Annotated in this window: 82 protein-coding genes, 1 tRNA gene and 3 pseudogenes (1 of these 86 running past the window's edge); 40 read left to right on the forward strand and 46 right to left on the reverse strand. The window is 42.4% G+C overall.

The features are described 5' to 3' along the window. Window positions 1–36: 36 nt before the first annotated feature. From D0T87_RS13415 to D0T87_RS13450, 8 genes are all read right to left on the reverse strand, one after another. The gene (locus D0T87_RS13415; protein ID WP_163175650.1) at window positions 37–2874 is read right to left on the reverse strand and encodes an N-6 DNA methylase; all 2838 of its coding nucleotides are present in this window, start codon (window positions 2872–2874) and stop codon (window positions 37–39) included. A gap of 797 nt (window positions 2875–3671) precedes the next feature. Next, window positions 3672–4046 (reverse strand): single-stranded DNA-binding protein, encoded by a 375-nt coding sequence (locus D0T87_RS13420; protein WP_163175651.1) that lies wholly within the window; start codon window positions 4044–4046, stop codon window positions 3672–3674. 689 nt (window positions 4047–4735) lie between these two features. Then, window positions 4736–5134 carry a hypothetical protein gene (locus D0T87_RS13425; RefSeq protein ID WP_163175652.1) on the reverse strand — a complete coding sequence of 133 codons (399 nt, stop codon included), beginning with the start codon at window positions 5132–5134 and terminating at the stop codon, window positions 4736–4738. Window positions 5135–5146: 12 nt separating this feature from the next. Further along, the gene (locus tag D0T87_RS13430) at window positions 5147–5323 is read right to left on the reverse strand and encodes a ribonuclease P (protein WP_163175653.1); all 177 of its coding nucleotides are present in this window, start codon (window positions 5321–5323) and stop codon (window positions 5147–5149) included. A 34-nt stretch (window positions 5324–5357) separates the two neighbouring features. Further along, a complete protein-coding gene (locus tag D0T87_RS13435) occupies window positions 5358–5684 on the reverse strand; it encodes a molybdenum ABC transporter ATP-binding protein (protein ID WP_203558685.1) in 327 nt (108 codons plus the stop codon). Window positions 5685–6318: 634 nt separating this feature from the next. Further along, window positions 6319–6391, reverse strand: a tRNA-Lys gene (locus D0T87_RS13440). An 80-nt stretch (window positions 6392–6471) separates the two neighbouring features. Beyond that, entirely contained in the window at window positions 6472–7614 is a 1143-nt protein-coding gene (locus tag D0T87_RS13445) for an AI-2E family transporter (RefSeq protein WP_163175654.1), read from the reverse strand. A gap of 37 nt (window positions 7615–7651) precedes the next feature. Next, window positions 7652–8245 (reverse strand): thymidine kinase, encoded by a 594-nt coding sequence (locus tag D0T87_RS13450; RefSeq protein WP_163175655.1) that lies wholly within the window; start codon window positions 8243–8245, stop codon window positions 7652–7654. 169 nt (window positions 8246–8414) lie between these two features. Here D0T87_RS13450 and D0T87_RS13455 point away from each other — a divergent pair, with 169 nt between their 5' ends. From D0T87_RS13455 to D0T87_RS13470, 4 genes are all read left to right on the forward strand, one after another. Then, on the forward strand, window positions 8415–8990 hold the full coding sequence (locus D0T87_RS13455) for a hypothetical protein (protein WP_163175656.1): 576 nt from the start codon (window positions 8415–8417) through the stop codon (window positions 8988–8990). Between the two features lie 11 nt (window positions 8991–9001). Further along, window positions 9002–9676, forward strand: a complete 675-nt coding sequence (gene rsmI, locus D0T87_RS13460; RefSeq protein WP_163175657.1) for a 16S rRNA (cytidine(1402)-2'-O)-methyltransferase — start codon at window positions 9002–9004, stop codon at window positions 9674–9676. Between the two features lie 27 nt (window positions 9677–9703). Further along, on the forward strand, window positions 9704–10564 hold the full coding sequence (locus tag D0T87_RS13465) for a hypothetical protein (protein WP_163175658.1): 861 nt from the start codon (window positions 9704–9706) through the stop codon (window positions 10562–10564). Window positions 10565–10694: 130 nt separating this feature from the next. After that, window positions 10695–11390, forward strand: a complete 696-nt coding sequence (locus D0T87_RS13470) for a YjjG family noncanonical pyrimidine nucleotidase (RefSeq protein ID WP_163175659.1) — start codon at window positions 10695–10697, stop codon at window positions 11388–11390. Between the two features lie 69 nt (window positions 11391–11459). On the opposite strand, the gene D0T87_RS13475 is transcribed toward D0T87_RS13470, so the two are convergent. From D0T87_RS13475 to D0T87_RS13485, 3 genes and pseudogenes are all read right to left on the reverse strand, one after another. Then, the gene (locus D0T87_RS13475; protein WP_163175660.1) at window positions 11460–13292 is read right to left on the reverse strand and encodes a hypothetical protein; all 1833 of its coding nucleotides are present in this window, start codon (window positions 13290–13292) and stop codon (window positions 11460–11462) included. A 33-nt stretch (window positions 13293–13325) separates the two neighbouring features. Continuing rightward, complete coding sequence (locus D0T87_RS13480; RefSeq protein WP_163175661.1) at window positions 13326–15002, reverse strand: RagB/SusD family nutrient uptake outer membrane protein; 1677 nt, start codon at window positions 15000–15002, stop codon at window positions 13326–13328. A 20-nt stretch (window positions 15003–15022) separates the two neighbouring features. Further along, window positions 15023–18046: pseudogene (locus D0T87_RS13485) on the reverse strand (SusC/RagA family TonB-linked outer membrane protein); the annotation flags it as partial. Between the two features lie 267 nt (window positions 18047–18313). Here D0T87_RS13485 and D0T87_RS13490 point away from each other — a divergent pair. Next, on the forward strand, window positions 18314–19597 hold the full coding sequence (locus D0T87_RS13490) for an ATP-binding protein (RefSeq protein WP_163175662.1): 1284 nt from the start codon (window positions 18314–18316) through the stop codon (window positions 19595–19597). 268 nt (window positions 19598–19865) lie between these two features. On the opposite strand, the gene D0T87_RS13495 is transcribed toward D0T87_RS13490, so the two are convergent. From D0T87_RS13495 to D0T87_RS13515, 5 genes are all read right to left on the reverse strand, one after another. Beyond that, on the reverse strand, window positions 19866–20462 hold the full coding sequence (locus D0T87_RS13495) for a hypothetical protein (protein WP_163175663.1): 597 nt from the start codon (window positions 20460–20462) through the stop codon (window positions 19866–19868). 454 nt (window positions 20463–20916) lie between these two features. Then, complete coding sequence (locus D0T87_RS13500) at window positions 20917–22197, reverse strand: DUF4302 domain-containing protein (RefSeq protein ID WP_163175664.1); 1281 nt, start codon at window positions 22195–22197, stop codon at window positions 20917–20919. A gap of 7 nt (window positions 22198–22204) precedes the next feature. Continuing rightward, entirely contained in the window at window positions 22205–23101 is an 897-nt protein-coding gene (locus tag D0T87_RS13505) for a putative zinc-binding metallopeptidase (protein ID WP_163175665.1), read from the reverse strand. A 35-nt stretch (window positions 23102–23136) separates the two neighbouring features. Beyond that, window positions 23137–24690: a RagB/SusD family nutrient uptake outer membrane protein gene (locus D0T87_RS13510; protein ID WP_163175666.1), complete on the reverse strand. Its 1554-nt coding sequence runs from the start codon at window positions 24688–24690 to the stop codon at window positions 23137–23139. Window positions 24691–24711: 21 nt separating this feature from the next. Next, on the reverse strand, window positions 24712–28014 hold the full coding sequence (locus D0T87_RS13515; protein ID WP_163175667.1) for a SusC/RagA family TonB-linked outer membrane protein: 3303 nt from the start codon (window positions 28012–28014) through the stop codon (window positions 24712–24714). Between the two features lie 448 nt (window positions 28015–28462). Between D0T87_RS13515 and D0T87_RS13520 the strand changes: the two genes are divergently transcribed. From D0T87_RS13520 to D0T87_RS13550, 7 genes and pseudogenes are all read left to right on the forward strand, one after another. After that, on the forward strand, window positions 28463–29671 hold the full coding sequence (locus D0T87_RS13520) for a site-specific integrase (RefSeq protein ID WP_163175668.1): 1209 nt from the start codon (window positions 28463–28465) through the stop codon (window positions 29669–29671). 1089 nt (window positions 29672–30760) lie between these two features. Next, window positions 30761–33586 (forward strand): annotated as a pseudogene (locus D0T87_RS13525) (SusC/RagA family TonB-linked outer membrane protein); the annotation flags it as partial. 12 nt (window positions 33587–33598) lie between these two features. Further along, window positions 33599–35122, forward strand: coding sequence for a RagB/SusD family nutrient uptake outer membrane protein (locus D0T87_RS13530; RefSeq protein WP_163175669.1), 1524 nt, complete (start codon window positions 33599–33601; stop codon window positions 35120–35122). Window positions 35123–35424: 302 nt separating this feature from the next. Then, window positions 35425–36750: an ATP-binding protein gene (locus D0T87_RS13535; RefSeq protein ID WP_163175670.1), complete on the forward strand. Its 1326-nt coding sequence runs from the start codon at window positions 35425–35427 to the stop codon at window positions 36748–36750. A 300-nt stretch (window positions 36751–37050) separates the two neighbouring features. Then, entirely contained in the window at window positions 37051–38412 is a 1362-nt protein-coding gene (locus D0T87_RS13540) for a hypothetical protein (protein ID WP_163175671.1), read from the forward strand. A 90-nt stretch (window positions 38413–38502) separates the two neighbouring features. Continuing rightward, window positions 38503–39753 (forward strand): GTPase HflX, encoded by a 1251-nt coding sequence (hflX, locus tag D0T87_RS13545; RefSeq protein ID WP_163175672.1) that lies wholly within the window; start codon window positions 38503–38505, stop codon window positions 39751–39753. Between the two features lie 89 nt (window positions 39754–39842). Next, a complete protein-coding gene (locus D0T87_RS13550) occupies window positions 39843–41831 on the forward strand; it encodes a DUF4954 family protein (RefSeq protein WP_163175673.1) in 1989 nt (662 codons plus the stop codon). A gap of 146 nt (window positions 41832–41977) precedes the next feature. On the opposite strand, the gene D0T87_RS13555 is transcribed toward D0T87_RS13550, so the two are convergent. Next, a complete protein-coding gene (locus tag D0T87_RS13555; RefSeq protein ID WP_163175674.1) occupies window positions 41978–42850 on the reverse strand; it encodes an OmpA family protein in 873 nt (290 codons plus the stop codon). A 164-nt stretch (window positions 42851–43014) separates the two neighbouring features. Here D0T87_RS13555 and D0T87_RS13560 point away from each other — a divergent pair, with 164 nt between their 5' ends. Then, a complete protein-coding gene (locus tag D0T87_RS13560) occupies window positions 43015–44658 on the forward strand; it encodes a fumarate hydratase (RefSeq protein WP_163175675.1) in 1644 nt (547 codons plus the stop codon). 756 nt (window positions 44659–45414) lie between these two features. On the opposite strand, the gene thiD is transcribed toward D0T87_RS13560, so the two are convergent. From thiD to pyrH, 8 genes are all read right to left on the reverse strand, one after another. Further along, window positions 45415–46239, reverse strand: coding sequence for a bifunctional hydroxymethylpyrimidine kinase/phosphomethylpyrimidine kinase (gene thiD, locus D0T87_RS13565; RefSeq protein WP_163175676.1), 825 nt, complete (start codon window positions 46237–46239; stop codon window positions 45415–45417). An 80-nt stretch (window positions 46240–46319) separates the two neighbouring features. Beyond that, window positions 46320–47420, reverse strand: a complete 1101-nt coding sequence (gene pelA, locus D0T87_RS13570) for a pectate lyase (protein ID WP_163175677.1) — start codon at window positions 47418–47420, stop codon at window positions 46320–46322. A gap of 9 nt (window positions 47421–47429) precedes the next feature. After that, window positions 47430–48755, reverse strand: coding sequence for a TolC family protein (locus D0T87_RS13575; protein ID WP_163175678.1), 1326 nt, complete (start codon window positions 48753–48755; stop codon window positions 47430–47432). Further along, on the reverse strand, window positions 48752–51784 hold the full coding sequence (locus tag D0T87_RS13580; protein WP_163175679.1) for an efflux RND transporter permease subunit: 3033 nt from the start codon (window positions 51782–51784) through the stop codon (window positions 48752–48754). The genes D0T87_RS13575 and D0T87_RS13580 overlap by 4 nt, the downstream gene beginning before the upstream one ends. A gap of 131 nt (window positions 51785–51915) precedes the next feature. Beyond that, window positions 51916–52998 (reverse strand): efflux RND transporter periplasmic adaptor subunit, encoded by a 1083-nt coding sequence (locus tag D0T87_RS13585; RefSeq protein WP_163175680.1) that lies wholly within the window; start codon window positions 52996–52998, stop codon window positions 51916–51918. Between the two features lie 164 nt (window positions 52999–53162). Beyond that, a complete protein-coding gene (gene rsgA, locus D0T87_RS13590; protein ID WP_163175681.1) occupies window positions 53163–54095 on the reverse strand; it encodes a ribosome small subunit-dependent GTPase A in 933 nt (310 codons plus the stop codon). 111 nt (window positions 54096–54206) lie between these two features. After that, complete coding sequence (gene frr, locus D0T87_RS13595; RefSeq protein ID WP_163175682.1) at window positions 54207–54767, reverse strand: ribosome recycling factor; 561 nt, start codon at window positions 54765–54767, stop codon at window positions 54207–54209. Between the two features lie 114 nt (window positions 54768–54881). Next, window positions 54882–55592: a UMP kinase gene (gene pyrH / locus D0T87_RS13600; RefSeq protein ID WP_163175683.1), complete on the reverse strand. Its 711-nt coding sequence runs from the start codon at window positions 55590–55592 to the stop codon at window positions 54882–54884. Between the two features lie 220 nt (window positions 55593–55812). Here pyrH and D0T87_RS13605 point away from each other — a divergent pair, with 220 nt between their 5' ends. After that, window positions 55813–56502: a lipopolysaccharide assembly protein LapB gene (locus tag D0T87_RS13605; RefSeq protein WP_163175684.1), complete on the forward strand. Its 690-nt coding sequence runs from the start codon at window positions 55813–55815 to the stop codon at window positions 56500–56502. A gap of 549 nt (window positions 56503–57051) precedes the next feature. On the opposite strand, the gene D0T87_RS13610 is transcribed toward D0T87_RS13605, so the two are convergent. From D0T87_RS13610 to D0T87_RS13670, 12 genes are all read right to left on the reverse strand, one after another. After that, window positions 57052–59325, reverse strand: coding sequence for a glycoside hydrolase family 3 N-terminal domain-containing protein (locus D0T87_RS13610; protein WP_239063669.1), 2274 nt, complete (start codon window positions 59323–59325; stop codon window positions 57052–57054). A gap of 67 nt (window positions 59326–59392) precedes the next feature. Next, a complete protein-coding gene (locus D0T87_RS13615) occupies window positions 59393–60520 on the reverse strand; it encodes a glycoside hydrolase family 5 protein (protein WP_163175686.1) in 1128 nt (375 codons plus the stop codon). 16 nt (window positions 60521–60536) lie between these two features. Continuing rightward, window positions 60537–61790 carry a hypothetical protein gene (locus tag D0T87_RS13620; protein WP_163175687.1) on the reverse strand — a complete coding sequence of 418 codons (1254 nt, stop codon included), beginning with the start codon at window positions 61788–61790 and terminating at the stop codon, window positions 60537–60539. 37 nt (window positions 61791–61827) lie between these two features. Continuing rightward, window positions 61828–63498, reverse strand: coding sequence for a SusD/RagB family nutrient-binding outer membrane lipoprotein (locus D0T87_RS13625; RefSeq protein WP_163175688.1), 1671 nt, complete (start codon window positions 63496–63498; stop codon window positions 61828–61830). Window positions 63499–63539: 41 nt separating this feature from the next. After that, window positions 63540–66713, reverse strand: a complete 3174-nt coding sequence (locus tag D0T87_RS13630; protein WP_163175689.1) for a SusC/RagA family TonB-linked outer membrane protein — start codon at window positions 66711–66713, stop codon at window positions 63540–63542. 113 nt (window positions 66714–66826) lie between these two features. Then, window positions 66827–68470: an aldo/keto reductase gene (locus D0T87_RS24975; RefSeq protein ID WP_304521306.1), complete on the reverse strand. Its 1644-nt coding sequence runs from the start codon at window positions 68468–68470 to the stop codon at window positions 66827–66829. A 103-nt stretch (window positions 68471–68573) separates the two neighbouring features. Next, window positions 68574–69518, reverse strand: coding sequence for a sugar-binding domain-containing protein (locus D0T87_RS13645; RefSeq protein ID WP_163175690.1), 945 nt, complete (start codon window positions 69516–69518; stop codon window positions 68574–68576). 322 nt (window positions 69519–69840) lie between these two features. Further along, window positions 69841–70527 (reverse strand): carbohydrate-binding protein, encoded by a 687-nt coding sequence (locus D0T87_RS13650; protein WP_163175691.1) that lies wholly within the window; start codon window positions 70525–70527, stop codon window positions 69841–69843. 235 nt (window positions 70528–70762) lie between these two features. Continuing rightward, complete coding sequence (locus D0T87_RS13655; protein ID WP_163175692.1) at window positions 70763–74749, reverse strand: two-component regulator propeller domain-containing protein; 3987 nt, start codon at window positions 74747–74749, stop codon at window positions 70763–70765. Window positions 74750–74913: 164 nt separating this feature from the next. Beyond that, window positions 74914–75681, reverse strand: coding sequence for a biotin--[acetyl-CoA-carboxylase] ligase (locus tag D0T87_RS13660; protein ID WP_163175693.1), 768 nt, complete (start codon window positions 75679–75681; stop codon window positions 74914–74916). Next, complete coding sequence (locus D0T87_RS13665) at window positions 75668–76021, reverse strand: MmcQ/YjbR family DNA-binding protein (protein ID WP_163175694.1); 354 nt, start codon at window positions 76019–76021, stop codon at window positions 75668–75670. Before D0T87_RS13665 ends, D0T87_RS13660 begins: the two co-directional genes overlap by 14 nt. A gap of 339 nt (window positions 76022–76360) precedes the next feature. Further along, window positions 76361–76726 carry a YraN family protein gene (locus tag D0T87_RS13670; protein ID WP_163175695.1) on the reverse strand — a complete coding sequence of 122 codons (366 nt, stop codon included), beginning with the start codon at window positions 76724–76726 and terminating at the stop codon, window positions 76361–76363. A 72-nt stretch (window positions 76727–76798) separates the two neighbouring features. Between D0T87_RS13670 and D0T87_RS13675 the strand changes: the two genes are divergently transcribed. From D0T87_RS13675 to D0T87_RS13685, 3 genes and pseudogenes are all read left to right on the forward strand, one after another. Then, window positions 76799–77032, forward strand: a complete 234-nt coding sequence (locus D0T87_RS13675; RefSeq protein WP_163175696.1) for a hypothetical protein — start codon at window positions 76799–76801, stop codon at window positions 77030–77032. Beyond that, the gene (locus tag D0T87_RS13680) at window positions 77029–77469 is read left to right on the forward strand and encodes a nucleoside deaminase (RefSeq protein WP_203558686.1); all 441 of its coding nucleotides are present in this window, start codon (window positions 77029–77031) and stop codon (window positions 77467–77469) included. Before D0T87_RS13675 ends, D0T87_RS13680 begins: the two co-directional genes overlap by 4 nt. Window positions 77470–77472: 3 nt before the next feature. After that, window positions 77473–78552, forward strand: a pseudogene (locus D0T87_RS13685) (phosphatidylinositol-4-phosphate 5-kinase); the annotation flags it as partial. A gap of 41 nt (window positions 78553–78593) precedes the next feature. Here D0T87_RS13685 and D0T87_RS13690 read toward each other — a convergent pair. The 3 genes from D0T87_RS13690 to D0T87_RS13700 form a co-directional block, all read right to left on the reverse strand. Continuing rightward, entirely contained in the window at window positions 78594–78851 is a 258-nt protein-coding gene (locus D0T87_RS13690) for a DUF4834 family protein (protein ID WP_163175698.1), read from the reverse strand. Between the two features lie 61 nt (window positions 78852–78912). Then, window positions 78913–79620 (reverse strand): CDP-diacylglycerol--serine O-phosphatidyltransferase, encoded by a 708-nt coding sequence (pssA, locus tag D0T87_RS13695; RefSeq protein WP_163175699.1) that lies wholly within the window; start codon window positions 79618–79620, stop codon window positions 78913–78915. 15 nt (window positions 79621–79635) lie between these two features. Further along, window positions 79636–80325, reverse strand: coding sequence for a phosphatidylserine decarboxylase family protein (locus D0T87_RS13700; RefSeq protein WP_163175700.1), 690 nt, complete (start codon window positions 80323–80325; stop codon window positions 79636–79638). Between the two features lie 166 nt (window positions 80326–80491). On the opposite strand from D0T87_RS13700, the gene dnaE reads away from it, so the two are divergent. From dnaE to D0T87_RS13715, 3 genes are read left to right on the forward strand one after another with little or no spacing between them, the layout of a single operon-like run. After that, window positions 80492–84286 (forward strand): DNA polymerase III subunit alpha, encoded by a 3795-nt coding sequence (gene dnaE, locus D0T87_RS13705; protein WP_163175701.1) that lies wholly within the window; start codon window positions 80492–80494, stop codon window positions 84284–84286. A 51-nt stretch (window positions 84287–84337) separates the two neighbouring features. Beyond that, window positions 84338–84652, forward strand: coding sequence for a thioredoxin (gene trxA, locus D0T87_RS13710; protein ID WP_163175702.1), 315 nt, complete (start codon window positions 84338–84340; stop codon window positions 84650–84652). Between the two features lie 25 nt (window positions 84653–84677). Beyond that, complete coding sequence (locus D0T87_RS13715) at window positions 84678–85013, forward strand: hypothetical protein (RefSeq protein ID WP_163175703.1); 336 nt, start codon at window positions 84678–84680, stop codon at window positions 85011–85013. Between the two features lie 42 nt (window positions 85014–85055). Here the strand turns inward: D0T87_RS13715 and D0T87_RS13720 are convergent, their stop codons facing one another. Beyond that, entirely contained in the window at window positions 85056–85787 is a 732-nt protein-coding gene (locus D0T87_RS13720) for an RDD family protein (protein WP_163175704.1), read from the reverse strand. Between the two features lie 104 nt (window positions 85788–85891). Here D0T87_RS13720 and D0T87_RS13725 point away from each other — a divergent pair, with 104 nt between their 5' ends. From D0T87_RS13725 to D0T87_RS13760, 8 genes are all read left to right on the forward strand, one after another. After that, on the forward strand, window positions 85892–86857 hold the full coding sequence (locus tag D0T87_RS13725; protein ID WP_163175705.1) for a stage II sporulation protein M: 966 nt from the start codon (window positions 85892–85894) through the stop codon (window positions 86855–86857). Next, window positions 86835–87770 (forward strand): hypothetical protein, encoded by a 936-nt coding sequence (locus tag D0T87_RS13730; protein WP_163175706.1) that lies wholly within the window; start codon window positions 86835–86837, stop codon window positions 87768–87770. The genes D0T87_RS13725 and D0T87_RS13730 overlap by 23 nt, the downstream gene beginning before the upstream one ends. A 9-nt stretch (window positions 87771–87779) precedes the next feature. Then, window positions 87780–88403 (forward strand): DUF4129 domain-containing protein, encoded by a 624-nt coding sequence (locus D0T87_RS13735; protein WP_163175707.1) that lies wholly within the window; start codon window positions 87780–87782, stop codon window positions 88401–88403. Then, complete coding sequence (locus D0T87_RS13740) at window positions 88400–89680, forward strand: DUF4350 domain-containing protein (protein WP_163175708.1); 1281 nt, start codon at window positions 88400–88402, stop codon at window positions 89678–89680. The genes D0T87_RS13735 and D0T87_RS13740 overlap by 4 nt, the downstream gene beginning before the upstream one ends. An 83-nt stretch (window positions 89681–89763) precedes the next feature. After that, window positions 89764–90735 (forward strand): MoxR family ATPase, encoded by a 972-nt coding sequence (locus D0T87_RS13745; RefSeq protein ID WP_163175709.1) that lies wholly within the window; start codon window positions 89764–89766, stop codon window positions 90733–90735. Beyond that, window positions 90735–92051: a DUF58 domain-containing protein gene (locus D0T87_RS13750; RefSeq protein WP_163175710.1), complete on the forward strand. Its 1317-nt coding sequence runs from the start codon at window positions 90735–90737 to the stop codon at window positions 92049–92051. Before D0T87_RS13745 ends, D0T87_RS13750 begins: the two co-directional genes overlap by 1 nt. Before the next feature lie 1256 nt (window positions 92052–93307). Then, window positions 93308–95935 (forward strand): valine--tRNA ligase, encoded by a 2628-nt coding sequence (locus D0T87_RS13755; protein WP_163175711.1) that lies wholly within the window; start codon window positions 93308–93310, stop codon window positions 95933–95935. 253 nt (window positions 95936–96188) lie between these two features. Next, on the forward strand, window positions 96189–96815 hold the full coding sequence (locus D0T87_RS13760; protein ID WP_163175712.1) for a DUF4476 domain-containing protein: 627 nt from the start codon (window positions 96189–96191) through the stop codon (window positions 96813–96815). A 291-nt stretch (window positions 96816–97106) separates the two neighbouring features. Here D0T87_RS13760 and D0T87_RS13765 read toward each other — a convergent pair whose 3' ends face one another. Then, window positions 97107–97781, reverse strand: coding sequence for a hypothetical protein (locus tag D0T87_RS13765; protein WP_163175713.1), 675 nt, complete (start codon window positions 97779–97781; stop codon window positions 97107–97109). 154 nt (window positions 97782–97935) lie between these two features. Between D0T87_RS13765 and purB the strand changes: the two genes are divergently transcribed. From purB to tsf, 7 genes are all read left to right on the forward strand, one after another. Next, the gene (gene purB / locus D0T87_RS13770; protein ID WP_163175793.1) at window positions 97936–99282 is read left to right on the forward strand and encodes an adenylosuccinate lyase; all 1347 of its coding nucleotides are present in this window, start codon (window positions 97936–97938) and stop codon (window positions 99280–99282) included. A gap of 70 nt (window positions 99283–99352) precedes the next feature. Then, the gene (locus tag D0T87_RS13775) at window positions 99353–100855 is read left to right on the forward strand and encodes a pseudouridine synthase (RefSeq protein ID WP_163175714.1); all 1503 of its coding nucleotides are present in this window, start codon (window positions 99353–99355) and stop codon (window positions 100853–100855) included. 152 nt (window positions 100856–101007) lie between these two features. Next, window positions 101008–102435 carry an asparagine--tRNA ligase gene (gene asnS, locus D0T87_RS13780; RefSeq protein WP_163175715.1) on the forward strand — a complete coding sequence of 476 codons (1428 nt, stop codon included), beginning with the start codon at window positions 101008–101010 and terminating at the stop codon, window positions 102433–102435. A 354-nt stretch (window positions 102436–102789) separates the two neighbouring features. Further along, complete coding sequence (gene rplM / locus D0T87_RS13785; RefSeq protein ID WP_163175716.1) at window positions 102790–103251, forward strand: 50S ribosomal protein L13; 462 nt, start codon at window positions 102790–102792, stop codon at window positions 103249–103251. Between the two features lie 6 nt (window positions 103252–103257). Further along, window positions 103258–103644: a 30S ribosomal protein S9 gene (gene rpsI / locus D0T87_RS13790; protein ID WP_163175717.1), complete on the forward strand. Its 387-nt coding sequence runs from the start codon at window positions 103258–103260 to the stop codon at window positions 103642–103644. Between the two features lie 196 nt (window positions 103645–103840). Beyond that, window positions 103841–104677 carry a 30S ribosomal protein S2 gene (gene rpsB, locus D0T87_RS13795; RefSeq protein WP_163175718.1) on the forward strand — a complete coding sequence of 279 codons (837 nt, stop codon included), beginning with the start codon at window positions 103841–103843 and terminating at the stop codon, window positions 104675–104677. A 146-nt stretch (window positions 104678–104823) separates the two neighbouring features. Continuing rightward, window positions 104824–105648, forward strand: a complete 825-nt coding sequence (gene tsf / locus D0T87_RS13800) for a translation elongation factor Ts (RefSeq protein ID WP_163175719.1) — start codon at window positions 104824–104826, stop codon at window positions 105646–105648. Between the two features lie 651 nt (window positions 105649–106299). Here tsf and D0T87_RS13805 read toward each other — a convergent pair. Further along, complete coding sequence (locus D0T87_RS13805) at window positions 106300–106506, reverse strand: hypothetical protein (RefSeq protein WP_163175720.1); 207 nt, start codon at window positions 106504–106506, stop codon at window positions 106300–106302. A 391-nt stretch (window positions 106507–106897) separates the two neighbouring features. Between D0T87_RS13805 and ltrA the strand changes: the two genes are divergently transcribed. Then, entirely contained in the window at window positions 106898–108238 is a 1341-nt protein-coding gene (gene ltrA / locus D0T87_RS13810) for a group II intron reverse transcriptase/maturase (RefSeq protein ID WP_163175721.1), read from the forward strand. A gap of 110 nt (window positions 108239–108348) precedes the next feature. On the opposite strand, the gene D0T87_RS13815 is transcribed toward ltrA, so the two are convergent. After that, a complete protein-coding gene (locus D0T87_RS13815; protein ID WP_163175722.1) occupies window positions 108349–109428 on the reverse strand; it encodes an IS110 family transposase in 1080 nt (359 codons plus the stop codon). A 343-nt stretch (window positions 109429–109771) separates the two neighbouring features. After that, window positions 109772–110119, reverse strand: a complete 348-nt coding sequence (locus D0T87_RS13820; RefSeq protein WP_163175723.1) for a translation initiation factor — start codon at window positions 110117–110119, stop codon at window positions 109772–109774. Between the two features lie 102 nt (window positions 110120–110221). Here D0T87_RS13820 and D0T87_RS13825 point away from each other — a divergent pair, with 102 nt between their 5' ends. The 4 genes from D0T87_RS13825 to ispF all read left to right on the forward strand — a co-directional run bounded on the left by D0T87_RS13825 (window position 110222) and on the right by ispF (window position 114811). After that, a complete protein-coding gene (locus tag D0T87_RS13825) occupies window positions 110222–112846 on the forward strand; it encodes a DUF5686 and carboxypeptidase regulatory-like domain-containing protein (protein WP_370526847.1) in 2625 nt (874 codons plus the stop codon). Window positions 112847–112964: 118 nt separating this feature from the next. Continuing rightward, the gene (locus D0T87_RS13830; protein WP_163175724.1) at window positions 112965–113621 is read left to right on the forward strand and encodes a redox-sensing transcriptional repressor Rex; all 657 of its coding nucleotides are present in this window, start codon (window positions 112965–112967) and stop codon (window positions 113619–113621) included. Next, on the forward strand, window positions 113622–114236 hold the full coding sequence (locus tag D0T87_RS13835) for a fumarylacetoacetate hydrolase family protein (RefSeq protein WP_163175725.1): 615 nt from the start codon (window positions 113622–113624) through the stop codon (window positions 114234–114236). A gap of 98 nt (window positions 114237–114334) precedes the next feature. Further along, the gene (ispF, locus tag D0T87_RS13840) at window positions 114335–114811 is read left to right on the forward strand and encodes a 2-C-methyl-D-erythritol 2,4-cyclodiphosphate synthase (protein WP_163175726.1); all 477 of its coding nucleotides are present in this window, start codon (window positions 114335–114337) and stop codon (window positions 114809–114811) included. Here the strand turns inward: ispF and D0T87_RS13845 are convergent. Then, window positions 114797–115343, reverse strand: partial view of an SWIM zinc finger domain-containing protein gene (locus tag D0T87_RS13845; protein ID WP_163175727.1) — the final stretch only. 1208 nt of this gene lie beyond the right edge of the window; only the last 547 of its 1755 coding nucleotides appear in the window; its start codon lies beyond the right edge, outside the window; its stop codon occupies window positions 114797–114799. The two genes, ispF and D0T87_RS13845, sit on opposite strands and share 15 nt — an antisense overlap.

The raw sequence follows: 115343 nt of genomic DNA on the forward strand, positions 1-115343 counted from the left end.
ACACAAAATAAGGAGCATTATCAAAACTATTTATATTTATACTCTTGAAAATGAGCTGGATTTATAAAAAGTTTGGATAATGAGAAGGTTTGGATAACAATTATTATTTTTTATCTTAGACAGTAATCCCTGACGGTTAGCCGGAGTAAAATCTTCTTTACCGGGATACAGTAATTTTGCTGTCGGGTATGCTTTACGAAATGTGTCTGCTATTTCGTGTACATTTGCTTTGAGTGCAATAATAAGCGGTTTTTGTACCAGTTCTAATCTTTTCATTTCATAAGCAGCCACGCACATAACCATTGTTTTGCCTGCGCCAACTTCGTGCCAGCATACACCACCGCCATTTTGTTTAATCATCCAAACAGCATCTTTTTGGGATGTATAGAGGTCGTTGTATGGGAACTGCTCCAAAGACAGTCCGGGAAATGTTTGTGCTGATCCGTCATAAGACGGTCGTACATAGCAATTAAACCGTTCGTTATACAGCCTTACCAGTTCGTCTCGAACCTCAATCGGTTGATTGTCTAGCCACACATTAAACTTGCTTCTAATTTCCTGTATTTTAGTGGTCGCCTCTTGTATGGCTTCTTCATCGGGTATCTTTATTTTTTCATTACCCCGAAATACATCTTTGGTAAATTCGGGAACCGTATCTTGCAAAGCATGTACAAATAAAGCTTCGCCGTTTAAGTTCCGAACAGAATATATCCTGTAAACAATTGGAGAATAACGACTAACAGAAACAATAAAAGTGTCGTTCACATCAAAATAATTAACGGTGGTTTCCGTTTCAAACAGATGGGAGGCAAAGCGGGTGTAAATATCACAAGGCATCCAACGTTCGCCCAGGTTAAATTCAAGTTCTTCGTATGGGATAGGTTCGGGTATTACCTCTTCAATGGCTTTTATTGCTGTTGTTGCCCATTCTTTTACTGGGCCGGACTGTTGAGGTAAGATTGTATACAGTTGTTTGCTCTTCTCTATTACATTTCCGGCAAGGAAACGCCCTTTTTCTTCCCAACATTGACAAATTGCATTGTAATATATTTCACCGTTTAGTGCTTCAATTATCTCATTCTCTGTTTGTTGGGCTGATTGGCATATATATTCCATGTTTACCCGTCCAAAATAGTTTAAGCTGCTTGCAAGGGCTTCCAAGGGAGTTAGAATGGTGTTTGTATCTACTTTCTTAAAGGCAACCGGTTCGTTCATTATATCAGCTTTAAAAACACTGTTCTCTACCTTTATCTCAATGCTAAACACTTCGCAACCCAAAGCATCTAACTGAATAAACTCTTTATTATCGTTTTGGTGGAATTGCCCCCATTTGGTTACAAAGGTGTCATAATAGGCATTTAATCTTTCCCGGAGTGAAGAAAATTCTTTTTTGTGCTTTACTTCATTTTCAGATAGCAAAAAATAGTACTCTCTGATTTTAAAGTAATCGTTTGCCCTGTCTTTATTAATATCATTTATCATTATAGGAATAAAAGCCGGGATAGGATTGTCTTCAAACTGGTTGTTTTTTGTATAATGCAACGTTCCTAACTCTCCATTAAGCAGTACCAGTGTTCCCTCTCTCATGTAACTATGCAGCGTGTCTGTATAGGGTCTTTTTCCCTTTGGTTTCTCTTTTACAGGTTCAACTAACACTGTATCAAAAAGGTCAAATAGAGAAAACTGCACCTGTTTCTGAGCCGGATTTGCTCCGAAAAGATTTTTTCTGAAATAACGGTCGAATTCGGAAGTTAGTATATTAGAGAGAGCCAGTTGCATTTTCTGTTCTGTTCCGTTCCAAAGGTATTTGCGTACATATTTACCAAATTGGTTTTTGACAATCTTACTTTCAGTCGCCAGTGTATATTTAGGTTGAATAAGCAATTTATTCGCGCTCTCTGTTTTAGTGTTCGGGAAAGGTGTTATTTCTTTGGTTACATCCAAGAAAATTTGCTCCCTCGATGTCAAAATAGATTTATTGGAACGTTTTTGTAAGATTATTAAATCGCTTCCTACTTCAATACCTGCGGTATTCATAAATAGACTATCAGGTAGCCGTAAAGCTGTGATAAGGTTGGTATTATAGGCAATAAATTCGCGTACAAATTTGTTCGATGGTGAATCAGCGACACCTCTTGAAGTAATAAATGCGAGAATACCCCCCTCGTTTAACAAAGATATAGCCTTGAAAAAGAAATAATTATGTATTGTTTTAGTTGCCTGCATGTAAGAATCACCCATGCCAGAAAAATTAGCATCAAACACTTTCAGGTTGCCAAATGGGATGTTTGAAGCTATAATGTCGAACGTTTGTTTCTCTGTCTCTTGCTGTATAATCGTTTCAAAACCGTCTATAAATACATTTGTATCAGGGTTCAAGGTTGATAAAATAAGTCCGGTAACATAATCTTTCTCAAAAGCGGTCTTTTGTATATTTTTAGGTGCAACGGGAAGAAAGCCACCGATACCTGCCGACGGTTCGAGAAAAGAGGTAAATGCAAGTTCGTTTTGTTTAAAAATGCGCTGAATATTGTCTCTAACGGCAGCAATAATAAATGCAGGCGTATAATAAGCAGTTAAAACTGAATTTTTAATGCTTTTGATTAATTCTTTATAGCGTTGGTTATCACCATTAACTCCGTTCAATAACGTTTCTTTTAGTTCCAGTAACGCCTGGCTGTTTTCATCGGATATTCCTGGTTGTATTCTATCGCAATCTAATAATAGAACGTTGTGATGCCCACCGAAACCGGTGTATTTCCGTAACAGGGATTGTTCCTCTTGTGTTGCTGTCCGTCCGTCTCTCCTGATGTTGAACGCTGTTGCAATCGCATGTGTATTGTTTACTAAAGATTCTAATTGATTGTAGCCCATAATTTTAATATTTTATTTTCCCTATCGTTCAGTCTTTCGACCTGCGAGAGATTATTTTTCTGCTTTTAAGGGAGCAGAAGACAAATGGTCAAGGCTGATGTGTGAAATACGCTCGAACTTGTGAGAGGAAGATTTTGCACAATCACTCGCGGCTATCAGCCGGCATTGACGTGGTTGGATTCGGTGAGTTATCTTTGCTGAAAAATGATTCACAAGCAGTTCGGACAGGTAATATCGCTGTGGCTTTATAGAAAAGGAAGATGAATTATCGGAACATATAAGTGGAAGATGAAAAATCATTTGAAATGATTTGCTATAATGGGGGAGAGATAAGGCTTGGGTGGGTAAACAATGAAGTCTGCCAGGGCAAACAAGAAAAGCGGCTTGTTCCGGCATCGACGGGCTGGTTTGTTTCGATTCATCGAAACTCCTGCGTTATGATGCAAGGAATGTGCCGCTGTTTGCCTTTTTCTGAATATGACTGACCAAAGGGAAGTGGTATTTAGAAACAGATAATCCTACCTATTTTGGGAGGGGAGCCTATATAAGAAGAAAATATGAGAGTATAATTGGAAGAAAGCTTGGTGTATTAAATTCTGTTTGCTTTCCAAAATAAAGATACACTCATTGGTGTTTTATGATCACAAAATTTGATTTAGCGGTTATAAATGTATAAATGGAAGAATCTGATAATAGATAAAAAGGGATGGCTCAGCAGTTATAACAGGGAAAAGAAGAATGCAATGAGAAAAAGAAAAGCGACTTGAAAGCCGCTTTTCCTTGAGAGAAACCAAGAATCATTTCTTGGCTTTCTTAGATGTAGGCTTCTGCTCTGCAGGAACTTCATCTTTTTCCGGGGTGGCAAAAAACTCGCTGGCAACCATTACTATGCGACTACGCTTGCCTTTGTCATCACTCCATTCTTCAGGTTTGAAATAGCCGCGAACGGTTATCATCTGTCCCTTTTTCAATAGTTCAAAGGATGCGCTTTCGTTTTTGCGCCAAACCTCTACAGCCATGAAAGCTGATACTCTTTTGGATTCTTTGCCAACGGTCTCTGTTCGACCAACTGCTAGGGAGAATTTTGCGACACTTGCGGAAGTGAATTGACGGATTTCAGCATCCTTACCAATGAAACCTGTAACTGCGAATGAATTTTCAATCTTTTTCATAACAATAATTTTTAGAAGTTATACAATCAATTTTTATAATGCTCCAAGATATTGCAAGCATAGGGCAGCACCAAGGATAGCGGTTCAATACTCTTTTTATTAAAAAGGAAGATTGTGCCGATACGCCATTGGTCAGAATGAAATGTCCCGTAACCGCCATAGCGGTGCTGCATTATAGCTTTGCATTAAGAAAAATGATGTGACTTCGCTCAAAATGCAGTGGTGAGGCAGGGTTGAAATATTGTAGTGGGGGTTGATAAAGGAGTGCTATCCGCTCATATCGACAAGTGAAAAATCTACTTGTGGTCAAACGATAGCCTATACAGCAAAGAAACCCACTATCAGCCAGATGTGGTGGTTGCATGAACGGCTTTCTAATGGCGCATCGGTCTATTGATGGACAGATGATATTGCATATATGAGGTCGTAATGAAGACTGGATTGTGATACAAATACGTCTTGTAATGGGCTTGACGACTATTACCTCCCATGAAAAGATGATGCAAGAGAAATCCTTTCGAGAATGTTTGTTTTATATTTCTATAAAGTGGCATGATCGCAATTTGCGAATGAGAACAGATATAAATGGATAACCCGAAGGGCAGAAAGCTGGTATAAGAGGGTGCGGCTGCTGCAAGACTCCCACCCAGACTTTCGTATGGGCGGGAGTGTGGATTCTATATTCATTTTTACATATCCTCTTCTTTTGACAATTTATATCTTCCATACTCATCAAATGTTTCTTTGATAGTATTTGATAAATCGTCAAACCTCAAAGGTGTTATCTTAGCAAAATACTGTATTCCATTTGTAGGATAGCAACAATTGGTTACTAGTCTACAAGGATTGCCAAAAAGATAATGGAGTTGGAATTTATCGTCTGAGCGAACTTGGAAGTGTTTTGATAAGATTTCCAATGCTTTGTTGCCTTTCTCAATTGCTTCTTCCAACGTCTCAAAGATGCCAATCGTAATTGTCTTATTACGACATACACTGTTAGTTACATCTTCTGGTTGGCCATGATAGCGAAACTCGATTGTTAATAACTCCTTTTGCGTATTTATTATATTTATTATTGCTGTATTCATTTTCATCAGATTTTAATCATAAATAATCACTTCGTCACGATAAACTACAATCTCTTTGCCATTAGTGAGGTGAACCACCAATTCTATTCCATAATCGCCAACCACAGTTCCATTACTGCAACCTCTGTATGGAACAACTAAAGAGCAATAAGAACCAATGATTTCTGTCGATTCTTCATATTCGTACATATCATATAATTTAAAAGTTAATACCTGTTTTATATCAAATTAGCTCAACGATTTCATCGATTACCCCATGAAGAATGCTTCTTAAAGCTGTTTTATCAACTGCATAATATTCAGAGATATGTCCGAACTGCTTTACCCAATAAAGATGAACTACATCAGTAAAATCAAATCTCCATCCCCTAAGCGGTATTCCTCGTCGGAAGTAGGTATTACCATTAATGGCTTCTGTGAGCCAATTCTTTTCTGTACGATTCAATTTTCCACCTTTGTTCAGATGTTCCCGAAGCTGATAAGCTTTACTGTCTTGGAGTGCTGATAACTCCGGCACTTCCCAATTCACAAATTTTGTTGCAATCTCCATAATTCAATTTTTTATTTGTCCCCTTTCGTTGAACCAACTACTTGAGGCTTGTTATGTATTTTGTTGCCAACAAAGGTGTTTCAATTCAATATACAAGGTTTTCCGATTCAAATACTACCACCATATAATGGTGGATGGAGATTGGGATAGGAAACACAAAGGTTTGACCTTGCAAGAATAGAATTGAAACTTCTACCTTTGCAACTAAAATCAGTTACAAGGCCACAAGAGATGAATCAAGACGAGTAAGCGTAAAACAAGAAAGGCTATTTTGCTTTCCAAAAAAGAAAGCAGTACAAAAGGTCAAATACAAGTTTACTTCGGTCCTTGTATGATATATGCAAGAGGTAACTAAACTTGTTTTTTTAAACCTCTTTGAATAGTCATCAAAATTAGTTTAATTTGGTCCTTGTATAATATATGCAAGAGGCAACTAAACTCTTTTTAGGCAAAAAAAAGGGGAACGTAAGGAATGATATCGGGTTAGAGGAGAGGGGTAATCAAATCAGCTTCAGATATGTTTTTTTGGAAAGCAAAAAATAGAATCAAAAAAATCTGTGGTGCAAGCGTGGTGCAAAGTTTTAAAAAGAGAAACGCAAGAAGTTGATAATCAGCTACTTGCGTTTTCTTTCTGTGATCCGCCTGGGGCTCGAACCCAGGACCCCAACATTAAAAGTGTTGTGCTCTACCTGCTGAGCTAGCGAATCAATCCTTTATTGCTGTTAAGCGGGTGCAAAGATAGAGACATTTACTTAAAATCCAATAAAAAATGATAGAAAAGTTCGAATTATTTTTCTTCTTCCACTTCTTCTTCTTGATTCTCAGAAGGTTGTGGCTCTCCTGTCGTTATTCTCTCATGACCAAGTATAAAACGCTGGTAGTAAGAAATGATAAGAGTGGTCAGAGGTAAAGCAATGATCAATCCTACAAATCCCATTAAAGCCCCCCAAATAGATAAAGATAGTAAAATGATAGCAGGGTTGAGTCCGGTGATCTTTCCCATAATTTTAGGTACGATAAAACCATCCTGTATGATTTGGACAACGACAAAAACTGCAGTTGCCGAAAGTATGATAATCCAGAAGTTTTGTCCCGTGTCGGCAGCTTTTAGCATAGCCAACAATATGGTAGGTGCAAACGCCACTATCTGTAAATAGGGGACCAGGTTCAGTATGCCGACAAAAATTCCCAAACCAATAGCCAATGGAAAGTCGATGATAAGAAAGCCTATACAGAAAAGAATGCCCACACAAAAAGCTACCAAGGCTTGTCCACGGAAATATTTATTCATACCCTCTTCAACATCTGTTAAAAGGTTTTCTGCAAACTGACGGTATTTAACAGGAATCAACTTGCTCCAGCCTTTAGATATCGCTTCATAGTCAAGAAGAATAAATATAATGTATAGCAGGATAATAAAAGATGCAAAGATACTGAAGAGAACATTGATTGACCCCGAAAGTAGCCTCCAGAAACGTGGTGCAAGTTCTCTGATGGCTTTGCTTATGTTCTCATAATTTAATGATTCATTCAAGGCATTTACATCAATGTTTTCTTGAATGAACTCCGATAAACTTTTGGGTACCGTTGTTGTATTGACCTCGGCTCCGTTGGTAAAATAAATATAAAGTAAATCTTTTACCTTGCCGAATTCTTCAATCATTGGCGGTATAAGAAGATAGAAAAGTGTTGTTCCGATAATGCTTAGGGTAAACAAGGCGCAAAATATGGATAAAACCCGATTCCTGAAACGCAACTTATACTGAAAGAACTTCACTAATGGATATACAAGATATGCCACAAGGCAAGCTATAAAGAATGGAAGAAGCACCTCGCTGAGGTGATTGATCAACACCAAAATACCAATAACGACAGCAAGACCGAAGATAAAACGTATAAAGCTGTCGAATGTGATTTTATTTTCGAACATAACAATAAAAAGGTTAGGATTAATTATGTCTTGAATGCTATTTCTTGTCTTCCTTTATGGCTTCCGAATAACAACTTCTACACAATGGCTCATACTGTTCTGTTTCACCCAATAAAAACTGTTTGTCATTTTTTACAGTACGATGTGAGAAATTGGCAAGATTGCCACATTTAACGCAAATAGCGTGCACTTTAGATACCTCTTCGGCAATGGCGCATAACCCTGGCATAGGACCGAATGGAGTACCTTTGAAGTCCATGTCAAGCCCAGCCACAATAACCCGTATGCCATTATTGGCTAGTTCATTGCATACATCAACCAACCCCATGTCAAAGAATTGGGCTTCGTCAATGCCAACCACATCAATTTCAGAGGTAAAAAGTAAAATACTGGCAGAAGAATCTACCGGAGTAGAAGCTATGGCATTACTGTCATGGGATACCACCTCTTGCTCCGAATACCGCGTGTCGACAGCCGGTTTAAAGATCTCGACACGCTGTTTGGCAAATTTAGCCCGCTTTAAGCGGCGAATCAGTTCCTCGGTCTTACCCGAAAACATGGAACCGCAAATAACCTCGATCCTTCCTCGTCTGTTCGTTTCCCTAGGATTGTCTTCTGAGTATAATACCATGTATATGCTATTTTTATATCCAACAAAAGTAATATATCCGGGGTAAACCTGCAAGAACTGTTAAATAATTGGGGCTATTTAACAAACAACTCCTATTTATTTATACATTTGCATTCATAAACCTTGGTATAGCAGGTTGTGGTACGTTGCCGCTAAAAGCATTTTACATATGCAGAAAGAAAAAATAGACGATCTGGAAATAGACTTAAAAGAACTAAAGTTTCTTTTAGAAAAAATAAGCAAAGAACCCATATTTGCACGTTCTGCAATGCGGTTAATTGATTTGATGAAGGAACGTTTGGATGAAATAAAAAGTGAACTGGAACAGCCGGTAGTAAAGCTTGAGAGTGCTCTTGCTGAAGAGAATACGGAATATATACCGAAAGAAGAATCCGTAGTCCTTGAAGAAACAATAGTAATAACTCCCGAAATCATAGAAATAAAAGTTGAACCCCAAACCGAAGATGATGCATCAGATAATAATGTAACATCTGCGATCGTTCTGGGTGAACAACTTCGTCCGGCTCTTGAACTAAGCAAGGGTTTGAGCCTGAATGATACTTTTCGTTTTTCCCGCGAGCTTTTCGGTGATGATAAAGACAAGATGAATAAAATTCTGCAAGAGATAAGTACAATGAACTCACTCGCTGAAGTCCTGTCTTATCTTTCAACACAAATAAAATGGGATGAAGAAAATGATGCAACCAAAGATTTCATTGAACTTCTGAAAAAATATTTTGTTTAATATACGAACTTATGGGAAAACTATACGTTGTACCGACTCCGGTGGGGAATCTGGAAGATATGACTTTCAGAGCCATCCGCATCTTAAAAGAGGTTGATTTCATCCTTGCCGAAGATACGCGTACATCAGGGATCTTATTAAAACACTTTGAAATAAAGAACTCAATGTATTCTCATCATAAGTTTAATGAACATAAAACCGTTGAAAACGTTGTTAATAGAATAAAGGCAGGCGAAACAGCAGCACTTATCTCTGATGCTGGGACACCAGGAATATCAGACCCCGGATTTCTTGTAGTGCGTGAATGTGTAAGAAATGGCTTGGAAGTAGAGTGTTTGCCCGGTGCAACTGCATTTGTTCCGGCTCTCGTAGCCTCGGGACTGCCAAATGACCGATTCTGTTTTGAAGGATTTCTACCCCAAAAGAAAGGCCGGATGACAAAATTGAAATCGTTGGTAGAAGAGGGAAGGACTATGGTTTTTTATGAGTCTCCTCACCGGCTGCTTAAGACGCTTACACAATTTGCAGAATATTTCGGGACAGATCGTCAGGCGGCTGTTTCAAGAGAAATCTCAAAATTGCATGAAGAAACTGTCAGAGGTGATTTAAACGAATTAATAGAGCATTTCACTCGTGTAGAACCACGCGGGGAAATTGTGATAATAGTAGCAGGAATAGACAATTAAATATAACTTTACTAAAAACGTAAACGTATGAAAAAATTGGCATTTTTATTAGTATGTGTAGCCACTATGTTGGTTTCATGTGATGGAATTACAGGTGGAAGCAAAAAACTGAAAGCAGAAAATGATTCACTTTCAACCGCTTTGGCTCAACGCGACGCTGAACTGGATGAAATGATGAGTACTTTTAATGATATTCAGGAAGGGTTTCGTCAAATCAGTGAAGCAGAAAACCGTGTAGATTTGCAACGTGGCACAATCTCCGAGAATTCAGCATCTGCAAGACAACAAATCGCTTCGGATATCGAATTTATTACTAAAACAATGGCCGACAATAAGGCACAGATTGCTAAGTTGCAGGGACAGTTGAAGAATAGTAATACTAATTCTGCTCAAATGAAGAAAGCAATTGCTGCTTTGCAGGAAGAACTTGCCGCCAAAACAAAACGTATTGAAGAATTACAAGAAGAACTTGCTTCTAAGAATATCCGTATTCAGGAATTAGACACTGCGGTGAGCAACTTAACTGCTGATAAAGAAACGCTTGCAGCAGAAAATGAAGCAAAAGCTAAAACCGTAGCAGAACAAGACAAAGCCATTAACTCAGCTTGGTTTGTATTTGGTACCAAGTCGGAATTGAAGTCTCAGAAGATTCTTGAAAGCGGAGATGTGTTGAAAAGCTCTGACTTTAATAAAGATTATTTCACTCAGATTGATATCCGTACAACAAAAGAAATCAAACTGTACTCAAAACGTGCTGATTTGTTGACTTCTCATCCTACAAATACTTATGTATTAGAGAAAGATGACAAAGGTCAATTGACATTGAAGATTACAAATCCTACAGAATTCTGGAGTGTTTCTAAATACTTGGTTATCCAGGTTAAATAAATAACTTCAACGACAGTACTAATCAGGTACTTATCATATAATGAACGCATAGGTTTGATAGAACGCAATCAAACCTATGCGTTTTTCTTATCTTTGTGCATCTTATTAAAAATCAATACTTAAAATCCTGATGGCAAAGTACAAAAATATATTTTTCGACTTGGACGATACATTATGGGCCTTCTCTGAGAACTCTCGTGATACATTTGAAGAGGTATATATGAAGTATAACTTCGATACCTACTTCAATTCATTTGATCACTATTATGAACTTTATCAGAAGCGAAACCTCGAACTATGGGAAGAATATGCTGAAGGAAAAGTGACGAAAGGTGAATTGAATGAACAACGTTTTTTCTATCCATTGCAAGCGGTTGGTGTGAATAATCTGGATCTATCCAGGCAATTCTCTGAAGATTTCTTTGTTATTGTCCCAACCAAAGAGAAACTGATGCCCTATGCGAAAGAAATACTGGAATATTTAACTCCTACCTATAATCTATATATATTATCCAATGGATTCCGTGAGTTGCAGGCAAAAAAGATGAAAGTCTCAGGTATTGATGGATATTTTAAAAAGATTATTCTTTCTGAAGATATAGGAGTGATGAAGCCTTACCCGGAAATCTTTCATTTTGCTCTATCGGCAACCCAGTCAGAATTAAGGGAGTCGGTTATGATTGGCGATAACTGGAAAGCAGATATTATGGGAGCAAAAGGGGTAGGAATGGATCAGATTTTTTACAATATTATTGAACAGGGTGATTTCCCGTTCCATAGTACATATATCATCAAGTGTTTAGATGAACTTGAAAATTTATTATAAACGAAGCGGGACTATTCATTCTTAGATAGCCCCGCTTTATTCATTGCCTTTCAGACAATAATTCTAATATTATTTTATCACTTGATCAAAGGATGTTATTGTCCTTAACAATTTGAAATTGACAGGAGAAGCATCAAAGCTTTTAGTGAATACAGATCCGGTACTTTTTGTGTGGGCGAGTGATGCAACCGGCGCAGGTGCAGCAGCAGGCATTACAATTTTAAATTTCCCATTTGGGTTAGCTGTATGTGGACCATCATTAGGGAACATAGCCAAAATAGACTTAGTAGGGAATGTAATTTCATTTCCGTCATAAGTTCCGCATATTCCGTCAGCTTTTACTTCTTCGAGAGTTTTTCCATTATTATCCATGCGATAAGCAGCCAGGCTGTATACATAGAAGTTGCCATCACCCCAATCCAATCCAGTATTTTGCAAATCAATATAGACTCCTGCATGATCAGTTGCGTTAATCTCCAGATAATAATCTTTACTATCATCCCAATCACCTGGTTCATTATAAGGGAAAGCTTCTCCATAAGGATTTACTAAGCGGAATAATCCCGGTACAGCAGCATTTTCCTGGATTTCTACTTGGTAGGTATTATTACCACCACCATATAAAGGACCAACAATGTCATCAGTATAAGTAGCCATTCCTAAAGAGTTCCAAACGGGTGAATTGTCTGAAGCGGAAGTGAATTTGAATATAGTAGTAGCTTCTTTTTTAGCTTCATTACCATCATATCCAACAACTACAAAAGTATAATTTCCACTAACAGAGCATGGTAATGACACGTTGCCGGAAGCTGTGATTTCAACAGATTCTAATGAGCCGTTAATAATTGCGTCTGCCGCTTCTTCTGCATCAATACCTGCGATGATAGCTATTTTTGCTGAGGTCAAATCTTCTCCCAAAGTAACCTCTGCCATGGCAAATTCGTTCTCGTTTGCATCTACATATCGACCAGCATACATGACTTCAAGAGAATAGTCTGAAAGAACTACACTTGGGAAAATTATTGTTATTATGTTGCTAGCCTGTGTTTGGTTCCACCCTCCAAGTCCGAAGATGTAGTAATATGGAGCGATCTGTAGGATTTCAGGTTTTCCATCAGCCGAAAATTGTGTTACTACATTATAAGTCCAGGAAGCCTCTGTAGCCAAACTTGTCATTCTGGATGGATGCAAACCATACACAATATCTTCATAAGTTGGGTGATAAAAGACGGCGAAATCATTATAAACAACCAACCCTTCAATAGTAGTGGTTACATCCTTGTAGACCGAACCGGCAGGGAGTACACTGAATTCAAGAAATTCATCCGCATATTCTTCGTAAGGTCCCATTAAACGGTAACGAGTAGGGTCAACCATGTGTTGTTGGAGTTCAATTTTAGAACTTTGTCCTGCCCAATTATCTGTAAAAGACGCTAAGCCTAACGATTGCCAAGGCGCAGGTATTCCAGCCTTAAATGCATAGATGGCTTTCCCGTAAGCAGATGTATTGTTCTCATCATTTATGGTTATAGAGATGTCTTTATAATCATCATATTCTATTTTTTCAGGATCATAAGTAACTGTGATTTTGGTTACGTCCGAACCTGCCGGGAAACTAGCCGTTTCAGGTATAGAGAATATATTTTCAGGATCTTCTACTTCAATCTTCAAAGGAACGGAAAGGGCCTCTTCTTTTTTAACACGTCTCAGTTCTACATCAAAAGATGTGTTTTGTATAGATAGTATAAGTGTTGAACTCAAAGTGTTGGAAAAATACACCTGGGCACCTTCTGGCATTGGAGCAGCTACATAATCGTCATCGTCTGAGCATGCTGTAAACCCGCCGCAAATAGCAATGGCAAGCAGTGTCAAACACATTTTTTTTATTGACTTTTTATACATGGCTTATAATTTTATATTAATATACCTAAACTGTTACCAGCTATGCTCTTCAGAATCTGAAGTGGGTTTGACTGGTGTAGGATTGTTTGTACACGCGTAATTAAAGTTGGTCTCTGTCTGAATAATACACCAGTTCATCCAATCGGGAGTAGTGGTGGTATTCCAACGATTGAGTTCCAGGTGGTTGCTGTTTGCATAGCTACGGATAATACCTTTGTTAAGACGTTTGATGTCGAAAGTGGCAAAACCTTCTCCCCAAAGCTCAACGCGACGCTGCCACCACACTTCGTTCTGGAAAGTAGAAGTCGAATTATTACCGTAAGTATCGGTGTGAGTTCCGTATACATAAGATGCATCACGAGTTTTAGCGAAAGCAGTTAGCAATGCAATACCATTACCCTCGTTCTGCATACCGGCAGCTTCAGCCTCAATCAGGACCATTTCTTCAACGCGCATCATCGGAACTGCTACAACGAAACCGATATATTGATTCTCATGGCCAGCACCACCACCGGTAGCGCGGAATTTCAAAGAAAGACCACCAACAGCACCATAATAGCCATCATATCCTGTTTTGTATACCCAATCCGGATAATCCGAATAAGCTTTTAAGCCATCTATTATTTCAGCTTCAGTGCCTAATTCATCCAGTTTAAAATCAACAAAACAGTTCTTGCGAAAGTCTGTTGCTGGGATTGTTTCATACAAATGTCTGTCAATAAGTTGTTGTTGACCATAGTTAGATGCATAGCCACAACCCGAGATCTCTGGATCTATTTCAAGGATCATGTGAGAACCCCAGGAAGAGTCGGCGTCATTTTCCAGAATGTTAGGATCATCTGCCTTGTATGTCAAACCAAACATCCAAGAAGCAGTAGGCGTATTAAAGCCCGTGTCACGACTGGTATATTCAGTTTCGCTCATAATAGAATAACCCGATTGAGCTAATTTGGCATATTTCTGGGCATTCGACCAATCTTCCATAGTCAGGTAAGCACGGGCTTTTAGACCTTGTACAACTGACAAGTCGGGTGTATAGATATCTGAACGGGGATATCCAGCCAAATATTCTTCAGCTTTAGTAAGGTCGGAAATGATAAAGTTCCATATATCCTCATTGGTTGCGCGAGGATTGTTTGCCAAATCAGCTAAAGATGTTGTTTCGGTTACAATAGGCACCGTTTCAGCATTTTTATCAGTTCCGTATGTTTTTGGCGCATACATACGAGCCAAATCCATGTAGAACATTGCACGCATAGCGTAAGCAATACCTGCACCGGTTATTTTATCTTCATCGGGTGTTTCACCGGCCAGCGACAATACTGTATTACAGTTTTTAATCCAACCATAATAATAAGTCCAAGGATACTGACAAACAGCATACTGGGGTCCAAGGCCCACGCCACAAGCATACCATGTACTATACCAAGAACCAGAGTAACCTAATGCTATATCTTGTCCCATAACATCGCGTTTCAAGAAAAATGAAGGGTAGCCATAGTCATAAGGCGTGGTGCTTGATCCGCTATAAGTAAACTTACCGGTCAGTGTTGAAGTCACGGCATTTACAAAGTTATCATACGATCCCGGGGCATTACCCGCCTGATCGCCTGTTACATAATCGGTCGACGGGTTGACCTCATCGATGCAACTTGTTGCAATAGTAAGCCCGAATGCAACAGTTAATAGTGGTAGAAATATCTTTTTCATAATGAATGTTCCTTTTTTAATTAGAATGTTAACTGAATACCACCTGTGATGTTACGTACAGGGGAGTATACGGCAACCTGCGTATTTCCATCGTAAGAATAACGAGGATCTAAACCTTTACGAGCCGACCAGAAGCCCAGGTTTTCACCTGCTGCATATACACGAATTTTGTCAATAGCGAAGTTCCGGAGAATTTTCTTAGGAAGTGTATAACCTACGGTGAACGATTGGAAGTTCAGGTAGTTGGCGCTAGTAAGGAAGCGATCCGAAGCAGCAGCGCTGTATTGGTCACCATATTGCCAACGAGGAACATTACTTGATGTATTCTCGGGAGTCCAAGCCTTTACATAGTCCTTATGGAAAGTGGAACCGGCCTCACCAGCACTTTGTCCGGGCGCCATTAAAGCGCGATAACGGGTGTCATAAACCTTACCACCTATCTGATAATCGAATGTGACTGTTGCATCAAAACCATATGCCATAAATGTACTACTGAAACCGCCAAATAGGTCGGGAAGCGCTGACTTAAGCTTGTACTTCGTAGCTTCGTTGAAGTTGGTTGTTGTATAAGAATATTGCGTACCAGGTTTGCTGGTTGAGCCTTCCAATGTTTCATCGACCCAATAGGTAGCCATACCTTCTTCGTTTACTCCAGCATATTTAGCCATGAATGGAACGTAAAGAGAGCCACCAACTTCGTACCAGTTTTGGAATGTTCTTGCCGAGTTCGATTCAGAGAACCCACCATTGCCGGCAACCTTCGATGCAGGAAGTTTAAGGATTTTTGTTTTATTATGCGAGAAGTTCATAGATACCGTCCAATCAATATCTTTTGTACGAACAATTGCACCGGTCAACATCATTTCTACCCCAGTATTCCGGATATCTCCCATATTACCATAATATCCACGTGAACCGGCTGATTCGGGTATTGACAACCAGAACAGTAGGTCGGTAGTCTTTTTGGTGTAGAAATCTACATTACCAGTCAAACGACCCTTCCAGATGCTGAATTCAACACCGGCGTTAAAGTTTGTAGTTGTTTCCCAAGTTATATCAGGATTACCCATTTGTCTGAACGAAGGTGACATGGCAGTATCGGAAGCCTTTGACAATGTATACGTATCGGTGTATGCGAAACTACCGATATTGTCGTTACCTTGCTGTCCAACAGACAATTTAAGTTTTAGTATGTCAATCCAACTATAATCAGCCATGAATGCTTCTTTATTCATCAGCCACGCACCACCAACAGACCAGAAATTACCCCAACGGTTTTCTTTTGCAAAATATGAAGAGGCATCCCGACGGAAAGATGCAGAAGCATAGTACTTCTCATTGTAATTGTATTGAGCACTGGCAAAATAACCTTCTACGTTGTATATTGTTGTATACGATTTAGAATCAACTTTATTGGCAAATGCATTGATGTCTTTAATATCCGGAGAGAATCCTCCTTGTGCTGTAGCCGACAAAAACTTAACCTCAGACCTGTAGTATTCATGTCCCAGCATAGCGGTAACACTATGAAGGCCGAAATCCTGAGCATAAGTCAATGTTTGAATATGGTTGGTCCTCATAGCCGATGTCGAACTTTTGGTTATTTCACCATTAACACCGGTTTTAGGACCATAATATGGGTTTTGATAATCAGATTTGTTGGTCTGTCCCCAGATAATAGTACTTGTAGCATTGGCTTTTAGGTAACTAGTCAGATTAACATCGGCAGTGAATGTACCGTTCAACTGATTACCCTCAGTGATTACTTCATTGTAGCGGTTTGAACCAAGAGGGTTTCCTGTTTGTAAAAACGCGCGACCTACACCATAATTTGAAGCTGCCACACCATAGTCGTAAGCATCGTTACCATATTGGTCTTTTTTGATAACTACATTTCCCGATCCGTCTACAACACGTACATATACCGGATAAATCGGAGCAATCATAGTGGTGTAATACATCAAGTTGGTTGATCCCAATGAGGTGTCCATATTAGGATTAGATTCACGTTCGGAATTTACATAACTAACATTGGCGCCAATTTTCATCCATTTTTTTATTTGGTGGTCGGCTCTAATTCTTGCACTGATACGCTCATAACCAGAGTATTCAATAATACCATCCTCGTTTAGATAGCCAAAGCTGGCATAAAATGAGGAACGATCTGTGCCACCATTAACACTTACATTATATTCCTGACGTAATGCGCTCTTATAAGCCATATCTGTCCAGTCGTCCGGTTGCATATAGTACTCTGTACCATTATATGTATAACGACGACCTAAAGTAGCACTTGGATTCAGTTTGCCATTTGTGCCAATTAGCATTTGACCCTCGGGAACAGTATAAATATTGTAACCAAGATCCGAGATCATTCTATTGTTGGACCACGAGTTTGCTGTTACAATATCGTTGCCTTGACCGTAGAAAGAATAATTATGCAATTGAGAATAATAAGCTTCATAGTATTGTGCGGGATCTGTAATTACATCATAATCCTGAACCCCACGTTTGTTAACACCCCATTTCATGTCTACGTTAACAACGGCTTTTTGTGTGTTACCTTTTTTAGTTGTAACAATGATAACGCCGGCAGCACCACGGGCACCATAAAGAGCAGCCGAAGCAGCATCCTTCAAGATAGAAACCGATTCAATATCACTTTGTGGAATATTAGATAAACTGGCTGTATAAGGAGCACCGTCAACAATTACCAATGGGTCGGTGTTGGCATACATGGATGCAATACCACGGATATTAATGTTTCCGGCTCCTTCACCGGGCTCTCCTGTACTACCACGTAATTGAAGGCCTGGAACAGAACCGACCAAGGCATCAGTTACATTTGTCGTGATACGTTTGGATAATTCGTCTGCATTAACTACGGCAGCTGAACCAGTGAAAGCGGACTTTTTTGCTGTACCATAAGCAACAACTATAACCTCGTCAATTAGTTGAGAGTCGGGCTTTAAGACGATGCGAATATTAGGTCTGATGGCTACTTCCTGCATCACCATACCAATATACGAAACCTGCAAAGTTTTCGCAGAACTGGTAAGTTTCGTAAGTTGTTAATATATAGCAACTTAACCACTTTTGATAGAACTTAAAATATTTATTATTGAATTTGGAGATTAAAGAAGTAACCACTTGTTCTATTGGTTGTTAAGAAGCCTACATTACTTTACTCAATCAACAACAAACTACTATTTTTCTACTATACTCGCGGATATTCATTGATAAAAGTGTGAATCTCTACATTTTTATCAAGGTAAAAATGTAACTTTATACATAAATAACAATATACAGATATGTTTAGAGAGAAAATTGATGAATTGAAGAGCTGGAAAGAGAATCAGTTTCGTAAGCCTTTGATACTTCGTGGTGCTCGACAGGTAGGTAAAACCTGGCTTTTGAAAGAATTTGGTCACACGTTTTATGCAAAATATATCTACATCAACTTTGAAGAAACACCCGTATTGCAAGGCCTTTTCTCGAATGGTTTTAATATCGAGCGAATATTAACCGTATTGCAAATTCACACTCAAACTACCATAACAGCCGAAAATACACTTATTATTTTCGATGAAATACAAGCTGCTGAACAAGGAATTGCTTCTTTGAAGTATTTCAGTGAGAATGCACCTCAATATCATATTGTGGCAGCCAGTTCTTTATTAGGAATGGGGTTGCACAGCAAGGTCCCATTTCCCATTGGAAAAGTTGATTTTATGGATTTGCGTCCACTTTCATTCCAAGAGTTTTTATTGTCACTAAATGAAGTAGCATTAGCCGATGTTCTAAAGAAAAAAGACTGGGGAGTTATTTCCATCTTTTCTGAAAAGCTGAAGGAATATCTGCGTTATTACTTATATGTGGGTGGAATGCCAGAGGTTGTAGATGCTTTTACGCAAACACGAGACTGGAATTTGGTTCGTCATATTCAGAATAGAATATTACATTCATATGAGGGTGACTTCTCTAAACATGCTCCTGCTGAGATTGTTCCGCGTATAAGAATGGTGTGGCAAAGCATACCTTCACAGTTGGCTAAAGAAAATAAGAAGTTTATTTATGGGGTGATGAAAGAGGGGGCACGTGCCAAGGACTTCGAATTAGCTATTCAATGGCTAGTAGACTGTGGGCTGTTATTGAAGAGTTTTCGAATATCAAAGCCAACTTTGCCGCTTTTAGCCTATCAGGATAACTCGGTCTTTAAACTCTTTCTGCACGATGTCGGTGTATTTGGAGCGATGACTGCTCTTGATGTTAAAACAATCATTGACGGCAATGCTATTTTTACCGAATTCAAAGGAGCATTAGCTGAACAGTATATCATGCAACAGCTCCGCTTGGATAGTGATAGATATATTGGTTACTGGACTAATGAGCGAAGCACTTCCGAAGTGAATTTTGTGATTCAGCAAAATGGAGATATTATCCCTATAGAGGTAAAATCCGAAGAAAATTTGAGAGCAAAAAGTTTCAAGTTATTTTGTAAAAAGTATAAGCCTGATACAGCCATCCGGGCTTCAATAACCGACTATCATAAAGAGGAATGGATGGTGAATGTGCCTTTGTATGCAATAGAGTGAAAGGTCTTATAAAAGCTAACGATCTTATTCATACCCCAGCCAGATTTCTTTTAGTACTTGGCTAGCAAATGGCTAAAGTTTAATGAAATTATCTAAAAAAATAGCCGTCGCTATTTTTTAGACGGCTTTTGGGGGATAAAACGAATTTAGATAAGAAGATTATTTGAATAAATTATTGTTTTGAGAGATTGCGTCAAGGTAGGATCGTAAAACGCGAGGACATAGGAAAGCCCCACCGAAGTGAGGTCAGTAAGCTATAGAGCAAACATCAATTCAAATCTACTAATGATACACATATTTTATAATCCCTCCTATCAAGAACATAGTCTGAGCCATGATGGTATATAGTAGGAATTCTATCCACATAACGAATTTCTAGCAATCTCGGAAGAAGCCCAAGAGAAATGCCTCCTTCAGCATTACCCTCATCCCAATATGAACGATTAATTTCAAATGTAATAATGCCATTATTACAAGAATATTCAAATCCAATCATCCTCATATTAACATATGCCTGGAAATCAATGTCCTTTGAAAAATCGAATATTGAATTGAACGGTACTTCTATGACTAAATTATCATCTAAGTTCGGATATTCCGTTACAAGAGTTCCAATACCAAGATTCTCGTTCCAGAGTAAACCAACCGTACCATTAATTGAAAAATCAAAGTCAACAGGTGGGACTTTTATCGGATTAAAAAAATCATCGCCATTGCCATTCAAAATGCTATCGCCTTTAGTCGGTACACTCCTTGTAATAATAGGAATCGAAGGTAACTCCATATTCTCACAATAATCTTTTTTGTCACACGAGAACAAACTCAATACAAACATAAATGTGACTAATAAATTCACTTTTTTCATTATAACTAAAAATTAATTAATGGTATATTTCTTATCTTAAATACAAAGATACTAAAATGTAATTTGATACCATTCTTTAGCGTGAAAATATATCAACTCACATCTATGTTATAAAACCGGAAAGTCTCGGGTTTGAAGCTGCATTTCTAATCATTGGTTATTTTTTGCAAGACTTGAATAGGATGAGACAGTTTAATTTCAAGGAGTCCAGAATCAAACAAACTGGATACCTCCACCATTTAATAAGGAATGAGGTTGGTCACCGGTGTTGTTTGAGAATTACCAGACTTCCTTCTTTATTTGTGATCTTTGAAAGCAAAAGCTTAATCGGAAAGTTTATTTATCTTTGCCATCCGCTAGTGCAATCTAAAAAAAATGCTATAAAAGTCGCATCTTTTTTTACGCGACCTTTATAGCACTCTATTAATTATTAGTATCTCTAATAAAACATTAGTTAGTTGTTGAATGGGTCAGACACAACTTTAGTCGTAAATCTGATTGTATTAGTCGGATCATCTACATCAACCAACAGTACTTCTTTCGGATTATAATAACTATCCACTTCTGTAATAGTGAACGTCTTTCCATTGAAAGGTCTTGCCAGATAGCTGAAGAAATAAGTTTGCCAATAGGTTATACCTGCATTATTCGCTCTACCTTCTAAAGCAATAGTAACTTTATCCTCATCAACAGTATCCCAAGTAAAGGTAACAAGCCCTGTTTCTCCACCGACATTATAGTAGAATCCAGCAATACCTGGTTCGTATGGACTCAAACATATCCAATTCAAAGGTTTACCAAGTCCAGGCATAATCAATGTTTTAATGAGCAGCCAATTAGACTGTTGGCTGAATCCGCTTAATGCCATATACCATGTTCTTTCAACAAACAATTCGTTAATTGGAGGAGGAGGCATTACTTTTAATATTGCATTGCTTCCACCAGTATCTGTAAAAATGCGATCATCGCCTTGCATTTTAAAATCCATAGAATGAACCTCGGCCCCACCAATTGTTATAGGGGTATAGAAAGAAATTCCTGTAGGTACTACCCTGTAGGGTATTTCTTGAGTGGAAACCTCATCATTCCCACCAGCATAAGTAAATGTAAGAAAACGATATGACTTTTTTACCGTTGCTTCTATTCCGTTTACAGTATAAGCGAAATTAGTAAATTCATCGAATTTATCGGCAGCACTAATATACTCTTCCATCTGGTCTGCCCAGTTCTCCGAAGCGATAGGAGTCATATAGATCTTATTGCGTGTTTTCTTACCTAACAAAGTCACTTTTTCCGGAGTAGCTTCAAGTACCATAAATTCATAATCTCCACCCATACCGCTATCATCGGGACCAATATCATCTTTATTCATTGGTTCTGAGAAGTAATGTATAAAATCATTATAGGTATTGAATGAAAGCGTAGGTCCATTATCAGGCACCAAGTCGTACATACTTTCAATGGTTTGATTTGCACTCCCTTTTTCTGAAGCAACTACAACTTTATTTCCTCCACTAAAGTTCATAAACAGGTTGTATCCTCCATAAATCTGATCTTTATTGGGGTAATATTCTACTAACCAGCCATTCTGTGCGCTTTCCAGTACCTCCTGTATATCAAGAAGCGTTTGGGTCATTCTCTCCGACGCAGATTCGTCGAACTTGTCATCATCATCAAATAGACAAGAACTTAATAATAATGGCAATGCTAAAAGCAATAAATATATTTTCTTCATATCCTCTTTATTGTAAATTTGCAAATTCTAAACTTGGAATCTCAGATTGGCGACGCAAATATACTCTACGAACGTCATCCAAATCAATATCCCAGGTATTTATCATGTAATTATACACAATTTCAAACTTTGCCTCCATGATTGGAGCACCTACCTCACCACCTTGGGCGATGATTGCATTCCACTCTGCTTCAGTATTGATAACATAATAAGCAAGTAGTTCAACGAAGTCTTCATCTACATCCTTAGAAGCATAGGCGGATATAAATCCGGATTTACGAGCAACTACATCGCCAGCGTCCCCCGGTCCCCATGCTACATTCCAATCGTCTGTAACATAGTCACTACCCGAGATTTCATTAAAATCGGTTGAATAAGGTCTCTTCTGATGAAAGATGTGCGCAAATTCGTGAAAAATAGTCTTGAAATAATACTTTTTGAGATGCGCATAGTCATTCAACTCTATATTATTAATGTAATAAAGAGACATTTTCAAACCACCTTCGGCTGTACCCAAAATCATGGTACCAGCATTATTGTAAGCTGCTGAACCGACGATGTGAACTATTTTAGGAAAATGAGAGCGGATAAAATCGGTGCTTCCTGTTACTTCCGTATAGGTCTCAAGACAAAGGTGTTTGAGCAGAACAGCCATTTCTTTTGATTTCTCAACTTTGGCAGGAGATAGGTTGTAGTTTAGGTCAGACTCAATGTCCTCCATGCGATATTTGAAATCAATGTTATACACTTCCGTATATTCTTTGTATATCCATTGCTCGAAACTAGTCATTTCTACCGGCGAATCAACAAATATACTTGTACTATTCAAGTCGTCCGAATTACACGAAACGAAAACAACAGTAGATAGTGCAACTAACAACGTATATAAAATATTCTTCTTCATGTGTTTACTATTTAAATTAGCTTTTTGTTAGATACTTAACGGGGGTTAGGCGTAATTCCGGCGTCTACAACATCGGCTGGTATTTGAATCGCATAACGGTTATCTCTTTTAGTCAGTGTTGAACCCAGTGAGGATACCTCTCCACTAGCAATAACACGGCGAGTGGCTTCCATACCGTAACGTTTCATATCAAACCATCTTAGCCCCATGTGCATCGTTTCATGTCGACGCAGATATAGCAAACATTGCACGTAGTTCTCTTGAGTTTTATCCAACTCAAAATCCGGATCAAGTTTTTTTCTTGGCGTTGGATTCTTTGGTTCATAATATCCATGACGTTCGTTCCAAGCTACAATATCGGCTTCGGTTAATACATATCCGGTTTTAAGCGTATTTGCGACCCAAAGGTTCATATCTTTAAGCGCATTCGTATAGTCTTTCTTCAAGATGTATGCCTCGGCACGATTCAATAGAGTTTCGTCGGCAGTAAGAGCAGCATGTACAGTACGACTATATCCGGTTCCTGCCACGGGGTCTGTATATTCGAACAGATAAGGAAGACGTGGCAATAATGTTTTATCCAGATTTGTGCCCTTATAGACATAAGGTGCAAGATGAAATGTAGCTAAGTAATCGCCCCATGGCCCGTTGCTTTGTATGGTTTCAGTTTCAGAAATCAATGCACCATGGGCATGACGCGAACCTGTATAGTATGGACCAAAAAGAGGGCCTAAAGTAGAGTATCCGGTCATCAGTAAGAAGTTTGCTTTAGCAGACGCGCTGATGTATTGTGTACCCACATTAGTCATATCTCTAGGGTATGTAGCTAATTCTGCATTGTTGCGCAACAAGGAAGCCGGAGCAACCCCCAAGGCACTTGTAGCACTTTTTATCACATTATCCCAATCCTGAGAATACAAATAGAATCTGGAAGCAAAAGCGTTGGCTGCTTTTTTATTGAAATGGTACTTTGGCACCGAATATACCGCATCGTTAATCAATGGAAGCCCTTCTTCGAGGTCTTTCTTAATCAATTCATAGTTTTCGGCCACAGTAGGGCGTTCGTACTTCGGATCCAATTCGGTTTCCGAAGACTCCATGTAAGGTATACCCAGATCTTTATCCGAGTGAAGCGGGCTGTAATGAAGACTAAACACATTAACCAGAACAAAATGCGCGTAAGCCCGACATAATAGGGCTTCACCTCTGGCTGGCTGCAACGACTCAGGATTACCCATTTCGTCAATCGCCGACAGTGCCTGATTGGCCGATGCTATGGCATTATAGCATCCTTCCCATATTCTGGCAGGAGATTCATTATTGGCTTCTGTCACATCAATCCAGTTGAATAGTTGTTCCCAGAACCGACTGGTATAAGGATTTGTTGGACCATAATCATCCAAATTGTCAGAAGATAACTCTGTTACCATAATATAGCTATTCATCGAATATGCCGACACAAGCAATTTCTGCACCTTTTCTTCCGAATCTACTTCGGCACGATTATCTGGCATCACATCTAGAAAGTCATCGCACGAAGAAAGACTGATGGCAGCAAAAAGTATTGATAATATATATATCTTTTTCATATTAGTCTTAATATTATTTAATTATAAACCTAGTCTTAGTGTTAGTGTGAATTGTTTGGGCACCGGAGCAGCTACACCACCTGTGTTGAAGAACTCAGGATCTTGTCCGTTCAATTTCTTGTCGGCATAAATCAAGAACAGATTTGTGGCTTGAAGTTTCAACGAAAGGCTTTCCAGTTTCCAAGGGCTAATGAGAGACTTAGGGAAGTCATATCCTAACGAAATCTCTTTCATGCGTATAAAGTCACCTTTTGCAATACGTGCAGTCGAGTAGTTATAAGCATTGTATGCGTAACTTAAGTTTTTAATATCCTTATTCTGTCTATTGCTCGCTATAACCGGTATATCTGTATGGTTTTCATCTCCTGGAACCACCCAACGGTTTTTAAATTCTTTTGGCATAGACGATAGGTCTGAGTAGGAGTTTTTAAATACGGGATCCAGTCGGATAACGTTTCCAAAAGAGTAGGTTACGAATACGTTCAGCTTGAAGTTTTTGTATTCGAATATATTTCCCAATCCTCCCATATCTGTTGGGTCGGCCGAACCTGAATACTCTAGGAAGTCAACTTTATCCCTTTCCTGGAAATAGATCCCGGTAGAAGTTACTTCGCCATTTTGATCCAAGAATGTAGGTATACCTTCTTCATCGAGTCCCATAAAAGGAATAGAGAAGATGGAGCGTACCGGATAGCCTTCCATAGCAAAACCTGTTCCGCTTACCATATCGATAACGCGTTTTTTGTTTTCCAGCTCAGTTACTTTGTTCTTAACGTGAGAGTAAGTGAAGTCGGTTGTCCACTTGAAGTCTTTTGTTACAATATTCTTTGTAGAAAGCGTAAACTCAACACCATTCGATTTCATGCTGGCCACGTTACCGTATTTCACGATCTGCCCCCCTAAGCCTTGTGTATTAACAGGACCAATCAAGTCGTAGTTGTCACGCTTGTACCAGTCGGCAGCCAGATTTATGCGGTTGTCAAGGAAACCTAGATCAACACCAATATTGAGCTCGTGTTTTTTCTCGTAAGTCAATGCACCGTTTTCAAGGTCATCAATCTGTAATCCCGATTCTGTCACACCACTTGAGGGACGCCAAGGGTTGTAGCTAGCAATTACTACTTGCGAGTTAGTAACCGAAGCCGGACCACGGTCGGCTGTCAAACTGTAAGATGCTTTTAGCGTGAAGTGTGATAGGAATGATGGTAATGTTTTAAAGAATTCTTCTTCATGTGCATTCCATGCTCCTGAAACGTTCCATGTTGGCAACCAACGTGCAGAACGTGTTTTTCCCAATTTATTAGAGCCTTCGTAACGTACTGTTCCGTTGAACGTGTATCTTCCTTTATATGAATAGGTTCCATTTCCAATGAAAGCCACATGGCGCGATTCGGTATTTCCCATAGTGTAATAGTCAGTACCTTCTTCTTTACCTTTTTTGAACACTTCGTAGGCATAGAAAGGTATTTCACCCATGGTGTATTGCATACCCCATCCGCGGAACCATGTTTTGTGTCTTTCCGTTGAGTTTATTTCGGTTGCACCAAATAAGTTCAGGATATGTTTCTCGTCAATTACGGTATTATACGTTAATCCGGCACGGAAGTCATAAGCACGCATACTATAGTCGTTGCGTTGGTAGATACCGCCTTGAGGAAGAACTGTGATAGGTACTGCGTAAGGATTATCAGGATCGGTATACAAGAATGGGTTATTATCTCTAACCACAGTTGTTGGCATTGCTCTATAGGCTTGTGCTTGGTTCGAGAAGTCCGAAATGGTGTGTTCCTGTGCTGTTGATTGGTATTTAATAGCTCCTAAAGCACTTGCTTCCAAACCTTTCAATATTTTCCATTTCAATTCGCCTTGGAATTTGAGGTCAACCACATTCAGTTCCATGAAGTTGTTGTCCAATTCATCAAGGATATTAAAATCGGCATAGTTACGCGTATAAATAACATTTGGGTCAAGAGCACGAGAGGTATTCAACGCATAAGAATATGGGTTGATATCAAAGTCACGCTTTACTTCACCGCTCACAGCATCAACATCCCGGGACAAGGTTCCCGGTGCTTTTTGTTTACGGTAAGATGCGTTTGAGATAACGTTAAGAGATAATTTTTGCGAAATGTTATAAGTCGTATTCAAGTTAGCTGTATAGCGGTTAACCTTACTTTGCAAAGACCATCCCGGATCGATCAACGCACTAAGAGAGGCATAGAACGAAGCTTTATCATTACCAGATGACATACTTACCGAGTGATTCTGTTGGATGTTGTTGGTGAAAAGTTCATCAAACCAATCTGTATTACGGAATTCCGCTTCACGCAAATAAGCATTCTTTCCAGCTTCGGTATTCATCAGTTTGCCTTCATTTATAAGCTGATACATCTTTCCATAAACCCCGCTTTCGCTCGCATTTGCAACACTACTAAGGTTCAACCAACCTTTCTGTTGCATTTCCTGGTAAACACCCATCTGGTCTTGCGAGTTCATGATATTAAAGTTGTCGTAGTTGGGTTTCATACGATAAGTAAATTCACCTGTATAGTTGATACGGCTTACACCCGATTTACCTTTTTTGGTGGTTACAACAATCACACCGGCCATGGCTCTTGCACCATAGATTGATGTTGCAGAACCGTCTTTCAGAATTTGGAAGCTTTCAATGTCATCGGCATTCAAACCTGCGATGGCAGAGCTGATCAGTGTTGTTGCATCTCCGGAAGACAATGCATCGGCATCAATATCGACCATATCTTCCAATATAATGCCATCCACTACCCACAACGGTTTTGAACTACCATATATAGAGGTAGCACCACGTACACGGATTTTAGGTGCTGTACCGAAAGTACCAGATACATTTTGTACTGACACCCCTGCTGCACGTCCTTCTAGAGCACGACTAATATCTGGAAGTCCATCAAGCTTAGCTTTATCTCCGCCTATACTAGTCGTAGCGCCTGTAAACAAACGCTTATCCATACGTTGCATACCTGTAACCACGACTTCCTCAAGCATCTCACTATCCGGCTTAAGGACTATTCTTAGATTTGGCTTTATAGCAACGTCTTGAGTCTGCATACCAATATACGAAACCTGCAAAGTTTTCGCAGAACTTGGTACGTTAGACAAAGTAAAATTACCATCTATGTCAGTAATTGTACCTACTGTAGTACCTTTCACCAACACAGAGGCTCCTACAACTGGTTGCCCATCTTCTTCAGAAATAACAGTCCCTGTTACAGTCTGAGTTTGAGCAGTTGCTAAACCCACACTAATAAAAAGGCAGGTTAAAAACAGCATTAATTTTCTTTTCATAAATTCTCTCTTAAAGTTTAACTTTACATTAATTGTTTTTCTTTACTCTAACAATTTGCAAATATATTAATAAAACTGAAATAGCCAACCTTTTTTTATAAAAAACCTTGCGTAAGTTACTATTTGTTATAAAAGCACTCGGTTTTATGTTGTTCAGCATATGCTTTTGATATAAAAAAACAAAAATAGCATGATATAAGTGACAACTTGATTGATCAAAAAGGTATTTTTTTTGCTATTTTTATTCATTTGAGATGCAAAAGGGAGCATAAAGTCGTCCGTTTTGCTTTTTTCGACAGTTTTCTTCATGGAATTTATAACTTTTTTCTAAATGAGTCTAAAATTAAGTATAATATAAATTCAGTAGGTTTAATAGATATTAGTTTTTTTGTTCCTCATTCTATTCCATATTTGTGTTTGAATCTTAAAATGAACACCTATTTTCAATATGGACAAAATTATCTACAACTTAGTATTTAACAGAAAAGGAACGCTGAATGAGCGTGGAGTGGCATTGATACAAGTAGAGGCATACCTAAACAAAAAGAGAAAATATTTTTCGACAAAAATATATATTTCTCCAAATCAATGGGATGATAGAAAACAGTTGATAAAGAATCACCCTAATGGCGATGCGCTGAATCGTATGCTTTATGAGTATATTGCCACGATTGAGAAGAAAGAGTTGAGTTTATGGCAACAGGGAAGAACTGTGACATTGGAAGCCCTTAAAGAATCTCTTACATCTACCACTGACAATGCATCTTTTCTTGCTTTTCTAAAACGGGAAATAAATAACTCTTCTCTAAAAGATAGTACAAAGAGAAATCACCTTTCTACATATCTGCTACTTAACAAGTTTAAACGTAATATTTCTTTCTCAGATTTAACATTTGAGTTTGTTACATCTTTTGATCAATATCTGCGTATGGAGAGATATCACATTAATACAATAGCAAAACACATGAAGCATATGAAGCGCTATATCAATGTTGCCATCAATAAGGAGTATATGGGGCTTCACCAATATCCATTTCGCAAATATCGAATTAGAACTACAGACAACAAGCACACTCATTTATCGCCGGAGGAACTTGAGCAGCTAGAGAAGCTGGAATTGATTGGTAGGGACGAAAAGTTACGTCTTACTTTAGATGCCTTCTTGTTTTGCTGTTATGCAGGGTTGAGATATTCGGATTTTGTAAATTTAGCTCCGGAAAACATTGCGCAGATTAATAATGAAACTTGGTTGATATATCGCTCTATTAAAACAAAAATAGAAGTTCGCCTTCCGCTTTATCTTCTTTTTGAAGGGAAAGCTTTGAAAGTGCTTAAACAGTATAACAATAGACTAAATTCATTCTTTAGCATCAGAGATAATTCAAATGTAAATAAAGAATTGATACGAATATCGCAATTGGCTGGTATAAATAAACGGATATCATTTCATGTGGCCCGGCATACAAATGCGACATTGCTTATATATAGTGGGGTAAATATTACAACAGTACAAAAGCTGTTAGGACACAAAAGTATTAAAACAACCCAAGTATATACCAATGTTATGGACATAACAATTATACGTGACTTGGAGAATAGCACAAAGGATAAAAGTCGTTCTGCAATGCAATTAAAAAGAAAATCTGTTAAGGTTTGAAAAGATATAAATCTAGCATACCGTTGAATTGATATTCACTTCATATAAAAAAGGAATCACTTGCCGTCAGGCCGGAAGATTGTATGGTCAAAGTGCTCACATCTACCCAAAAAGACTACTCCGAACTATTTCCACACAACTGAAAACGGCAAAAGGCACAGAAAACAATCTCTACAAGAAATAAACTGAATACCTCCCCCTGTCAGGAAGCCCTGTAGGGCAAGGTAAAAAAGGTCTAGGGCATCGTAGTAGGATACCCTAGGCATCACACTGCTATGCCCTAGGCATCCCAACCAAATGAATCAAGTGGAAAAACAAGAACGATACAAGGGAAAAGGAAGGAGGTAAAAAGAAAACAGTAAGGCAGAAGAAATAATCTAAAATAAATCCAGGAGAAGGAAGGGAATTATAGTCCGGACCATTGATATAAATGGCCGGATGATTTATAGTAAATGGTCGGATGATTGACAGTAAATCATCCGACCCTTGATGAGAGGAAAAAGATAAGCAAAAAACAACAGTAACGCGTAACACGACGGATACCTACTAAACTACAGAGTGTCGGTGAATCACATCTGAATTCTGAAAGATAATTCATTACGACCGCCTTCACCCTAAAAGGTCCTATTGAAGGACAAATTATAAGGGTGAAAACATATTATTCATTCTTTCATGAACACCATAAACTTAAAGATGATCAGAATTACAATACCCCGACTTCAAATTGCTTATTGTTTGGGAATCAATATATTTCCCGTACAAAACGTTTCGTTATTCCGACTTTCTTTATCTCCGGCAATATGTAAAGGATAGCAAAGTATTCCTTTTGGGGCCTTAAAAACAAATTATACCCTATTCAAACTTTATTGTACAGGGCTTTTGCGTTTTTATCAGAAAGCACCTTGGTAGAAGGGGGGACAATTCAATTAATTACAATTCATGTTTCGTTAGTTTAAACCTGCATTACATTTCTGATTGTCAACTAAATACACTCTTTCCTAATGGGTTGTTCTTTTTATGCCTATGAGTTCTTCGATTTCTCCACAAGCATCTTACTATCAGTCAATTAGCTAAAATATTAGTTCTGCGAAAACTTTGCAGGTTTCGTATATTGGTATGCAGATGCAGGAAGTGGCTATTAAACCCAATGTAAGAGTGATCTTAAAGTCCGATAGTGAATTACTTGAGGAAGTTGTGGTAACAGGCTATGGAACGTTTAAGAAAGCATCGTTTACTGGAGCGGCGGCTACTGTAAACACATCGTCTTTAGAGGACATACCGGTGCTGTCCGTTGCCGACAAATTGTCGGGTAGCGTAGCCGGTGTAACGTTTGGTTCATCTTCAAGTAACCCAGGTAGTGTAAGTAGCATTCGTGTTCGTGGTATGGGTTCTATCAATGCTGGCAATAATCCACTTTATGTCATTGACGGCACTCCTGTTACAAGCGGAGATATCTCTGAATTTAGTTATAGTGACGCCGGTACTGATATTTTATCTTCGCTCAACACAAATGACATCGAGTCAATCACAGTAATCAAGGATGCTGCCGCAGCTTCTCTTTATGGATCGCGTGCAGCAAATGGTGTTATAGTAATTACAACGAAGAGCGGTAAAGAGGGTAAAACCAATGTCAGCTTCCGTAGCGACTGGGGTGCTTCGAACATGGCAATAGACTACCGCCCAATGCATGGTGGCGATGCTCGTCGTGAGTTGTTATGGACTGGTCTAAAAAATCAGGGACTATACTCCGATAAACTGTCAGAAGCAGCTGCAACCGCTTTCGCTGATAAAGAAATTGATAATTATGCTTCGAAACCTGCTGCAGGATGGACAGATTGGAAAGATTTGCTATTCAGTACTGGATCGCATCAGAACTATCAGTTAAGTGTATCGGGGGGTAATGAACGCACAAAGTTCTATACTTCGTTGGCTTATACCAAGCAAGACGGTATTGTTTTCAGACAAAACCTGGAGCGATTTACAGGTAATGCAAACATTACTCACAAATTCGGGGATTTCGATTTACAGGTTACAAGCCAATTCTCTAAAGTAAGACAAAACAAGAGTAATGAAGGTACATCCTATGATGGAGCTATAGCCAATTATGCATTCTTTCAGAGCCCTTCATCAACTCCTTATAATGCAGATGGATCCTTGAACGATGGCTGTGGTACGTTCGGAGTAAACCCACTGTTCGAAAAAGAACATAGCAAAAATGTTAATACGCTTACAAAAACGTTTAATACAATTAAACTGACATATAATATATGGGACAAACTGAACTTAAGCGAAAAAATAGCTTATGACTATACGCAAGGAACAGAAAATTCTCTGTGGGACAAATACTCGAATAATGGCGGTCCTGGCGGTGTGATGCAACGCATTATCAATAAAAACGAACAGTTAAACACGCAAACTCAGCTTACCTATATCAACAGCTTTGGACAACATAATGTTGACGGTTTGTTGGGTTTTGAAACACAGGATACGCAGTATACCTTTAATTATTTGTCTGGTAGTAATTATCCGGGCGAATTGTATGAGTTTTCCAATGCGGGTAGCACAAGTGCTGAATCTAACAAGCAGGGTTACCGCATGACTTCATTCCTCGGTCGTGTCAATTATAATTATGCTGACAAATACTACCTTGGTGGGAGTTATCGTAGCGATGGAAGTTCACGTTTGGCAAGAGAGAACCGTTGGGGTAGCTTCTGGTCCGTTTCGGGTGCATGGAGATTTATCAATGAAGATTTCTTGGGTTCAATAAAGCATATATTGACCGATGGTAAACTTCGTATGTCCTATGGTGTGAATGGTACCCAACCTTCTGATTATTATGCTTACATGAACCTATATAAATATGGTATCAAGTATGGTGGACAGTCGGGTATGTCTATCGTAGGTATTGCCAATCCTGATTTAAAATGGGAAAAGAACAAAACATGGAACATCGGTCTTGACCTTTCTTTCATCGACCGTATTGGAGTAACACTCGATTTCTATCAGCGTAAAACTACTGACTTAATCTATGATCTTCCTGTTTCCCAGACTGGCGGATATTACAACGATGAATATGGTTATACCACTCCACAGAATATTGGCTCTTTAAAGAATTCCGGTTTTGAATTGACAATTACATCTACCAACTTCAGAACTAAGGATTTCACCTGGACAACATCCCTCAATATGTCTCATAATAGCAATAAGCTTACCAAATTGGATGGGCAACAGAATGAAATTGTATCGGGACCACTAATTCATCGTGTAGGCGAATCTTACTATTCATATTATCTCTATGAATACGCTGGTGTCGACTCTGAAACCGGTAAGGAGATGTTCTACCTTAATGATGGAACAGACAACGCCCGCAAAACAACTACCAATATTTCTGAAGCAAAGAAGACTATCGTAGGAAAACATCAAGCAACCATAGAGGGCGGTTTGACCAACAACTTAAAATGGAAATTTATCGACTTAGGATTCACCTTTACCTACTCATTGGGGGGTGATGCTTTCGACTATGCAACATGGCAACACTCTAATGGTGGTAGCCATCTGTATAATGGCGCTTTACCTACCTACTATGATCTTTCTGAAATGTGGACAGGCCCAGGTGACACCCGTGCCACTCAACCCAAATTTGAATATGGGAGTACTGCTTCTCTTTCTTCACGTTGGATCATGCCTACAGACTATTTGCGTCTGAAGAATCTTACTTTAGGTGTTAGTCTTCCACAGCAGTATGCCAAAAAGCTAAATCTTAATAAAGCCAGAATTTACTTCTCAGGTTCTAACTTATTAACGTGGAAGTCTGACGACTTATTTGTTGATCCTGAAATGCGAGTAGATGGACTATGCACATTTGAGACTCCTGCACTGAGAACTTTTACATTCGGAATAGAGTTGAACTTCTAAAAATAAATAAGTATGAAGATATTTAAAACATTATATGTAGCTACAGTCTGCATGACTATGATGATAGCTGCTTCTTCCTGTGTCAATAATTGGTTGGACCAATCACCTACTGACGGAGTAGAAGCTGAAACCGCAATAAAGAACAGTGCTGATTTAGCAAATGTACGTGTTGGGCTTTATGCAGCCGTAAAGGGTAATAGTGATTTGGTAAATTACTATGCACGCCAAATGTTCGTTTATGGCGACATGAGAGGGGAAGATATCCAATATGAACATAAAGCAGGTAGTAACCGGGCCAGCTTTTATTACTATATGGATTATACGACAGAGGATAATTTCACCAGGACAACAGCCGTATGGCAAGTGCCTTATATAGTGATTGCACGAGCAAACCGGTTGATACAGGCTGTAGAAAGCGGCGATTTAACTGATAAGGAAGAAGCTAAAGATATTATAAACCAATACGATGCTGAAGCAAGGGTTCTGCGTGCCATGGCATTGTTTGACTTGACCAGAATCTACGGCAAACCTTACACGCAAGATCAAGGCGCTTCATTGGGCGTACCTATTGCCACCTCTACGCTTGAATCGACTGCCAAGCCAAACAGAAGCACTGTAGCCAAATGCTATGAAACCATAGAAGATGACCTGACTACAGCTATCAATTCAGGAAGCCTTGTTACGAAAACAAGTGTAGGTTATATCAACCTTTGGGCGGCTAAGGCTCTGCTAGTACGTGTGTATTTAACAAAAGGCGAATGGGGCAAAGCCTTGTCCACTGCCGAAGAAATCATCCAAGGTTCACCTTATAAACTTTGGAGTAGATCAGAGTATGTGTCAGCATGGAACAAAAGTAATGCCCAACATACAAATGAACTTCTTTTTGAAATACCTATCAATGACAAGACCGACTGGACAGACCGTGAAGGAATCGCTTACATCTATGCTGACAAAGATGGTACTTCTCCCGGTTATGGTGATGTAATTGTCACAAAAGATTTCTCGAATATGCTGACTTCCGACCCATTGGATATACGTAATGATATCTTGCTGGCGCCAGGCGATAAACAATCTACGTATGCCGGCAACAAAGTATATATTAATAAAATGCCACCTGTGGATGGTGATGTACGTTACGCAAATGTTCCGTTACTTCGCCTTTCAGAAGTATACTTATCGGCTGCTGAAGCTGCGTTTCAGGCTGGCGATAAAATTAAAGCGACAAGCCTCCTAAACAGTATTATTTCTAACCGTACGTCGGACGCTAACAAATTAGTGACTAAAGACAACGTTACATTGGAACGCATCTATATAGAACGCCGCAAAGAACTTGTTGGCGAAGGGCAGCGCTATTTCGACGTTATCCGCCGAGACGAAACAGTTGTACGCTATACAGATACAAACAATAGGGGATGGCACGATATTCTGAGTGAAGATGCGCGTACTTTCAATCGTAATTCAAAGAAAGTACTCCCATTAATTCCCGTAGGAGAAATCAATGCCAACCCCAATATCGAACAGAATCCCGCCTATTGATTGGATCTTGAGATCGTATTTTCAAGAGCAGTGTCTAAGAACGAAAGGTACTTATAACTGTCTCAAAGTATTTTAAAAATTAGGTAATTGAGAGGTTGTTTCATATGATGAGGCAGCCTCTTTATTATTAGCACTTCTCATAATATTAGTTCTTTAATCAAAGCTTAAATAATGTATGAAACACCTCAAAGTATCAGTTTATTCAAATTATCTTCCTATCTTTGTTTTATTATAAAAATAACCGCCGCTAAAATAACCGTCGTTATTTTAGCCGTAGGTATCACTATAATAAGAAATGGCTTATGAAGTTTTATAATCGTGAAAATGAGTTGCTGGATTTGTGTAAAATCAAAGAAAAAGCTTTCAATGATTATTCCCGCCTTACAGTAGTAACAGGTCGTAGACGTATTGGCAAAACAAGCCTTATACTGAAGAGTTGCGAAGGAGATCCAACCGTGTATCTATTTGTAAGCAGAAGCAATGAAGTTGCTCTTTGTCATAATTTCTACGGTATCATTACACGTACTTTCAATACTTTTGTTCCCAAGGAAAGTAGCTTTGCCCGCCTTTTCGAGTTTTTGATGGTTTATGGGCAACAGCATAAATTTAATCTTGTTATAGATGAATTTCAAGAATTTTATAATATAAACCCGGAAGTTTACAGTTTAATGCAAGACATATGGGATAGATACCGCAAAAGTTCTAAAGTAAATCTAATTGTTAGCGGATCGGTTTATACATTGATGCATCGCATCTTTATGGACGCAAAGGAACCGCTCTACGGGCGTGTAGATAATTTCATTAAACTTAAACCATTTGCCAGCCATGTACTAAAAGAAGTCTTAGCCGACTATAAACCTCATTATACCAATGAAGATCTATTAGCATTATATACTTTTACCGGTGGAGTGCCTAAATATGTAGAACTGCTAGTTGACAATTGTGATTTGAGTATGCCCTCTATGATAGATTATATGATAAGAGACAGTTCTCCTTTTCTGGCAGAAGGGAATGCGCTACTAATACAAGAACTAGGCAAAAAATATGGCAATTACTTTTCGATTCTGACCGCTATTGCTTCAGGCAAAACTACATCCTCAGAAATTATGGCGACATTTGACAACATGAGTATAGGAGGATTATTAAAGCGGCTTGAAGAGGACTACGAGATAATAACGAAAAAGCGCCCTATACTTTCCAAAGAAGGTACTCAGACTGTTCGCTATGAAATTTCGGATCATTTTCTGCGTTTTTGGTTTAGGTACATATTCAAATATCAGGATTATATTGAGGCCAACAACTTTGGAGATTTGCAAGAAGTAATAAAGAAAGATTATCCCACTTACTCAGGGCTGGTACTCGAATCATACTTTAAGGACCAAATGAAAGAAAGTCAACGGTTTCGCAATATAGGTTCCTGGTGGGAAAATAAGAATAATAGCAACCAAAACGAAATTGATATTGTAGGAATCTACTCCAAAGAAAACAAAGCGTTGATTGCCGAAGTAAAACGACAGTACAAAAACTTTAAACCCGAACAGTTTAGTTTAAAAGTAGAGGCTATTCGCACTAAGCTATTATATAAATATGAAATAGAAACCAGATGCCTGTCTATGGATGATATGTAACCCATTCTTAAGCTGGGTTATATGTATATATTTTATGTGAGACAATGAGCATTATTCTTTAAAGAATAATGCTTTCTGGAACTTGTTGAGAACTGTAAAGTATCAAAGGTTTATAGAAAATTAATCAACCTTCTTTCTATCCTATTCTTAATGTATTTTTGTTATTTTATGAGTCGCAACTCAGTAAATGTAATAGGTATAGCAGATGTTTCACCATCTATTCCTCGTTCCTGACTTTATAGCATATAAAGGCATATTCACCATCCATGTTTCTTCATGATAGTCGGCTATACACGATTTATGCGGAATGAAGGTAGTGATGTATTTTTTAGAAGACAGATCCCAATTATAAATGTAAACCGTGCATTTTCGGAAGATAACGTTGAGGTTGTGGATAAACAATCCATCCGTAGTAATTGTAAACAAGGTGACTTTCCCATTGAAGTTCAAAGCGATAAAGATAATTATCTTATTCGTTCTGAAGTAAAACTGTCGCTGAATAATCTACCGCCTGATTTGATTGATTTAGTGATTTCTGTTGTAAAAGCAGATACCATGGTTCAGTTGCCTGCGTTTGAGTTCAATTCATTGCTAAATAAACAACCAAAGAATAATAAAAAAGAAGGCTCATTCGTTGATCATTGGATTCCCGAGTATGAAGGGCATATTTTAATGGGACGTATGGTTGCTCTTGATGGTAAAGAACTACCTTCTAATCATTCTATATTGTCGCCTAGTATAGGAGTTGTGGGAAAGGATATTCGTTACATGCAGGGGCAAGTATCTTCTGCCCAAGACCCTGTCTGTTTTTATACAGGAAACATATATGGTAAGCATGAAGTTGTTACAGCCGTATCTTCCCTGGATGGTAGGCGAATACGTTTAGACCTTCTTTCTCCGTTTAATGATTTTGTCCCAAAACAATTGCCCGTATTATCTGTATGCCCTGATGCTGAGTTACTTAAAGAAAGAAGTATCTGCGAGCAGTTAAGTCATATTGTTTCAATTGATTCAGTGCCGGATGAGAAAGGGTTGTCTTATTATGGGTTACAACCCCATTTAAGCTATGATCTGGATAGCGATACAAGATTTAATACAATTAGTGAAACAATCGTAGAGTTTGTCCGAAGAATTGATGTTTCGAGAGTAGATGGAAAGCGCAGAATGCGTATCCTCCTTGAAGATGAAAGGCGTTTAGCTCCCCAGTCTTTAATATTACTTGATGGCGTTGTGGTCAATGACCATGAAGACTTGTTAAACTATAACGCCCATTATATTAAACGAATTGATTTATATAATGACCGATATCTCTTTGGTGGGAAAATATATGATTGTATTGCCTCCTTTGTCTCTCTCAAAGGTACTCTACCCTCTTTAAAATTGAAAACAGACGAACAACTGTTCGTTTATGATTTTCCTATATATAAGAAGACTTTCCCTTTGATTTCTTATGCAGGTGAAACGGCTAAGTTGTCGAGGATCCCAGATTTTCGGCATACAATTTATTGGGATACTTTTATGGATAGGGAGATACCAAGCCAATCTACTCGTTTGTTCTTTTATACTTCGAATCTTACCGGAACATTTAAAGTTTCCGTTACGGGAATCAGGTCTAACGGTGAAATTATACGTGGAATAACTACATTTCGTGTAATTAAATAGAATCTATTTTTTCTGTCAGTATATACAGATACTTCGAAAATAACTATCTTTGTCCCCACGTAATTACATTTATAGGAACAAAAAGATAGAATGAAAGAATTTGTAATATCCGAAGCCCAGGCAGAAACCGCCGTACTTGTTGCCCTTATCACTCAGACGCAGGATGAGCGTAAAACCAATGAGTACCTTGATGAATTGGCTTTTCTTGCTGAGACAGCAGGAGCGGATGTCGTGAAGAAGTTTACCCAACGATTGGACAATGCCCATCCGGTAACTTATGTGGGCAAGGGTAAACTCCAGGAAATAAAAGACTATGTGCATGAAAACGAGATAGGGATGGTTATCTTTGATGATGAACTATCTCCTAAGCAGTTGCGTAATATAGAGGCCGATTTGCAGATTAAAATATTGGATCGTACATCGTTGATTCTTGATATTTTCGCTATGCGTGCACAGACTGCCCATGCCAAAACGCAGGTGGAGTTGGCACAATATCAATATATGCTTCCTCGTTTGAAACGTTTGTGGACTCACCTTGAACGTCAGGGTGGCGGTGGCGGTGGTGCCCGTGGTGGTTCAGTAGGACTTCGTGGTCCTGGTGAGACGCAATTGGAAATGGACCGTCGTATCATTCTGAACCGTATGGCTTTGTTGAAAGAACAACTCAAAGATATAGACAAACAGAAATCTACGCAACGTAAGAACCGTGGGCGGATGATCCGTGTGGCCTTGGTCGGTTATACCAACGTAGGCAAATCAACCCTGATGAACCTCCTTTCCAAGAGCGAAGTATTTGCCGAGAATAAGCTTTTTGCAACGCTGGATACCACCGTGCGTAAAGTAATTATTGATAATTTGCCCTTCCTGCTTTCGGATACCGTTGGGTTTATCCGTAAGCTGCCTACCGATTTGGTTGAGTCCTTTAAATCGACACTCGACGAAGTTCGCGAAGCTGATCTTTTATTGCACATCGTGGACATTTCCCACCCCGGATTTGAGGAACAAATTGAAGTGGTAAACAAAACCCTTGCCGATATTGATGGTGGAGGAAAACCTACTATACTTATATTTAACAAAATAGATGCCTATACTTATATAGAGAAGGCCGAAGACGATCTTACCCCCCGTACAAAAGAAAACTTAACACTCGATGAACTGATGAAAACGTGGATGGCAAAGCTGGAAGACAATTGTCTTTTCATCTCTGCCCGCGAGAAAATCAATATAGAAGAAATGAAGAGTGTAGTTTATAAACGCGTAAAAGAATTGCATGTACAACGTTTCCCCTATAATGATTTTCTTTATCAGAACTATGATGAAGAACTAACAATTGAAAGTTGAAAGTTGAAAATTGAAAGTTACGATGCCGCATGGCAACTTTCAACTTTCAACTTTCAACTTTCAACTTTCAACTCATTAAAATAAGTAGGATGAAGAATTACCGTAAATTAACCGAAGACGAAATTCTGCGGTTAAAAGGTCAGTCGTGTCTGGCTGATGATTGGGGGCAGGTAATGGTCGACGAACGCTTCACGGCCGAGTATGTGTATCATACTCGTTTCTCGGGTGAAGTTAGATTAGGAGTTTTCCATACAGAATTTACATTGCCGGGCGGGATTAAAAAACATTCCGGGCTACGCCATGTTACACTGCACAACGTTACTCTGGGCGATAATTGTTGCATAGAGAACATCCAGAACTATATTGCTAATTATGAAATTGGTGATAATACGTTTATCGAAAATGTCGATATCATCCTCGTAGATGGTGTTACGAAGTTTGGAAATGGCGTAGAGGCTGCTGTGCTGAATGAAACTGGTGGTCGTGAAGTTCTTATTAGTGATAAATTGTCGGCTCAGCAGGGGTATATTATGGCTTTGTACCGTCATCGCCCTGAATTAATCCGCAGGATGAAGGAGATTACAGATTATTACTCCAACAAGTATGCTTCGAGTGTGGGTAAGATTGGTAGTCATGTAATGATTATCAATACCGGTTCCATTAAGAATGTAAAGGTGGGCGATTATTGCCATATCGAAGGAACCTGCCGGCTGGAGAATGGTAGTATCAATAGTAATGAAACAGATCCGGTACATATTGGTTATAGCGTTATCTGCGAGGATTTCATTATTTCTTCCGGTTCTCATGTAGATGATGGGACAGTGTTGAGCCGTTGTTTTATAGGGCAGGCTTGCCAGCTGGGACATAATTATTCTGCTTCTGATTCATTATTCTTTAGTAACTGCCATGGGGAAAATGGTGAGGCGTGTGCGATATTTGCAGGTCCATTTACAGTGACTCACCATAAATCTACGCTGCTCATTGCCGGTATGTTCTCGTTTATGAATGCCGGTTCGGGCTCTAACCAGAGTAACCATATGTATAAGTTGGGTCCTATCCATCAGGGAACAATGGAGCGTGGGGCAAAGACTACCTCCGATTCGTATATTCTGTGGCCTGCGCGCGTTGGAGCGTTTTCACTGGTTATGGGACGCCATGTGAATCATGCGGATACCTCTAATCTTCCTTTTTCTTATTTAATTGAGCAGGGCGATACAACCTATCTGATTCCGGGTGTAAACCTGCGTAGTGTAGGAACAATACGTGATGCACAGAAATGGCCAAAGCGTGATAAACGTAAGGACCCTAACAAGCTGGACTGTATAAACTACAACCTGTTGAGCCCCTATACAATTCAAAAGATGTTCAAGGCGCTTGCCATTCTGAAAGAGTTGCGCAAAGTTTCCGGTGAAACCTCTGAGATTTATTCGTTCCAGAGTGCCAAGATTAAGAATTCGTCTTTGAATAAGGGTTTGAAGTATTATGAAATTGCGATACACAAATTTCTGGGAAACTCTATTATAAAGCGACTTGAGAATATTAAGTTCCAAAGCAATGAAGAGATTCGTCAGCGGTTGAGGCCTGATACTGAAATAGGTGTTGGCGAGTGGGCTGATATCTCGGGGTTGATTGCTCCTAAGAGTGAGATTGAAAAGCTGCTGTGTGGTATTGAAAGTGGTGAGGTCAATCGCCTGCGTTGTATCAACGAGCAATTTGAGGTGATGCATAAGAACTACTATACCTATGAGTGGACTTGGGCATACAATAAAATACAGGAGTTTTATGGGTTGAATCCGGAAGAGATTACAGCCAAAGATATAACCAACATCGTGAATCGTTGGAAAGAGTCGGTTATCGGTCTTGACCGTATGGTGTATGAGGATGCCCGCAAGGAGTTTTCTTTATCTTCCATGACTGGCTTCGGAGCGGATGGTTCCCGTTATGAGATGAAGCAGGACTTTGAGCAGGTACGTGGCGATTTTGAAAGCAATACGTTTGTGACTGCTGTCTTGAAGCATATCGAAGAAAAATCTGCGCTAGGCGATGAACTGATTGCGAGGATTTCACATCTGGTATAACGACAAGATGCTGTCATCAAAGTCCATCCTGTAGGGGCGGTTCGCGAACCGCCCAATGTGCGGATACACAAGAAACCATTTTCGGGCGGTTCGCGAACCGCCCCTACAGTGATTATTAGCTTTTGGGTTAATCTATTACAATCATTTTACTCCGCTGTCTCCAATGAACTCTTTGGAGCCTGTTCAATCAAATCCATAAACTGATCCAGTTTAGGCGTAATGATAATCTGCGTTCTGCGGTTCCGGGTTTTTCCTTCGGCCGTATCGTTGCTTACTATTGGGTTATATTCTCCACGTCCGGCAGCGGTCAGGCGTTTGGGGTCAATTCCATAATCGTTTTGCAATGCCTGAACAACAGACGAGCCACGTAGTGCACTCAAATCCCAATTGTTGCGGATGTTTGGACGAGAAATCGGATCGGTGTCCGTGTTACCTTCCACCAATACATCGTAATCATTGTAGTCTAAGATGATTTTGGCAATTTTGCTCAGGATTTCTCCGGCTTTATCGCTGATTTCATAACTTCCCGAACGATACAACATCTTATCATCCAAAGAGATATACACCACACCTTTCAATACCTGAATATCCATATCCTTCATCTCTTCGCGGGTGAGCGAACGGGTCAGGTTGTTGATCATCACGATATTCAACGAGTCTGATTTGTTCTTTGCCTGTACCAGGTGTTGGATAAAGCGGTTCGAGGCATTGATCTCGTCCACTAATTTGGAGATGCTAACGCTTCCCTGCGAGCTTTGCGCCATGCTCTTGTTCAATAAACTTTGCATTTCTGCCAGGTCCGAGCGTAGCTCTTCATTGTTTTTACGCGCTTCGGTCAGTCTGTCTTCAAGACTTTTGGCCTGCGTGCGGCTCTCGGTCAGTTGCAACTGACTCTGCTGGTAATCGGACTGCAATTTGCTGTAATCCGTTTGCAGCGTATTAAACTTTCCCTGAGTTACGCAACTCGTAAACGTTATACTTACTATTACTGCGAATAGCGGCAAAAAAGATTGTTTCATAAGCCTTTACGTTATTAATAATATGTAATATGAAACAACAAAGATGGCAATAATGTTTCATTTATGAAATTCAATTAAGCTAATTTTCAACTTTCAACTTTCAACTTTCAACTAATTAATCTTACCTTTGCCTTACTAACTAACATACGTAATAAGTTATAAATATGGCAACACCTCCGTTTAAGTATCAGGAGCCCTTCCCAATGGGCAAAGATACAACTGAGTATTATCTGCTTACCAAAGACCACGTGTCTGTAAGCGAGTTTGAAGGCAAAGAAATTCTGAAAGTAGAAGCCGAAGGGCTTACGGCGATGGCCAATGCGGCTTTCCGTGATGTGGCTTTTATGCTTCGTCCCGAACACCAAAAGCAAGTAGCGAAAATCCTGTCCGATCCCGAAGCGAGTGAGAACGACAAGTACGTTGCGCTGACTTTCCTGCGCAATGCCGAGGTTTCTGCTAAGGGTAAACTCCCTTTCTGTCAGGACACCGGTACGGCGATTATTACGGGTAAGAAAGGCCAGCAGGTCTGGACAGACGGTTGCGATGAAGAAGCGCTTTCCAAAGGTGTTTATAAGACCTATACCGAAGAAAACCTGCGCTATTCCCAGAACGTTCCTCTGAACATGTATGACGAGAAGAACACCGGCTGCAACTTGCCTGCACAGATTGACTTGTACGCCACCCAGGGGGCTGAATATAAATTCCTTTGCATTGCAAAAGGGGGTGGATCGGCCAATAAAACATACTTGTATCAGGAAACAAAAGCGCTCTTGAATCCGGGCAGACTTGTTCCTTTCCTTGTGGAAAAGATGAAATCTCTGGGTACGGCTGCTTGCCCTCCTTACCATATTGCTTTCGTTATCGGTGGTACGTCTGCCGAGACTAACCTGAAAACCGTAAAGCTTGCTTCTGCCAAGTATTACGACAGTCTCCCGACTGAGGGGAATGACGGTGGTCAGGCTTTCCGCGATGTTGAACTGGAAAAACAAGTGTTGTGCGAAGCGCAGAAGATGGGACTTGGCGCTCAGTTCGGTGGCAAATACTTTGCTCACGATATCCGTATTGTTCGCCTGCCACGTCACGGGGCATCTTGTCCGGTGGGTATGGGCGTTTCCTGCTCGGCCGACCGTAACATCAAAGCGAAGATCAATAAGGATGGTATCTGGATTGAGAAGCTGGAAGAAAATCCGGGCAAGTATATTCCGGAAGAGTTGCGTAATGCCGGCGAGGGCGATGCGGTAAAGATCGACCTGAACCAGCCAATGGCCGATATCCTGAAAGAGCTTACTAAATATCCGGTGTCTACCCGTTTGTCATTGAACGGAACCATTATTGTGGGTCGTGACATTGCTCATGCGAAGCTGAAAGAACGTATTGACCGGGGCGAAGGCTTGCCACAGTATGTTAAGGATCATCCTATTTATTACGCCGGTCCGGCTAAAACGCCTAAGGGTATGCCTTCCGGTTCGTTTGGGCCTACCACTGCGGGGCGCATGGACTCGTATGTTGACTTGTTCCAGGACAATGGCGGCAGTATGATTATGATTGCCAAAGGTAACCGTAGCCAGGAAGTAACGGATGCTTGTAAAAAGCATGGTGGTTTCTATCTGGGCAGCATCGGCGGACCGGCTGCAATCCTAGCTCAGGACAATATCAAGAAGGTGGAGTGCCTGGAATATCCAGAGCTGGGCATGGAAGCCATCTGGAAGATTGAAGTTGTAGATTTCCCTGCATTTATTCTGGTAGATGATAAGGGGAATGATTTCTTTAAGCAGATTAAGCCGTTGAATATTAGCTGTAACCTCTAATTGCTGGTGGCTCCTCGAATCCTTCGGGATTCGGGGAGGGCAGCCAGACGCAAAAAGCATTTTGTCAATTCTGCTACAAACTGCTTAAAAACCTCTACCTCTGCCCGTAGCCGAAAATAATTCGGCATTTCCTGTTTCGTAAATTCAAGATGATTGTTTGTTCGGTGTTTATTTGGTAAAATGAAAGCGGGATAGTTTAATTTTGTTTTATCTGTTTCCGAAAGATTTTGTTTTGTATCTATATGCTTATTCTGATTCTTCTGGAAAAACGATTGAACTAGAAATTGAAACGCTCAAGATTTACTTTTCTTCCCGGACTTTTCTTTCTTTCATGCTCAAAAAAGTGAAATCATAATCTTTTAGCTTTCTTGTTTAACAGGTTGGCTGGCTACATTAACACGTCAACTTTCTACAGTAACGCGGTGAGTAGTCACACTTAATACGGGCTATAGAATTTATTAACACCAGAGTTGGCTTGTTAACGTAGGCAGCCAATGTGTTTAACAAGAAGACAGGAAGGATTTGTCGGGATATTCAAGCTTTTTATCAGAAAACATGTCTGTTTACATAGAAAACGCACTTTATCTACTCCTTTTTAGCAGAAATTCTTCTTTTTGATGATTAATAAATCGGCTTTATACGGCTTTCGGGGCATCTCTTGTACTTTGAATGGATGAAAAATGATATATCCTAAATATCAAAAAGAAAACGATACGCCGAAAAATGAAGCTATTTGATCGTTATATGGTGCATTTCTTAACCTTCCACAAACTTCATCTTCTGCGGATCAAAGGTCTGGCATACCGGACCTTTGCCGTGACCGATAAATACATTATCGCCATATTGTATGGCCTGCCTGACAAACTCCCTCGATTTGGCAACGGCTTCGGGCACTTCGTGTCCTAAAGCAATATAGGTGGCTATAGCCGACGAGAAGGTGCATGATGCCCCATGGGAGTTATGTGTATAGATCATCTCGCTTTTGAAAACCCATTCCTCATCGGCTGGGGTGCGGAGCACGTCATAGAGTTCGTTTTCGTACCTATCTCCACTCTTTATCAATACGGGAATCCTGTATTTCCGGATAAACAGCATGGCGGCCGCCTTCATGTCTTCTACTGTTTCTATCGACATCTCACATAGAAGTTCGGCCTCCTGACAGTTTATGATGATCAGGCTTACGAAAGGCAGTAGCTCTTTGCGGATAACGTCTATATTTTCTCTAAGCATGTGCCGTATACCGTCGGACGAAAGCATCACGGGGTCATAAACAACATAAGGCGGGTGGTATTTCCGGAGGCAATCGCCTACGGTACGAATGGTTTCTACATCGTTCAGCAATCCCAGTTTGACAACATCCGGCATGATATCTTCTATTACCGTTTCAATTTGTTGCCTGATCACTTCCTGAGGAATAGGGAAGAGGGATCTTAACCCCATGGTATTACCAACAGTCAACGCTGTGACTGCCGTAGCGGCATAGGCACCTAGTGCCGAGATGGTTTTTATGTCTGCCTGTGCACCGTTTCCTCCGATACAATCAGACCCTGCAATCGTGAAGACGATAGGATAACGTTTCATGGTTGGGGCGAAGAATTATGATGGAGCAAATATAGTGAAAAAATGAGTAGATAGTTCTTTTTTTGCAAATAAAAGGGGACTCAATTATTCTCTTTCCGCCATTTCTCGTGCATTTTTAGTACCTTCATTCCGTCGCTATTGTACCAGGAGTAACCATTGCGACGCTCATGGCCTATCTGATCTAAGGCGTAAACCTTTACCCCGTCACGATCGGAAAAGAAAGGACGATTGGTTTCCAGATCGTAGAAGCGCGCCCATAAAGGAGGGCAGTCGGTGCACTCTACTATTCTGTAATCTCTCTTGCCCTCATCGTTGGTGAAGAATTCTTTTTTGATTCCTTCTATCTTTGAGGCTTTAAACCACTCTACGGCACCTTCAACTGCATTGATGATTTCCGACGAAGGGTTAGGGAGCGACATAAGCAGTAGCACGATATTATCCGATTCCTGTCCGCTGAGCGAAGGCAGTTCGTATGCACGGGCCTTGATAGGCTCCAGTGTAACGTGGTCATGTTGTGCGCACCATACTGTGAGTTTCCCGTTTCGTTTATACTGTGTTTTCAGAATACATTCCACCCCTTTGTCGAATGCAGCACGGGCTTTCCCGAGGTATTCATTGGGTATAAAATCGTAAGGTGCTTTCTTCTCGTATATCTCACGAAGTAGCTCCATTACGTTGATCATGGCATTGTCGTTGTAGGTGATCTCCGTGTAATACCCTTTCGGACGAGGCCAGAACTGAGGCCATCCACCATTACCATATTGTGCGTTGAGCAGATATTGAATGCCGTCAATGACTGCTTTCTTGTAACGTTCATCTTTGGTTGTCTGGTAAACGCGTGCCAGATAGTATATCTCGGTAATGGTAGCGTTATTATCAATAGTGCTTTCATTTACCTTATCCTTGGCGGCCAGGACTTCTTTTCTCTCCTGCTTATTTAGTTCGGCAGCCATATAGATGTTTTTAGGCCACCCACCGGTGGTTTGCTGATAGAGTAGTACATTTTCTGCAATGCGCGTAGCTTCCTTGGTATGGTAGAAGTTGTCGTCAAACGACTGTACTATCCTTGTCCAACTCTTATAAGGCTGTTTTTCCTTGTATGATACTTCCTGGGCGTTGGCTCCTCCCAGTACAAATGTAGATAATAGTACAAAGAGTACTGATCTGAATGTGATTTTCATGGCTGATTCTTAATTATTCAAATAGTTTGTTATTTTTCCACTGATTTGCAATAAGGATATCTCGCATAGTTTAGTGTCATACTCTGCCGATAGGATTCGCTCTTCCGCATCCAGCAGGCTTTTTTGCGCTTCGCGCATTTCAATACCCGAGAGGTCGCCCAACATATAGCGCTCCATAGCTATCTCATGGTTCTCCTTGGCGGCCACCAGGTTTTCTCTTTCCAACTTCAATACCTTGATGTTATTAAGGTAAGCCTGCCATAGGTTGCTGATGTCGGCTTGCAGCGATTGTTCCAACTGCTGGCGGGATAAACGTGCGTTCTCAATCGCGATATTGGCGTTCATGCGTTCCCGTTTCCGGTTGCCGTCGAACAGATTGATGCCTACGGTTACTCCGAAATTGAACCCAAGATTGTTTCGCTGGCTATTAGCTCCTATCTCATATTTATTGAACGTGTAACCATAGCCGGAGTTCAGCTTTACGTAAGGGTAGTTACGGGAATTCACCACCTTCAAATCTAAATCTGCCAGCGTGCGGTTCTGCTCTGCTTTGAGTAGGGAGGAGTTGGTGAGCATGGTCGCATTCCAGAGTTCATCGAAAGAAAGAAGTATGTTCGGATCAATGATCGAATCGGTGATGTTCAATTCCATATCCATGTCGCGGTTGGCCATCAGTTGATTCAGGCGAATGCGCGAAGTGTGCAGAAGCTCTTGCTGTTTCATGTATTTTGAACTGTCGGCATTGAAGTCTACCCGTGCCTGTTGCAAGTCTAACCGGGAGAAGCTACCGATATTATACCGGGCTTCTACAATACGCAGGCGCTCTTTCGACAGTGATACGGCGTAATGGAAGTTCTTCAACCTGATCGTTTGTTGTACATAATTATAGTACTCGGCAGTGAGGCTGGCAATGAAATCTTCTATGGTGATTCGTGTATTTGTCTCGCCTTGCTTTTCCAACTCTTTTAAGCGTTGCAGGTTTGTGGTCATCTTAAAACCGTCGAAGATAGTCCAGTTGAGGCTGAGTCCGACGTTAAGTGTCTGGTCGAAGATGCCGTTGTCTTTGGTCTTGTCTCCGGTGGCGCGTGCTTCTGTTTCTGTATTATTCAGGGTACCACTGTAACCACCGCTAAGGTCTAGCGTCGGCAGAAGTCCGGCGTTGCCCCATGTGGCATTGTTTTTGTCTACCTGTTCTTCATTACGGCTGATGCGGATAGAGTAATTATTCTCTAATCCGGTTTCCAGGCAATCCTGTAAGTTCAAATTCTGTTGGGCATACAGGCCGATTCCCGATAAACTTGTGCTAATAAGGATGTATATCAATATTCGTTTCATTCTTCTTTTCTTTTTGAACGGTTAGTCGAGATGTAACTATATATGGCAGGAACAATGTATATCGTCAGGAAGGTAGATACAAGCATACCTCCGATTACAGCTACCCCCATGGCCACACGTCCGTTTGCTCCTTCGGCAGAAGCAAATGCCAGCGGCAACAACCCGAGTATGGTAGATGCACTGGTCATAAGGATGGGGCGTAAGCGTTGGAGAGAGGCTTCGCGGATGGCTGTCATCTTGTCTATTCCGGCTTCTTGTTTCTGGTTGGCAAACTCTACGATTAGGATACCGTTCTTTGCCACCAGCCCGATAAGCATAATGATACCAATCTGGCTGAATATATTCATTGTAATGCCGCTGGTTATCATAAACACAAGTGCTCCGGCAATGGCAAGCGGCACAGTCAACATCACAATCAAAGGATCTTTAAAGCTTTCGAACTGGGCGGCCAGGATAAGGTAAATAAGGAAGATGGCCAGTACGAAAGCAAACATCAAGCTGGAAGAACTCTCGCGGTATTCCTTCGAATCGCCGGTCAGGGCTGTCCGGAAGGTATCATCCAGTGTTTCTTTGGCTATTCTGTCCATTTCCTCCAATCCCTGGCCTATGGTGTACCCTTTGTTAAGTCCGGCAGAGACTGTGGCGGCTACAAACCGGTTAAAACGGTAAAGCTGTGGCGGAGCAATATTTTCGCTGATAGCTACAAGGTTATCCATTTGTATCATTTCACCTTTATCGCTGCGTACATATATCGAACGAAGGTCGGCAGGTTTGTTGCGTTGTTGGCGATTGATTTCACCCAGAATTTCATATTGCTTTCCATTCATGTAGAAATATCCCATACGCTGTCCGCTAAGTCCGTATTGCAGTGTCTGGGCTATATTACGGGTACTTACTCCCATCATGGTAGCCTTGTCTCTGTCGATGCTGATGCGCGCTTCCGGCTTGCTGAACTTCAGGTTAACGTCTGCCATCTGGAATACCGGGCTATCGTAGACCTTTTGCATGAATTCCGGCAATACCTTTTCAAGTTTCGCCAGGTTGGTGGCTTGCAGTACATATTGTACGGGCATCCCTCCGCGGCGGCTACCGAAAGTAGACTGCTGCTGTACAAAGGAGCGGGCCATAGTTTTCTTCTGAACTGCCCTTGAAACCTCTTCAGCCACATCCATTTGGGAGTAGTCTCTATCTTTAATGTCTACCAATGAGATCTGCACATTTCCGCTACCACTCGAAACACGGGCGGTTACGGTCCGGGCATCAGGTACCAAAGAATCGACCAGGGCGTTGATGTCTTCTGTATAATCGCGCATGTATTCATACGTAACTCCTTCAGGGCCACGGGTGTTTATGGTAATAGACGACCGGTCTTCGAGAGGTGCCATTTCGGAAGGGATAGCATCCCATAAGTACCCAATCATAACCAACGTAATGAGTACAATCGGTAGGGCGAGGTATCGTTTTTTAAGGAAGCCTGCGAGGGATTTGGCATAGATGTTATTCATTCCTTCAAAGAAAGGCTCGGTCTTCCGGTAAAACCAATTCTGCTTTTCGCGTTTGATCAACAATTTGGTAGCCAGCATAGGCGTGAAAGTCAATGCGGCAAAAGAAGAAATGATAACAGACCCCGAGATTACGATACTAAACTCACGGAACAGGCGTCCGGTCATACCTTCCATAAATACAATCGGGAAGAATACCGCAACCAGGGTTATAGTAGTCGATATAACGGCAAAGAATATTTCTTTTGACCCTTCAATACCTGCCTCTTTGGGGTTCATTCCCCGTTCAATGCGGATGTAAATATTCTCCGTCATTACAATGGCGTCATCCACCACCAATCCTACGGAGAGTACGATGGCAAGCATGGATAATACGTTGATGGAGAATCCTGCCAGATACATCACGAAGAATGCCCCGATGAGTGAAACCGGAATTACGATACATGGAATGAGCGTAACACGCCAGTCGCGTAGGAAAAGGAAGATAATGATGATTACCAGGATAAAGGCAACGTATACCGTTTCTTGTACTTCATAGATGGATGCACGGATGAATTTGGTATTGTCGAACCCGTAGTTTGTGGTGACGTCTTCGGGTAAGTCCTTCTTCATCATCTCCATACGGTCGTATACGGCATTGGCAATCTCAATGTGGTTGGCTCCCGGTTGTGGAGTAACCACCACCCCAATCATCGGAATTCCGTTCATCTTCATGTAGCTTTGTATATCTCGTGGTCCAAGCTCTGCTTCTCCTATATCACTAAAACGGACGATACGGTCGTTGCTTTCCTTGATAATCAGATTATTGAACTCTTCTGCCGTATGCATAAGCCCCAGCGTACGGATGGTCAACTCGGTGGTGTTTCCTTCAATTTTTCCGGATGGTAACTCTACGTTTTCACTATCAACAGCATTTTTAACGTCTGTGGGTGTAATGTTGTAGGATGCCATCTTTACCGGGTCCAGCCATAAGCGCATGGAGTAGCGCTTTTCTCCCCAAATGGATACTCCACTAACGTCGGGAATGGTTTGAAGTTGTTCTTTTACAGTGAGGTCGGCAATTTCACTCAGTTCCAATAACGACCGCTTGTCGCTCTGGATAGCTACCATAAGGATAGGAGAGGCGTCGGCATCGGCCTTGGATACGATTGGAGGATCGCAGTCGCGGGGAAGATAACGTTGTGCACGTGACACTTTATCGCGTACGTCATTGGCGGCAGTTTCCAGGTCTACCGATAGTTCAAACTCTACGGTGATACGGCTTTGTCCCTGGCTGCTGACACTGGATAGGGAGCGAATCCCCGGAATACCATTGATGTTCTGCTCCAACGGTTCGGTGATCTGGTTTTCAATAACGTCGGCGTTTGCACCGGGGTATGAACAACTTACTGAAATGATAGGGTTGTCAACCGATGGATATTCGCGAACACCCAGCGATGTATAGCCAATCATACCGAAAAGGATGATGATCAGCGTTAATACTGTGGCTAATACCGGGCGACGGATACTAAGTTCGGATATATTCATTTGAGTTCTTATTATTGGGTTTTAGAGCCTCACCCCAGCCCTCTCCAAAGGAGAGGGAGATGGCTGTGCTGTAATTTCTCAGGGTGTAACCTCTTTCTCCCTCTCCTTTGGAGAGGGCTGGGGTGAGGCTGTTAGTCAATATTATCCAGTGTTACAGGCAATCCGGTGCGGAGTTGTAGGGTTCCCGATACGATTAACGTATCTCCTACGTTTAATCCTTCCAATACCTGCACATCCGATGCCGTACGCAACCCTTTGGTAATGAATACCGGTTCGGCTTTTCCGTTTTTATATAAGAAAACCTTGTCTTTTCCCATTTCAGGAACAATGGCCTGACTTGGTATGGAGATTGCATCGGATAATTCGAACATACGTACCCAAATGTTGGCAGGCTTTCCCGGGAGTAGCCGGTTGTTCGTGTTGGGGTAGAGTGCCCTTACTGTCAGGGTATTGGTTATCGGGTCAATCTGTGATGCCATAGCATACACACTCGCATAAAATGTATCCAGAATACCATCTACGGTAAAGCTGACTTTGGTGCCGACTGTAATTTGATTGGAATAGCGCTCCGGGATGGAGAATTCAACCTTCAAAGGAGATACCTTTGTCAGTTTGGCTATGACGGTAGTGGGAGAGGCGTAAGCACCCTCGCTGACTTGGCGTAAGCTGATAACCCCATCGAAAGGAGCTCGCAATTCGGTTAATGCAATATTGGCTTTGACGAGTTGGATATCTGCATTAAGCGCTTCAAGGTCTGTTTTAACCTGCTCGTATGCTTCCTTGCTGACTGCATCTTTTTCCAGCAGTGCGCTTTGACGATACACTCTGTCTTGTGCTAATTTGAGTTGAGCCTCGAGTTTCTTTAACTGTGCTTGCAGGGGAGCATCATTGACTTTGGCCAGGAGTTGGCCTTTTTGCACCTGGTGGCCTTCGCTGAAATTAATCTGTGTAACCTGTCCCGAAGTCTGAAAAGATAAATCAACCTCTTCGTCGGGCATAAGTCGCCCTCTGGGGTTGATGTCGTCGGCCAATGTATGCTCTTTAATGGTTACAGCGTTGACATTGAGTATGCGTCTGCTGTTTCCTTGTTGCGGTTGAGCTGCTGTGCTTTTCTCTTCATTTGATTTGCCTGTGGGGAGGAAACGATACAATCCCCAACCTGTTAACCCGAGAACCAGGAAAATGATAATTCCCCATCTAACTCTTTTATCCATGAATGTATTATTTTTGAAAAGATTATCACCGTAGGGGCGGTTCGCGAACCGCCCAATCATTTGCTTTGTGGTTCGGGCGGTTCGCGAACCGCCCCTACAATAATCATTTTCTTTTGTTTAGTATATACGTCTACCAATCTTAGACGAAACTGGAATGAAAAGGTTTAAAATGCCGACCGATATTTTCCTTCTTCTTTATCTTCCAGCATATTTAAATAAGAAGTATAACGTGATTCGCTAATGTAGTGTTGCTCTACAGCGTTGCGTACGGCACATCCGGGTTCATGCCGATGTGTACAATTATTGTATCGGCAATCGGCAGATACTTTAAATATTTCGGGGAAATAATGGCTGATTTCCTCTTCTTCCATATCGAATGTACCGAATCCTTTGATTCCGGGAGTGTCGATGATATACCCATCGCCAGGAACGGGATACATTTCCGAGAAAGTAGTGGTATGGGTTCCTTTGTTGTGGTAACTGGATATTTCGGCTGTTTTGATGTTTACATCTGGTAAGATATGGTTGATGAGAGTCGATTTCCCCACTCCCGAATGGCCGGAGAAGAGCGTCACCCTTCCTTTCAGTTCTTCTTTAATCGTATCAATACCTTCATTTCTCAATGCCGAGATTTTAAAGCAGGGATAGCCGATATGTGTATAAAGTGTAATGAGAGCCTCCAGATATTGCAGTTCCTCTTCATTATACGCGTCTACTTTATTAAATATGAGTTTAACCGGTACGCGGTATGCTTCGGCCGATGCCAGAAAACGGTCAATGAATATAGTTGATGTTTCGGGATAGTTGACTGTAACAACAAGCATGCACTGGTCCAGGTTAGCCGCCAGGATATGCGATTGTTTAGATAGGTTCGAGGAGCGCCGGACGATGTAATTCTTCCGGTCTTCAATTTCGGTAATGAGGGCCGTACCTTCCGGGTTAACGGCAATCTGAACATAGTCGCCCACAGCTATCGGATTGGTACTCTTGATCTCCTTTAGCCGGAAGTTTCCTTTGATTTTACATTCTATGATCCTTCCGTCATTTGTCTTGACGTGATACCAACTACCAGTGTTCCTGATTACTAACCCCTTCATATAAGTTGAAAGTTGAAAGTTGAAAGTTGAAAGTTAAGAAAGTTATGGGGATGAACATATTGTACCCGCATGGCAACTTTCAACTTTCAACTTTCAATTTTCAACTGAATTTTAGACTGTCATAATTTCTTTTTCCTTCTCAACCAGCATATCATCTACCTTCTTGATATACTTGTCGTGTACTTTCTGAAGTTTAGCTTCAGCGTCTTTTTGATTGTCTTCCGATAGTCCGTCTTTAACGGCTTTCTTTAGTATATCAATGCCATCGCGACGTGCATTGCGGATACTGATCTTCGCTGTTTCAGCTTCGCCTTTACATTGTTTGGACAATTGTTTACGGCGCTCTTCGGTTGGTTGTGGAATACCAATGCGAATGATCTCTCCATTGTTTTCGGGCATAATGCCGAGGTCAGAGTCGATGATTGCTTTTTCAATGGCTCTGAACATGCTTTTATCCCACGGTTTGATCGTGATGCTACGCGCGTCGGGAGTTGATATCGCTGATACATTGCTCAGGGGCACCATACTACCATACGAATCTACACGGATACCGTCAAGAATTCTTGGGTTGGCTTTACCCGCACGGATATGAGCAAATGATTCTTCAAGATACATAATGGCCATGTCCATTTTCTCTTGAGCTTCGTTGATGCAAGCGTTTACGTCTATCATATTTTTTGAGTTTTGAGTTATGAGTTTTGAGTTATGATGCAAAGTAAAACTAAAAACCATAAACAAACAAGTGAATAAACCAAAAACTCAAAACTCAAAACTCATAACTGATAACTAATTATGTACTAAAGTTCCTATTTCTTCTCCAAGAACAACTTTCTTAAGGTTTCCTACGGTGTCCATATCGAAAACCACAATCGGCAGGTTGTTTTCTTTACACATGGTGGTAGCGGTGAGGTCCATAACTTTCAGGCCGCGATTGTATATCTCGTCGTAAGTAATCTCTTTGAACTTGGTTGCTGTTTTGTCTTTCTCCGGGTCGGCCGTATAAATGCCATCTACGCGTGTGCCTTTCAGCATAACGTCGGCTTCGATCTCGATGCCCCGTAGTGAGGAACCGGTGTCGGTAGTGAAGAATGGGTTTCCCGTGCCGGCCGACATGATGACTACCTCGCCGTTTTCCATGCTTTCAATCGCTTTCCATTTGTTGTAAAACTCTCCGATCGGTTCCATGCGGACAGCGGTAAGTACACGCGACTTGACGCTTACCGAGCCAAGGGCAGAGCTAAGAGCGAGGCTGTTGATCACGGTTGCCAACATGCCCATCTGGTCGCCTTTTACGCGGTCGAATCCTTTGTTGGCGCCACTCAAACCACGGAAGATGTTGCCGCCACCTATCACGATGCCAATCTGTACTCCCAGTTCGTGGATCTCTTTTATTTGTGTGGCATACTCGGCCAGACGCTTTTCGTCGATGCCATATTGTTTTTCTCCCATCAGGCTTTCGCCGCTTAACTTCAATAAGATTCTTTTGTACTTTATCATAACTGATTGTCGGATTTGGTTTCTTTGGCAAATTTATATAAAAATATCTCAGGTTATGCGAAAAAACGCATCTCTGTACAATATTTGTTTGTGTGCGTCGTTTACCTACTTAGGATGTATTATTCTCTTATAGCAATTTTTAAGAGAACAATATGCTATGAGATTTGTCTTTAATGTATAGAGAATGAAATGATTAATTAACCTATACCTTATGTATTGTATGAGAGCCTTTATTTTATTATTCGTGATGGTGTTATTGCCGGCAACGTCCTGGCCGCAAACCGAGAGGGGATTGTTGGCAAAGTTGTCTTTGGCTGTAGATGATAAGTTGTATGAGCAAGCCGAAAACCTGTTCCATCAGGTGATATCTGATGATGTTGAGAGTGCCGAAATGTTTTACTGGGTTCATCTGGACAGGCATCATGCGATGGCGCCTGAGGTTGCCCGCGAACTAGCTGCCTATTTTGAGAAGAACTATGATTATGATAAAGCGAATGTATTCTATAAAGAATATGCCCGGTTTGTTCCTGAAGATGTAAATCGTTTGTTGGCTGTGGCGCGGACTGATCTTCTGCGTGGAAAAGAAGATGAAGCTATTTATACGTATGAACAGATATTGAATATTCAACCGGATAATCTGGATGCCAATATCTATGCGGCAAACTATTATTATCTGCAAGGAAAGGTAGAAAAGCAGAAGATTGAAGAGGGGTATAAACGTATAAAGTCGCCCACACGTATGCAGTATGCCCATTACAGGAATGAGTTGGACCGGACGTTCGGGGAGAAATACGTAAAAGCAAGAAGCTATTTCCAGAATGTAGTGAAGCAGTTTTCTTCTGTTGGCGCACGGAAGGCACTGGCAGAGATAGAGAAGATAGAGAAAGAAATAGCGGGCACGAAATTGTAATCTCCATAGAAGAGCACCGTTGAGAAAATGAATGACATAATCCGATGCCAGCAAACACCGGTTTGCGTTTGCGGCAAACATCAACTCGCGTTTGCAGCAAACGCAAGGTCGTCTTTGCCGCAAACACGAGTTGATGTTTGCTGCAAACGCAAAATGCCCTGCTCAGAAGGTCTGTAGAGCGTTTTGTTTGTTGGCTTTTTAGAATTTAGAGGCTTTTTTTGATAAAATGGGGTGACGAATAATGTTTACAAGTTAGAGTGTGTTGTAATATCTACCCCCTCCTCTTACTGAGGCTGTGTAAAAAATCAGAATTTGGGTACGTCATTGCGAACCATAGGTGAAGCAATCCAGTTCACAAGACATATAAGCTGGATTGCTTCGTTCCTACCAATGACAATATCCACCCCCTGCCCCCGCCAGCGGGGGATACCTGCGGCATCGTATCCCCCGCTGGCGGGGGCAGGGGGTGGATATTGTCATTATCAAATAGTTCTATATTTTAATATAGTGGCAACTCGCAATGACGAATAAGAGTTTTTACACAGCCTCTTACTTCACCGTAAGTACCACTGTTTGCAAATCTTCATCCTTCGAAGAAGGTCCCACCATGATTTTGAATGTTCCTTTTTCCACTCCGTACTTCATTTCGGCATCATAATACGATAGCATTTCGGGAGTGACGGTGAATGTAATCCGTTTACTTTCGCCTGATTTCAAAGATACGCGTTCGAAGGCTTTCAATTCCTTCACCGGGCGCGTTGCCGAACTATATTCATCGCGGATGTAAAGCTGGACAATCTCTTCTCCGTCCATTTCGCCTGTGTTGGTGACCTCAATCGTTGCCTGTACATTTCCTGTGGTCGTCGTTTCGGCTTCCGATAGTTGCAGGTTGGCATACTGATACGTCGTATAACTCAAGCCATAACCAAATTCATACAACGGTTTTGAATTTCCTGTTGCATAAGGAAACCAATTATTGGTGGACTTGTGGTTATACATGCAACGAATCTGTCCTACGCTACGCGGAATGGTGATAGGGAGCTTCCCGCTTGGGTTTACCTTACCATAAAGAATCTCTGCAATGGCCTGTCCTCCAGCCATGCCCGGCTCCCAGGCTTCGATCAGACAAGGCATGTTTTCTGCAATCCATTCCGTGCTTAGCGGACGGCCGTTGACCAGGATCACAATAGTAGGTACCCCCGTGGCGGCTACTGCCTCAACAAGCTCCTGCTGGCGGCCGGGGAGAGTCAGTTCGTACCGGTCGCTGTTTTCGCCGCAGGTCTTCTCTGTCCAATGATAGCGCATGGAGTTTTCTCCCACCACGAGTATGGCCAGGTCGGATGTACGGGCGCGTTGTACCGCCTCTTTGATTTGTTCCGTTTTCAGTTCGCGAACATTCCAACCCAAATCAAGGAAGGAATAAGCCGTTTCGGGATTGGCTGCTTTTAATCCTTCCAGTACCGTAGTTACATTCTCTTCGGGTTGCTCGAGTGCCCAATCGCCTAAGATGGATTGATTATCGGCGTTGTGCCCGGTGACAAACACCTTCTTGTATTTTGCTGCATCCAGCGGCAACAGGTTGTTCTCGTTCTTCAAAAGTACAATAGACTTACGGGCAGCTTCCAGAGCCGTCTTCTGATGTCTGGAATTGGCAACGATGATATCCTTTTTTTCCATATCCACATACGGGTTCTCAAAGAGTCCCAACCGGAACTTGGCTTCCAGTATTTTAGACACCGCTTCGTCGATTTGCTTTTCTTTGATGCTACCTTCTTTTATACATTCAAGTATAGCTTCGTAGAATTCCGGTCCATGCATATGCATGCCCATGCCGGCATCTACACTGATGCGATACGCGTCTTTCAGCGTCTCAACTGTGGTGTGATAATCGTGCATGCGTTCAATATCCATCCAGTCGCTTACCACAAAACCGTCGAAACTCCATTGGTCGCGCAGTAAGTCCGTCATCAGGTATTTACTACCGTGACAAGGAATTCCGTTAAGCTCGTTGTGAGCCGTCATCACGGTGAAAGCTCCTGCATCCACACAATCTTTAAACGGAGGGAAGAATACTTCTTTTAATGTGCGTTCGGAAAGTTCGGCCGGGGCGCCGTTTATTCCGTTCTCCGGCTGACTACCGCCCACCAGATGTTTGACACAGGCTATTACTTTATCCTCTCCCGTGAAGTCATCGGTCTGGAATCCTGCTACGGTGGCTGCTCCCATTAACCCAACCAGATAGGGGTCTTCTCCGAAGGTTTCGCCTACACGTCCCCAGCGGGCATCACGTGCCACTTCCACATTGGGCGTAAAGGTCCAGTGCATACCGCTGGCGCGCATCTCAATGGCTGTCTCCCGCGATAATTGTTTTACCAACGCAGGGTCGAAAGACGATGCCTGCCCAATCGGAGTCGGATAAATGGTAGAACCGCAATACAATCCGTTGCCATGAATGGCATCAATCCCGATCAAAAGAGGAATTTTCAGCCGGCTTTGCATAGCCAATGATTGCAGATAATTAGCCTCTTCTGCCGTTACTACATGAAGGAAGGAACTGATCATGCCCTTCTTTGTCATTTCTTCCACATCGGATGAGTGAAGATCAGGATAAAAACCCTGAGCATGGCTTTTCTTCATATCTTCCAGAGACATATCCTTTTCGGCTGTTTTCATGTGGTCCAACCCCACGTACTGACACATTTGTGCCACTTTCTCTTCCAGGGTCATCTGACTCATCAGGTTGGAAACGCGCTGTGAAATGGGGAGGGCAGGGTTGGTGTAATCCCCGCCTCCCGCTTTGCAACTTATTATGGTTGCTACCATAAAAAAACTGATACCTATTATTAAAAGATTCTTGTGCATATTGTTTCGTATTATACTTAATAGCTGTCTATTTTGTCAGTAGATTCAATACTTCCTGATCCGTTACTTGGCCGCTGCTGTTGCAAAAACCAAAACCAGCTTTGTATTCCCAGTAGGAGTATGCAATCTTGTGGTCACGGAAGATAGTGATCACATCTTTCAGCCAGTTCAGCCTATCGGTCCGGGGAGTTTTGGTATAACAGCCAAACTCGCCGCAGTGCAGTTGTAATCCCAACTCCTTGGCCCGCTTGATAGCCTTTTGAACGGAGGCTTCCAATACTTCTTTATTATAAGTTCCCAGATACGGTTTTACGATTTCCTGTTCTTGCTTGGATAGTTTATTCAAATCCTGTTGTGTTATAATCTCACCGGGGTAATGAATCGGCACGTTCAGGTCCTTCATTTCACTCCACTCTGCCCGGTAGTGGGTAAACAGATGCGGGTGATAGAAATGGAAGCTGAGAATGATGTTCGGATCACTTCCCGGAACGACCAGCTCACTGAACGTATCTACATTCTGCCATTTGTTGGAGCCTACAACCAGTTTGCGTTCGGGTTCGTTTGCCCGGAGTTTGCCGATGACTTGTGCTGCCAGGGTGTTCCATTGCGAAGCAGATGGCGCTACCGGTTCGTTTAGCAACTCATAAGCCACCAGCTTGTTGGGATAATCTTTTAGTTCATCGGCAAGCTTGGCCCATAATTCCAGGTATTTGCTCTGTGCCTTTACGTTTGTCCATAATTCCGGCACAGGACCATTGAAGTAATGCGAGCGCAAGATATGAAAGTCTACAATAATGCGCATATTGGCATTCTTGCACCATTTGATGGCGTTGTGCAGTAGCTCGAACGCTTCGGGTATCTTATCACCGTTTTCGGTAAACAACTGCTCCTCGTCTACAGGCATCCGGAGATGGTCGAATCCGAATCCGGCCAGTTGCCGGACTTCGGTTTCGGTGAAGTTCTTTTTCCGTTGTTCTCCGCGGACACTGCTTTGCGACAGCCAGTTGCTGATGTTTACCCCTTTGCTCATCGCAAAGGGAGTATAGGGTAGCTCTTCCGGTATTTCCGGTTCTGTTGTCTCATCTTTGTCGGCACAGGAGGCTAATAATACACTGCTAAACAGACAAGCAATATAGAATAAAATGAACTTCTTCATGGTTCTTCTTTATGTGTTAATCTACAGTTACCAAATCGATATAATAACCGTGGCCTACACAGATGAATCCGTCTTGCGCCATAATCAGGTCTAGCATTTCCTGTGTGAGTTGTACCTCTGTCTCACCATCTTCCGAGAATTCTACCGCATCAGTACCAGGCAGAACCGTCCAGTGGGCAGTCCGGGTTTCCAGTTTATGATACTCTGCTTCGGGGGCTACCGAATAGCTGATGCTTAATGTGGCGCCAGGCAACATTGCAGCAAATACATCCTGTCCAATCAGGTTGAAGACTCTGTTGGGGTCACCCTCGGGCAGATCCCACGATACGTAGTGGTGGCCTTCCCAAAGCACAGTCTTTGAAGAAACAACGAACGTGTGCTCCGTATTGATGGTTTTTCGGTAGAATTCCACACTGTTTCCGCTCTTCGTTTTACCCACCATTGTGTGCTCTCCGTCGGCTAGTTCGGGACAGGTGATTGTAATTTCTGTAGCCGATTGTTGTGCAAACTCGGTAATGGTTTGTCCGGCAATGGTTAGCGAGGCAATCTGATCCAGGTTGAGACCACCCATTGTCCACACTGCGCCCGCTTTTGTGCGGTCGGCTCCCGAAGTGATCAGGGCATTTCTGGTAACGTTCACTGTGTTGGCGCCATACATATAACCTTCCGTATCTACAAGGATTACGCGATGTTTACCATCCGATAGATCGCCAGGCACATCATATTCAACGTATGTTCCTTCCTCCGGATCTTCCACATACACGGCGCTGATAGTCTTTCCTTCAATAATGATGCTTTCTACCAGGTCAAGCTTATCTCCGTAAAAACGTCCCTTTCCACCCGGTACAATAATGCGTTCAAGGCCTACTTCCGGCGACCACGGGTCGTTGGGCAACGGGTTTACCTGTACAATGCCTTCCCGGTAAGTCGACTTGCCGGCTTCGGTCGAAGCCGTTACTTTGAGATTGTACGTACCGGCCTGGAGGCTGATATCAAGATTGGTTCCTGTGTATACCTCCTCACCGTCAATAAGCCACACAACGGTGGTATAATCGGCTGGTGTTACCGTGAGCTCTATTTCCAGATTCGTATCCCGGTTAATGTTGGCCACTGTAGCCAGGGCTCCGTTTACACGGTCGGGGAAGGTGGGGGCTATGATTCTCGGTTCGTCATCGGCAGTAGCCGTCGAGAACGGATCTTCGTCACTGCATGCTGTGAATGTAAAGCCTACAGCCAGCATGGCAAGTAGCATAAAATATATCTTTTTCATATTGAATCTTAGTTAATGTTTATCATTCTTCCATCATTTATTTGTCCCACCACACTGACGTATGCCAGCTATCGGTGCCGCCCATACGACTCAATGCTTCGTTGTAGTTTTCTTTGTTGTAGGACGATTCAAGTACAGGATAGCACAAGCGTACAGGGATCTCGGTACCACCGGTGAGGAACTGGCCAAAGCCATAAGCCTCGGGCGATTGCATCTTTGGATAGCCCGAACGGCGTACATTAGCCCAACCTTCGTTCGGATTGGTAAAGTGCAGAATCCATGCCTGTGTGTTGATGGCTTCCTTTTTCTGTTCGTTGGTATAACCTATGCCGTTGTTTTGGATAAACTCGTTAAAATCTTCGCTTGATACGGCTGGACAACCATAATTGGCGGTCAGGAAGTCCATAGCTGCGCGTACACCTTGTGCATAAAGGTCGGCAACGGATGCGCTCCCAACACTCCAGTTCTTTAGCTTGGCTTCGGCCAGTAAGAATTTCACTTCAGCCGACGTCATCACCACACCGGGGTTGTTTCCTTTAAGGAAGTTATTGGCCAGTTTGGGCTCAGTTTCGCGGGCTACGCTAGGTGTGATTGAAGGATTGTTTACCGCAAGTTCTGTCAAGATATCACTGTCATATCCTGTTGGCCACGGTTCCCAGGAATAAGCACCCGGATCGCGTGGTTGGAAGGCTACGTTCTTGGCAATCATCTCATCCGTCAGGTCAATACGTCCGTCGGTGCTTGTGGAACTCATGAGCTGGTCGTAATAACAACGTGCTATGCTGAACGTGCGCGGGTCGCCACTGTTATAGAGCTGGTTGAAGAACGTAGAACACAGGTAGCTGGGGTTGTTGGCAGGGTCATTACCGAAGAGTAACTGTGACATAGCATTGCCGCGATAGTCGGAATAGGCTTCCTGGCCAAAAGTAAATGCAATTTCCATGTATTTGATAAGCGCGTCGTCGCCGGCACTTTCAAAGATGCCACCATCGGCTTGTAGTGCTTTCTCAAATTCTTCCTGAGCCTTTGATGGGGTTACCTCGGAGATGCGCATAGCATAGCGCAGGCGAAGCGAGTTGGCTAGTTTTTTCCATTTTGCCAGGTCGCCATTGAAGATGACGTCACCTGTTACTTTGTCCTTGCTGGCATCCAGGCTTGCAGCCGCATCGCTCAGTTCAAGGAAGAAGTCGTTGTATATTTCCTCTTGCGTATCATAGCGGGGAGTAAATATATCTTCAAGGAATCCTTTACCGGCCTGGCTGTAAGGTGCATCTCCATAAATGTCTGTAATGATCGACATCATATAAACCCTATATATGCGGAGTACGGAATGGATGTTCACCCGTTCGGCATCATCGGTGGTTTGGTGTAGACCGTCGACAATGTTTTTAATAGCCGTTGGGTAGTATGATGTCCAGATGCGACTCATTTCGCTGTTGTCCAGCGTATGGCGTCCGCCATAATTTGTGGTATTCCAACATCCCATGAGGTACTGGCTGAATGCGTAGAGATAGTTGCGGTGAATCTCTACCATGCCGAGGTCACCATACGTTTGCAACTGTGCTGTGGTGAGCTGTGCGTTGGGGTCGATGCTGGGAGTCTTCGACGGGTCGGTGTTCATGCTTTCCATGTAACTGTCACTACATGCAGCCAGGAACAAGGTACATGCCACCAGTATGGCTGTGATATATGATTGATAATGTTTCATTGTATATCTTCTTTATAAATGAGTTAAAATTTGAGGTCTCTTTAGAACTTAACATTAACATTGAAACCATAGCTCTTGCGCGATGGCAACGAACCATATTCCAGTCCCATACCTGTAGTGTTGTTGTAGTTGGAGTCCGGGTCAATGTTAGGAATATTCTTCCATACGATGAATGGGTTACGGGCAACAAATGAAAGTGTAAGTCCTTTAACAGCTTTCTTTAACCATGGTTTGGGTACGGTGTAGCTAAGTGTTATTTCGCGACACTTTACATAGGAGTTGTCGTAAATAAACATAGATGGTGCATTACGGGCTACATTCATCCAGTAATCTTCGGGATTGATGTAGATGTCGTTGGCGCGATAGGTGCCATCGCCATTGTCAATTACACCGGGAGCGATAAAACCACCTGTCGGAGTCCATGACTCAGAACCTTTGGCAATACCGGCTGCCTTACGCTGTTCTTCTGACTTATACCATTCTTCACGTCCAACAAGGGTTTCTTTGCTCTTGCCCGACTCGTAGGAAGTACGGGCCGACATGGAGTAGAGGTCCGCACCCACCTTTACGTCAAAGATAGCCGAAAGCGAAAGGTTTTTGTAGGTCAGGGTAGTGGTAGCACCTCCCGTCCAGTCCCATGAAGCGTTACCCAATACATGGTTGCTTTTGTCATATTCCGGCAATCCGGTTTGTGCATCAATAAGAATGTCACCGTTTGCATTGCGCTTGAAGTCGGGACCTACGATGGAGCCGAAATTCTCGCCCACCTTGGCGGCTACTTGTACATCGAGCCAGCTGGCTTTTTCGAGTTCAAACATATCCATATCGTCTACAAGCTTCTTCACTTTGTTACTGTTCTTCGAGAAGTTCAGGTTCAAGTCCCAGGAAAAGTCTTTGGTTTGGATAAGGCGTGTGTTGAGCGCAATCTCTATACCTTTATTTTCTATTTCACCAGCGTTGATGAGACGATAAGTGTAACCCGATGCCCAGGAACTGGCCATACTCATAATCTGGTTTTTACTAGTCTGTGTATAATAAGTAACGTCAAGACCAACGCGGTTTTTCAGGAATTTCATCTCCAAACCTACTTCGAATGAATTGGTTTTCGTTGGTTCCAGATCCTTGTTGGGAATGGTGTTGTTGTGAATATAACCGATGGTGTAGCCGGGATACGTAAACTTGGATTTGCTGTAAACCAATCCCAACTGATAGGGGTCAGTGTCGCTACCTACTTGTGCCCACGACATGCGCAGTTTTCCATATGGCATGATGTCGCCCAGCTTAGTCAGTTCGGAGAATACGAAGCTACCCGAGAATGACGGATAAACATACATATTGTTGCTGATGGGCAGGGTAGATGATTGGTCACCGCGCAGGGTGGTGTCGAAGTACAACAGGTGTTTCCATCCCAGGTTAACGGCTCCGTAAACCGAATTGATTTGTTTGCGGTAGCTGTTCTGCTCTATGCTGATTTCGTTGAAGCTCATTAAGGCCACTACATCGCGGATCTGCATATCTTGCGCGGTGGTAACGGTGGTCAGGTTGTTCACCTTGTAAACGTTTCCGCCAAGGGTGGCGCTGAAGTCGAAGTCGCCCCAACTGTTGGTGTAAAGAGCAAGCGCTTCAAAGTTATACATACGGTTGCGGAAGTTACTGTTCTGTAGGCGTCCGGCTTCAAAACCGGGTGTGGTAGGGGCTTTAAAATCCTCGAAGGAAAACCAGTTGAGGCTGGCACCCATGGTTCCTTGTAGCTTCAGGTGTGGGGTGATGTTCCAAACGGCTTTACCGTTGAAACGGAACTGGTCTTTCTTGGAGTTGTTGGAGTTCTTATAAATATCCCAGTAAGGATTCACGTTGTAAGGGTCCATGCCGTTCCAGTTGGAATAGTTACCGTTTGCATCCTGATAGGTTTTGAGCCACGCTTGGTCATACGTAGTAGAGAGCGTCATCAGGTTCTTTCCGATGTTAGATTTGCTATCACCCAGTGCCGGACGATTCTTCACGTCCTCGCGTGTATAGTTGGCGCTGAGGTCTAAGTCTACTTTAGACAACGTGGTGTTGACGCGTAGATTGAAGATATCACGGCTCATATTGGTTTGTGGCACGATATCTTTATTCCGCATATCCGTGAATGTAAAGCGCATTCCTGTATTGCCATTGTTTGTGCTAACAGTGGCGGTATTGGTGGCTGTGAGACCGGTGCGGAAGAATCCCGAAGTATTGTCGGGTATAATAAGGTACGGACGTTCCACACCGTCGAAGTATTTCAACATGTTTGTCCCATCGGCTTTTGCTCCCCAGCTTTTGTTGGTATTGGATACGGCGTCAATATTGTAGACTCCGTTGCTACCCATACCATACACCTCCTGTAGGTCATCCCATTTGGCCAACTGTGTGTCGAAAGTCAGCGTTCCGTTATATTCTACGCTGAATCTTTCCTTATCGTTGGCTCTTTTGGTGGTGATAAGAATCACCCCGTGGCTGGCGCGACTACCGTAAAGTGCCGAAGCGGCAGGACCTTTCAGTACAGACATGCTTTCGATGTCGTCGGAGTTAATGCTCGAAATCCCGTCGCCCAAGTCGTACCCGCCGGATGTGCCGGCGCTACCATAGTTGGTATTGTCCAAAGGCACGCCGTCAACCACATACAGAGGCTGATTGTTTCCAGTCATCTCGGTGCTACCACGCAGAATAACACGTGCCGAACCCGAAGCGCCACCAGCCGTTTGGCTAACCACCAAGCCGGGTACTTTACCAGCCAGAGCATTGATTACGTTGATTTCTTTGGCTTTTTCGAGTTCATCTCCTCTTACCTCACTGAGTGCATAACCCAGGGCTTTCCTTTCGCGCTTAATGCCTAAGGCGGTAACCACCACCTCTTCGATCATCTTGCTGTCTTCGGTCAATGTGATGGACAGGTAGGTTTGATTGCCAACTGTTACTTCTGCTCTTGTATACCCAACGTAGCTTGCAACAATCACTGCATCTCTGGATGCTTCAATATTAAATTCTCCGTTAATGTCGGTAATGACTCCTGTTGTAGTGCCTTTCACCAGGATGTTGACCCCGATAAGCGGTTCGCCAAGTCCGTCTTTCACTACACCTCTTACCTTGGAAGTCTGTTGGGTAACGCGAAGATTTACTGCATCTTCTGCATATCCATAAAAGGGAATGAATAGCAACAGGCCTAGAATTAGAATGAGTTGTTTTTTCATATTTATAATTATTAGATTGTGATTAAATCAAAGGCAAATATAGACTGTGAGGTACGGGAACCGGGTTAGAAAACTAACGAAATAGGTTAGAAAACTAACGGATTTCACTTTATCTATTCCCATTCGGGAAACTGAGTTGTATTCAGGTCCAGTGTGGCAATTTGTTTCATGTCGGTATCATCCAATTCAAAGTCGAATATATTCAGGTTTTCCAGCATATACGCCTTTTCTGTTGTCCGGGGAATGGTGATGATTCCACGTTGGATAATCCATCTCAAAGCAACCTGGGCCGTGCTTTTATTGTACTTTTTGCTGATGGCTACAAGCACAGGGTTATTAAATATGTCGCCACGACCAGCTGCCAGGGGCGACCATGCTTCCATTTGTACACCCATTTCTTTCAAATCTTTCTGAGCCTCAAACTGTTGGAAGAAAACGCTGGTCTCAATTTGATTGATTGCAGGTTTGATTTCGGCATAGGACAGTAATTCGTTAAGTTGTTCTGTACTGAAATTGCTTACACCGATTGCACGGATTTTTCCCGCCTTATAAAGTTCTTCCATTGCCTTCCACGAACCTTTTATATCTTTGTGTGGGCGTGGACGGTGAATCAGATAAAGGTCAACGTAGTCTACCCCCAGTTTCTTTATCGATGTTTCGAAACCTTTTCTGGCTGCTTTATAACCCATGTCGTCTACCCATAGTTTGGTGGTGATGAAGAGGTCTTTGCGGTCAATTCCGCTTTTCTTGATGCCTTTCCCAACAGACTCTTCGTTGCTGTATATGTTGGCGGTATCAATCAGCCGGTAACCCAATGAAATGGCATCGGCTACGGCATTTTCGGCTTCTAAACCATTCAGAGGACTTGTCCCGAAACCGAGTGCCGGCATTTGTATACCATTATTAAGTGTAACCATCGGTACAGGTGTTTTCTGATAAACCCTGACGTAATCAATTTCGTAAACAGCCGGCAATGCGGTATCGTCTACACCATTCATACCACCCCAGTCGCCACCCCAAGCCAGATTTAGCTTAAGAAAGAATGGCTTATCGAACGGCCAGGTTGCTTTATTGCCTGTTTTATCATTGCGGTAGATGAAATGTGCTTTCCCATCAACAAATCCCATGATGTATTCGGGAGTCCACTCCAAACCATATACGTGGAAGTCCGATTCGGCGGTTGGTACGTATTGTTCTCCGTTTCTTTGAATGCCTATGCGATGGTTGTATGCGGCGCAATGAACGGCGGATGATGTCCAGTTGGGACGAACGCCGACTTCTTCCATAATATCAATTTCCCCATCATCGGGCCAGGTTTCAAAGTCCCTCGGGATCATCCAGAAAGCCGGCCAGGTGCCTTTACCTCCGGGAAGTTTAAGACGAGCCTCGAAGTATCCATACGTCCAGCTTTCGAAGGTATTCAAACGGGCGGAAATAACTTCGTCTCCACTCTTTTGGGCTATGATCTTCAGGGTGCCGTCTGTAATTACGGCGCATGTATCTGTACCGTGAGTGGTGGGTACGTAGTTCTGGATTTCATTGTTTCCCCAGCCGTGGTTTCCGGTTTCATAGTACCAGCGCGATGTATCAGGTAGCACTGGTCTGCCATCAGTTGAACGGGCATCATTAAACTCCTCCTGCCAAACCAATGAGTAACCGGCAGGGTTGAATTGATCGGACGTTAACGCTTCCTGCGCTTTACTTCCGATTGCGATAAGCGCTAAAAAATAAAATAAGATTAAACGTTGTTTCATCATTTCTGTGGTTTATTGAATTATTTATTCTTATACTCTTCTTGTTTTTTCTTATAATACTCCTGCATTACGAAGAACGCTTTTTTCTTTATTCCTCTATCCGAGATCAGTCCCTTACGGTTATAGAAGTCTTCAACAAGATTTGCTTTCCTTTGGTTCCGATGGTTCTGAAACCAATTTCGTCGGTAATCTGTTCATTGTTATGTTTCACCAGTACCTGGTATAGTTTCGGATTTTCGGGCGACCATAGAACCGGTTTTGCTTTTGCACTCAGCGAAGCTTTGCCTTCAACATCGGTGGTTAGTTCCTGTTTAATTTTCAGTTCGGGGATTTCTACCGTAATTTGTTGTCCGGCAATGGCATGGTTCAGTTTCACCCAACCGGTAATTTGTTGTTGTACTCCTTTGAGTAGCTGGATGTTATAATATTCGATGTACGTTTCGGGCAATACAGACAGGATCACATCGCGCGTAATGCCGCCATAGTTCCACCAGTCCATATTAACGGTAGGCACATTGTCGCGATGGTGTTTGTTGTCCACTTTTACTACGACAAAGTTAGCGCCACTGGTGATTTGTTCCGTTACGTCGAAGTTGAAGGGGGTATAACCGCCTACATGTTCTCCTGCCTTGGAACCATTTACATATACTTTCGTATCGTAATTGGCTGCACCGAAATACAATACATATCGTTTGCCCGACTCTTTCTGCACTTCAAAATCTTTCTTGAACCAAACGGTTCCTTCATAAAAAAAGAGTTGATCGTTCTGGGTATTCCAATCGGATGGGATATTCATCAGAGGCGACGCATCAAGATTATATTCGATCAGTTCCTGCGGGTTTTGAGGCTTTTGATTTTTGAAGAAACCGTTCTTCAGAGGCATTAGGCGGTAATCGTAATATCCGTTTTCAAGAGGGTCTACTACATAGTTCCACTTACCGTTAAGGCTGATGTTCTCGCGATCGAAAATGTTAGAAACCAGTGGAACTTCCCGGGCGGAAAGGGATGTAGCATTCCACAATACGATAAATAAAGTAAATAGGTTTTTCATTATTATTAGTTTGGTTTAACAAGTGGAATAACTGTGCAGCTTATTCGGAGGCTACGCGGCTTAATCCCGAAAGCAATATTACAGATTATTAGCCTAATCAGAGGTTTGAAAACTGACGGATTGGGGTTTAAATTCTAACGTTTAACAGTTGCAGAGAGGCAAGTTTATGTGTAAACTCCACTAATTTTATGATATAATCCGGCGCGGATTACGCGGATCGCACAGTTTGCAACGACATACCGCTGTAAATTGTGCAATCGGCCCAATCCGCGCCAAAAGAAGAATTATTCCACCGCGAGACAGTTTCTTTTAATATAGTGGCTTATTGTACAGGCTCAAAACTTAATATTGCGTAGTTCATCTGCCCTATTTTTTCTGTTTTCAGTGTAATGGTCTGAACACCTTCGGAAAGGGTAAGGGGCTTTTCGCCTGTTACTCTGTTCCAATGATGCCACTGACGGGTAGTGTTAGGATCGGCCCCATCGAATGTAGAAGGAATGTCAATAGTTACAGACTTGCTGCTGTTATCTGCCGTAATAGAAATCTCCCCTCCCTGGTTGGAGGTATAGAGTACGCTTATGGCATAAGTGCCGGATTGTTTGACGTTTACCGTGTATTTTATCCACTCTCCCGGTTCCGTCCAGCCCACATAAAGAAGCTCTAAAGACATTTCAACTTTATTGTATTCTGAAATATCCCATTCGGCTTTTGTATATGATATGTCGACTCCTTCATTTACGCGGAAACTGTGCAGATAACTACCATCAATTGGGTTGAGAGAGCCACTTCCGTTGTTCGTTGTGTCAATATCATGATAGGCTATCCCTTCACCACCAAAATCATAATATGCACAATATACATCACCAGGAATGACCTGAGGAGTAGTGGAGAACTTTTCATCTTTAAAGGGAGTTCTGGCTTCTGATTCTGTTTTTGTAGAACTTGTTTTTTGCGAGCATCCACCTAAGATGAAAAGGAGGAAAACGGCAACAATTGATCTGGTTTTCATGGTAATCAAATTTAAAGGGGTGAGTAAAGTGTATGAATGTGGTTGCAAAACTAATGGGTTAACGGATTAAATCAAAGGAAGTGATCCCTTCTTTTATTGATTTAAAAAGGTCGTTGCCATCCCATTGGTATCACTACGACATCCCACTGGTTTGCCTAGGGCATCCCAAACATATGGTTCGGCCTTGTTTTCTGGTAGAGAAAGTATCAAGAAGGTGGACAGGCACCACAAAGGGTTATGGCACAAACTTACTTGGAGAAACCCCATAGTGTTTTTTAAAAGCTGTACTAAAGTACTTGGCATCCGTAAACCCTATTCTCAGTGCCACATCCTGTACCGGTACGTTTTGTTGCAGGAGGTTGGCTGCCTCTTTCATGCGGATAAGTTTGATGAACTCATTGGGTGCCTGGCCGGTCAGCGATTTCAGTTTCTCGTAAAAAATGGTGCGGCTCAGTGCCACCTCACGGCAAAGGGTATTGATGCTGAAATCGGGACTCGAAATATTATCGTACACCAGCGCTATGCAACGATCCAGAAATGCTTTATCCATGTCGGACATTTGATCCAGACATTTCTCTTCTTCTTGATTGCTGGCCGATGCCTCCAACGTATGGTTGAGGAAGTATTCGCGCATGATTTTGCGATTGTTCAACACGCCCCAGACCTTGGTTTTGAGTATTTCGGTGTCAAAAGGTTTTGTTAAGTAATCGTCGGCACCGCTTTCCAGCCCCTGCAGGATGGCACCTTTTTCTGTCTTGGCGGTGAGTAGAATCACGGGGATGTGTGAGGTGGTGAAATCGGTTTTCACCCTTCGGCAGAGCTCGTCGCCTTGTATACCTGGCATCATGATGTCCGAAATGATGAGTTCCACCGATTTATCAGCCAGGTAGGCCAAAGTCGATTCACCGTCGGGCATGTCAATGACCTGGTACTTGTTTTCGAATGTTTTCTTTAGGTAGAAGCGCAGTTCGTCATTATCTTCTACCACCATGATCCGTGTTTTGGAGGGATCGTTTTCAATACTATTTCCTGTTTCCGTTATCGGGTGATGAGGTACATGCGCGTCTTTCACTGTTGAATTCAGTGTGTTTTGCGGTTGTCCTTTATCAACCTGAATGTACCTGGACAGGTGCTTGTGACCTTTCCGAAAGGTTGCCAGGAAAGTCGAGCCTTCTTTCTCTACGCTTGTGAACGAGATTTTTCCTTTATGCAGCTTCATTAATCTACGGGTGAGTAACAGCCCGATACCGCTTCCGGTTTCTTTGGAGTTTACGGCATTCTCGGCCCGGTAGAAGTTGGAGAAAATGTACTGCTGAGCTTTTCTTGGGATACCAATTCCGCTGTCTTTTATCTCTACAAATACCTTTTTATCGTTATGGCGAACGGTCATTATTACTTCTCCACCCGGAGTGGTGTACTTTATGGCGTTAGAAAGAAGGTTGTCGAATATCTTATCCGCTTTATCTTTATCCAGCCAAAGGTATAAAGGTTCTTCGGGCAGTTCGAGTTGCAGCCGGATTTGTTTGTTGTGGCATAACGACTGAAAATTGATGGCCTTTTCGCGCAGGTAGGCCTGAACGTTATACTCGGATACTTTCAGGCCTGTACTTGTTGTGTCTGTTTTCTGAAAATCTAATAGTTGTGTAATTAAATTGTAGAGTTTCTCGGTATTGTTCTGGGCAATCTGTAAGTACCTCCTTCCATTGTCCGACAGGCTGCTCTCTTTGTCCAGGTCGCCCAGCGGTGCCATGATGAGTGTTACCGGAGTGCGGATGTCATGGGCTGTATTGATGAAGAACTGAATTTTATCGGAAAAGTGTTTCTTCTCCATCTTGTTGGCAAAGAATCTCCACACGAAATACGTAACGCCAAGAAATAGTGCAATGTATAGAATCCAGGCCGCGAGGGTGTTCCAGTAGGGTTGGGCTATGTGGATGTGGAGTGTTTTCTCGTCGAGCGTATTCTTGCCGTTTTCGCTCATGCTCTTTACTTTAAACACATAGTTCCCGGGGGGGATGTTGGTGTATCTTACACTCAGGTCTTCGTTCGGGGTGCTCCAATGCTGGTCGAACCCTTCCATCATATACGTGTACCGGATATCCTGTTGATATTGGTATGAAACAGATATGAAGGAAATGAGAAACGAGTTTTCATTATACTTGAGGTTAATTTCTTTTCCCTCCTGCAATGTGCGGTTGAAGTGCAACTGCTTATTGGTGCCGTCGGTATGCGACTTTTGGGGTACCTCGAAGGAGGTAAAGTGTAGTGGTGCTTTGTATATCTGCTTGCTGAAGTGATCGGGGTGAAAGTGAACCGCTCCTTTGGTGCTTCCAAAGACAAAACTTCCATCTTTGAGTTGGGTGTAGGACATGAAGTTGAATTCATTGGCCAGTCCTTCCAGAAAACCGATGTTGGTGATTTCGTAGGCGTGGGAGGGGTCGATGTAGGCCAACCCTTTGTCGGTACTAAGCCATAGCCGCCCTTCCCGGTCGGGCAGTATGGCGTAAACATAGTTGGATGGGAGCCCGTTGGCGGTAGAGTAGGTTGTTGCCTGTTCAGTAGTGAGGTCGAAAAGGTTGATGCCGCCTCCGTCTGTGCTGAACCACACCTGGTTGGGTGTGGCAAAGTACATGGAATAAATGAAACTATTGCTTTTAGTGCCGGCCAATCTGGGTTCGGAAAAATAATGCTTAAATATCCTGGTGTGTTTATTTAATAAGTAAAATCCGTTGACTGTGGCAATAGCTATCGTGTCGCGGTTTACAATGTTTATGGAGTTAACCAGGTCGATGTTGTAATAGGTGAAAGACTCTTTCCGGTCCTTACCTGGCGGAGTGTATTTAATGAGGTTGCCGTACATACCTCCAAACCAGAGCTCGCCGTCTTCGTCTCTAACTATGGAATATATATAATTAGTGGTCAGGGTGCCCGCCTGTTCGGCTGCGATGTGTTTCCGTATTCCCGTGTTTTTGTTTATGCAATAAACACCGGTGCTGTATCCGCCTGCCCACACATTTCCTTGATTGTCGCTGCATAACGTGAGAAATACATTTTCTTTCAGGAAGTGTTTCCATGTGTGGCTTTGCCCGATATACACACTGATTCCCTGATCTGTGGCATACCACAGGTCGCCATCGTGGTCTTCGAGAATGGCATTTACATGGTTGTTAATCAGCGATTGCGGATTCTTATACTCGTGTTGAATGATTTCGAAAGAGTATGTCTTTGGATTAGCCACGGTGACGCCTCCCGTATAACTTCCAATCCATAGGTTGGCTGCAGTGTCCTTGTAGATGGCGTAAATTCCGTTTCCGTTAAGTTTACCGTCTTCTTCCTGGTTAGCGTTTGCAAAACTCCACACACTTGAAACATCGCGACGTATGGCATAAACTCCTGCACCATCTATGCCCAATAATAACGTTTCCGAATCATAAGGAGTGATAGCGCGGTAAGGTAGGGAAGGTAACTGTTTTAGCTGAGGGTAAAGCCGGAAGCGGTTGGTGCGGGTATCCATTATAGAAATGCCATCATTGAAACTTCCTATCCAAAGCAATGCGGTGGTGGTGTCATAAAAAACAGATTGGATATTACCCCCAGACAACAATACCGTGAGCTTCTGGTCCGATAGACTAAGTTCGTAAAGCCCTTCCATTGTGGCAACGTACATCTTCCGGGTGGTGGGTGAGTAGGTAAGGGTGTTTACGCATTTATCGTTCAATAGGTTAATGATGCCGATGCCTTTGCGCAGACAAAAGAGACCGTTTTTGAGACCTATCCAGAAGTTGTCTTTCTCGTCAATATATAGATCGTTCAATGAAATGCCTTCTTCGACGAGTGCTGTTACATCAATTTCCAGGTTAAACCTGTCGCAAACAGGATCATATCTGAAAATCCTAGCAGCATTGGTATACGCCCACAGTTGGTTATGACTATCCCGGATCAAGCGGATGATCCGGCCGGAGCCGTCTTCAATAATATCCTCCCCGAACAGGTTGTAGTTCTTTACATTGCGCCCGTCATAACGGTCTACTCCCGATTTGGTAGATATCCAAATCATGCCGTTTTGTCCTTCTATAATATTGAATACCCGTTGGTTGCTAAGTCCTTCTTTGGTGGTGAGGTATTGATAGGTAAAAGAATCGCTCACCATTTGTTTCTCGCTTTGCGAAAACGAAAAGTGAACAAGAACGAATAAAAAAACAAGTGTAAGTATGTACCTCATGGTTTTTTCATTGGATCGCAATAGCAAGTGTGTTTTTCTGGGTTAATTATACAAAGATATAAAAGTTTGGTAAACACAAAGAGGTTTTGGCATAGTTTAAATACAGTCTCACCCTGGTCCTCTCCAAAGGAGAGGGGATGACTGCGCGATCCGTGTACTAGCTGTTACTTCTTATCTGAGGGTGTAAGTGAGTATTGTACTTCTTTGAATGCATACTCTCTTTCTTTCCCGTCCAGATCTCTCAGTATAAGCGTGCCCTGCGGCTTAACACAGACAATGCTTGCCATAAACTCACCCGAATGGTCGCTGTAAGCATGTGTACCCTCTTTCCGGAATAGCGATTGATGGTAACATTCACTGACTTCCTGCGCTTCCCCCTCTTTTAGAAGCGCATAATTATCCATAATCCGGTGGATAATTCCGTTCAGAATGGCAGTGGAATCATGTTCCTTTCCTGTAATCTGCCATAGCGAAACCGGATTGGGAGCCTGACTGTGAAACTGTTGCTGGTTAATATTAATACCTATTCCGGCAATGCTCTTCTGAATAGAACTGCCTAACAGATCATTCTCAATAAGTATGCCACAGATCTTTTGCTCCTTCCAGTATATATCATTGGGCCATTTAATGGAGAAACCATCTGAGAACGTATCCAGTTCCTCCTTGATAGCCAATGCTATAGCCTGAGATAGCAGGAATTGTTTCCGTATCTCCAGAAAGTTCGGGTATAAAATGATGCTGAATAATAGGTTCTGTCCCTTTGCTGATTCCCAACTATTGCCTCGTTGCCCTTTCCCTGCTGTCTGGTAATCAGCCTTGATAACGGTAAACTCCTCAAGCTTTTCTTTTGTAGAGAGTGCCGTTAAATAATTACTCGTAGAATCTGTTTCCGGCAAATAAATAACAGGAAGTGCTGCTTTAAAGCTCGTCATACTCGGCACGCATCTTCTTGGTAAACTTCCTGAGTACCTCTTCGTAGGAATGATCAATCAGGTCCTTTATCAGTTTATCGTCTACATCCTGATCGAAGAAAACCTGATTCCAGTATTTCTTATTAAAATGATAAGCACTTTCTATTCCATTATATTTATCGCGTAGTTCAAGTGCGTATACCGGATCGCATTTCAATGCAATCTTATTAGCCGATTCAAGATCAATCAAAGCAAACATCTTATCCATCACCTTGACTACAAGTGAGGTGTCATCAAAAGGAAAAGATTCGGTGACAGCTTTCTTGCTTAAACAATACTCTCTAACAGATTCTATATTCATAATCTTAAATTTTAGGGACGGTTCGCGAACCGCCCGAAAATGGTTTTCACACTATGTTGTGAGGGTGTGTCATAAGTCTATTTCGTCACGTCATTGCGAGGGTTTACCCGAAGCAATCCAACTCATAAATTAATCATACACAGCCTGGGTTGCTTCACTGCGTTACCAATGACAATATCCACCCCCTGCCCCCGCCAGCGGGGGATACCTGCGGCATCGTATCCCCCGCTGGCGGGGGCAGGGGGTGGATATTGTCATTATCAAATGGTTCTATATTTTAATATAGTGGCAACTCGCAATGACGAAGTGGATTTACCGACTTATGCCTTACAGCAAAACTTAAAACATCGGAGGGTAAAACGCCTCCTGTATATGCTCTATCTTAAAGTTCCCTTCACTCCCCACTACACTGATAATATCAAACCGTACCGGAGCATCAATCCGAAACATTTTCAGATACGTATCAGTCGCTATCACCGTACGCTTAATCTTTTGTAGAGTAACAGCCTCCTGAGGGAGTTTATACACCGTATCGGTTCTGGTTTTTACCTCTACTACAATCAACTCATCATCTTTCAATGCCACAATATCCAATTCCAGATGTCCTTTACGCCAATTCCTGTGAAGGATGTGATAACCGGACCTCTCCAGATATTCCGCCGCCGCTTTCTCTCCGGCTTCGCCTAACGTATTGTGATGTGCCATAGTGTAGTTTTTGCAAATTTACTCATTTTTATGCTTTGAAATTAGAGAAGTAAAAGTAAATTTGCAAGTAATATGAGAAAGAGGGATAAAAAGTGCGCAAAAGCTTCTGCTACTGAACCCAAAAGACAGCAACGAATGACCTGTTTGATGAGCGAAGATGAGCAACAAATCGTAGATCGTTATCTGGAGAAATACAAGATAACGAACAAATCACGCTGGCTGCGCGAAACTATCCTTATGTTTGTTTATAAAAATATGGAAGAGGACTATCCAACCCTCTTCGGTGAACACGATATGCGAAGATGACCGTAATGGATGACACCTACTTTATGAAGCAAGCCCTTATTGAAGCCGATAAGGCTGCATCAAAAGGGGAGGTTCCTGTTGGGGCAATCATTGTTTGTAAAGGGCGGATCATAGCCCGTGCGTACAATCTGACCGAAACATTAAATGACGTTACCGCACATGCCGAAATGCAGGCAATCACTGCGGCTGCCAATGTACTTGGTGGAAAATATCTGAATGATTGTGCACTTTATGTAACAGTAGAGCCTTGTGTCATGTGTGCCGGTGCAATAGCCTGGGCGCAAACAGGACGGCTGATTTTTGGGACTCCCGATGAAAAACGCGGGTATCAGCGTTATGCTCCCGAGGCATTACACCCAAAGACCGAAGTCGTTTCAGGAATCATGGCCGATGAATGTTCCCGAAGAATGAAAGAATTCTTCCAGGCAAAACGTTGAAAAATGAAATACCTATATACTCTGATTATTTGTATAACCTGTTGTCAGGCAGGAGCTAACGCGCAAAGCAATGGCGGATTTTTCGGTAAAGTGAAAGACGCATTCTCGAACGAAATCAAAATCGGTACTTATACATTCAAAGATGGTTCTACCTATATCGGAGAAATCGGTAAAGGCAAACCTAACGGCAAAGGGAAAACACTCTTTAAAAATGGCGATGTATACGAAGGCGAATACATAAAAGGTAAGCGGGAAGGCTATGGCGTATACACCCTCTTTGATGGAGAAAGATATGAGGGTGATTGGCTGCAAGATCAGCGCCACGGAAAAGGAATCGTGTATTTCGTTGACAATAATCGCTATGAAGGTTTATGGTTTATGAACTCCCGCCAAGGCATGGGGCGCATGTATTACCACAACGGAGATTATTATGTAGGCAACTGGGATAAGAACCTGCGCGATGGCGAAGGTACATATGTTTGGAAAAACGGAACCAAATATGTTGGAGAATGGAAAGATGACCGGAAGGACGGCAAAGGGCTGATGGTTTGGAATGACGGTTCACGTTACGAGGGGCAATGGAAAAATGATACCCGCAATGGTCAGGGTACATTTGAATATGCAGAAGGTGATAAATATGTCGGTGAGTTTGAGAATGACTTGCAACATGGACAAGGAACTTTCTTCTTTAGTAGCGGTGATCGGTATGAAGGCTCTTATCTGCACGGTACACGTACAGGACGTGGTTCCTTCTTTGATGTGAATGGTGATACCTATGTTGGTTACTTCAAAGACGGATTGCCGGATGGTAAAGGAATCTTCACCTGGGCGTCAGGAACCAAATATGATGGTTATTGGGTAAATGGTGTACGTTCCGGAGCTGGTATATACAGATGGAGCAATGGCGATGTATATGATGGACAGTGGGATAATGATCAACCCAATGGTCAGGGAAAACTGATTCTTTCCGATGGTACCCGATATGAAGGTGGCTTCGTTGATGGATTAAAAGACGGAAGAGGAGTAGAAACAGATAAAGATGGGAATACCTTTGAAGGTAATTTCAAACAGGGACGTAGAGAGTTTTGAATTAGCCATGCGGAATTTAACTCATAACTCACAACTCATTCCGTTTCCTCGAAGTCTACATATTCGCCCTCGTCATCATCAAATAACTTTTTACGTTTGGGAGTGTCTTGTGCATTCCCTTTTTTGTTTTCATGGGTAGAATGGCTTGTTCCGTCGCTTGATGATGTCGATCGGTTAGATGAGTTGCGCTTACCAAAGCCGAATAATGCTCTGAGCACTCCGCTTATAATAGTCAGTCCAAAAACAATAATGATGAGGACAAAGAAGAAAATGAATCCTAGGAACGAGAGCATAGGCTAATAACTTATAATGTTAAAAACAATAAGATAACAATAAGCGTGCCAGAAATGTTGATTATTGTTTTCCCTTAAGGAATAATGATAAGAGAATGTACCATACAATACATGCTGCGAACCCTGCAATTTGTAAGAAAGCAAGAAGTAAAATGCAGACCAGAAGGAATATAAAACGGAATTTATTGTCTTTCCACGTCAGGTTCTTGAACTTCAAGGCGAACATTGGTATTTCTGAAACTAATAATCCGGAGAAAAGGATAACTAATAACATTAAATATATGGCATTGAAGTGTGGGGATGTCAAAAAGTCATAAGCTCCGACAGCCAGTGAAGCCCAGAATAAGGCATTGGCAGGTGTTGGCAGGCCAATGAAAGAGCTGGTTTGCCGTTCGTCAATATTAAACTTCGCTAATCGTAAAGCAGAGAAAACTGCAATAACAAAAGCGAAATAAGGAACGTATTCTTTAATTCCAACTAAGAAATCGGGGTAATGTATGTCTTTAAATAAAGAGAAAACGATAAGGGCAGGGGCGACTCCGAAACTGATATCATCGGCCAGGGAATCCAACTCTTTCCCTATGGGCGATGGAGCATTAAGCACGCGTGCAAGCATTCCGTCGAAGAAATCAAAAACAGCGCCTAATATAATAAAGAATGCAGCCCATATATAATTAGACTCGAAAGCCATGACGCAGGCTATGCATCCGGAGAAAAGGTTCAGGCAGGTTACTGTGTTAGGAATATGGCGGGTAAGTGAGTTTGCCATAATAGTGGAGTTTGATTAGTTAAGTTTTCCGATAACGGTTTGATTGCCGGTGGTCTTTTGGCCCAGATTGACAAAGACCTCAGAACCAATAGGCAGGTAAACATCTACTCGCGAACCGAATTTAATGAATCCCATATGCTCGTCGATGAAGCATTCCTCTCCAACTTCAGCGTAGGTAACAATACGTCTGGCCATTGCTCCGGCTATCTGTCTGGCCATAACTTCTACACCTTCCGGTGTTTCGATGACAACCATAGAACGTTCGTTCTCTGTACTGGCTTTGGGTAGCCACGCTTTCATGAACTTACCATTTTGATGCGCTACCTTTTTTACCGTACCATCTACCGGATACCAGTTTGCGTGAACATTAAGCGGACTCATAAAGATGGAGACTAGCAAACGGCGGTCGTTAAAGTATTCGTATTCGTCTACTTCTTCAATGGCGACAACCTTGCCATCGGCAGGAGCTATGACAATCTTTTCTGTATCCTGTTCATATAAACGTATCGGGCAACGGAAGAAGTTTACCAATAAAGAGTAGACTACTATGCTGGTTAATGCAGTTACATAAAATATGATTTTGCACGGAAGAGCGCAATATATAGCAGCATTTACAATTAACAACAAGACAAGGCTTCCAACTAGAATATTAGTCCCTTCGTGGTGTATTCGTATTTTCCTTAATCTCTTTAGTCTTCGACCCATGTTTATCATTATATAGAATTGTATGCAAAAATAGAGTTAATTTAAAAAGCAAACAAGTAAATGGAGTTAGAAATGAGTTGTGTTGATAACTTTTTGATGAATGTTTTTGTTTGTACAGGCATAGATCGTAATTTTATAGGCTTAAATTGAAAGGAGTTTAAACCATATGCAAGATTTCGTCCATTTACATGTCCACACTCAATATTCGCTTCTCGACGGGCAAGCCAGTGTAAGCGCGTTAGTTGATAAAGCTATGAAGGATGGCATGAAAGGGATTGCCATAACCGATCATGGCAACATGTTTGGTGTCAAAGAATTCTATAATTATACCTCTAAGAAAAACGGAGGTACGAATAAAGAAATAAAAAGCCTGAAAGGTAAATTGGCTGCACTTGAGAGCGGTAAAGAGGTTGTTGATGACCTGGAAACTGCTATTGCGGAGTGTAAGCAACAATTGAAAGAGGCGGAAGGGCGCTTGTTCAAGCCTATCATTGGCTGCGAGATGTATGTTGCCCGCCGTTCAATGGATAAGAAAGAAGGAAAACCCGACCAGAGCGGGTATCACTTAGTGGTTCTGGCCAAAAATAAAACGGGTTATCATAACTTGTTGAAGCTGGTATCCAAAGCCTGGACAGACGGATATTATTCTCGTCCCAGAACAGACCGGGCAGAATTGGAAAAATACCACGAAGGACTGATTGTTTGTTCGGCATGTTTGGGAGGTGAAGTCCCTAAACGAATCACCAATGAACAATTTAAGGAAGCTGAAGAGGCGATACAGTGGTATAAGAATCTCTTTGGTGATGACTATTACCTGGAATTGCAACGACATAGAGCTACTGTTCCAAATGCTAATCATGAGGTTTATCCCTTACAGCAGAATGTAAACAGGCACTTGATTGAATATGCCAAAAAGTTTAATATAAAACTCATCTGTTCCAATGACGTACACTTCGTAAACGAAGAGCACGCTGAGGCTCACGACCGCTTGATTTGTTTAAGTACGGGTAAAGACCTGGATGATCCCAAGCGTATGTATTATAGTAAGCAGGAATGGATGAAAACTCGTGAAGAAATGAACGAACTCTTTGCGGATATTCCTGAAGCGCTTTCCAATACCCTTGAAATCTGCGATAAGGTAGAGTACTATACCATTGATAATGCACCTATCATGCCTACCTTTGCCATTCCCGAAGAATTTGGCACGGAAGAAGGCTATCGCCAGAAATATACAGAAGAAGACCTCTTTAATGAATTTACTCAGGATGAGAACGGTAATGTAGTGTTGGGTGAGGCAGAAGCTAAGGCTAAGATCAAAAGTCTGGGGGGATATGAAAAATTATATCGTATCAAACTCGAAGGAGACTACCTGGCTAAGCTGACATTTGATAAAGCAAAGACAAGATATGGTGATCCTTTGGCAGATAATGTGAGGGAACGATTGGTGTTCGAACTTCATATTATGAAAACCATGGGTTTCCCGGGATACTTCCTCATTGTACAGGACTTTATTGCTGCCGCCCGCGAAATGGGAGTTTCGGTTGGACCGGGGCGTGGTTCGGCGGCAGGTTCGGCAGTGGCCTACTGTTTAGGAATCACACTGATTGACCCAATCAAATACGACTTGCTGTTTGAGCGTTTCCTGAATCCGGACCGTATATCCTTGCCCGATATTGATATTGACTTCGATGATGATGGTCGAGGGCAGGTTCTACAGTGGGTAACGGAAAAGTACGGATACGAAAAAGTAGCTCATATCATTACATATGGTACAATGGCTACCAAAATGGCCATAAAGGATGTTGCTCGTGTTCAGAAACTCCCTTTACCCGAGTCCGACAGATTGGCCAAACTGATTCCCGACCGGATTCCCGATAAGAAGATTAACCTGACTAATGCCATTGAGTATGTACAGGAACTACAAATGGCAGAAGCATCGCCTGATCCTTTAGTTCGGGATACCATCAAATATGCAAAGATTCTTGAGGGAAATATACGCGGTACGGGTGTACACGCCTGTGGTATCATTATCTGTCGCGACGATATAACCGATTGGGTACCTGTTAGTACAGCCGATGATAAAGAAACCGGCGAAAAGATGCTGGTAACCCAGTATGAAGGCTCCGTGATTGAGGAAACAGGATTGATCAAGATGGACTTCCTGGGACTGAAAACCCTTTCCATAATAAAGGAAGCCGTAGAGAATGTGCGCTTGAGTCACGACATCACGCTTGATCCGGAAGAATTTCCCATTGATGATGCATTAACTTATCAACTATATAGTGACGGTAAAACTGTAGGCACATTCCAGTTCGAGTCTGCCGGTATGCAAAAATACCTGCGCGAATTGAAGCCGACGACTTTTGAGGATTTGATTGCGATGAATGCGCTCTATCGTCCGGGACCAATGGACTACATCCCCGACTTTATTGAGCGTAAGCATGGCCGCAAGCCAATCGAGTACGATATACCGGTCATGGAGCAATACCTGAAAGATACGTATGGTATTACAGTATATCAGGAACAGGTCATGCTTCTGTCGCGTTTGCTGGGGAACTTTACCCGCGGTGAGTCCGATGCTCTTCGTAAAGCGATGGGTAAAAAGATCCGGGCAAAACTAGACGAAATGAAACCCAAATTCATTGAAGGCGGGCGGAAGAATGGACATGACCCGAAGAAACTTGATAAGATTTGGGGCGACTGGGAAAAGTTTGCATCCTATGCGTTCAACAAATCGCATGCTACCTGTTATTCCTGGGTTGCTTATCAGACCGCTTATCTGAAAGCGCACTATCCATCCGAATATATGGCTGCGGTGATGAGCCGGAATATCTCGAACATCACTGAAATTACCAAGTTTATGGACGAGTGTAAGTCCATGGGCATTGAAGTGCTGGGTCCCGATGTAAACGAAAGTTATTTGAAGTTCACTGCCAATAAAGGCGGTAACATCCGATTCGGTTTGGGGGCTGTGAAAGGTGTGGGCGAAAGTGCTGTGGAATGCATTATAAATGAACGCAAAGCAAATGGTCCTTTCAAAGGAATCTTTGACTTTGTGCAACGTGTCAATCTGAATGCGTGCAACAAAAAGAATATGGAATGTCTGGCGTTGGGTGGAGGATTTGATAGTTTTCCTGAAATCAAACGCGAACAATTCTTTGCCCCTAATCCTAAAGGTGAAATCTTTCTTGAGGTGCTAATGCGTTATGGCAACAAATACCAGGCTGATAAAGCCGCCGCCGCTAACTCACTGTTTGGTGGAGAAAATGTTGTAGATATTGCAACACCGGAAATCTATCCGGCCGAACGCTGGAGCGATCTCGAACGTTTGAATAGGGAAAGAGAGTTGGTTGGTATCTATCTTTCGGCACATCCTTTGGATGAATATTCAATCGTCCTCAATCATGTTTGTAATACCAAAGTTGCTGACCTGGCCGATCTGGATGCTCTGACAGGAAAGGACTTGACGATTGGCGGTATGGTTACAGCAGTACGCCGGGGTATAGCAAAGAATGGAAATCCTTATGGAATTGCCCGTATTGAGGATTTCTCCGGTTCGTCGGAGCTGGCTTTCTTTGGCAACGACTGGGTAAATTTCAGTGGTTACCTCAATGAGGGGACTTTTCTCTTTGTCCGGGCGAAGTGTCAGGGCAAACGGTGGAAACCGGAAGAGATGGAAGTGAAAGTAAGCTCGATTGAATTGCTTCCGGATGTTAAAGAGAAACTGATCGAAAAAATAACGATCACTGTACCTCTTCCTGATCTGAATACGGCGATGATTACGGAGTTGACGACTCTTATAAAAGCGTCTCCCGGTAATGCAGAGTTATACTTTAAAGTCGTTGATCCGGATGAAAATATGACGGTCGATTTAATGGCTCGCCCAGTTAAACTCTCCGTACAAAAAGACCTGATTTCTTATTTGGAAGAATGTCCGGAGTTAGAATATCGTATTAATTAACTATCTTTGTATAGAAGAAAACGAATGTTTAATTTAAAATAGATAAATAATATGGCTTTAGAAATTACAGACAGCAACATCCAGGGCTATTTGGATGGCGATAAGCTGGTCGTAGTAGATTTTTGGGCACCTTGGTGTGGCCCTTGTAAGGTAATTGCTCCAATTATTGAAGAGCTTGCTACTGAATATGATGGTAAAGCAATTATAGGCAAATGTGATGTAGACGAAAACGCAGATCTGCCCGCAACATACGGAATCCGTAACATTCCTACTATTCTTTTCTTTAAGAATGGCGAAGTAGTGGATAAACAAGTTGGAGCTGTTACCAAGTCTGTTTTGACAGATAAAATCAATTCGCTGATTTAATTCATAACTCAAAAAAATAAAAAATATGGGATTGGAAGATGATTTCTTATTGAGTGATGCCGACGATGAAAAGACCATCGAATACATCAAAAACTACCTGCCACAGGAACTAAAAGAGAAGTTTGATGACGATAAGCTCTATTACTTCCTTGACCTGATGGATGAGTATTATGCTGAAAGCGGTATTCTGGATGCTGAACCCGACGAAGATGGTTATGTAAACATTGATTTGGAAGAAGTAGCCGCCTATATCGTAAAGGAAGCTGAGAAAGATGAAGTGGGCAAATTTGATCCGGAAGAGATTCTCTTTGTTGTTCAGGGAGAAATGGAATACGGAAACTCTTTGGGACAAGTAGAATAAATTTGCATGGAAACTTGGCAGCGGCACCTTGCCGCCCGCCCGCTAGATGATTTCCAATGCGTAGAATTGATAATCTCTGATCAAGGTGTTGAGCATCGCTTCATCATTCGAATTAGATTGAATAGATAATAACTGGCGGATTTTATCTGCCAGTTGTTTTATATGCTTGCTCCTTTCCGAAGTACGCATTTCCAGTGTGCGGGTAATCACGTTAATCTGTTCCAGTGATAAATCCGCTGCCTGTGGAAATACCGGGCGGTAGTCTTTCGTGAGGTATTTAAATTCATCCAGATTTACCTGAATCTTCTTATAATTCTTTTCTTTAATAACCATTGTTCCGGCAGCCAGGTCACCCAATCGTTGATTGTTCTTGGTGATGATAATGATGATTACCCCCAGCCCTCCGGTGAATGTGACATCAATATTATAAAGTAACCAGCGCAGTAAATACCCGCTGAATGTAGGTGCAGTACCATCTGATTTTACCACACGTATATTTACAATCTTCTTTCCCGGGCTCTGCCCGTTGTTGAACATCTCCCATAAAAGCGAATAGCAGATTACCGGAAGATAGAAGACGATTACAATAATACCCATAGTCAGATCGGAAGAGTGATCGAATAGCTTAATGGCAGAAAAAACATAAATAGTTGACCACACGTAACAGATTAAAATAACATAATCAATAAAACGGGCCAGGATGCGCTCGCCTATGCTGGCGGGAACTTGACTAATGCGGACAAATTGTCCCGTTATGATTGTAGATTCTGCCATTTTATAAAAACAGTTAAAGATATCGTTGCAAATATATCACAAATCCGTTACTTTTGCTCCTTATATACACAAAAGTTTCACCAGGGCAGTTCTAAAAAACGTAGATGAAAGAGGTAACCTTTATACGAAGAAACTTCGAGAAATGGAAAAAAACGGAAAATGTGGTAGACAAAGCCGATGTCTCTCATCCGGATACTCTTGCTGATACGTATACGGAACTGACTTCCGACCTGGCCTTCTCCCAGACGCACTATCCCAATTCGCGGATTACGATTTATTTGAACAATCTGGCTTCATCATTACACAACGTTCTGTACAGGAATAAACGGGAGAAGTGGTCGAGAATCATTACCTATTGGTCAAAGGAGGTTCCCGAAACAATGTATGGTGCACGTCCGGAATTGCGTATCTCCTTTATTATTTTCGTTGTCAGTGTGTTCATTGGCGTGCTTTCGTCTATGAAAGATGAGGGGTTCATTCGATTGATTTTGGGTGATGGTTATGTGGATATGACATTACGTAATATAGCCAACGGAGAACCTATGGGCGTTTATGGCAGTGGCAGCGAGCTTTCGATGTTCCTGGGCATTACATTGAACAACGTTCTTGTTTCTTTCAATGTTTTTATATTTGGACTATTTACCAGCTTTGCGGCAGGTTTCTTCTTATTCTATAATGGCGTAATGGTCGGTGCTTTTCTAACCATGTTCTACCAACATAACTTGCTGAAGGAGGCAATGTTAGCCATATGGTTGCATGGAACACTCGAAATCTGGGCTATCATAGTGGCTGGTGCTGCCGGTATTGCATTGGGCAACGGTTGGTTGTTTCCGGGAACTTATTCGCGTGGTGCTTCTTTCAGGCATGGTGCAAAGAAAGGTGTGAAGATTGTTATCGGTACGGTACCGATTTTTATCATTGCAGGATTTATAGAAGGCTTCCTTACCCGTCATACTCATTTTCCCGATGTGGTGAGACTTGGTGTTATTCTTTTTTCGCTTGCATTTATTATTTACTATTATATTTATTTACCCAATAGAAATCATTATGGATACACAACAAAGTCCTAAGATCCCGTTTTATGTGCAGCGTCCTTTCGGTGAAAAGATGAATGCCTCTTTCGATTTTATCAAGGAGAATTGGAAAGTCATGTTGAAATATATCACTTACCTTATTCTTCCTGTATGTCTTGTGCAAGCTTTGACGATGAACTCTTTTATGGGATACTATATGGGAGCCGTAATGGGCGACCTGAGCACTTTGGAGTTTGGTGATTTTGGGGCGGCCTTCTTTGTAAGTTACGGCGCTTTGGTTCTATGTGGAATGCTTGGTTCTTTGTTAATCACTTCTCTTGTATATGCATTGGTGAAGTTATATAATGATCGGGAAGAACGCTTGAATGGCATTACTTTTACTGACATTAAACCCTTGTTGTTTAGAAATATTGGACGCCTGATCGTGTTGGGACTTGTTTCTTTCGGACTTTCCATTGTGGTTATGTCTGTTGTCGTTCTACTGGCTGTTGGTAGTTTGTTGACGCTTTTCCTGACTTTTCCTGCACTTGTTGCAGTGATGATTGCACTGGCTGTTTGGGCGCCCATTTACTTGTTTGAAAATATTGGTATTGGTGCATCGCTGGCTAAAGCATTCCGAATGGGTTTTGCTACATGGGGAGGCATATTCCTTATTTTACTCGTTATGGGAATCATCGCTTCGGTTTTGCAAAGTGTATTAGCAACGCCTTGGTCTATGGCGATTTCTATAAAAACGCTATTTGAATATAGCGCCGAGGGAGCGACAGAGGGGGATTCTTCTATAGTATATAATATGTTTGTTTATGTATTAGCTATCATACAGAGTTATGGAGCATACATATCTATGGTATTCGCCCTCTTGGGATTATCTTATCAATATGCCCATGCTTCGGAGAAATTGGATAGTATAACAGTAGAAAGCGAGATTGATAACTTCGAGAACCTCTAATCCGTTTAAATGATTCTTCAAAGCGATACGTTATCCTGTGATACGGCCCGGCTGGCTCATTGGCAGAATAATCCGTCATACGATTACAACAGGGAGCTGCAAGCTCCTGAGTTAGACTTGTATAGGTGGCTTAGTATGCAGTTGATGAAGCTTCTGGAAAAGATCTTTGGTAGTCGCTTTGCTGCTGAATATACAGAAACGATACTTATCGTTATATTCATTCTTATTGTATTGCTTCTGGTTTGGTTTGTGTACCGGAAACGGCCCGAACTATTTATGCGTACAGGCAAGAAGACGATTGCTTATACGGTGCATGAAGATACGATATATGGCGTTGATTTTGAAGTGGAGATCGCCTTGGCTGTGTCGCGCGGAGACTACAAGGAAGCTACCCGTTTGTTGTATCTGCAAACCTTGAAGTTTCTGAGTGATAAAGAAATTATTGATTGGCAGCTTTACAAAACCCCGACTCAGTATATTTATGAAGTTAAACCTGAGGCGAGGCGTGAACCTTTCCGTGATTTGACAAATCGCTTTCTTCGGGTGCGATATGGTAATTTTGAAGCTACGGAGCAGATCTTCCATGAAATGAAGGAGCTTCAGGCGATGGTAGAGAAAGGGGGAGTATTGTGAAAGCCAGTCATATATATATAATAGGTATACTCCTGTTTCTGGTAGTCATGATCGTGGTGGAGTACTCCCTGCCCAAGAAGTTTGTGTGGAATCCCACGTTCAGCCAGTATGATCATCAGCCTTTTGGCTCGGCAGTGTTTGACGATGTAGTGGAGGCTTCTCTGGCATCTCATTCTTTTGGGGATACGGTACCGGCGTATTCGGTTGTAGATGAGACGCTTTATCAATTGTCGCAAGACTCAATTACTAATTACAGTGTGTTGGTTGTTGTTGAACGTTTGTCTTTGTCGGAAACAGACAGTGAGGCATTGTTAAGGATGTTGGACCGGGGAAATAAAGTCATGCTTGTGGCCTCAGGTTTTAATAAAGCCTTAAGGGATACACTGGGCTTTGATTGTTCCTATTCGTACTTCAACTTTTCTTCCCTGAAAAAATACGCAACAGCATTGCAAGGTCGTGATACAATTTATTGGTGTAAGAATTCAAACTATGCTGACGAGCAGATGTTTATGTTCTATCCGCATCTGTGTAGAGCCGATTTTTCTTCTTCAGATTCACTTTTTACCCGGTTGTCGGAGAAAATATGGTTGGAGACGGATTCTTTGGGGCAGGAGGTAGAGTACTCTTCGCCTTATGCTATCACAAGAAAGGTGGGGGCGGGAGAGATCACCCTTGTTTCTACGCCATTGATATTCACTAACTATGGAATGCTGGATGGTAATAACTCTGTTTATCTGTTCCGGTTGTTAAACCAACTGCAAGGCTTGCCCATCTTGCGGACGGAGGCTTATGGGGTAAAACGGAGCAGGACCGAAGAAACTCCTTTACGTTATCTGTTGTCGCAGCGCCCACTACGTTGGGGGTTGTACTTAACGATGATTACCCTGATACTTTTTATGATATTTACTGCACGAAGGCATCAACGCCCGATTCCTGTTATTCGTAAGCCGGCAAATAAAACGGTCGAGTTTGTGGAGCTGATCGGTACGTTGTATTTCCAAAGAAAGGATCATACGGATCTGGTGCAAAAGAAGTTTCTCTATTTTGCTGAGACTTTGCGGCGTACCATTCAAGTGAATGTGGAAGATGAGGAGGATGACGAGAAACTGGCACGCCGGATGGCCTCGAAAACCGGAATGAATGAGAGGGAGATATTCCGGATGCTTGTCAATATCCGCCCGGTGCTTCGTGGAGAAAGAAAAGTGGGCGAAGAAACCATGAGGCGACTCGTGGATTATATGAATAAAATAATAAATAAGTTGAAAATTGAAAGTTGAAAGTTGAAAGTTACGATGTCGCATGGTAACTTTTCAATCTTCACTTTCAACTTTCAACTTTCAATTTTCAACTTAATAAGATTATGGAAGAAACTACAGAAAGAACCGACTTGACACTCTTCTCGGAAAAGATGAAAGAGTTGAAGCAACAAATTGCTTCGGTTATTGTAGGGCAGGAGTGTACTGTGGACTTGGTGTTGACTACTATCCTGGCAAACGGACATGCCTTGTTGGAGGGTGTGCCGGGAGTGGCAAAGACGCTTTTGGCGCGTCTCACCTCTCGTCTGATAGATGCCGACTTCAGTCGTGTTCAGTTTACTCCCGACTTAATGCCTAGTGATGTGTTGGGGACTACTGTTTTCAATATGCAGACGAGTGCGTTTGATTTTCATCGCGGTCCCATCTTTGCCGATATGGTTTTGGTGGACGAGATAAACCGTGCGCCGGCTAAAACGCAGTCGGCCCTTTTTGAGGTAATGGAGGAACGCCAGATCACGATTGACGGCGCGACTTATAAAATGGGCGATCTGTACACCATTCTGGCTACTCAGAATCCGGTGGAGCAGGAAGGTACCTATAAATTGCCCGAAGCACAGTTGGACCGTTTCCTTGTGAAGATAACGATGGATTACCCTTCTCTGGAAGAAGAAATCAGTATCCTCGAACGCCATCATACGAATGCGAAGTTGGTTAAACTGGATGATATTCGGCCTGTGATTACGCGTGATGAGTTGTTGTCGCTCCGTAAACTTACGTCCAGTGTGTTTGTAGATCCTACGTTGTTGCGTTATATTGCTTTGATCATTCAGCAGACGCGCACCAGTAAGGCTGTTTTCCTCGGGGCTTCGCCCCGTGCGTCTGTGGCCATGTTGCAGGCGTCGAAGGCTTATGCGCTGTTGCAGGGACGTGACTTTGTGACGCCCGAAGATATTAAGTTTGTTGCTCCTTACGTGCTGCAACACCGTCTTATCTTGACTGCCGAGGCGGAAATGGAAGGATATTCTGCCATAAAAGTTACTCAACGGTTGATTGATAAAGTAGAGGTGCCTAAATAATGTTTCTGACGCGACGGTTTTACCTGTGTTCCGCCCTTATTATATTCATCCTTTGTGGTGGTTTTTTATGGGAGTCGTTGTTCCTGATGGGGCAACTCGCTCTTCTTGTCTTCGTTCTGGTTGTCATTTCCGAAGGCTGGATGCTTTACCGGACGAAGGGGATAACAGCCACCCGCCGCTGTGCCGAACGTTTCTCTAATGGCGACGATAATCTGGTGCGTATCCGGATAGAAAGTCGCTACCCATTTGCCGTGCAGCTGAGGGTGATTGATGAAATACCGGTCGTTTTTCAGGTGCGGGATATTAACTTTAAACTCTCACTGGGGAGCGCCGCATCTGGTAAAACGGTGGAGTATAAGTTGCGTCCTACCCGCCGGGGTGAGTATGGTTTTGGCCGGATCAGAGTCTTTGCTTCAACTTCATTGGGGCTGATGGAACGCCGTTTTACTTGTGGCGAGGCTGAAACGATTAAGGTTTATCCGTCTTACCTGATGTTGCACCGCTACGAACTTATGGCGATGAGCAATAATCTCACGGAGTTTGGTATTAAGAAGATACGTCGTATCGGCCATAATACGGAATTCGAGCAGATTAAAGAGTACGTAAAGGGCGATGATTATCGTACGATAAACTGGAAAGCCAGTGCCCGCCGGCATGCGTTGATGGTGAATGTATATCAGGACGAGCGCTCGCAGCAAATATACAATGTGATTGATAAAGGGCGTATGATGCAACAGGCTTTCAAAGGAATGACCTTGTTGGATTATGCCATTAACGCCTCGTTAGTGCTTTCTTACGTGGCTATTCATAAAGAAGATAAGGCGGGGCTTGTGACGTTTAACGAGCACTTTGATACTTTCCTCCCGGCTTCCCGGCAGAGTGGACAGATGCAAATGCTGCTCGAAGGGCTTTATAAACAGCAGACTTCTTTTGGCGAAACCGATTATTCATCGTTATGCGTACATCTGGGCAAACTCGTAAATAAACGAAGTTTCCTGATTCTTTATACCAACTTCGATAATATGGGAAGCATGAACCGTCAGCTCCCTTACCTGCAACAGTTGAATCGCCAGCACCGGCTATTGGTGGTTTTCTTTGAAGATGCCGAACTGAAAAAACTGATCTCTCGCCATGACCAGAAAGATACCGAAGGGTATTACCAACAGGTCATTTCCGAGAAGTTTGCCTTCGAAAAACGGTTGATCGTAAATACCTTGAAGCAACACGGAATCTATTCTTTATTAACTACACCCGAGAACCTGTCTATTGATGTGATCAACAAGTATCTCGAAATGAAAAGCCGGCAGTTGCTGTAATTGTTTTTTGATTTTCAAGAGGTCTTCTGTATTCCCGCATTCATGCGGTTTCTGGGATTGATGCAACGAAATTATATTTTTGATGCATCAAAAAATAATTTTCGTCGAATCAAAAATATTTTTTTGATGCATCATTTTTATCTCTCCTTTTTGGTTGTTGTGATATTTGGATGTTTGGCAGGGTTTGGGTAGTGTTATTTGGTTAAATCCTTCTTAATTTGTTTTACTCATTTTTGATTAGTTTTGATGCGATTCGTGACCAACCGCATGGGGTCAGCCGGAACGGCTGTTAATCTTGGTAGCCCGTTGCTTCAGCATCGGGTAGGCAAAGAACTACCACGTGCGTGCCGAAGGTACGCAATCTTGATCTCATTATCGCGTACCTTCGGCACGCAATCTGGGTACAGCGCCTNGCCTCGCTGCCCCGATGCTGAAGCAACGGGCTACCAAGATTAACAGCCGTTCCGGCTGAGCCATGCGGAGTCATTTCCACACCGTTTCACTCCTTTCCACCCCGTTACCCATCCAAACCTCACCCCGGCGAATTCACCCCGATACCTGTGTTCAATACGTCAAAGATCGTTTTCCGGGCCGGGACGTGCACTTCCCAATCCTTACTGAGAGCAAAGATACAACACCCAAAACAAACAAAGTTCCGCTCAAGTTCCGCTCAAGTTCCGCTCAAGTTCCGTTTCTGCTTTTGGCGTAAAAAGGTGAATTATTTACCCTGAAAAAGTCTCCATTCACTTTAAGTAACCTCCGTCTTCCGCCGCGAGAAAGTACCTCAACCACTCTGAGAAAGTTTCTTGTTTGCCGCGAGAAAGTACCTTAGGACCATTGTGCTATATAGCCCGACCCTCACGAGAAAGTTTACCGGCATCAACAAAAATAACGACTGCTACTACTGCTACTTTAGTAGTAGTAGTTTATTCTATTCTTATCTATTCTATTCTATTCTATTGTTCCATCGCTATCGGTAAGCGAAAACCCGTAATCAGCAGATATACAACAGATTACTGATTTCGCTTTTTTGCAAAAGACACTCCAACGACACTCCAACGAAGAGCAAACCACACTCAATTGAAGAGCAAACCACAACACAACCGAGTGCAAACCACAACACAACCGCGTTACTTTTCAACTCCGAACCTCTCATTATTCATATTATTATATTAATTTTGTACCCTTAAAATGTGAAGAACCTCGCGGCGGCACGTTGCCGCTGGCACGTTATCACCTTAAAAACTTAAATTAAAATGGAATTAGCAAGTAAGTACAACCCCGCAGACGTTGAGGGGAAGTGGTACCAGTATTGGATGCAGCACAAGTTGTTCAGTTCAAAACCCGATGGACGTGAGCCTTACACCATCGTCATACCGCCACCCAACGTCACCGGCGTCCTGCACATGGGACACATGCTTAATAATACCATTCAGGATATCCTCATTCGCCGCGCCCGTATGGAAGGCAAAAACGCCTGCTGGGTGCCCGGAACAGACCACGCCTCGATTGCAACCGAAGCCAAAGTGGTAAACAAACTCGCTGCACAAGGCATCAAAAAGACCGACCTCACTCGCGACGAGTTCCTTCGTCACGCCTGGGACTGGACCGAAGAACACGGCGGCATCATCCTCAAGCAACTCCGCCGCCTGGGCGCCTCGTGCGACTGGGACCGGACCGCCTTCACGATGGACGAAACCCGCAGCCAGAGCGTGCTCCGGGTATTCAACGACCTGCACGATAAAGGACTCATCTACCGCGGCGTACGCATGGTAAACTGGGACCCGCAGGCCCTCACTGCCGTGTCCGACGAAGAAGTGATCTACAAAGAAGAACACGGAAAACTATACTACCTCCGCTACCGCGTAGAGGGAGAAGACAGCTATGCCGTTGTAGCCACCACCCGCCCCGAAACCATCATGGGCGACGTGGCCATGTGTATCAACCCTAACGATCCGAAAAACCAACACCTCCGCGGAAAGAAAGTAATCGTTCCGTTGCTGAACCGTGTCATCCCAGTTATTGAAGACGAGTACGTAGACATCGAATTCGGTACCGGTTGCCTCAAAGTAACCCCCGCCCACGACGTTAACGACTATATGCTGGGCGAGAAATACAACCTCCCCATCATCGATATCTTCAACGACAACGGAACCATCAGCCCCGCCGGAGAACTTTACATCGGTATGGACCGCTTCGACGTTCGCAAGCAAATCGTAGCCGACCTCACCGCTGCCGGACTCATGGAAAAGGAAGAACCCTACACCAACAAAGTAGGCTACTCCGAGCGCACCAACGTAGTCATCGAGCCGAAACTCTCCATGCAATGGTTCCTCAAAATGGAACACCTGGCAGAGATCGCACTCAAGCCCGTTATGGACGATGAACTCAAGTTCTATCCCCCAAAATACAAGAACACCTACCGCCACTGGATGGAAAACATCAAAGACTGGAACATCAGTCGCCAACTCTGGTGGGGACACCGCATACCAGCCTGGTTCCTGCCCGAAGGCGGATACGTGGTAGCCATGACCGAACAAGAAGCCCTGGAAAAAGCCAAAGCCAAAACCGGCAACCCCAACCTGACCCTGGGCGATATCCGTCAAGACGAAGACTGCCTCGACACCTGGTTCTCCTCCTGGCTGTGGCCCATCTCCTTGTTCAACGGTATCCTCGATCCGGGCAATGAAGAAATGAAGTATTACTACCCAACCAGCGACCTGGTGACCGGTCCGGACATTATCTTCTTCTGGGTAGCCCGCATGATTATGGCCGGCTACGAATACGAAGGCGATATGCCCTTTCGCAACGTTTACTTCACCGGAATCGTGCGCGATAAGCAAGGTCGCAAAATGTCCAAATCATTGGGCAACTCGCCCGACCCCTTGGAACTGATCGACCGCTACGGAGCCGACGGTGTACGCATGGGCATGATGCTTTCCGCACCCGCCGGGAACGACATCCTCTTCGATGATGCCCTTTGCGAGCAGGGACGTAACTTCAACAACAAAATCTGGAACGCCTTCCGCCTCATCAAAGGATGGACCATTGACGAGCAAGCCGAGATCCCCGAAGCATCTAAACTGGCCACCCGCTGGTTCGAATCCATACAAAATAAAGTGGCTGTCGAAGTAACCGACCTATTCGGCAAGTACCGCCTGAGCGAAGCCCTGATGGCCGTCTACAAGCTATTCTGGGACGAATTCTCCTCCTGGTACCTCGAAATGATTAAACCTGCCTACGGACAAGGAATTGATCGTTCTACCTATGCCACAACCATCTGTTTCTTCGACAACCTGTTGAAGCTGCTCCACCCATTCATGCCCTTCATCACCGAAGAACTTTGGCAACAAATGTACGAGCGCGAAGAAGGCGAAAGCATCATGGTTCAACACCTGGGCATGGACACTTACGTAGACGAAGAAGTCGTTGCCGGATTCGATATGGCTAAAGAAGTCATCAGCAACATTCGTAACATCCGTTTGCATAAGAATATCGCTCAGAAAGAACCATTGGAGCTGCAAGTGGTAGGGCAGAATCCGGTAAGCTACTTCTCTGCGGCGATCACTAAAATGTGCAACCTGTCTGCCATAACCGTTGTTGAATCCAAAGCCGATGGTGCTGCGTCCTTCATGATCGGTACCACAGAATATGCTGTGCCACTGGGCAATATGATTGACGTGGAAGCAGAAATCGCCCGCATGGAAGCCGAACTCAAACATAAAGAAGGATTCCTGCAAGGCGTATTGAAGAAACTAAGCAACGAAAAGTTTGTAAACAACGCCCCCGCCGCTGTGCTCGATATGGAACGCAAAAAACAAGCCGATGCCGAAAGCATCATCAGCTCGCTCAAAGAAAGTATTGCAGCACTGCGGAAAGGCTAATATAATGGTGTAGGGGCGGGTGTCATAGCTCCACCCCCTGCCCCCGCCAGCGGGGGACAAGCGAGGCGCTTGACCCAGGTTCTCCTGCGGGTGGTGCGCAGCCTATCCCCCTTTGGAGGGGGTAGGGGGAGGAGTTATGACACACCCTCCTACAATACTCCTAAAATAGGGAAACTCCTAAAAAATAATAGTACTATCCATCCGCAAGAGGAATTATCTTTCCTTACTTTTGTCCTAATAAAACCAATGAAGTATGAGAAAGTATATCGTTCTTTTCTGTCTTTCACTCCTTGCATTATCCATGTATGCGGCATCCATATACGGGATACGCATTGAAAGTGATGGCCGTGATATGATTGTTTTTGTTGACGGACAGCAAGTCTGTACGCCAACCACCAGTTGCTTTATCGCCAATCTCAAGAGCGGACTTTATAAGATAGAAGTCTTTGAATCAGTACCTTCCCAACGCAAAGGCCCCGGAAGAACAGGAGAATTATTATTCAGAGATAGAATCTACTATAACGAATACACCATGAAGGATATATCCGTCAGGGGCAATAACTCCCACCACGCCTACCGCGATAACATCATGCCACCGGACACCTTTGCCCAGTTCCTCCGCTCACTGAAAGACCAGAACTTCGACGATAACCGGGATAAATTGCTTGCAACAACCATGGTCACCTCCGACTTTACATCAGAGCAATACATCGAAATGGCTAAGATTTATACCTTCGATAAAGGGAAAATCAATATGATGAAAACCGTGTATCCACGAATAGTAGATAAACAGAACTTCTTTATGGTGATCGAAACCTTGACATTCAAGATGGATAAGGATCAAATACATGAGTTCGTGAAGGAGTATCACCAGCGTTAGAATGGCTTTGGTTATCTACTTTCTATACCTCTAAATGTTATTAAGTTAAGCCTTTTGGGAGGGGTTTAAGTATTTCTGATTGGTTTTGATGTAAATCGCTCCCACCACCCCGCTCTTTGGGTACTCCTCCTCTAGGAGGAGAGTTCGATGCCGCATGGTCTATTTATCATGGTTGCGCAGCCAAACTCCCCTCCTGCCCGGAGGGGTGCCCAAAGAGCGGGGTGGTGGGAGCAATATATTCATTCCCAATCCATTTTAACTTAATTTGCATGCCGAACCACACCCTCTTATTTATTCAACCTTCGACATCAAATTACTTTTGACTAAAAAATACTTCACCCGCTCATCCAGATACTTCTTATACTCCTCTTCCAGAAAGTTTAAAGCCGCAGGGCTAAACTCCTCCTTGCTCTTGGGCGATTTGAACTTCTTAAGCTTATGCAATAAATCTCCCCCCAGGTTATAATATTCCAGTTCCTGCCCGTTCGAAGTCCGGTATGCATAAAACGTTATTGTGGTAAAAAGATGTGCATGATTATGTCTGGTATATAACCCATTCGTATTCTCGGCTATAACTACTTGCCATTCGGGAGGAATCTCCTGATTGCGTATAAATATGATGATATCAAATTCCTGGTCCACCGTTTTAGTCCACTTCCGCAATTTCCGGCCTATTCCCCCATCAAAGAAACCAATCGACCGGCCCTTCAGAGAGTCCGGAAGCTCTACCATTTCAACAACATACTTCGCGCCCAGATACGACTCAAGCTTTTGTAAAACCTCCCCTTTAACATCCACATGAATGGGCAAATCTTTTGTAAAGTTCGTGAAAGCAGTAAGTCCGACATATTGGTAGGTCAACGTCGTATCCGCATCAAATACAATTCCGATCTTATTCGTCTGAGCCTTTACAGCCGGTAAAGAAAGGAATATAAGCAAGAAGGTTAGTATACATCCATTCTTCATAGTACATCGATTTTATGCAAGATAGAAAAGTTTTTTCAGATATTACTTTTTATGCTTCTTTTTAACTCTGCGGCGCGAACTTTCTGCCATTCAATCTCTGTTTATTCAGATAAAAGCGTTAAATTTGCAATCTTGAAATTTTCTTTATACAATGATGGAATTGAATACACTTACCGCCATATCTCCTATTGACGGTCGATATAGAGGAAAAGCAGAAGCGTTGGCCGCTTTTTTTTCCGAATATGCATTGATTAAATATCGTGTACAAGTAGAAGTAGAATACTTTATAGCACTGTGCGAACTGCCTTTGCCTCAACTGCAAGATATAAATAAAGATGTTTATGAAGCACTGCGCAATGTTTATCGCAATTTCAGTGAGCAAGATGCCCAACGCATCAAAGAAATAGAAAGCGTAACCAACCATGACGTAAAAGCTGTCGAGTACTTCCTGAAAGAAGTATTCGACAAACTGGGCGGCATGGAAAAATATAAAGAGTTCATCCATTTCGGACTGACCTCGCAGGATATTAACAATACATCCGTTCCATTGTCTTTGAAAGAAGCCCTGGAAGATGTATACTATCCGTTACTTGAAGAAATCATAGCCAAACTTAACGCCTACGCCAATGAATGGGCCAATGTACCAATGCTTGCCAAGACACACGGACAGCCGGCTTCTCCTACCCGTTTAGGTAAAGAAATCATGGTATTCGCCTATCGCCTGGAAACCCAATTCCGGGAGTTGAAGAAATGCGTGGTTACAGCCAAATTCGGTGGCGCTACGGGTAACTTCAACGCCCACCATGTGGCCTATCCGCAGTACGATTGGAAAACCTTTGGAAATGATTTCGTAAAGAACAACCTGGGACTAACCCGCGAAGGATATACCACCCAGATATCCAATTACGATTCATTGGCCGCCGTATTTGATGCCATGAAACGCATCAATACCATTATGATTGATATGAATCGCGACTTCTGGCAGTATATCTCTATGGAGTACTTCAAGCAAAAAATTAAAGCCGGAGAAGTAGGCTCAAGTGCTATGCCTCACAAGGTAAACCCCATCGACTTTGAAAATGCCGAAGGAAATCTCGGCATAGCCAATGCCATACTCGAGCACCTCGCCTCTAAACTTCCGGTATCACGTTTACAGCGCGACCTGACAGACTCGACCGTATTGCGCAACGTAGGTGTTCCTTTCGGACACATCGTTATTGCCATACAAAGTTCGTTGAAAGGACTCGGAAAATTATTGCTCAACGAAGCAGCTATATATAATGATTTGGATAATTGTTGGAGTGTTGTGGCCGAAGCCATTCAGACTATTCTTCGCAGAGAAGGATATCCAAATCCGTATGAAGCATTAAAAGCCTTAACCCGTACCAACGAAGCAATCAATGAAAAATCGATAAAAGCGTTTATCGAAGGGCTGGATGTGAATGAAAACATTAAAAAAGAATTGAGGGCTATTACTCCCCATACCTATACCGGAGTATAATAAGCCTAGATAATAGGTATTTGTAAACGGCCGTGAGGCCATATTTATAATTTTATTCGAATAAAAAGTTATGAGTACAGAAGAAAATGAAACTTGGCGTGACAACAACTCTACAGAAGAAAATAGAGACGCCAGCCGTGATGGTAACAGAACCTACAACCGAGACGGATACAACCGTCGGGATGACAATCGGCCTTCTTACAACAGAGAGGGTGGCTACAATCGCGAAGGAGGATACCAGAACCGTTCATACGGTGATCGTCCGCAACGACCTGCCTACAACAGATATGGTAATAATGACCGTGGGGGCTACAGCTCAGACCGTCCGCAACGTCCTTATAACCGTGATGAAAACCGTACGCCTTACAATCGCGAAGGTGGTGGTGATCGCCCATATCGTCCACGTTTTAATCCGAACGACGGCGGTGAACGTCCTCGTTTCAACCGTGAAGATGGCGAACAACGTCCACGCTTCAATCGCGAAGGTGGTGAACGTCCACGCTTCAACCGTGAAGACGGAGGCGAACGTCCACGCTTTAATCGCGAAGATGGCGGACAACGCTCGTATGGTAGCAACTCGTATGGCGAACGTCGTCCATATAACCAGGACAGACCAACATGGAGAAATAATGACGGTGGAGACAGACCACGCTACAATAATAACCGCCCTTCGGGTGGAGGATACGGTGGCGGATATAATAATAATAGAGGTGGAGGAGATCGTCCATACCGCCCTAGATTCCAGAATGATAGACCCCAGGGTGGCTTCCGTCCTCGTTCAAATGATTATGATCCGAATGCTAAATATTCCGTTAAGAAACAAATTGAATATAAAGAACAATTCGTTGATCCGGACGAACCAATCCGCTTGAATAAATTCCTTGCCAATGCCGGTGTTTGCTCACGTCGCGAGGCCGATGAATTTATCACAGCCGGAGTAGTGCGCGTAAATGATGAAGTTGTAACCGAATTGGGTACAAAAATCAAGCGTAGCGATGTGGTGAAGTTTCATGATGAAGCTGTTAGCATTGAACGGAAAACATATATATTATTGAACAAACCTAAAGATTGTGTAACCACTTCGGACGATCCGCAAGACCGCAAGACCGTAATGGACTTGGTGAAGGGTGCTTGTAGCGAGCGTATCTATCCCGTAGGACGTCTTGACCGTAACACAACAGGAGTTCTTTTGCTTACTAACGATGGAGATCTGGCGTCTAAGCTGACTCATCCGAAGTTCCTGAAGAAAAAAATCTATCATGTAACAACGGATAAGAATGTAACCAGAGCTGAAATGGATCAAATTGCAGCAGGCGTTACATTAGATGACGAGGTGATTCAGGTAGATGCCATCAGCTACACAGATGATATGAAGCGTAATTCAATCGGTATTGAAATACACTCAGGGCAAAATCGTGTAGTACGCCGTATCTTCGAAGCCGTAGGCCATAGAGTGATTAAACTAGACCGCGTTTATTTTGCAGGGCTTACCAAGAAAGGTCTGAGACGTGGCGACTGGCGCTATCTGACCGAAAGAGAAGTGAACTTCTTGCGAATGGGGTCATTTAGTTAATTTACAATTAAACAATTTACGATTGGAGTAACAATGTAAGTCTAAATATTAACAACATTCACGATTCATAGGCTTTACGATTTATGATTGATATTACATAGTAACTTCAATCGTAAATCGTAAATCTTTAATTAGTCAATAAACAAAGCATTATGGAAAAGATTAGTAGAACAAAGATCGCAGACTTGCTCGCATATGAGGAGTTTGGCATGAAAGTAAATGTGAAAGGCTGGGTACGCACCCGTAGAGGTAGTAAACAAGTGAATTTCATCGCACTTAATGATGGTTCTACAATAAATAATATACAGGTTGTTGTTGACTTGGAGAACTTCGATGAGGAAATGCTGAAACTGATCACTACCGGTGCTTGTATTAGTGTAAACGGTACGTTGATTGAATCCGTTGGCTCGGGTCAGAGTGCAGAAGTCCAGGCGTTGGAAATTGAAGTGCTCGGAGCATGCGATAATACCTATCCTTTGCAGAAGAAAGGGCATTCTCTGGAATTCCTACGTGAGGTGGCTCATCTGCGTCCGCGTACCAATACGTTTGGTGCTGTATTCCGTATTCGTCACCACATGGCAATGGCTATCCATCGCTTCTTCCACGAAAGAGGATTCTTTTATTTTCATACTCCGCTCATCACAGGTTCAGACTGCGAAGGTGCCGGACAAATGTTCCAGGTGACTACCCTGAACCTTTACGATACAAAGAAAGACGAGCTGGGAGCTATTGACTATAAAGAAGATTTCTTTGGCAGGCAAACCAGCCTGACTGTATCCGGTCAGCTTGAAGGCGAGTTGGCGGCTATGGCTTTAGGAGCAATCTATACTTTTGGTCCTACTTTCCGTGCCGAAAACTCCAATACTCCCCGGCACTTGGCTGAGTTCTGGATGATCGAACCGGAGGTTGCCTTCAATGAAATAGAAGAAAACATGGATCTGGCCGAAGACTTTATTAAATATTGTCTGCAATGGGCTTTAGATAACTGTATGGACGATATCCAGTTCCTGAACGGAGCAAGAAAGCACCTGTACAAGAACGAAGAAGTTGACGACCTGGTTGAACGCCTGAAATTCATCTTAGATAACAAATTTATCCGCTTGGCTTACACCGAAGGAGTCGAAATCCTCGAAAAGGCTGTGGCAAATGGTCATAAGTTTGAATTCCCTATTTTCTGGGGAGCCGACCTGGCATCGGAACATGAACGCTATCTGGTTGAAAACCACTTTAAGTGTCCTGTTATCCTGACTGATTATCCGAAAGAAATCAAATCATTCTATATGAAGCAGAATGAAGATGGAAAAACGGTTCGGGCAATGGATGTGCTTTTCCCGAAAATCGGAGAAATCATCGGTGGCTCTCAGCGTGAAGAAGATTACGAAAAGCTGAACCGTCGCGCTCAGGAAATGAATGTGCCAACCAAAGATATCTGGTGGTATCTGGATACCCGTCGTTTCGGAACAGCGCCACACTCAGGGTTTGGTCTGGGATTTGAACGCTTATTGTTGTTCGTAACCGGAATGACAAATATTCGTGACGTAATACCTTTCCCACGTACGCCGAATAATGCAGAGTTCTAATATATAAGGAATAATATTTATTAAGCCGCGGATTTCGCGGATTTCACGGATTTAAGAGCGCGGATTTAATTTAATATTATCCGTGGTATTTTAATCCGTGTAATCCGCGAAATCCGCGGCAAATTTATAATCCACTGCAGGATTATAGCTTTTATAGTGATGCCTGGTGGTGGACATCACCGCCAAAAAGAAAAGGAAAATGTTTGCGGTTTGCAAGAAAAGCACTACCTTTGCAAGCCGATTATTATCAAAAATTGATAAAAGATTAATTCATAGCGATTTAGCGTCCCTTTGTCCGGGGGAAACTAAAGAGTGGTGAAGAATTTAGTAGTAACAATTAAAAAAAATTTTAGAGTGGATACTTTAAGTTACAAGACCATTTCTGCAAACAAAGAAACAGCAACTAAAGAATGGGTTGTTGTTGATGCTACCGATCAGGTATTAGGCCGTCTCGGTACAAAAGTTGCGAAATTATTGAGAGGAAAGTACAAACCAAACTTTACTCCTCACGTAGACTGCGGTGACAATGTGATCATCATCAACGCAGACAAAGTTAAATTAACTGGAAACAAATGGAATGACAGAGTATACTTGTCATATACAGGTTACCCAGGTGGTCAGAGAGAAATGACTCCTGCTCGTTTGCAGTCAAGACCTAACGGCGATGATAAATTGCTGAGAAAAGTAGTAAAGGGTATGCTTCCTAAGAACAAATTAGGTGCTAAATTGCTTGGAAACATGTACGTATACGCTGGAGGCGAACACAAACATGCTGCGCAGAACCCTAAAACAATTGATTTAAACTTACTTAAATAAGAGATAATGGAAGTAGTAAACGCATTAGGTAGACGTAAAAGCGCGATCGCTCGCATATATGTTAGCGAAGGTACCGGAAAAATTACTATCAATAAGAGAGATCTTACTCAGTATTTCCCTTCTTCTATCCTTCAATATGTTGTGAAACAACCATTGAACAAGATTGGTGCTGCTGAGAAATATGATATTAAAGTAAACTTGTGTGGTGGTGGTTTCACTGGTCAGTCACAAGCTTTACGCTTAGCTATCGCCCGTGCATTGGTGAAAATCAATCCGGAAGATAAATCAGCTCTTCGTGCAGAAGGCTTCATGACCCGCGACCCACGTGCTGTGGAACGTAAAAAACCAGGTCAGCCAAAAGCTCGTAAGAGATTCCAGTTCAGTAAACGCTGATCTCATTTACGATTTAGATATTTACGATTTACGATTGAAGTTTCAATTATAACACTTATAAATCGTCTAATAGTAAATCGTCCAATCGTAAATAACCTCGTTTAGTATCTAAACTACTGAGACCCTACAATGGCTACTCGGCAGTTGGTTTAGAAAAACAAAAAAGAAAGTAAACAAATTATTAAAAGAAAAAACAATGTCAAGAACTAATTTTGATACATTACTGGAAGCCGGTTCACACTTCGGACACCTTAAAAGAAAGTGGAACCCTGCAATGGCTCCTTATATCTTCATGGAACGCAATGGTATTCATATCATTGACCTCCACAAAACTGTAGCTAAAGTTGACGAAGCAGCTGATGCTTTGAAACAAATCGCTAAATCGGGCAAAAAAGTACTTTTTGTTGCTACTAAAAAACAAGCTAAGCAAGTTGTAGCTGATAAAGCTGCGGCTGTAAATATGCCTTATGTTATCGAACGCTGGCCAGGTGGTATGCTAACTAACTTCCCTACTATTCGTAAGGCAGTGAAGAAAATGGCTACTATCGACAAATTGACTAACGACGGTACATATTCAAATCTTTCTAAGAGAGAAGTTCTTCAGATTTCACGTCAGCGTGCTAAACTGGAAAAGAACTTAGGATCAATTGCAGACCTTACCCGTTTGCCTTCTGCTCTTTTCGTTATTGACGTAATGAAAGAACACATCGCTGTTCGCGAAGCTAACCGTTTGGGTATTCCTGTATTCGGTATCGTTGATACGAACTCAGATCCTTCAAACATCGACTTCATAATTCCTGCAAATGACGACGCTACAAAATCAATCGAGGTAATCCTTGGTGCTTGTTGCGATGCCATCTCAGAAGGTCTTGAAGAAAGAAAAGCTGAAAAGATTGATATGGAAGCTGCAGGTGAAGCTCCTGCTACTAAAGGCAAAAGAAAATCAACCAAAGCAAGACTCGATAAGTCTGACGAGGAAGCATTGAACGCTGCTAAAGCTGCTGCTTTCGTGAAAGAAGACGAAGAGGCTTAATATATAATTGAGAATTGAAAATTGAGAATTGAGAATTGAAGTATCCGGTTTTAGGAGCTTCTATATGATTCTCAATTTACAATATTCAATTCTCAATTTTTGATTTAGAATAATCTATAATTCAATAATAAGAAAGGAAAAATACTATGGCTGTTACTATGGCTGAAATCACCCACTTGCGTAAAATGACAGGTGCGGGTATGATGGACTGCAAAAACGCTTTGACTGAAGCAGAAGGCGATTTCGATAAAGCAGTAGAAATTATTCGTAAAAAAGGACAAGCTGTTGCTGCAAAACGTTCTGATCGTGATGCTGCAGAAGGTTGTGTGTTGGCAAAGAGCGAAGGCGAATTTGCAGCGGTTATCGCTTTGAAATGCGAAACTGACTTCGTTGCTAAAAACGCAGACTTCGTTGCTTTGACACAAGAAATCCTTGATATGGCTATCGCTAACCAATCGGCTGATATGGATGCAGTAAACGCTTTTCCTATGGGTAAAGGAACTGTTGCTGATGCAGTTGTTGACCGTAGCGGTATCACTGGTGAGAAAACAGAATTGGATGGTTACGGATTCGTAAAAGGCGCTACTACAGTGGCTTATATCCACCCGGGAAATAAACTGGCTACTATCGTTGCTCTTAGCCAAGCTGGTATTGATACTCAGGTTGCTCGTGACGTAGCTATGCAGGTTGCTGCAATGAATCCTATCGCTATCGACAGAGCAAGCGTTCCTGCTGATGTGATTGCAAAAGAAAAGACAGTTGCTGCAGAAAAAGCACGTGAAGAAGGCAAACCAGAGAATATGCTTGAAAAGATCGCAGAAGGTCGTATCGGTAAGTTCTACAAAGAAGTTTGTTTGTTGGAACAAGAATTCGTAAAAGATCCTAAGCAAACTATCGCTCAATACCTTGATGGTGTAAGCAAAGGTTTAACTGTAACAGATTTCAAACGTTTCACTTTGAACGCTGACTAATCTGATTAGTACAATAATAACTTAAAAAGCCGTGTGGTCAATGACTGCACGGCTTTTTAGGTTATTATTGTAGGGTTTTGAGTATTTCTAATAACGTAAATTCAATATAAAAATCACCCATCTAATCTATCTGTAAGGCTGAAAGCCTGTTAGATTTAGCCTAGGGTCAGTGAGCGGAGTGAACGCAGCCCTAGGGCGGTGAGCCACCGCGGGCAAAGAGCTCTGAAAGAGCGGTATACAAGACAAATATCTTTATATATCGTGCTTTCAGCACTCCTCGCTGCGGCACGTTGCCACCCTGGGGCTGCGGTCGCTCCGCTCCCGGACCCCAGGCTTCTATGTTGTAAACCAAATACAAAGAGTTTATTTTAAGTTCTTTTATATATTGTATTATCTTTGTAATCAAGGTGTTGAAGAGGACGCAAGCTCTGCTGGGGAGCAACTTGCCAGCAATAAACACCCTGCATTACACTGTAATGTTTATAATTGGACAGTTCATTTATTGGGCTGTCCTTTCCTCATTACAGGCATTGCCTTATGGCTAAGAAAACCCATCGTTTAGTTAGCCTCTACTTTCAGAACCCGTAAAACAACCTTCTATCAGCGAACTATCTCGCATATCCTTTTTTCAGTTTACGGCATACAAGAGCGTCACAGACTAATTGTGCCTACGCAAGCTGTATCTAAAATGATGGTCTTAGCTAAGCTGTCTTGGCCGGCATTAGAATACCGGTATGGAAGTTTAGCTAAGAATTGATCCATCGGCAGGGAGTTTTCAGGTACACCTGCCAAACCGCTCCACGGTGCTCTGCCTTCACGGTATGGGTGTTGAACGGTTGGAGAAAAGGGAGTTGTCATAGACTTTCAGGTGTGAGTATAGGAGCTGAATGTGAATGAACCACTGATGAAGTATCGAAAGAACAAACGTTTACCACGAAAACCTACGGTTTTTAGTCGCTGTAGGGACAAGTGCAAGAGTGACACCTGTATATACTGCTTGCATCGTGTACGGTGTAAAGGTGGCAGGACCTATACTTAGGTTTAGATACGGAAGTAGGGAAGCAGGTAAGTAATGTTAATCGAAAAGACACAAGCGGGCAAACACTGCGAGGTCGAAAGTAGAGATGTACTTATCTGTGGCGGATGAAGCCGTAGTAGTGTTGATGGCTTTCGAAAGTTAGCCGGAGCAAAGGGCTTCACGTAATGGTCTTATTATTGTATAACAACTGAAACTCAAAAAGAAGTAAGGATGATTTTTGACACTAAGACAAGAACACAGCCGATTAGCAAAGAGGCTGTCTGGGGAGCGTGGAAACATGTTCGTCGAGGCAGTCGCGGCAATGGTGGCGTGGATAGGGTTAGCGCTGATATGATCAACGCTAATCCCCGCAAATACCTTTACCCTTTGTGGAATCGGCTTGCCAGTGGCAGTTATATGCCCTCTGCGGTCCTAGAGGTGGGTATTCCCAAGTCTGACGGCACGCGCCGTATGCTTGGTATCCCCACGCTTTGCGACCGTGTTGCGCAGGAGGTTATCCGTCGGGAGCTGGAAGAAATTGTGGAACCTTTATTCCATCCCAGTTCTTTTGGATATCGTCCGTGCAGAAGTGCTTTTGATGCACTCAATCAATGCGCTAAATACAGTTGGGAGAGATGGTACGTTGTTGATTTGGATATCAAAGGTTTCTTTGATAACATCGACCACGAGGTAATGATGAGCATCCTTGGGAAGTATACCGACAAGAAACATATCCTCTTGTATTGTTCCCGTTGGTTACAGGCGCCCCTACTCAAACGTTCCTGCAATAAGTTGGTAAAACGCGAGAAAGGCACTCCTCAGGGTGGCGTTATCAGTCCGTTACTATCTAATTTGTTTCTACATGAAGTATTCGACAAATGGATGCAGGAGTTCCATTCTATTATGGTTTTCGAGCGGTATTGTGATGACATTGTCATTCACACCCGCAGTTTAGAGCAGTCCTACTTTATACTTAACGCAGTCAGGAATCGATTCAAGCAGCACCATCTGTCGTTGAATGAGGATAAGACCAAAATCGTATATTGTGATCGTCATGCCCGTTTCCATAAAGAATCCAAGGACGTTCCCTGCTCATTCGACTTTCTGGGTTATACGTTCAAACCTCGCAAGTGCGCTAAAGGCAACGGTGAGCTGTTCTGGGGCTTCGGTCCTGCTATCAGCATCAAGAGCCAAAGCCGTATTCTGCAGTATCTTAAGAGTTTGGAAATAACGCAGCATACTGAACTTAGTTTAAAACAAGTTGCTACCCTGTTGCGCCCGAAACTCCTTGGATGGATACACTACTACGGTAGGCATCGTCTGAAAGCTATGAACCGGGTGTTTCAGGCATTAAACCACCGGTTGATCCGGTTCTTGCAAAAGAAGCATAAGTTCACCAGTTACTTTCGTTGCAAGCGTCGTTTGTGTTGGATTACCGAACATTTTCCTAATCTGTTCGTACACTGGCAGTATGGTTTTACTGTTTCTATGGCAATCAGGAAGCAGAAGGGGAACCTGGTGTTCTTTTACGAAGAGCCGTATGATGGGAGACTATCACGTACGGTTCCGTGAGAAGCTAAGGGTGAAATTCCCTTGGTTTACTCGACGATAATGCCGATTTTCGGCAGTCCTGGGGAAATGCTCACTCTTTAATAGTTAATTGCTTTACGGGTATATTCTTTTTATTGTACCACTCCACTTACATATTCAGTTTTATTTTTTAGTACATAATATATTCGATTACATAATTTTCTGGCTATACGAATAATAGCTTTGTTCTCATCCATTCTTTTACGAAGCTGCCCGTATTTTAAAGCTAAGGCCGGGTCGTTACGCATAGCTATCCAGGCGCATTCAGTCAGGATGCCTCGTAATTCTTTGGGAGCCCTCTTGGTAATCCTCCCATTGATCTGTTTTTCTCCTGTTGAATGAGACGTAGGAACAAATCCCATGAAAGAGGCAAACTTATCCCGGTTTTCAAAACGATGGATATTCTCAATGTTAACCAGCAGATGCATACCACTTAGCAAACCTATACCGCAAACACTTCGCAGGTATTTCATATCCTCATGATAAGCCGCTGTGCGGGATAACTCACGGATCTTTCGTAATATCACCAATTGTTGACCCCTCTTTCTTTCATATTCTTCCAATAGAAGCTCAAAGGCCGGCTTTGAAATCTCACCTGAAGGAAGAACTGTGTTTTTAAGCCAGGTCATAAAAGCTCTCGACCAATTACTACTTCTTTCCAGTTCCGCAGGAATAACAATACCGTAATAGTGGAGCATTCCTTTGATCCGGTTCTTCAGACGGGTCATATCTGTAACCCATGAGCTACGTAAACGCATAAGCGAACGGTCATGAAGGGTCTCCTGTTGATGGATGTAAATACCCGATAGCTCGCCAGCACGTAAGGAACGAGCCAACTTGGAGGCATCAACTGCGTCTGTCTTACGTTCACGCTCTTTGCCATTACAGGGCACATCAGAAGGATTCACTACAATGTTTTTTACACCTAATTCGGTTAACCGGTTATGAATCCAAAGACCACAAAAACCGGCTTCATAGACCGAATGATAACTACCACCAGGATAATGATCACGCAAATGGGAAACTAACTGCACAGGATCCGCAGGACCATTATAGCCTTTCAAAACCAAGGTATCCGTCATGATGGATATAGACCAACTTTTTTTGTGCACATCTATTCCTACATAAATGTTTTCACCATCGAAATTTAATGAGTTTCTTTGTAATAGCATAGGCTTTGAGTTTTTTTATTTGTAATATTGACATTCTAAATATACAAAACTCTTTGCTTATGCTATCTTCGACAGCGACACTTTACAAACATAAGGACTAAATATTACAGGCTTTCAGCCTTACAGATACATTTTTTTACTTTATCTCTTATATAGAACTCACGTTAATTTCTAATGAATTAATTTATTTGGTTTAACAGGGATTGGGTAAATCCCTTATTTAACAGATGTTAGTTATGAGGGTTTCTACACAGTTTTACTTCATTTCCATACCGTTATACACTAAAATCTGAGTTTAATGCCGTTGCGATAGAATGAATATCATTAACCTATGATTTAAACCTCACCCTGCTGGTTTTGTTTTGGTATAACCTTCTTTCTGTAGGAGTTCCAGTATCCTTTGTTTAAAGTCGCCCTGAATGATGATTTCTCCATCTTTGACTGCGCCCCCTACGCCACATTTTGTTTTCAATAATTTGCCCAAGTCTTTAAGATCATCTTCTGTGCCGATAAATCCTGTGATCAGAGTGACAACCTTTCCCCCTCGGTTTTTGCGGTCCAGTTTTACACGCAGATTTTGCTTGGAAGGTGCCAGGGTTTCTAGTTCTTCAGAATTCTCTTCCTCGTAATTATAATCGGGATTGGTAGAGTAAACGACATTCAGTCGGCTTTTCCAGTCATTATTCTTCATATTCTTTTTCTTTATTTGAGATCAAAAATAATATTTAGTTCTTAGCTCTGCAATTTTTGCTTACTTTAGTCGTCTAATAAGCGTAATTATATCTGAAAGATAATGATGAAACTAAAGATTCTATTCCTTTTGCTCAGCCTTTTCTCTTTACCTGCCTTTTCGCAGGTATTTAAAGGAAAGGTGGTGACTGATAACGGAGAGCCTATACCTTTTGCTACACTCTATATCCACGAAATAAGTGCCGGTTTAACAACCGACGACAACGGTTACTTCCATACAGTTCTGAAACCCGGTAAATATACCTGTGAAGTTTCGTCTCTTGGATATATCCGCCAAATCCTTACGATTGAGGTACATAATAAAGACATTGAGCAGAATATTATCCTGAACGAGCGGATATATCAATTGCGGGAAGTCAGTATCACGAAAAATAGTGAGGACCCCGCCTATGGCGTAATGCGGCAGGTCATTGCTTATGCACCTTATTACCGTTCGTTTGTAAAAAGCTATACCGCAGGTACTTACTTGAAAGGTACGGGCAAAATAAACAAAATTCCAGCCCTCCTTAAAATCTCTAAGAGTGTGAGGGAAGATGCAAAGAAGTATGTTGGCCGTCTTTTTGTGTTGGAAGAGCAGCGACGCGTAACCTTTACAGCTCCCAATACGTGGAATAACGAAGTGAAAGCATATACAAACTCTTTTCCGGACGAACTACAAGTGAGCCTGGAGACGGTTAATATCAATCTTTATCAACCCACCATTTTCGGAAAAACGTCTCCTATAGGACCAAGCGCATTTTCGTATTATCAGTATAAACTCGAAGGATTCTATACGGAAGGCGAACATTTAATAAATAAGATACGGGTGATTCCTAAAAAAGGTAATCCGGAACTGGTTTCGGGTTATCTTTATATCGTCGAGAATCTGTGGTGCTTATCGGCCGTTGATCTTAAGGCAAGCTATTCGGGGTTTGATGCATCCGTAAAGGTAACATGTAAGGAAGTCAGATCATCTGTTTTTCTGAATACCTCTACAACCCTGAAGGCAGATATAAATGTAATGGGCATAAAAGCAGAAGCTTCTTACCTTTCGGCCATCCATTACACTGATCTGAATATCGATGCTACTATTTTTGTTCCCGGTAAAGATACACAAGATCTGGATAAAGTGGCTTCGGATAACCATTCTTCGCTGACAAAAAAACAACAGAAACTTCAACAACAGATAGAGCAGTTGAGTAAGAAAGAAGAACTCACCACCCGCGATGCATATAAACTATCTAAGTTGGTCGATAAAGCAGTGGCAGAAGCCGATACCACCCATTTCAAGAACAAGTACGAGCGCAGGTCATGGGAATATGACGTAAAGAAAGATTCACTGGCCGATAAGCGCGATTCAGTTTACTGGGCAGCTGTCCGCAGTGTGCCTTTAAAACCGGAAGAGGTACAAAGTTATGCCTATAAAGAAACGCTGAAACCCTTAAATGATTCTTTAGGTAGGGGAAATATTAACAAAGAAAAGGTATCTGATGTGATTCTGCAAACCCTCTTGTTTGGTAAAACATTTAAATCTAAGAATGAAAAATCCTGGATTACTTTAGGCAGCTATAGCACCTATGTGCCGGAGTACAATTTTGTAGATGGGCTTTGGATTGGTACTAAACTAACTGCCGGAGTCAAACTGAATGCACAAACCAAGCTAAACTTTACTCCGGAGGCTTATTATACCACCGCCCGCAACACATGGCTGGGCAGCGGTCTGTTGGTCTTAGACTATGCCCCTCGCCGATTGGGCAAACTTTCTCTGAGTGGAGGCGCTTTGTCGGCTGATTTCAATGGTGAGAGTGGTGAAAGCAGGATGATCAATGCCATGTCTTCCTTGCTCTTTGCCCGTAACGATATGAAATTCTACGATAAACGTTTTCTCTCTCTGGATAATGAGATAGAACTGGCCAATAGTTTATTACTATCTACCGGGTTTACCTGGCAAAGGAGAGAAGCGTTGGAGAATTCGGTAGAGAAAGATTTATTCAAGAAACATGCTAAACCCAATCTGCCTCGCCATCCGGACTATTCTCCAATGCAGCGTAACGAACTGATGAAGGCATCTGTTTCCCTGCAATATACTCCGGCCCGTTATTTCCGGATGTTTCAGGGGCGTAAATATTACCGGCCTAGCGAATACCCCACATTTACGGCAAAATATGAGAAAGCATTTTCGCATGGAGGAGATGAGACATTGTCCCCCTCTTTTTATCGTACAGAACTGTCTGTAGAACAGGAGTTTGAATTCGGACTATTCAATCGTATTCACTGGTTTGTGAATGGGGGCGCTTTCTGGGATGCAGAAGATATACAGTTTCCGGATTATAAGCACTTTGCCACCACCCGTATTCCGGTGACCGATCATTCTCTTAACCAAGGGTTTGCTTTATTGGATAATTACGCTTATTCCACCAACACTCGTTGGGCGCAGGCAAACGTTTCCTGGTATACGCCCTATTTGCTCCTGAAACACCTGCCTTTTCTGAAAAAGAAACGCTATGATGAAGCATTACATTTACGTTCGCTTGCCGTCTATAAGAGGCCCGTTTATTGGGAAGCCGGGTATTCTATCGGCCGTTCGGACTTGCTGCGCGTTGGTGTTTTTGTGGGTTTTGAACGCACGAAATTTGATGCCGTTGGTGTTAGTGTATCTCTACCTTTGTTAAAACTTCTAGGAAAATAAAGCTTTTCCTATCAAAAAGTTATATATTTAGAGATTAAAGACGGCGAGGTGCCGCATCTCAAATAAAAAATGTATTTTTGTCAAACTTAAAACGTTAGAGACTAAGAAAAAAACGATTATGGATGCTCCAAAACGTCATAAAGACAATATAAAAGTACCTGAACCGACTTTGCGCCGGCTTCCCTGGTATCTCTCTAATGTAAAACTACTAAAGCAAAAAGGCGAACAATATGTGTCTTCTACCCAAATATCGAAGGAGATAAATATTGATGCCTCGCAAATAGCAAAAGACCTTTCTTATGTGAACATTTCGGGCCGGACGCGCGTTGGATATGATGTTGACACGTTGATTGATGTGTTGGAGGACTTTTTAGGGTTCACCAATATCCACCGGGCTTTTCTTTTTGGGGTAGGTAGCCTGGGCGGTGCATTGCTGGGCGACTCCGGTCTTAGCCATTTCGGGTTGGAGATTGTAGCTGCTTTTGATGTAAATCCGCGGAAGGTTGGAACCAGCATTAATGGCATTCCGATCTTTCATTCCGATGATTTCCTCCGGAAGATGAAAGAGTATAATGTGAACATTGGAGTGCTGACCGTTCCGATTGAGATTGCCCAGAAGATCACCGATACGATGGTTGACGGCGGAATTAAAGCGGTTTGGAACTTTACCCCTTTCCGTATCCGTGTTCCCGAAAATATTGTAGTCCAGAATACATCACTTTACGCTCACCTGGCGGTGATGTTTAACCGTTTGAACTTTAACGAATTCGAGTAAATGAAAATTATTGCTGTAGGAATGAATTATGCCCGGCACAATAAAGAGTTGGGGCATACTGTCGTGAATGAAGATCCTGTGATCTTTATGAAGCCGGATTCGGCTATCCTTAAGGATGGTAAACCGTTTTTTATCCCAGATTTCTCGGATGAGATTCATTATGAAACAGAACTTGTTGTACGCATCTGTCGTCTGGGAAAGAATATTGCTGCCCGCTTTGCCTATCGTTATTACGATGCGGTGACTGTAGGGATTGATTTTACAGCCCGTGATTTGCAACGTAAATTCCGTGAGGTGGGTAATCCGTGGGAGTTATGCAAAGGTTTCGATAATTCAGCGGCCATCGGTACATTTGTCCCCCTGGAACAATTTTCGGATAAAGAGAACCTGAATTTCCATCTTAAAATCGACGGAAAGGAAGTGCAACGAGGAGATACGGCCGATATGCTTTTCAAGATAGACGATATTATCGCTTACGTCAGTCAATTCGTAACCTTAAAAATTGGCGACCTGTTATTTACAGGAACCCCTGCCGGAGTCGGCCCAGTTTCTCCCGGGCAACATCTTGAAGGCTATTTAGAACATGAAAAATTGTTGGACTTTTATATAAGATAGCGGCAGCGGCAAGGTGCTGCAGCTAGGTGCCGCATGGTATCCCCCTTTGGAGGGGGTAGGGGGAGGACGTATTGTAGTGAAATAATATAAATCAGAAAATGAAGATAAGAGTAGGATTTGGTTTTGATGTCCACAAGCTTGTTGAAGGGCGTGAACTGTGGATCGGCGGTATTCGTCTTGAACATGAAAAAGGTCTGCTGGGACATTCTGATGCAGACGTATTGATACACGCTATTTGTGATGCCTTGCTGGGAGCTGCTAATATGCGCGATATCGGTTATCATTTTCCCGATACAGCCGGAGAGTTCAAAGATGTAGATAGCAAGATCCTACTCGAAAAAACCGTGCAACTCATTGCCGGAAAAGGCTATACCATAGGCAATGTCGATGCAACCATCGCCGCCGAACGACCTAAACTAAAAGCCCATATCCCTGCTATGCAAGTTACCCTTGCCCGACTGATGGGCATTGACGAAGACGATGTATCCATCAAAGCCACAACAACCGAAAAGCTGGGTTTCACAGGCAGAGAAGAGGGTATTTCTGCTTATGCTACGGTGTTAATACATACTTAGTTCTTCCATCATGGCACGCCTGTTTTTATAAGTAGTTCTGAACTCTGCAACGATAACACCAACGAGCTTATCTCCTCCCATTATTGTTTTCATTTTCTTGAGAGTCTGAGCAATATGTTGGTAATGTCCTCTTCCTATGTTCTTTTCTGCATAATTCAGTACATAGTTAGAATATATATCCAGCAGTTCATTTGGATAATGCGCTTTGAGATGGGGGAGGTATCTATTGACACTATCTACTCCGGAACTGCTATTCTTCTTCACCCAAACCAGTAATTTTTCATATTCCTTTTCTTCTGCATAAATATCAGCTTCTACTTGCCTGAAGTCAAACTTTGTTTGTTCTATCATCTTTAACAGAAATGCTTTCCAAAGGTCTGGTTCTATGTGTTTTTTAAGTAAATGGTAAACCTTCATGTCTCCGTTCTGTTGGATGAATAGTTCTCTTCCGGTTTCTATCAGTTCGCTAGTGCGGTTTAATGTGGTCAATAACTGAAGTTTGAGTTCTTTCCATCGTGTAACAAGATAGTAT

This window comes from Bacteroides sp. 51 (genome assembly GCF_010500965.1).
Classification (GTDB): domain Bacteria; phylum Bacteroidota; class Bacteroidia; order Bacteroidales; family Bacteroidaceae; genus Bacteroides.

What these genes read in the sequence shown, in the direction of transcription:
- D0T87_RS13415 (WP_163175650.1), bottom strand. Translation starts at nt 2,874, where the DNA reads ATGGGCTACAATCAATTAGAATCTTTAGTAAACAATACACATGCGATT.
- D0T87_RS13420 (WP_163175651.1), bottom strand. Translation starts at nt 4,046, where the DNA reads ATGAAAAAGATTGAAAATTCATTCGCAGTTACAGGTTTCATTGGTAAG.
- D0T87_RS13425 (WP_163175652.1), bottom strand. Translation starts at nt 5,134, where the DNA reads ATGAATACAGCAATAATAAATATAATAAATACGCAAAAGGAGTTATTA.
- D0T87_RS13430 (WP_163175653.1), bottom strand. Translation starts at nt 5,323, where the DNA reads ATGTACGAATATGAAGAATCGACAGAAATCATTGGTTCTTATTGCTCT.
- D0T87_RS13435 (WP_203558685.1), bottom strand. Translation starts at nt 5,684, where the DNA reads ATGGAGATTGCAACAAAATTTGTGAATTGGGAAGTGCCGGAGTTATCA.
- D0T87_RS13445 (WP_163175654.1), bottom strand. Translation starts at nt 7,614, where the DNA reads ATGTTCGAAAATAAAATCACATTCGACAGCTTTATACGTTTTATCTTC.
- D0T87_RS13450 (WP_163175655.1), bottom strand. Translation starts at nt 8,245, where the DNA reads ATGGTATTATACTCAGAAGACAATCCTAGGGAAACGAACAGACGAGGA.
- D0T87_RS13455 (WP_163175656.1), top strand. Translation starts at nt 8,415, where the DNA reads ATGCAGAAAGAAAAAATAGACGATCTGGAAATAGACTTAAAAGAACTA.
- rsmI (WP_163175657.1), top strand. Translation starts at nt 9,002, where the DNA reads ATGGGAAAACTATACGTTGTACCGACTCCGGTGGGGAATCTGGAAGAT.
- D0T87_RS13465 (WP_163175658.1), top strand. Translation starts at nt 9,704, where the DNA reads ATGAAAAAATTGGCATTTTTATTAGTATGTGTAGCCACTATGTTGGTT.
- D0T87_RS13470 (WP_163175659.1), top strand. Translation starts at nt 10,695, where the DNA reads ATGGCAAAGTACAAAAATATATTTTTCGACTTGGACGATACATTATGG.
- D0T87_RS13475 (WP_163175660.1), bottom strand. Translation starts at nt 13,292, where the DNA reads ATGTATAAAAAGTCAATAAAAAAAATGTGTTTGACACTGCTTGCCATT.
- D0T87_RS13480 (WP_163175661.1), bottom strand. Translation starts at nt 15,002, where the DNA reads ATGAAAAAGATATTTCTACCACTATTAACTGTTGCATTCGGGCTTACT.
- D0T87_RS13490 (WP_163175662.1), top strand. Translation starts at nt 18,314, where the DNA reads ATGTTTAGAGAGAAAATTGATGAATTGAAGAGCTGGAAAGAGAATCAG.
- D0T87_RS13495 (WP_163175663.1), bottom strand. Translation starts at nt 20,462, where the DNA reads ATGAAAAAAGTGAATTTATTAGTCACATTTATGTTTGTATTGAGTTTG.
- D0T87_RS13500 (WP_163175664.1), bottom strand. Translation starts at nt 22,197, where the DNA reads ATGAAGAAAATATATTTATTGCTTTTAGCATTGCCATTATTATTAAGT.
- D0T87_RS13505 (WP_163175665.1), bottom strand. Translation starts at nt 23,101, where the DNA reads ATGAAGAAGAATATTTTATATACGTTGTTAGTTGCACTATCTACTGTT.
- D0T87_RS13510 (WP_163175666.1), bottom strand. Translation starts at nt 24,690, where the DNA reads ATGAAAAAGATATATATATTATCAATACTTTTTGCTGCCATCAGTCTT.
- D0T87_RS13515 (WP_163175667.1), bottom strand. Translation starts at nt 28,014, where the DNA reads ATGAAAAGAAAATTAATGCTGTTTTTAACCTGCCTTTTTATTAGTGTG.
- D0T87_RS13520 (WP_163175668.1), top strand. Translation starts at nt 28,463, where the DNA reads ATGGACAAAATTATCTACAACTTAGTATTTAACAGAAAAGGAACGCTG.
- D0T87_RS13530 (WP_163175669.1), top strand. Translation starts at nt 33,599, where the DNA reads ATGAAGATATTTAAAACATTATATGTAGCTACAGTCTGCATGACTATG.
- D0T87_RS13535 (WP_163175670.1), top strand. Translation starts at nt 35,425, where the DNA reads ATGAAGTTTTATAATCGTGAAAATGAGTTGCTGGATTTGTGTAAAATC.
- D0T87_RS13540 (WP_163175671.1), top strand. Translation starts at nt 37,051, where the DNA reads ATGCGGAATGAAGGTAGTGATGTATTTTTTAGAAGACAGATCCCAATT.
- hflX (WP_163175672.1), top strand. Translation starts at nt 38,503, where the DNA reads ATGAAAGAATTTGTAATATCCGAAGCCCAGGCAGAAACCGCCGTACTT.
- D0T87_RS13550 (WP_163175673.1), top strand. Translation starts at nt 39,843, where the DNA reads ATGAAGAATTACCGTAAATTAACCGAAGACGAAATTCTGCGGTTAAAA.
- D0T87_RS13555 (WP_163175674.1), bottom strand. Translation starts at nt 42,850, where the DNA reads ATGAAACAATCTTTTTTGCCGCTATTCGCAGTAATAGTAAGTATAACG.
- D0T87_RS13560 (WP_163175675.1), top strand. Translation starts at nt 43,015, where the DNA reads ATGGCAACACCTCCGTTTAAGTATCAGGAGCCCTTCCCAATGGGCAAA.
- thiD (WP_163175676.1), bottom strand. Translation starts at nt 46,239, where the DNA reads ATGAAACGTTATCCTATCGTCTTCACGATTGCAGGGTCTGATTGTATC.
- pelA (WP_163175677.1), bottom strand. Translation starts at nt 47,420, where the DNA reads ATGAAAATCACATTCAGATCAGTACTCTTTGTACTATTATCTACATTT.
- D0T87_RS13575 (WP_163175678.1), bottom strand. Translation starts at nt 48,755, where the DNA reads ATGAAACGAATATTGATATACATCCTTATTAGCACAAGTTTATCGGGA.
- D0T87_RS13580 (WP_163175679.1), bottom strand. Translation starts at nt 51,784, where the DNA reads ATGAATATATCCGAACTTAGTATCCGTCGCCCGGTATTAGCCACAGTA.
- D0T87_RS13585 (WP_163175680.1), bottom strand. Translation starts at nt 52,998, where the DNA reads ATGGATAAAAGAGTTAGATGGGGAATTATCATTTTCCTGGTTCTCGGG.
- rsgA (WP_163175681.1), bottom strand. Translation starts at nt 54,095, where the DNA reads ATGAAGGGGTTAGTAATCAGGAACACTGGTAGTTGGTATCACGTCAAG.
- frr (WP_163175682.1), bottom strand. Translation starts at nt 54,767, where the DNA reads ATGATAGACGTAAACGCTTGCATCAACGAAGCTCAAGAGAAAATGGAC.
- pyrH (WP_163175683.1), bottom strand. Translation starts at nt 55,592, where the DNA reads ATGATAAAGTACAAAAGAATCTTATTGAAGTTAAGCGGCGAAAGCCTG.
- D0T87_RS13605 (WP_163175684.1), top strand. Translation starts at nt 55,813, where the DNA reads ATGAGAGCCTTTATTTTATTATTCGTGATGGTGTTATTGCCGGCAACG.
- D0T87_RS13610 (WP_239063669.1), bottom strand. Translation starts at nt 59,325, where the DNA reads ATGGTAGCAACCATAATAAGTTGCAAAGCGGGAGGCGGGGATTACACC.
- D0T87_RS13615 (WP_163175686.1), bottom strand. Translation starts at nt 60,520, where the DNA reads ATGAAGAAGTTCATTTTATTCTATATTGCTTGTCTGTTTAGCAGTGTA.
- D0T87_RS13620 (WP_163175687.1), bottom strand. Translation starts at nt 61,790, where the DNA reads ATGAAAAAGATATATTTTATGCTACTTGCCATGCTGGCTGTAGGCTTT.
- D0T87_RS13625 (WP_163175688.1), bottom strand. Translation starts at nt 63,498, where the DNA reads ATGAAACATTATCAATCATATATCACAGCCATACTGGTGGCATGTACC.
- D0T87_RS13630 (WP_163175689.1), bottom strand. Translation starts at nt 66,713, where the DNA reads ATGAAAAAACAACTCATTCTAATTCTAGGCCTGTTGCTATTCATTCCC.
- D0T87_RS24975 (WP_304521306.1), bottom strand. Translation starts at nt 68,470, where the DNA reads ATGATGAAACAACGTTTAATCTTATTTTATTTTTTAGCGCTTATCGCA.
- D0T87_RS13645 (WP_163175690.1), bottom strand. Translation starts at nt 69,518, where the DNA reads ATGAAAAACCTATTTACTTTATTTATCGTATTGTGGAATGCTACATCC.
- D0T87_RS13650 (WP_163175691.1), bottom strand. Translation starts at nt 70,527, where the DNA reads ATGAAAACCAGATCAATTGTTGCCGTTTTCCTCCTTTTCATCTTAGGT.
- D0T87_RS13655 (WP_163175692.1), bottom strand. Translation starts at nt 74,749, where the DNA reads ATGAGGTACATACTTACACTTGTTTTTTTATTCGTTCTTGTTCACTTT.
- D0T87_RS13660 (WP_163175693.1), bottom strand. Translation starts at nt 75,681, where the DNA reads ATGACGAGCTTTAAAGCAGCACTTCCTGTTATTTATTTGCCGGAAACA.
- D0T87_RS13665 (WP_163175694.1), bottom strand. Translation starts at nt 76,021, where the DNA reads ATGAATATAGAATCTGTTAGAGAGTATTGTTTAAGCAAGAAAGCTGTC.
- D0T87_RS13670 (WP_163175695.1), bottom strand. Translation starts at nt 76,726, where the DNA reads ATGGCACATCACAATACGTTAGGCGAAGCCGGAGAGAAAGCGGCGGCG.
- D0T87_RS13675 (WP_163175696.1), top strand. Translation starts at nt 76,799, where the DNA reads ATGAGAAAGAGGGATAAAAAGTGCGCAAAAGCTTCTGCTACTGAACCC.
- D0T87_RS13680 (WP_203558686.1), top strand. Translation starts at nt 77,029, where the DNA reads ATGACCGTAATGGATGACACCTACTTTATGAAGCAAGCCCTTATTGAA.
- D0T87_RS13690 (WP_163175698.1), bottom strand. Translation starts at nt 78,851, where the DNA reads ATGCTCTCGTTCCTAGGATTCATTTTCTTCTTTGTCCTCATCATTATT.
- pssA (WP_163175699.1), bottom strand. Translation starts at nt 79,620, where the DNA reads ATGGCAAACTCACTTACCCGCCATATTCCTAACACAGTAACCTGCCTG.
- D0T87_RS13700 (WP_163175700.1), bottom strand. Translation starts at nt 80,325, where the DNA reads ATGGGTCGAAGACTAAAGAGATTAAGGAAAATACGAATACACCACGAA.
- dnaE (WP_163175701.1), top strand. Translation starts at nt 80,492, where the DNA reads ATGCAAGATTTCGTCCATTTACATGTCCACACTCAATATTCGCTTCTC.
- trxA (WP_163175702.1), top strand. Translation starts at nt 84,338, where the DNA reads ATGGCTTTAGAAATTACAGACAGCAACATCCAGGGCTATTTGGATGGC.
- D0T87_RS13715 (WP_163175703.1), top strand. Translation starts at nt 84,678, where the DNA reads ATGGGATTGGAAGATGATTTCTTATTGAGTGATGCCGACGATGAAAAG.
- D0T87_RS13720 (WP_163175704.1), bottom strand. Translation starts at nt 85,787, where the DNA reads ATGGCAGAATCTACAATCATAACGGGACAATTTGTCCGCATTAGTCAA.
- D0T87_RS13725 (WP_163175705.1), top strand. Translation starts at nt 85,892, where the DNA reads ATGAAAGAGGTAACCTTTATACGAAGAAACTTCGAGAAATGGAAAAAA.
- D0T87_RS13730 (WP_163175706.1), top strand. Translation starts at nt 86,835, where the DNA reads ATGGATACACAACAAAGTCCTAAGATCCCGTTTTATGTGCAGCGTCCT.
- D0T87_RS13735 (WP_163175707.1), top strand. Translation starts at nt 87,780, where the DNA reads ATGATTCTTCAAAGCGATACGTTATCCTGTGATACGGCCCGGCTGGCT.
- D0T87_RS13745 (WP_163175709.1), top strand. Translation starts at nt 89,764, where the DNA reads ATGGAAGAAACTACAGAAAGAACCGACTTGACACTCTTCTCGGAAAAG.
- D0T87_RS13750 (WP_163175710.1), top strand. Translation starts at nt 90,735, where the DNA reads ATGTTTCTGACGCGACGGTTTTACCTGTGTTCCGCCCTTATTATATTC.
- D0T87_RS13755 (WP_163175711.1), top strand. Translation starts at nt 93,308, where the DNA reads ATGGAATTAGCAAGTAAGTACAACCCCGCAGACGTTGAGGGGAAGTGG.
- D0T87_RS13760 (WP_163175712.1), top strand. Translation starts at nt 96,189, where the DNA reads ATGAGAAAGTATATCGTTCTTTTCTGTCTTTCACTCCTTGCATTATCC.
- D0T87_RS13765 (WP_163175713.1), bottom strand. Translation starts at nt 97,781, where the DNA reads ATGAAGAATGGATGTATACTAACCTTCTTGCTTATATTCCTTTCTTTA.
- purB (WP_163175793.1), top strand. Translation starts at nt 97,936, where the DNA reads ATGGAATTGAATACACTTACCGCCATATCTCCTATTGACGGTCGATAT.
- D0T87_RS13775 (WP_163175714.1), top strand. Translation starts at nt 99,353, where the DNA reads ATGAGTACAGAAGAAAATGAAACTTGGCGTGACAACAACTCTACAGAA.
- asnS (WP_163175715.1), top strand. Translation starts at nt 101,008, where the DNA reads ATGGAAAAGATTAGTAGAACAAAGATCGCAGACTTGCTCGCATATGAG.
- rpsI (WP_163175717.1), top strand. Translation starts at nt 103,258, where the DNA reads ATGGAAGTAGTAAACGCATTAGGTAGACGTAAAAGCGCGATCGCTCGC.
- rpsB (WP_163175718.1), top strand. Translation starts at nt 103,841, where the DNA reads ATGTCAAGAACTAATTTTGATACATTACTGGAAGCCGGTTCACACTTC.
- tsf (WP_163175719.1), top strand. Translation starts at nt 104,824, where the DNA reads ATGGCTGTTACTATGGCTGAAATCACCCACTTGCGTAAAATGACAGGT.
- D0T87_RS13805 (WP_163175720.1), bottom strand. Translation starts at nt 106,506, where the DNA reads ATGACAACTCCCTTTTCTCCAACCGTTCAACACCCATACCGTGAAGGC.
- ltrA (WP_163175721.1), top strand. Translation starts at nt 106,898, where the DNA reads ATGATTTTTGACACTAAGACAAGAACACAGCCGATTAGCAAAGAGGCT.
- D0T87_RS13815 (WP_163175722.1), bottom strand. Translation starts at nt 109,428, where the DNA reads ATGCTATTACAAAGAAACTCATTAAATTTCGATGGTGAAAACATTTAT.
- D0T87_RS13820 (WP_163175723.1), bottom strand. Translation starts at nt 110,119, where the DNA reads ATGAAGAATAATGACTGGAAAAGCCGACTGAATGTCGTTTACTCTACC.
- D0T87_RS13825 (WP_370526847.1), top strand. Translation starts at nt 110,222, where the DNA reads ATGATGAAACTAAAGATTCTATTCCTTTTGCTCAGCCTTTTCTCTTTA.
- D0T87_RS13830 (WP_163175724.1), top strand. Translation starts at nt 112,965, where the DNA reads ATGGATGCTCCAAAACGTCATAAAGACAATATAAAAGTACCTGAACCG.
- D0T87_RS13835 (WP_163175725.1), top strand. Translation starts at nt 113,622, where the DNA reads ATGAAAATTATTGCTGTAGGAATGAATTATGCCCGGCACAATAAAGAG.
- ispF (WP_163175726.1), top strand. Translation starts at nt 114,335, where the DNA reads ATGAAGATAAGAGTAGGATTTGGTTTTGATGTCCACAAGCTTGTTGAA.